This window comes from Streptomyces sp. NPDC043861 (genome assembly GCF_056435905.1).
This window is the reverse complement of record NZ_JBWKDP010000007.1, coordinates 1-114974: the sequence shown is the minus strand read 5'-3', so window position 1 is coordinate 114974 and position 114974 is coordinate 1. Positions and strand designations below refer to the sequence as shown.

The 114974-nt window shown below is 69.3% G+C and carries 99 protein-coding genes and 4 pseudogenes (1 of these 103 running past the window's edge); 48 read left to right on the top strand and 55 right to left on the bottom strand.

The window, feature by feature from the left end; genetic code table 11:
• Together AC068D_RS18160 and AC068D_RS18155 are read left to right on the top strand one after the other, a co-directional pair.
• Positions 1–219: the final stretch of a HemK2/MTQ2 family protein methyltransferase gene (locus AC068D_RS18160; protein WP_478824019.1), read on the top strand. 465 nt of this gene lie to the left of the window's left edge; 219 of the gene's 684 nt are visible here — the last part of the coding sequence; its start codon lies off the left edge, out of view; its stop codon occupies positions 217–219.
• Positions 170–373, top strand: coding sequence for a CDGSH iron-sulfur domain-containing protein (locus AC068D_RS18155; protein ID WP_478824018.1), 204 nt, complete (start codon positions 170–172; stop codon positions 371–373). The genes AC068D_RS18160 and AC068D_RS18155 overlap by 50 nt, the downstream gene beginning before the upstream one ends.
• Before the next feature lie 129 nt (positions 374–502).
• Here the strand turns inward: AC068D_RS18155 and AC068D_RS18150 are convergent, their stop codons facing one another.
• From AC068D_RS18150 to AC068D_RS18135, 4 genes are all read right to left on the bottom strand, one after another.
• The gene (locus tag AC068D_RS18150; RefSeq protein ID WP_478824017.1) at positions 503–1246 is read right to left on the bottom strand and encodes a metallophosphoesterase family protein; all 744 of its coding nucleotides are present in this window, start codon (positions 1244–1246) and stop codon (positions 503–505) included.
• Positions 1243–1497: a BON domain-containing protein gene (locus AC068D_RS18145; RefSeq protein ID WP_478824016.1), complete on the bottom strand. Its 255-nt coding sequence runs from the start codon at positions 1495–1497 to the stop codon at positions 1243–1245. Before AC068D_RS18145 ends, AC068D_RS18150 begins: the two co-directional genes overlap by 4 nt.
• Positions 1494–2102, bottom strand: coding sequence for a nucleotidyltransferase family protein (locus AC068D_RS18140; protein WP_478824015.1), 609 nt, complete (start codon positions 2100–2102; stop codon positions 1494–1496). Before AC068D_RS18140 ends, AC068D_RS18145 begins: the two co-directional genes overlap by 4 nt.
• 270 nt (positions 2103–2372) lie before the next feature.
• Positions 2373–2891 carry a DUF6328 family protein gene (locus tag AC068D_RS18135; protein WP_478824014.1) on the bottom strand — a complete coding sequence of 173 codons (519 nt, stop codon included), beginning with the start codon at positions 2889–2891 and terminating at the stop codon, positions 2373–2375.
• 334 nt (positions 2892–3225) lie between these two features.
• Between AC068D_RS18135 and AC068D_RS18130 the strand changes: the two genes are divergently transcribed.
• Positions 3226–4287 (top strand): NAD-dependent epimerase/dehydratase family protein, encoded by a 1062-nt coding sequence (locus tag AC068D_RS18130; RefSeq protein WP_478824013.1) that lies wholly within the window; start codon positions 3226–3228, stop codon positions 4285–4287.
• A gap of 156 nt (positions 4288–4443) precedes the next feature.
• Complete coding sequence (locus tag AC068D_RS18125) at positions 4444–4803, top strand: DUF6479 family protein (RefSeq protein ID WP_478824012.1); 360 nt, start codon at positions 4444–4446, stop codon at positions 4801–4803.
• Positions 4804–5012: 209 nt separating this feature from the next.
• On the opposite strand, the gene AC068D_RS18120 is transcribed toward AC068D_RS18125, so the two are convergent.
• The 3 genes from AC068D_RS18120 to AC068D_RS18110 all read right to left on the bottom strand — a co-directional run bounded on the left by AC068D_RS18120 (position 5013) and on the right by AC068D_RS18110 (position 6932).
• Positions 5013–5534, bottom strand: coding sequence for a hypothetical protein (locus tag AC068D_RS18120; protein ID WP_478824011.1), 522 nt, complete (start codon positions 5532–5534; stop codon positions 5013–5015).
• Between the two features lie 160 nt (positions 5535–5694).
• A complete protein-coding gene (locus AC068D_RS18115) occupies positions 5695–6255 on the bottom strand; it encodes a hemerythrin domain-containing protein (RefSeq protein WP_478824010.1) in 561 nt (186 codons plus the stop codon).
• Positions 6256–6728: 473 nt separating this feature from the next.
• A complete protein-coding gene (locus AC068D_RS18110) occupies positions 6729–6932 on the bottom strand; it encodes a hypothetical protein (RefSeq protein ID WP_478824009.1) in 204 nt (67 codons plus the stop codon).
• A 537-nt stretch (positions 6933–7469) separates the two neighbouring features.
• On the opposite strand from AC068D_RS18110, the gene AC068D_RS18105 reads away from it, so the two are divergent.
• Positions 7470–7658 carry a DUF6381 family protein gene (locus AC068D_RS18105; protein WP_478824008.1) on the top strand — a complete coding sequence of 63 codons (189 nt, stop codon included), beginning with the start codon at positions 7470–7472 and terminating at the stop codon, positions 7656–7658.
• Between the two features lie 216 nt (positions 7659–7874).
• Here AC068D_RS18105 and AC068D_RS18100 read toward each other — a convergent pair whose 3' ends face one another.
• Positions 7875–8030: a hypothetical protein gene (locus tag AC068D_RS18100; protein ID WP_478824007.1), complete on the bottom strand. Its 156-nt coding sequence runs from the start codon at positions 8028–8030 to the stop codon at positions 7875–7877.
• A gap of 98 nt (positions 8031–8128) precedes the next feature.
• Complete coding sequence (locus AC068D_RS18095) at positions 8129–8764, bottom strand: nucleotide-binding protein (protein WP_478824006.1); 636 nt, start codon at positions 8762–8764, stop codon at positions 8129–8131.
• 575 nt (positions 8765–9339) lie between these two features.
• Between AC068D_RS18095 and AC068D_RS18090 the strand changes: the two genes are divergently transcribed.
• Positions 9340–9594 (top strand): EF-hand domain-containing protein, encoded by a 255-nt coding sequence (locus AC068D_RS18090; RefSeq protein ID WP_478824005.1) that lies wholly within the window; start codon positions 9340–9342, stop codon positions 9592–9594.
• 171 nt (positions 9595–9765) lie between these two features.
• Here AC068D_RS18090 and AC068D_RS18085 read toward each other — a convergent pair whose 3' ends face one another.
• The 6 genes and pseudogenes from AC068D_RS18085 to AC068D_RS18060 all read right to left on the bottom strand — a co-directional run.
• On the bottom strand, positions 9766–10575 hold the full coding sequence (locus AC068D_RS18085; protein ID WP_478824004.1) for an SDR family oxidoreductase: 810 nt from the start codon (positions 10573–10575) through the stop codon (positions 9766–9768).
• Positions 10576–11027: 452 nt separating this feature from the next.
• Positions 11028–12287 (bottom strand): hypothetical protein, encoded by a 1260-nt coding sequence (locus AC068D_RS18080; RefSeq protein WP_478824003.1) that lies wholly within the window; start codon positions 12285–12287, stop codon positions 11028–11030.
• Positions 12288–12545: 258 nt separating this feature from the next.
• Complete coding sequence (locus tag AC068D_RS18075; RefSeq protein WP_478824002.1) at positions 12546–13184, bottom strand: YoaK family protein; 639 nt, start codon at positions 13182–13184, stop codon at positions 12546–12548.
• A gap of 227 nt (positions 13185–13411) precedes the next feature.
• On the bottom strand, positions 13412–14896 hold the full coding sequence (locus tag AC068D_RS18070; RefSeq protein WP_478824001.1) for a peptide MFS transporter: 1485 nt from the start codon (positions 14894–14896) through the stop codon (positions 13412–13414).
• A gap of 324 nt (positions 14897–15220) precedes the next feature.
• Positions 15221–16561 (bottom strand): serine hydrolase domain-containing protein, encoded by a 1341-nt coding sequence (locus AC068D_RS18065; protein WP_478824000.1) that lies wholly within the window; start codon positions 16559–16561, stop codon positions 15221–15223.
• Between the two features lie 534 nt (positions 16562–17095).
• Positions 17096–17518, bottom strand: a pseudogene (locus AC068D_RS18060) (chaplin); the annotation flags it as partial.
• A 438-nt stretch (positions 17519–17956) separates the two neighbouring features.
• Here AC068D_RS18060 and AC068D_RS18055 point away from each other — a divergent pair.
• Entirely contained in the window at positions 17957–18127 is a 171-nt protein-coding gene (locus AC068D_RS18055; RefSeq protein ID WP_478823999.1) for a hypothetical protein, read from the top strand.
• A gap of 42 nt (positions 18128–18169) precedes the next feature.
• The gene (locus AC068D_RS18050) at positions 18170–18628 is read left to right on the top strand and encodes a hypothetical protein (protein WP_406307182.1); all 459 of its coding nucleotides are present in this window, start codon (positions 18170–18172) and stop codon (positions 18626–18628) included.
• Between the two features lie 247 nt (positions 18629–18875).
• Here AC068D_RS18050 and AC068D_RS18045 read toward each other — a convergent pair whose 3' ends face one another.
• Complete coding sequence (locus AC068D_RS18045) at positions 18876–19046, bottom strand: hypothetical protein (RefSeq protein WP_478823998.1); 171 nt, start codon at positions 19044–19046, stop codon at positions 18876–18878.
• 206 nt (positions 19047–19252) lie between these two features.
• Positions 19253–20536, bottom strand: a complete 1284-nt coding sequence (locus tag AC068D_RS18040; RefSeq protein ID WP_478823997.1) for a S53 family peptidase — start codon at positions 20534–20536, stop codon at positions 19253–19255.
• A gap of 387 nt (positions 20537–20923) precedes the next feature.
• On the opposite strand from AC068D_RS18040, the gene AC068D_RS18035 reads away from it, so the two are divergent.
• Together AC068D_RS18035 and AC068D_RS18030 are read left to right on the top strand one after the other, a co-directional pair.
• The gene (locus AC068D_RS18035; protein ID WP_478823996.1) at positions 20924–21397 is read left to right on the top strand and encodes a resolvase; all 474 of its coding nucleotides are present in this window, start codon (positions 20924–20926) and stop codon (positions 21395–21397) included.
• A 330-nt stretch (positions 21398–21727) separates the two neighbouring features.
• A complete protein-coding gene (locus tag AC068D_RS18030; protein WP_478823995.1) occupies positions 21728–22390 on the top strand; it encodes a CAP domain-containing protein in 663 nt (220 codons plus the stop codon).
• A 268-nt stretch (positions 22391–22658) separates the two neighbouring features.
• Here AC068D_RS18030 and AC068D_RS18025 read toward each other — a convergent pair whose 3' ends face one another.
• Both AC068D_RS18025 and AC068D_RS18020 read right to left on the bottom strand, forming a co-directional pair.
• A complete protein-coding gene (locus tag AC068D_RS18025) occupies positions 22659–22781 on the bottom strand; it encodes a hypothetical protein (RefSeq protein ID WP_478823994.1) in 123 nt (40 codons plus the stop codon).
• A gap of 210 nt (positions 22782–22991) precedes the next feature.
• Positions 22992–23171, bottom strand: a complete 180-nt coding sequence (locus AC068D_RS18020) for a hypothetical protein (protein WP_478823993.1) — start codon at positions 23169–23171, stop codon at positions 22992–22994.
• Between the two features lie 392 nt (positions 23172–23563).
• On the opposite strand from AC068D_RS18020, the gene AC068D_RS18015 reads away from it, so the two are divergent.
• Together AC068D_RS18015 and AC068D_RS18010 are read left to right on the top strand one after the other, a co-directional pair.
• Positions 23564–24361 carry an inositol monophosphatase family protein gene (locus AC068D_RS18015; RefSeq protein WP_478823992.1) on the top strand — a complete coding sequence of 266 codons (798 nt, stop codon included), beginning with the start codon at positions 23564–23566 and terminating at the stop codon, positions 24359–24361.
• Positions 24362–24576: 215 nt separating this feature from the next.
• Positions 24577–24814 (top strand): annotated as a pseudogene (locus AC068D_RS18010) (DUF2268 domain-containing putative Zn-dependent protease); the annotation flags it as partial.
• 301 nt (positions 24815–25115) lie between these two features.
• On the opposite strand, the gene AC068D_RS18005 reads toward AC068D_RS18010, so the two are convergent.
• The 3 genes from AC068D_RS18005 to AC068D_RS17995 form a co-directional block, all read right to left on the bottom strand.
• On the bottom strand, positions 25116–26228 hold the full coding sequence (locus tag AC068D_RS18005) for a PP2C family protein-serine/threonine phosphatase (RefSeq protein ID WP_478823991.1): 1113 nt from the start codon (positions 26226–26228) through the stop codon (positions 25116–25118).
• A 301-nt stretch (positions 26229–26529) separates the two neighbouring features.
• Positions 26530–27945, bottom strand: a complete 1416-nt coding sequence (locus AC068D_RS18000; RefSeq protein WP_478823990.1) for a DEAD/DEAH box helicase — start codon at positions 27943–27945, stop codon at positions 26530–26532.
• A 465-nt stretch (positions 27946–28410) separates the two neighbouring features.
• A complete protein-coding gene (locus tag AC068D_RS17995) occupies positions 28411–28944 on the bottom strand; it encodes a GNAT family N-acetyltransferase (RefSeq protein ID WP_478823989.1) in 534 nt (177 codons plus the stop codon).
• A 455-nt stretch (positions 28945–29399) separates the two neighbouring features.
• Here AC068D_RS17995 and AC068D_RS17990 point away from each other — a divergent pair, with 455 nt between their 5' ends.
• Both AC068D_RS17990 and AC068D_RS17985 read left to right on the top strand, forming a co-directional pair.
• Complete coding sequence (locus tag AC068D_RS17990; RefSeq protein WP_478823988.1) at positions 29400–29774, top strand: hypothetical protein; 375 nt, start codon at positions 29400–29402, stop codon at positions 29772–29774.
• 371 nt (positions 29775–30145) lie between these two features.
• Positions 30146–32113 carry a serine/threonine-protein kinase gene (locus tag AC068D_RS17985; RefSeq protein ID WP_478823987.1) on the top strand — a complete coding sequence of 656 codons (1968 nt, stop codon included), beginning with the start codon at positions 30146–30148 and terminating at the stop codon, positions 32111–32113.
• 368 nt (positions 32114–32481) lie between these two features.
• Here AC068D_RS17985 and AC068D_RS17980 read toward each other — a convergent pair whose 3' ends face one another.
• The gene (locus AC068D_RS17980; protein ID WP_037693306.1) at positions 32482–32685 is read right to left on the bottom strand and encodes a cold-shock protein; all 204 of its coding nucleotides are present in this window, start codon (positions 32683–32685) and stop codon (positions 32482–32484) included.
• A 457-nt stretch (positions 32686–33142) separates the two neighbouring features.
• Positions 33143–34216, bottom strand: coding sequence for a serine hydrolase domain-containing protein (locus tag AC068D_RS17975; protein ID WP_478823986.1), 1074 nt, complete (start codon positions 34214–34216; stop codon positions 33143–33145).
• A gap of 428 nt (positions 34217–34644) precedes the next feature.
• Between AC068D_RS17975 and fabV the strand changes: the two genes are divergently transcribed.
• Complete coding sequence (gene fabV / locus AC068D_RS17970) at positions 34645–35850, top strand: enoyl-[acyl-carrier-protein] reductase FabV (RefSeq protein ID WP_478823985.1); 1206 nt, start codon at positions 34645–34647, stop codon at positions 35848–35850.
• Positions 35851–36053: 203 nt separating this feature from the next.
• On the opposite strand, the gene AC068D_RS17965 is transcribed toward fabV, so the two are convergent.
• Positions 36054–36968 carry a phosphatase domain-containing protein gene (locus AC068D_RS17965; protein WP_478823984.1) on the bottom strand — a complete coding sequence of 305 codons (915 nt, stop codon included), beginning with the start codon at positions 36966–36968 and terminating at the stop codon, positions 36054–36056.
• A gap of 2 nt (positions 36969–36970) precedes the next feature.
• The gene (locus tag AC068D_RS17960) at positions 36971–38179 is read right to left on the bottom strand and encodes a T4 RnlA family RNA ligase (RefSeq protein ID WP_478823983.1); all 1209 of its coding nucleotides are present in this window, start codon (positions 38177–38179) and stop codon (positions 36971–36973) included.
• Between the two features lie 628 nt (positions 38180–38807).
• Between AC068D_RS17960 and AC068D_RS17955 the strand changes: the two genes are divergently transcribed.
• Together AC068D_RS17955 and AC068D_RS17950 are read left to right on the top strand one after the other, a co-directional pair.
• Positions 38808–39026, top strand: a complete 219-nt coding sequence (locus tag AC068D_RS17955; RefSeq protein WP_478823982.1) for a hypothetical protein — start codon at positions 38808–38810, stop codon at positions 39024–39026.
• Positions 39027–39985: 959 nt separating this feature from the next.
• Positions 39986–40663, top strand: a complete 678-nt coding sequence (locus AC068D_RS17950; RefSeq protein WP_478823981.1) for a serine hydrolase — start codon at positions 39986–39988, stop codon at positions 40661–40663.
• A gap of 384 nt (positions 40664–41047) precedes the next feature.
• Here the strand turns inward: AC068D_RS17950 and AC068D_RS17945 are convergent, their stop codons facing one another.
• Positions 41048–41938: an NAD(P)-dependent oxidoreductase gene (locus AC068D_RS17945; RefSeq protein ID WP_478823980.1), complete on the bottom strand. Its 891-nt coding sequence runs from the start codon at positions 41936–41938 to the stop codon at positions 41048–41050.
• A 76-nt stretch (positions 41939–42014) separates the two neighbouring features.
• Between AC068D_RS17945 and AC068D_RS17940 the strand changes: the two genes are divergently transcribed.
• Positions 42015–42353, top strand: coding sequence for a winged helix-turn-helix transcriptional regulator (locus AC068D_RS17940; protein ID WP_478823979.1), 339 nt, complete (start codon positions 42015–42017; stop codon positions 42351–42353).
• A gap of 152 nt (positions 42354–42505) precedes the next feature.
• Here AC068D_RS17940 and AC068D_RS17935 read toward each other — a convergent pair whose 3' ends face one another.
• The 3 genes from AC068D_RS17935 to AC068D_RS17925 form a co-directional block, all read right to left on the bottom strand.
• Entirely contained in the window at positions 42506–45895 is a 3390-nt protein-coding gene (locus tag AC068D_RS17935) for a hypothetical protein (protein ID WP_478823978.1), read from the bottom strand.
• A 304-nt stretch (positions 45896–46199) separates the two neighbouring features.
• A complete protein-coding gene (locus AC068D_RS17930) occupies positions 46200–46655 on the bottom strand; it encodes a hypothetical protein (protein WP_478823977.1) in 456 nt (151 codons plus the stop codon).
• Between the two features lie 60 nt (positions 46656–46715).
• A complete protein-coding gene (locus AC068D_RS17925; RefSeq protein ID WP_478823976.1) occupies positions 46716–47330 on the bottom strand; it encodes a TetR/AcrR family transcriptional regulator in 615 nt (204 codons plus the stop codon).
• A 91-nt stretch (positions 47331–47421) separates the two neighbouring features.
• Between AC068D_RS17925 and AC068D_RS17920 the strand changes: the two genes are divergently transcribed.
• Complete coding sequence (locus AC068D_RS17920; RefSeq protein WP_478823975.1) at positions 47422–48360, top strand: alpha/beta fold hydrolase; 939 nt, start codon at positions 47422–47424, stop codon at positions 48358–48360.
• A gap of 289 nt (positions 48361–48649) precedes the next feature.
• Here AC068D_RS17920 and AC068D_RS17915 read toward each other — a convergent pair whose 3' ends face one another.
• Complete coding sequence (locus AC068D_RS17915; protein ID WP_478823974.1) at positions 48650–49237, bottom strand: TetR/AcrR family transcriptional regulator; 588 nt, start codon at positions 49235–49237, stop codon at positions 48650–48652.
• 50 nt (positions 49238–49287) lie between these two features.
• On the opposite strand from AC068D_RS17915, the gene AC068D_RS17910 reads away from it, so the two are divergent.
• Positions 49288–50181 carry an alpha/beta fold hydrolase gene (locus AC068D_RS17910; RefSeq protein WP_478823973.1) on the top strand — a complete coding sequence of 298 codons (894 nt, stop codon included), beginning with the start codon at positions 49288–49290 and terminating at the stop codon, positions 50179–50181.
• A gap of 387 nt (positions 50182–50568) precedes the next feature.
• Here the strand turns inward: AC068D_RS17910 and AC068D_RS17905 are convergent, their stop codons facing one another.
• Genes AC068D_RS17905 through AC068D_RS17895 form a run of 3 tightly spaced genes read right to left on the bottom strand, consistent with a single transcriptional unit; the run spans position 50569 to position 53258 of the window.
• On the bottom strand, positions 50569–51834 hold the full coding sequence (locus tag AC068D_RS17905) for a multidrug effflux MFS transporter (RefSeq protein ID WP_478823972.1): 1266 nt from the start codon (positions 51832–51834) through the stop codon (positions 50569–50571).
• 3 nt (positions 51835–51837) lie between these two features.
• Positions 51838–52482, bottom strand: coding sequence for an NAD(P)-dependent oxidoreductase (locus tag AC068D_RS17900; protein ID WP_478823971.1), 645 nt, complete (start codon positions 52480–52482; stop codon positions 51838–51840).
• Between the two features lie 23 nt (positions 52483–52505).
• Positions 52506–53258 (bottom strand): MBL fold metallo-hydrolase, encoded by a 753-nt coding sequence (locus AC068D_RS17895; RefSeq protein ID WP_250058155.1) that lies wholly within the window; start codon positions 53256–53258, stop codon positions 52506–52508.
• An 81-nt stretch (positions 53259–53339) separates the two neighbouring features.
• On the opposite strand from AC068D_RS17895, the gene AC068D_RS17890 reads away from it, so the two are divergent.
• Complete coding sequence (locus AC068D_RS17890; protein ID WP_326623211.1) at positions 53340–53969, top strand: winged helix-turn-helix transcriptional regulator; 630 nt, start codon at positions 53340–53342, stop codon at positions 53967–53969.
• Between the two features lie 152 nt (positions 53970–54121).
• Here the strand turns inward: AC068D_RS17890 and AC068D_RS17885 are convergent, their stop codons facing one another.
• Positions 54122–55303, bottom strand: coding sequence for a cytochrome P450 family protein (locus tag AC068D_RS17885; protein WP_478823970.1), 1182 nt, complete (start codon positions 55301–55303; stop codon positions 54122–54124).
• Between the two features lie 379 nt (positions 55304–55682).
• Between AC068D_RS17885 and AC068D_RS17880 the strand changes: the two genes are divergently transcribed.
• The 7 genes from AC068D_RS17880 (at position 55683) to AC068D_RS17850 (ending at position 65690) form a co-directional block, all read left to right on the top strand.
• Positions 55683–56201, top strand: coding sequence for a hypothetical protein (locus tag AC068D_RS17880; protein ID WP_478824220.1), 519 nt, complete (start codon positions 55683–55685; stop codon positions 56199–56201).
• Positions 56171–57589 (top strand): hypothetical protein, encoded by a 1419-nt coding sequence (locus AC068D_RS17875; RefSeq protein ID WP_478823969.1) that lies wholly within the window; start codon positions 56171–56173, stop codon positions 57587–57589. Before AC068D_RS17880 ends, AC068D_RS17875 begins: the two co-directional genes overlap by 31 nt.
• Positions 57586–59013, top strand: a complete 1428-nt coding sequence (locus AC068D_RS17870) for a vWA domain-containing protein (RefSeq protein WP_478823968.1) — start codon at positions 57586–57588, stop codon at positions 59011–59013. Before AC068D_RS17875 ends, AC068D_RS17870 begins: the two co-directional genes overlap by 4 nt.
• A gap of 12 nt (positions 59014–59025) precedes the next feature.
• Complete coding sequence (locus AC068D_RS17865; protein ID WP_478823967.1) at positions 59026–60138, top strand: ATP-binding protein; 1113 nt, start codon at positions 59026–59028, stop codon at positions 60136–60138.
• Complete coding sequence (locus tag AC068D_RS17860) at positions 60135–62939, top strand: DUF5682 family protein (RefSeq protein WP_478823966.1); 2805 nt, start codon at positions 60135–60137, stop codon at positions 62937–62939. Before AC068D_RS17865 ends, AC068D_RS17860 begins: the two co-directional genes overlap by 4 nt.
• Before the next feature lie 593 nt (positions 62940–63532).
• The gene (locus tag AC068D_RS17855; RefSeq protein WP_478823965.1) at positions 63533–64033 is read left to right on the top strand and encodes a tetratricopeptide repeat protein; all 501 of its coding nucleotides are present in this window, start codon (positions 63533–63535) and stop codon (positions 64031–64033) included.
• A 358-nt stretch (positions 64034–64391) separates the two neighbouring features.
• Entirely contained in the window at positions 64392–65690 is a 1299-nt protein-coding gene (locus AC068D_RS17850; protein ID WP_478823964.1) for an SGNH/GDSL hydrolase family protein, read from the top strand.
• A 312-nt stretch (positions 65691–66002) separates the two neighbouring features.
• Here the strand turns inward: AC068D_RS17850 and AC068D_RS17845 are convergent, their stop codons facing one another.
• Positions 66003–66380: a hypothetical protein gene (locus tag AC068D_RS17845; protein WP_478823963.1), complete on the bottom strand. Its 378-nt coding sequence runs from the start codon at positions 66378–66380 to the stop codon at positions 66003–66005.
• 308 nt (positions 66381–66688) lie between these two features.
• Positions 66689–68836 (bottom strand): RNA polymerase recycling motor ATPase HelR, encoded by a 2148-nt coding sequence (gene helR, locus AC068D_RS17840; RefSeq protein ID WP_478823962.1) that lies wholly within the window; start codon positions 68834–68836, stop codon positions 66689–66691.
• A gap of 1012 nt (positions 68837–69848) precedes the next feature.
• On the opposite strand from helR, the gene AC068D_RS17835 reads away from it, so the two are divergent.
• Both AC068D_RS17835 and AC068D_RS17830 read left to right on the top strand, forming a co-directional pair.
• The gene (locus tag AC068D_RS17835) at positions 69849–70748 is read left to right on the top strand and encodes a hypothetical protein (RefSeq protein WP_478823961.1); all 900 of its coding nucleotides are present in this window, start codon (positions 69849–69851) and stop codon (positions 70746–70748) included.
• A 388-nt stretch (positions 70749–71136) separates the two neighbouring features.
• Complete coding sequence (locus AC068D_RS17830; RefSeq protein ID WP_478823960.1) at positions 71137–71547, top strand: hypothetical protein; 411 nt, start codon at positions 71137–71139, stop codon at positions 71545–71547.
• Positions 71548–71980: 433 nt separating this feature from the next.
• Here the strand turns inward: AC068D_RS17830 and AC068D_RS17825 are convergent, their stop codons facing one another.
• From AC068D_RS17825 to AC068D_RS17815, 3 genes are all read right to left on the bottom strand, one after another.
• Complete coding sequence (locus AC068D_RS17825) at positions 71981–72472, bottom strand: hypothetical protein (protein WP_478823959.1); 492 nt, start codon at positions 72470–72472, stop codon at positions 71981–71983.
• A gap of 370 nt (positions 72473–72842) precedes the next feature.
• A complete protein-coding gene (locus AC068D_RS17820; protein WP_478823958.1) occupies positions 72843–73436 on the bottom strand; it encodes a hypothetical protein in 594 nt (197 codons plus the stop codon).
• Positions 73433–76084, bottom strand: a complete 2652-nt coding sequence (locus tag AC068D_RS17815; RefSeq protein ID WP_478823957.1) for a hypothetical protein — start codon at positions 76082–76084, stop codon at positions 73433–73435. The genes AC068D_RS17820 and AC068D_RS17815 overlap by 4 nt, the downstream gene beginning before the upstream one ends.
• Before the next feature lie 578 nt (positions 76085–76662).
• Between AC068D_RS17815 and AC068D_RS17810 the strand changes: the two genes are divergently transcribed.
• Together AC068D_RS17810 and AC068D_RS17805 are read left to right on the top strand one after the other, a co-directional pair.
• Positions 76663–78087, top strand: coding sequence for a N,N-dimethylformamidase beta subunit family domain-containing protein (locus AC068D_RS17810; RefSeq protein ID WP_478823956.1), 1425 nt, complete (start codon positions 76663–76665; stop codon positions 78085–78087).
• 67 nt (positions 78088–78154) lie between these two features.
• Entirely contained in the window at positions 78155–79492 is a 1338-nt protein-coding gene (locus tag AC068D_RS17805) for an LCP family protein (RefSeq protein WP_478823955.1), read from the top strand.
• 324 nt (positions 79493–79816) lie between these two features.
• On the opposite strand, the gene AC068D_RS17800 is transcribed toward AC068D_RS17805, so the two are convergent.
• The 4 genes from AC068D_RS17800 to AC068D_RS17785 form a co-directional block, all read right to left on the bottom strand.
• Positions 79817–81106 carry an MFS transporter gene (locus AC068D_RS17800; protein WP_478823954.1) on the bottom strand — a complete coding sequence of 430 codons (1290 nt, stop codon included), beginning with the start codon at positions 81104–81106 and terminating at the stop codon, positions 79817–79819.
• A gap of 39 nt (positions 81107–81145) precedes the next feature.
• Complete coding sequence (locus AC068D_RS17795) at positions 81146–81940, bottom strand: AfsR/SARP family transcriptional regulator (protein WP_478823953.1); 795 nt, start codon at positions 81938–81940, stop codon at positions 81146–81148.
• A gap of 824 nt (positions 81941–82764) precedes the next feature.
• Positions 82765–83397: a response regulator gene (locus AC068D_RS17790; RefSeq protein WP_478824219.1), complete on the bottom strand. Its 633-nt coding sequence runs from the start codon at positions 83395–83397 to the stop codon at positions 82765–82767.
• Complete coding sequence (locus tag AC068D_RS17785) at positions 83397–84617, bottom strand: sensor histidine kinase (RefSeq protein WP_478823952.1); 1221 nt, start codon at positions 84615–84617, stop codon at positions 83397–83399. The genes AC068D_RS17790 and AC068D_RS17785 overlap by 1 nt, the downstream gene beginning before the upstream one ends.
• 108 nt (positions 84618–84725) lie before the next feature.
• Between AC068D_RS17785 and AC068D_RS17780 the strand changes: the two genes are divergently transcribed.
• Both AC068D_RS17780 and AC068D_RS17775 read left to right on the top strand, forming a co-directional pair.
• Positions 84726–85493: an ABC transporter ATP-binding protein gene (locus tag AC068D_RS17780; protein ID WP_478823951.1), complete on the top strand. Its 768-nt coding sequence runs from the start codon at positions 84726–84728 to the stop codon at positions 85491–85493.
• Complete coding sequence (locus AC068D_RS17775) at positions 85493–87883, top strand: ABC transporter permease (protein WP_478823950.1); 2391 nt, start codon at positions 85493–85495, stop codon at positions 87881–87883. Before AC068D_RS17780 ends, AC068D_RS17775 begins: the two co-directional genes overlap by 1 nt.
• 355 nt (positions 87884–88238) lie before the next feature.
• Here the strand turns inward: AC068D_RS17775 and AC068D_RS17770 are convergent, their stop codons facing one another.
• On the bottom strand, positions 88239–88475 hold the full coding sequence (locus AC068D_RS17770) for a hypothetical protein (protein ID WP_478823949.1): 237 nt from the start codon (positions 88473–88475) through the stop codon (positions 88239–88241).
• A gap of 460 nt (positions 88476–88935) precedes the next feature.
• Between AC068D_RS17770 and AC068D_RS17765 the strand changes: the two genes are divergently transcribed.
• Together AC068D_RS17765 and AC068D_RS17760 are read left to right on the top strand one after the other, a co-directional pair.
• On the top strand, positions 88936–90981 hold the full coding sequence (locus AC068D_RS17765) for a TRAP transporter permease (protein ID WP_478823948.1): 2046 nt from the start codon (positions 88936–88938) through the stop codon (positions 90979–90981).
• 19 nt (positions 90982–91000) lie between these two features.
• On the top strand, positions 91001–91993 hold the full coding sequence (locus AC068D_RS17760) for a TAXI family TRAP transporter solute-binding subunit (RefSeq protein ID WP_478823947.1): 993 nt from the start codon (positions 91001–91003) through the stop codon (positions 91991–91993).
• Between the two features lie 202 nt (positions 91994–92195).
• On the opposite strand, the pseudogene AC068D_RS17755 reads toward AC068D_RS17760, so the two are convergent.
• Positions 92196–92357 (bottom strand): annotated as a pseudogene (locus AC068D_RS17755) (transposase); the annotation flags it as partial.
• Positions 92354–92728: pseudogene (locus AC068D_RS17750) on the bottom strand (telomere-associated protein Tap); the annotation flags it as partial. The pseudogenes AC068D_RS17750 and AC068D_RS17755, both read right to left, overlap by 4 nt.
• A 989-nt stretch (positions 92729–93717) precedes the next feature.
• On the opposite strand from AC068D_RS17750, the gene htpX reads away from it, so the two are divergent.
• The 4 genes from htpX (at position 93718) to AC068D_RS17730 (ending at position 97669) form a co-directional block, all read left to right on the top strand.
• The gene (htpX, locus tag AC068D_RS17745) at positions 93718–94632 is read left to right on the top strand and encodes a zinc metalloprotease HtpX (protein WP_478823946.1); all 915 of its coding nucleotides are present in this window, start codon (positions 93718–93720) and stop codon (positions 94630–94632) included.
• A gap of 51 nt (positions 94633–94683) precedes the next feature.
• Positions 94684–95301 carry a PspA-associated protein PspAB gene (gene pspAB / locus AC068D_RS17740; protein ID WP_478823945.1) on the top strand — a complete coding sequence of 206 codons (618 nt, stop codon included), beginning with the start codon at positions 94684–94686 and terminating at the stop codon, positions 95299–95301.
• 276 nt (positions 95302–95577) lie between these two features.
• Positions 95578–96798: a DUF418 domain-containing protein gene (locus AC068D_RS17735; protein ID WP_478823944.1), complete on the top strand. Its 1221-nt coding sequence runs from the start codon at positions 95578–95580 to the stop codon at positions 96796–96798.
• A 49-nt stretch (positions 96799–96847) separates the two neighbouring features.
• Positions 96848–97669, top strand: coding sequence for a histidine phosphatase family protein (locus AC068D_RS17730; RefSeq protein WP_478823943.1), 822 nt, complete (start codon positions 96848–96850; stop codon positions 97667–97669).
• Positions 97670–97928: 259 nt separating this feature from the next.
• Here the strand turns inward: AC068D_RS17730 and AC068D_RS17725 are convergent, their stop codons facing one another.
• A complete protein-coding gene (locus tag AC068D_RS17725; RefSeq protein WP_478823942.1) occupies positions 97929–98768 on the bottom strand; it encodes an endonuclease I family protein in 840 nt (279 codons plus the stop codon).
• Positions 98769–99489: 721 nt separating this feature from the next.
• Between AC068D_RS17725 and AC068D_RS17720 the strand changes: the two genes are divergently transcribed.
• Both AC068D_RS17720 and AC068D_RS17715 read left to right on the top strand, forming a co-directional pair.
• The gene (locus AC068D_RS17720; RefSeq protein ID WP_478823941.1) at positions 99490–100152 is read left to right on the top strand and encodes a GOLPH3/VPS74 family protein; all 663 of its coding nucleotides are present in this window, start codon (positions 99490–99492) and stop codon (positions 100150–100152) included.
• A 526-nt stretch (positions 100153–100678) separates the two neighbouring features.
• Positions 100679–100801: a hypothetical protein gene (locus tag AC068D_RS17715; protein WP_478823940.1), complete on the top strand. Its 123-nt coding sequence runs from the start codon at positions 100679–100681 to the stop codon at positions 100799–100801.
• A 40-nt stretch (positions 100802–100841) separates the two neighbouring features.
• Here AC068D_RS17715 and AC068D_RS17710 read toward each other — a convergent pair whose 3' ends face one another.
• Both AC068D_RS17710 and AC068D_RS17705 read right to left on the bottom strand, forming a co-directional pair.
• On the bottom strand, positions 100842–102203 hold the full coding sequence (locus tag AC068D_RS17710) for a hypothetical protein (RefSeq protein WP_478823939.1): 1362 nt from the start codon (positions 102201–102203) through the stop codon (positions 100842–100844).
• Between the two features lie 104 nt (positions 102204–102307).
• Positions 102308–103144 (bottom strand): DUF1206 domain-containing protein, encoded by an 837-nt coding sequence (locus AC068D_RS17705; protein ID WP_478823938.1) that lies wholly within the window; start codon positions 103142–103144, stop codon positions 102308–102310.
• Positions 103145–103613: 469 nt separating this feature from the next.
• Here AC068D_RS17705 and AC068D_RS17700 point away from each other — a divergent pair, with 469 nt between their 5' ends.
• A complete protein-coding gene (locus tag AC068D_RS17700; protein ID WP_478823937.1) occupies positions 103614–103865 on the top strand; it encodes a DUF3040 domain-containing protein in 252 nt (83 codons plus the stop codon).
• Between the two features lie 77 nt (positions 103866–103942).
• Here AC068D_RS17700 and AC068D_RS17695 read toward each other — a convergent pair whose 3' ends face one another.
• Complete coding sequence (locus tag AC068D_RS17695; protein WP_478823936.1) at positions 103943–105166, bottom strand: cation:proton antiporter; 1224 nt, start codon at positions 105164–105166, stop codon at positions 103943–103945.
• Positions 105167–105170: 4 nt separating this feature from the next.
• Positions 105171–105641 carry a cation:proton antiporter regulatory subunit gene (locus AC068D_RS17690; RefSeq protein WP_478823935.1) on the bottom strand — a complete coding sequence of 157 codons (471 nt, stop codon included), beginning with the start codon at positions 105639–105641 and terminating at the stop codon, positions 105171–105173.
• Between the two features lie 266 nt (positions 105642–105907).
• Here AC068D_RS17690 and AC068D_RS17685 point away from each other — a divergent pair, with 266 nt between their 5' ends.
• Positions 105908–106744, top strand: coding sequence for a class I SAM-dependent methyltransferase (locus AC068D_RS17685; RefSeq protein ID WP_478823934.1), 837 nt, complete (start codon positions 105908–105910; stop codon positions 106742–106744).
• A gap of 54 nt (positions 106745–106798) precedes the next feature.
• Here the strand turns inward: AC068D_RS17685 and AC068D_RS17680 are convergent, their stop codons facing one another.
• Positions 106799–107356 carry a GNAT family N-acetyltransferase gene (locus tag AC068D_RS17680; protein WP_478823933.1) on the bottom strand — a complete coding sequence of 186 codons (558 nt, stop codon included), beginning with the start codon at positions 107354–107356 and terminating at the stop codon, positions 106799–106801.
• A gap of 172 nt (positions 107357–107528) precedes the next feature.
• Positions 107529–108302 (bottom strand): phosphotransferase, encoded by a 774-nt coding sequence (locus AC068D_RS17675; protein WP_478823932.1) that lies wholly within the window; start codon positions 108300–108302, stop codon positions 107529–107531.
• A gap of 532 nt (positions 108303–108834) precedes the next feature.
• Here AC068D_RS17675 and AC068D_RS17670 point away from each other — a divergent pair.
• Entirely contained in the window at positions 108835–110388 is a 1554-nt protein-coding gene (locus AC068D_RS17670) for a M4 family metallopeptidase (protein WP_478823931.1), read from the top strand.
• 308 nt (positions 110389–110696) lie between these two features.
• Positions 110697–111881, top strand: coding sequence for a DUF418 domain-containing protein (locus AC068D_RS17665; protein ID WP_478823930.1), 1185 nt, complete (start codon positions 110697–110699; stop codon positions 111879–111881).
• A gap of 403 nt (positions 111882–112284) precedes the next feature.
• Here AC068D_RS17665 and AC068D_RS17660 read toward each other — a convergent pair whose 3' ends face one another.
• Positions 112285–112875, bottom strand: coding sequence for a flavodoxin family protein (locus AC068D_RS17660; RefSeq protein WP_478823929.1), 591 nt, complete (start codon positions 112873–112875; stop codon positions 112285–112287).
• Between the two features lie 140 nt (positions 112876–113015).
• Between AC068D_RS17660 and AC068D_RS17655 the strand changes: the two genes are divergently transcribed.
• A complete protein-coding gene (locus AC068D_RS17655) occupies positions 113016–113411 on the top strand; it encodes a winged helix-turn-helix transcriptional regulator (protein WP_478823928.1) in 396 nt (131 codons plus the stop codon).
• Between the two features lie 620 nt (positions 113412–114031).
• Positions 114032–114676, top strand: coding sequence for a hypothetical protein (locus AC068D_RS17650; protein WP_478823927.1), 645 nt, complete (start codon positions 114032–114034; stop codon positions 114674–114676).
• Positions 114677–114974 lie beyond the last annotated feature (298 nt).

Below are 114974 nucleotides of genomic sequence, written 5' to 3'. Positions count from 1 at the left end.
AGCGGCGAGGGCCCCACCCTGGCCCGGTTGAGGTCTTCCGGGCTCACGGCCGAGGTCACCGAGCGCTGCTACGTGAATCTGGGCCCCGTTCTGCGCTCCAGGCAGCCTTGGCTGCGCGATCGGGGTCTGATGAGCCCGAGCGGGCACAAGGAAGAGCTGGTGGTCATCCGTGCCGAACGAACGCCGCGACGCGCCGCGACGCATCACCCTCACGACTGATGGACCCATCCTCGTCGAAGGCCCGGTCGAAGTGGTCCTGGAAGACGGCACGCTCGTCTCTTCGGACCGTTTCTGCGTCGCTTTGTGCACCTGTCGCCGGAGCCGTCGCTTCCCCTGGTGCGACACCAGTCACCGACGCCGTGCGCGGGACTGACCGGCATGCCTCGCAGACGGACCGTTCGGCATCGCACGGAAATCTGGGCAGGTCCTCGCACTCGCCAACGGACGGAGAACAGTCCTCTCACACTCCCCGGCACGAGCGAGCAAGGCCGGCGAGTACAGCTCACGAGGTTGCCATTTCGGGGGATGGGGACAGGTGGTAGACCGCGAACGCGCGGCCGATGACGGGCTGTGCCACATTGCGTACGCGCACGCCTCCGGCCGTCATCCCGTGCTCGACGCCCATGTGCGCATGCCCGTGGACCGCCAGGTCGGCTCCTCCTTCGTCCACTGCCTCACCCAGCAGGTAGCTCCCGAGAAACGGATAGATCTCCGGCGGTTCGCCGGCAAGCGTGTCGGACACCGGCGAGAAGTGTGTCAGCGCGATGCGCAGGGCAATGCCCCCGGCAGCGAGCTCCTCGAGCGACCGGCGCAGGCTCGTCGCGCAGCGGCGGGTGTACCGGACGAACGCCTTCATCTCCGGCTCACCGAACTCGCCCGCACTGCGGCCGACGAAGCCACCGCAGAAGCCTTTGGTGCCGGCGATGCCGACCCTGGTCCCGTTGATGTCCAGAATCGTGGAGTTGCCTTCGAGAACCGCGACCCCGGCCGCCGTCAGCACGGCGGTCACCTCGCCCTCCTGGTCACTGTGGTAGTCGTGATTGCCCAGTACGCCGACGACGGGCACGGGCAGGCCCGCCACTTCCGACGCGACGACCTCGGCCTCTGCCACCGTGCCGTGACGGGTGAGGTCACCGGCGAGGAGCAGGACATCCGCGCAGTCGCCGAGGGTGTCGAAGGCAGGCCGGAGCAGACCGCGGCCGCCCTCACCCAGATGAATGTCACCGACCGCCGCCACCCGGATCACGGGAGTTCCTCCGGGTGGTCGGGCGGTCCGGTGAAGGCGACGACCAGATCTGAGCGGACGGGTGTTCCGGGGAGTTCCTCCGCGGCGACGCGCAGGATCTGTGCACGTTGCTCCTCTGTGGAGACGGTGCCGGTGAGCAGAACGCACCCGCCGCGTTCCTCGACGCGTATGCCGAGTTCGGCTACATCGTCCCCGGCAAGGCGTTCACACAGGCGTGCGACGCGGTAGTCGCCGATGGGTGGAAAATTCATGACCCGGGCTCCTGGGGTGCGATGACATCCAGTCGTTCGAGTAGTTGGAAAAACGCCTCCTGCAGAGGCTGGTCCTGGTACTCGTCCCGCAGCGCGTTCCAGTCGATGACCTCCCGCAAGGTCCGGGCAATGCGGAGCAAGGGAGCAAAGTCGCAGTACTGCTCGGTCAGGGCGGCGAGCTGGCTGTTCAGCAGGTCGTGCGGCGCAAGGACCGGCATGCGTACCGAGTCCACCGGCAGCACGGGGGCTCGGTCGAGCAGTTCGGTGGTCACCGGGGCACGTGCCAGCTCGAAGATGAGGTCGATCTGCTCCCCGCCCGAACGGGCCTTGACCAGCCAGTCCTCCGGTGCCGGCACCTCCTCGACACCGCCTGCGCGCAGGGCGCTCAGAACCTCTTCGATGTCGTCGCGCCTGATGCAGAAGTCGGTGTCGTGCTGCAGTACCGCAGGAACACCATGGGCATGGGCAGCGACGCTGCCCGCCAGCGCGAACGGATGGCCGGATGCCTTGAGGAGCGCAGCGACGTGCTTCGTCGTCTCCAGGATCGCCTGGGTGTGATCCCTGGGCAGAACGTCGTTCCCGCGCTCGGGCTTCGCCTGGGTCATCGCCGGCCCTTGGCAGGAGAACGGTCCGGAACCGGAGCCACCGGTGGTTCGTACCGGCGACTTGAGTCGTCCAGCAGATGCATGCACGTCGGTACCGCCAGCTGCGTCACGTTTACCTCGTACCCGATTTCCAGCGCCTCTCGCATCAACCACGTCCCGCATCGTCACGGGTCGCGTGCACTCACGGTCAGTGACCGCCTGCGCGTACTGCGCGAGAGCTGCAGCTGTCGATCCACCGCCAGATGCTGCTCCTGGCATTGCAGAACTGGGTCACTCGGAGGAGGAGTCGACGGAGGTGTAGCGGAATCGGGCCCAGAGGGGAAGCAGGAACCAGCAGACCAGGTACCAGGCGAACACCCCGCCGACGAGGTAGGGCACGAAGCCGTCGTGTGTCGCCGTACGCAGGATCAGGAACAGCGCAGAGATCAGAGTGGCGAGCAGCAGCACGAGGCCCAGGAACGTGAGCCGTGACGCCCACACGACCACCATCGGCTTGATACGACGCCCGGACACGATGCGATGAAAAGCCACCGGAGCGATGAGGGCTCCTGTGGCCAGCGACCCCAGGATGACCGTCACGATGTAGATCGTCTTGTCGGTTTGACTCAGCCCTTTGAAGGCGGGGGTGAACACGACAGTGAGCAGGAAGCCGAACAGGATCTGCACGCCCGTCTGCGTGACCCGTATCTCCTGCACGAGTTCCTGCCAGCGACGGTCCGCCCGCTCGTCCTCCGTCTCTTCTCGAGTGTCGCGACGACCGGACTCGCCCGATACCCCGTCTCGTTCCATGACGCCTCCTCGATGCGAGCGGTGGCACACATGTACCCCGGATGGAGGAAGCCAGCCCGGTCGAGTGGTGGGGACCAGAACCGGCACTCGCTCAGCGCGGACCGGTCTCTGTCGTCGGTCGCCGCCCGGGGCCGCGCGGAAGGACCTCGCGCCTCGGCTGGTGGCATCAGATCCCCGGGGCCTTGTGCGGCTCTGCTTCGCGCCGAGCGGGCTGATGGCGGCGTTGCGGGTTCACAGCGCCCGCGCTCGGTAGACAGCAAATCGGCGCATACCCGGGCGAAACACCGGGTAGTCGCACGACTGCCAGGGAGACCTCGGAAGGAAGGCGGCCGACATGACCGGCACCAGAGGGAGCGGCGCAGTACGTTCAGGCGGTCTCCGGGTCGTGGTCGTGGGCGCGACCGGCAATGCCGGGACGAGCGTGGTGCAGGCTCTCTGCGACGACCCGCGGGTGGAGTCGGTCCTCGGCATTGCGCGCCGGGCCCCCGACTGGCGGCCCCGGGGAACCGACTGGACGGCCGCGGACATCGATCCGGGCGGCCCCGATCTCGTGCCCTTCTTCGCCGGCGCTGACGCGGTCGTCCACCTGGCGTGGAAGTTCCAGCCCACGCACGACCCCGGGACGACATGGCGGACGAACGTTCTGGGCAGCATCCGCGTCTTCGATGCGGCCGCCGAGGCAGGGGTGCCGGCACTGGTCCACGCCTCGTCGGTCGGCGCCTACTCCCCCGGCCCGAAGGACCGGCCGGTGGACGAGAGCTGGCCGACGCACGGCTGGCCGCAGGCGGCCTACTGCCGCGAGAAGGCCTATCTGGAACGCTGCCTGGACGCGTACGAACAGCGGCATCCCGCCATGCGGGTGGTCCGTATGCGCCCCGGCTTCCTGTTCAAGCGGGAGTCGGCATCCCAGCAGCGCAGGATCTTCGCGGGACGGCTGCTGCCCGCCCAGCTGATCCGGCCGTCCCTCGTCCCCGCCGTCCCGGACCTGCCGGGGCTGACCTTCCAGGCCCTGCACACCGATGACGCCGCAGCCGCCTACCGGGAGGCCGTCGCACGCCCCGTTCGTGGCGCGTTCAATCTGGCCGCGGATCCGCCGCTGGACGCCGCCGGGCTCGCCCGGATCCTCGATGCGCGGCCGCTGCGGATCCCGCTGACGCCGGTGCGGGCCGCGCTCTCCGCGGCCTGGCGGCTGCGGCTGGTGCCCGCCTCGCCGGACCTGTTCGACGCTGTCCTGCGCCTACCGCTGCTGGACACCTCCCGCGCCCGCGCCGAGCTGGAGTGGCAGCCGCGGCACACGGCCGTGAAGGCGGTCCAGGAGTTCCTGGAGGGGCTCCGCGCCCAAGCGGGCATGGCCACCGCCCCTCTCGCGCCGGAGACCGCCCGGGCAGCCGCCTGAGCCCGTGTGCGCCACCTCGCATGGAAGCGCCCTGCTCCCTTGCCAAGGTGGTACGTATCGCCATGCGCTTCCGGGGCAAGCGTTTGCTGTGCACGCCACTACGGAGCACGGAAACAGCGTTTCGCGGACGCCCGCGAGAAAGCGAAGGACATGGACATGCTCATCAGCAGCCAGCCGTACTTCTCGCACGCAGCGAGCAATCCGGTCCTGGGCGGCATCGCACCTCTGATCACAGGGATCGTGATCGTGGCCGTGCTTGTCGGTGTGATTCCGTGGGCCATCAGGCGCCTCAAGACGCAACCGCCGCGCCCACGGCCCGAGGAGCAGCCGACAGCACCCGCACACCGTACGCATATCGAGCACAACCGCGAGCCGGACGGTGCACCCTTTCCGGACGATGGCTCACGCCTCACGCCCCACGAGCTCAAGCCCCACAGCACCCGGCCGGCCTCCGAGCAGCGACACAAGCCCGATGATGAAGGTGGCGCCCTCGGCAGCGGATCATCCATCAGCTGAGGCGAGGTCTCACTCGGAACAGTCGCCGAACTGTCCAGCGGGTGCTGCGTTCGCCGGCGGCGGTTGCACACCTCGGACGTTCTCCGACAGGACCGCGCGAGTCCCGTACGGACCCGGTGGTTTCAGCCCGGCCGGCTCGTGGCTCTGGCCCGCCCTTTGCGCACGCCCCGGCGCTGCGGGATTTCGCGGCCGTGAGGAAGGACCGTCGGTCAGCTCCCGGCGTTCTCGGTTTCAAGGAGTTTGAGCAGCTCGGCGCGATGCAGGCCGGCGATCGGGCCGAGCAGGTCCGGGTGGCGCAGCAGCGGTGCGGCGTCGTGATCGCGGGGGCTGGGGACGGTCAGTCGGCGCGCGTCGCCCGCGGTGTCCTTGCCGTGTTCGGTGGCCGACAGGGCGGATCCGGCCGTTGTGGCGAGGTGGGGGTCGGCAAGCAGGTTCGCTGCCCAGCTGACGACGGTTTCGTCGACCCAGGTGCGCCAGGAGTATTCCGCCTCTTCCCTTGGGTACTGGTCGGCTCCGGTGAGCGCGTCCAGTCGGTCCGAGCCCCCGGGGCCGAGCATGTTCAGCACCTCGATGTCGAACGTCGTGGGGTAGCGCAGCGCGGCGGCGACGGTGGCCGCCTGTCGTGCCTGGGCTTCGGCCAGCGCGTAATTCATGGCCCCGGCTGCTGCCGGGAAGGCGGTCAGCAGCCAGCGCGTGGCGGCGGCGATGAGTGGCGAGAGATCACCGGGCATGTGCCTCGTCCTTCACGCGCGCCCAGCGCCTGTCTGTCGTGCGTGAACCGGCCGCGCTGTCGTAGATGACGCGTCAGCGTACGTGGCCGTCCCCGGCCTGTGACAAGGAGCTGCGTCACAGGCCACGGGGCCGAGCGACCACCCCCGACCGGCGCCAGGGTCAGGACTTGCCGCGCCCGCTGACGAAGTCACGCACACGGTCGACCAGACCGGCGCCCGGGGCGAGCAACTTGTTGGCGGGTGGCGTGTCGGGGGCGGAGGGATGCGGCCGGGTGGGGGCCATGGCCTTGGCCCGGCGGATCTTGTCCCCCAGTTCGTCCAGCGTTTCCGGCGTGCACGCCTGGCGCAACCGTGGGAACAGCTCTCCCTCCTCATCGCGGATGTGGGCGGTGACGTCGTCCATCAGCTGTTGCAGGGCGGGGTGGAACTGTGCGTCGTCGACCCTCATCTGCTCCAGCTTCTTCATGAGCTTCTCGGCCTCGGCGTGCTCTGCGATTTCCTTGTCCGCAAGCTCCGCGCCGCCCTCGACATGTTCTCGCACTGCCGGATAGAGGTACTGCTCCTCGGCGACGGAGTGCCGTACGAGCTCGATCGTGACCTCGTCGACCAGGCCACGCAGGCCGCTGTTCCCGGTCGGCAGCACCTCGATCCGGGAAAAGAGCTGCTCCACCTCACGATGGTCGGCCGTCAGTTCCTCGATCACGTTTCCGCCGTGCCCCATGGCCTGTTTCCTCTCACATCGTCCAGCGCCGGACCTGCCCGGCCACGCCTGATGCGTTCCCCACCGCCCGCCGCTGCCTGCGCCATCCCGGGCAGGCCACCCGGCTGGCGGCAGCCGAAGGCCAGTTGGCGACGACTGGTCCGGACACACGGCGAGGTTCGAAGGTCCACACGGCACGGGCGCTGCAGAGGTGCTCTCCTCGGGGCGCGGAGTCGCTCAGCCCGTGGTGATCCCGCCGACGGAAACACCGAACCCCCACCATCTCGGCGGCTGGGGCGCTGCCAGTGCCGCGTCTGCCAAAGGTCTGCCCGTCAAGGAGCAGCGTCAGGTGCGGTGGATCGCAAGGCGCTGGATCGACCTGGTAGTGGGGCTACTCGGTTGATTCGGCAACGCAGCGTGGGGGGCACCTCCCGGCGAAGCCAGAGGGAGTGCCGTGCCGGGCGTCGTGGCGGGGAACCCTGGCTGACGCGGCACTAGGCATCGGTCTGCTGAGATGCGGCCACGGCGGACTGGAGGGCAGCCATGCACGGCATGCAGTGCCGGTCCGTGCGCTGCTCAGCATTGTCGACCGGACTGTTCTTGAGCTGTCCGCACAGGGTGGTGTCCCTGTCGGAAACCACAACATGCCACACCAGCTCCTCGCTGGCCGGGACTTCCCCCACCCACATTTCGTACATGATCAGCTTCCCGGCTAGGCGTCAACGGTTTCCATCGGAACACCGCCGGACACTCGCGGCGTCTCCAGCGGGCCATGGGAGTGACGGACCTGCGATCCAGCCGGTACGTGCGGACGCTGCGACCAGGCCGGAGGTGTTCACTTGCCACGAGCCCGGCGTGCACGTCGTCGGCGTCGTACGTCCACCCTGCTGGACCAGCCGCGAGCCGCTCGGGTGCGGCAACCAGGAGTGGAGCTACGGCTGCCGTGGAGCGAACGGCGCGGCGGCGTCGACCTCTGCCTGCCGAGGTCCGGTTCAAGAAGATCCAGGTCTCCATCACGGACCGACGTTTCGCCGGAGGCTGATCCGCAAGCACCCATGTGCCCTGACCCGGGCCAGAGCGGCTCGCCCACATGACGGTCCGGCAGGTCCATGGGGCGGTGCGACGCCATCGGTGTGATCTGCGGCAATAGCAGTGGGTGACCGTTCGAGATGCAGGGCCGTACGGCTCCTGATTCGCTGATGACGCCCGCTCTCCCCCCGATCCAAGGAGTGATCATGAGCGTTGCAGGCGAACCCGGCGGCCGTACGGAGCAGATGCGCGCCAAGATGCAGGAACTCAAGGACGCAGCCGACCGCGCCACCGATCCTCAGGAGCGCCAGCAGCTGCGCGAAAAGGCCCGACAGATGGAAGAGCAGATCACGAAGGCGAGCGGCAAGAGCCGGGGCATGGACCCCATGGAGTAGACGCTCCCCCAACCGCGTGTGTGGCCCTGACGTTTCACGTCAGGGCCACACACGCGGAGCACTCGTGCGCCGCCATCAAGGACCTCACCGGACCGGGAGCCTCGCATCCCGGCACCCCAACTCAAGACCCCAACTGCCATCAGTACGAGGCGACATCATCAAAACGAATCGGCGGACGTCTGCCCGGACAACCGGGGGACCGGATACCCGCAGTCGTTACGGGCGACCAGCGCTGCCGCCGGAGAACGGCAACCTGGCGGCGGTTTCGACGGCGCGCAGGACGGTCGCGCCGGCAAGCACCAGCACGGAAAGGGGTGGACCCGCCCATCGTGTCAGGCTTTTCTGCAGGTCCGGGTCCACTTCGATGGTCACGCGTACGTATCTGCTGTTCAGCGTGGTGACTTTCGGGGACCGCGCATCTCTGTCCCCTCCGCGCTCCAGTGCCGCGCGGTATCTGTCCTTCCGCTCCTTCATGTCTCTTCCTGACGCTTGATGAGTTCCTCTGCGAGGTCCATGTACGCCGACCCTTTGGCCCGGACCGGACTCCCGAACGACTGGGCATACAGCTCGAGCCGAGCAATCTGGGTGCCCATCACCACGAAGCCCCACTCGGTGAGCGCCTCACGAGCGTCGGCATCGGGGCCGGTCCGCGTGGCGTCGGGACGATTGGTGCGGTTCAGCAGGACTGCGGCCCGAGCCGGCTCGGCGCGCAGGGACTGCACCTCCTCCATCTCGGACCGGATGGGGCCCATACGGTCCAGTTCGATGGGAGCGGGCGTCACCGGAATGATCCATTCGCTCGCGTACCTCATGATGCTGCGGGCGATACGAGGATGGTCCTCCAACTGCGGTGCGTCGAGCACCACGGCCTGCCTGTTGCCCAGGAAGTCGTTCACACGACGGTGCACGTCTCCCACCGGCAAGGCGATGACAGGAAACGGAAAACCTTCCGCCAGCTCACTCCAGCGCAGCGCGGAGGAGGCCGGGTCGCCGTCGACGAGCAGCGGCGAGTAGCCCGACTCATGAAGAGCATGTGCCAGCCATACGGCACTGGTCGTCTTGCCGACTCCGGGCTTGAGGTTCACAAAGGCGCAGCTCAGTGGCACGGGAGTACCCTAACGGGCCCGATCTCGCGCTTGGGTTCGACGCGAGCGCGAAGCTCCGTCGTTCACTCGCAAGCAGTCAGGACCGGTCTGTGCCCCTGCCTTCCCGGCGGTGGCCCGGCCATCGGGTACGGCAGCAGACCGACGGTTCGCCCGGCGCCACGACGCCGCGAACACCCGACAGCGGCCCGGGGCTTGCTGCCGCAGGCGGATTCCCAACTCGTCGAGCGCCAGCGCGGTGAGCCCGCGTCCAGTCAAGCCTGCCCCCGGGGCCAAGTGGCCCATGGGCGGGAAGGCGTCGAGTCGTGGAACAGCCTTGAACGACAGCGCGACCAGTGTTCCGAGCGTGGCCGGAGCCCCCACCACCTGTGTTCTCAGCGCGAGCGGGGGTGAACCGCCGGGCAAGGTGCGTCATCGAGTGGACGTCGCGGAGGCCTCGGACGGGGCGAGGGCGGCCGCGAGAACGAAGAAGCGGCGGCGTGCACACCAGGCGAGGGAACCGGAACGGGACCGGAGGCGTTTGAGACCGTGAGCGGGCAGGCCGGCCCGCCCACCAGCGAAAGGGACGGGACGACGTGATGAGTGACAAGGCCCGCAAGCTGTTCGAGGCGCTCGATCTCGACTCGAACGGGACCTTGACCCGTGAGGAGGTGATCACCGCCCTGCGGACGAAGGGCCCGCACCTGGCTGCATCGGGAGACATACCGTTCTGGGGCGTGGGCGACTCCGATGCCTCCTCGGCGCTGTTCGACGCCGCCGACCAGAACGGGGACGCCGTACTGACCCTGGAGGAGTTCGCGGCGGTGGTGGACCGCCGATTCGGCTGGCGCTGACGCCGAAGCGGTCCCCGCGGGGAACGTGGCAGACCACGGCCCGCAGCAGACCGGCTTCCCACACGACCGATCCCTTCGTCCTGGCCATACCGACCGCCACCGGCCGCTCACCAGCCTTCCCTCCGAGGCACCACACGCCTGGTCCTGGGCCGCACGGGCTCGCCGACTGCCTCACCGGGCCGTTCTGCGAGCCGCAGACGGGATCTTCAGCTCGGGGCCTGCGGCGACGAACTCCTCGAACGTCCGACCTCCGGGAAGAGGGGCCGGCGCCAGATGGAGTCCCTGCCGATAGGCTCTCGCAACCTTCCCGGGCAGCATGATCGGGAGGACCGCACGCCGCCTCCCCGTGATGCGCAGATAGATCCGGGCCATGTCGGCCATCGCAAGGGTCTGCGGCCCGGGGAGGTCCGGCACTCGCCCCTGGGCGTCGCCCATGGCGAGCTCCGCGGTACGGCGGGCGACTTCGGCCGTGTCGACGCTCTGAAACCGGGTACCGGCGAGCACGGGCATGACCGGGAGCCGGGCCGCCTTGTGCATCGCGAAGTACACCAGGTCATGGAACTGCGCCGCGCGCAGGACGGTCCACGGCAGCCCGGACTCCTGGATCGCCTGCTCGCTCCGGTGCTTGGCCTGGTAGTACGGCAGGGGGTGGCGGTCCACACCGATGATCGACACGTACACGACATGGGAGGTGCCGGCGCGGGCCGCGGCCTTCAGCAGGTGTTCCGTGGCCGCCACGTCACCGTTCTGAGTGCGGCCGTCGGTGGCGCAATGGACGACGGTGCCCACACCTTCGAGCGCCCGGTCAAGCCCCTCGCCCGTCACCAGATCCCCCACACACCACTCGACCGCAGGCACGCCGTCACGGCTCCGTGGGCTGCGCGAAAGCACTCTCACCTGCTGTCGGAGCCCTGCCAGCCGACCGACGACATGGCTTCCCAGATTTCCGCTGCCGCCCGTGACCAGGATGGTCTGGTTCATCGTGCTCGTCCTTCCCTGATGCATGTGTGGGGCCTGTGACATCGGATGGACGATGTGGCTGCCCGAAGTGTGACAACGGGTGCCGGCGGACCCCGGACCGCTGTGCATCGAACGGTCGAAGGACCTCGTCACCCATCGGTTCGGCCTCCCCGTCATCGGATCGATCGCGCCGGATCGTGGCCTCGTCGACCTGTGCGAGGGCGGCTGACGCTGTCTGCGGTTGTGACCACGTGGAGGGTTCGTGGCTTCCTGGTGCTGTGACCGGATGGGTTTGCCGGGAAGCCCGCGGCGTCCGGTGCATGGGGTCTCCCCCGGCCCCTTGGGGCCGAGGGGACGCATCGCTCGCCGCGTTGTCGTCGGTCGCCCACGCTCCGCGTGGGCTCCTTCCTCCGCCTTGCGAGCGCACGCGCCGGACCCCGCTCACCGAGCCAGCCCGATCCAAACGAAAGACCCTAGATCGCATATTTCCACACGGTCAGCATGTGGGCCCCGTACCAGGTGCCGAAGAGCACCGTGACGGCGAGGACGCCGACCGCCGTGCTGGTCCTGGCGCGCGAGAGCGCGCGGGCCGCCGGGAGCAGGAACACGATCGCGGGCACGAGCAGACGAAGTTTGCAGTGGTAGTAGTTGCTCTGCCCCAGGGAGAGGACAACTATCGCAACGCCATGGACGAACAGCGGCGGCCACATCGCCTGTCTGCCGGCTACGACCGTGGCGCCCACCGCCGCAAGGAGCAGGAACGCGGTGCTGAGCGGAACCCAGCCGCTCTCCCTGAGCAGTGTCCGTCCGAGGAATTCGGTGAAGGCGGCGCCGTTGTCCCAACCGGTCCCCCAGCCTGCGCGCTGGATCACGAACCACGCGTCGTGGCGGCCGAGCCGGTCTCCGACCCACAACAGGTAGGCGGGAGTTCCCGTACACGCAAGGACGACGGCGAGCAGAGGCCGCCGGCCGATGGGCCGACCGTTCTTCGCCGCCTGCCTGGCGTGAAGGACTGCCGCGACTGCCACGGCGAGCGCGACGGCGGCGGCAGCCGGCCGGGTCAGTCCGGCGAGCAGCGCCACCGTGCCCGCCGTCAGCCAGGCTCGGCGGTGTGCGGCCAGGAGTGCCGCTGCGCCGAGTGCGAGGAACAGTGATTCGCTGTAGGCGGTGTGAAGGACGACCGCCATCGGCTGGGCTCCCGCGACCAGGATGACGGCGAACAGCGCGACACGGCGGCCGTACAGTCGCACGAGCAGTGCGTGGATCGCGAACAGGGCTGCCAGAAGCATGAGTTGGGCAACCACGATGGCGGCCGTACCAACCTCGAGGCCGGTGAGCACACTCGTGGCACGGGTCAGCAACGGGTAGAGAGGGAAGAACGCCAGAGTGTTCCCGGTCAGCTCACCGGCGCTGTAGGTGAAGTGGGTCGGGTACCCGTCCTCGGCTATGTCGACGTAGAGCCGGGCATCCCAGGCGAGCAGCAGGTCGCACAGCCCGGGACGGCCGGGGCCGCTCATCAGCATGAGCATCGCCAGGTGGAGCACCGTGGTCGCCGCGAAGACGATGCCGACATGGCCCGCATCGCGCCAGGCGGCTCTCCAGCGGTCCGTCCGGGAGGGCGGCACCTCGGCGGCGTCCGCACCGGACGGGACGTCGGCCCGGTCGGCGGAGAACTGCGTGGTGGGAACGGTGACGCTGCGACTCGGTCGGTCGCTGATCAGATGGGGCAACATCGACTCCTGCAGGGAAGGTCCTGCGGGGTCTACGCCCCGTGGCGCCGAGCGGTTTACCCGGTGCGACGTGGATCACGTGGCACTACCGCGCGTCGCGGGCCCGTTCGATGCGTGGGTGCTCGTCCGGCGCCGTGCGGTCCGGGCGGGCGGCGGGCTCCAGGTCCGGTAGTGGGGACCGTGCCGGTGAGGTGCGCTGTGCCATTTCGCCATGGCACGCCTCGCGGCGGCCCGGAGGTGTCAAGGCGCGCAGACCTGTGGTCAAGGGGCCTCCGTACGCGTCGACGCCACGAGCGCCACTGCGATGAGCGCGAGCGGAACGAGGGGTGCCGCGGTATGTGACGCATGGAAGGCCAACGCCCCGAGAGCGGCTCCGAGGGGGACGAGAGCGATCAGCGCCGCCTTGGGCCGATCGGCCCGCCGGCTCGTCGCCATGCCGACGAGCACCCCGGTCAGCGCCCCCGTCATGTACGTGGTCGACGTATCGGGCGGCCCTGCGACCCGTACCGTGCCGCTCTGGCAACCCATGCCGGTGGCCGCAACGCCGAGGAGAACGAGGCGCCACGACGTCGGAGGTCCACCGCCCGTCGCGATCCACCCTCCGGCGAACGCACACATCAGCACCAGTTCGGTCATGAGCGCCGACCGTGCGTGCGACCAGCTGCCCGGTCCGGGCCGCGAGGCGAGGCGGCTGCCGAGCAGTACCCCTGCGGCGTAGCCGACGACGGCGACACCGGAGCCGAGTGCCAGTTGCGGGTCGTGCGCCCCGGCGGCAACCCCGATCAGGGCGAGGTTCGCCGTCATCACGCTGACGAAAACACCTCCGAGTGCCAGGAACCCGATCGCGTTCATGGCGCCCATGGCCAGGGTGAGGAGGAAGTACGGCGTCCAGATACGCATGTCGTGCCCGCCTCCGCGGGGCCGTGGCGCAGGGGGCTCCATGTGCCCCTGAACCCGCACGGGAGCGCGACGGCGGCGAAGCGGCAGGCGCTCCTACGCGGTTTCATTCCGTGCGGTCGAACCCGTCGACCTTATGGCGGGCAGGGGGCCACGAGACGAAGGCGCCCCCAGCGGCGGGGACATTCATTCCACCGGCCGTCGGCGGACCCACTGAGCCGGGTCCGCGTTCAATGGTGGCCGACGAACCGGCGGCTGATCTGTTTGCGCAGCAACAGGATGAGCAGACCGACCGTCACCGCAACCACCACTTCCGCCACGACGAACGGACGGCCGTCCAGTTTCGCCCCGGCGAGGGAGGCGAGCGAGGTCACGCAGTCCCCCGCGGTCACTGCCAGGAACCACACGCCCATCATCTGGCTGCCGTACTTCTCCGGAGCGAGCTTGGTGGTGATGGAGAGGCCGACCGGTGAGAGGCACAACTCGCCGACTGTCTGCACCAGATAGATCGCGCACAACCACATCGGGGAGACCAGATTCCCGCTCGCCGCCGCCGCCAGCGCAGGCAGGAAGACGACGAACGACAGCCCGACCAGGATGAGCCCGGCGGCGAACTTGGCGGGTGTGGACGGTTCCTTGTGCCGTGCCGCGAGCCACTGCCACAGCCATGCGAAGACGGGGCCCAGGGCCATGATGAACAACGGATTCAGCGACTGGAACCAACTCGAGGGGAAGTCGATCCCCGCGAACTCGGTGTCGGTGTTCTTGTCGGCGAAGATGTTGAGCGTCGACCCGCCCTGGTCGTAGATCATCCAGAAGATCGCCGCGGCGACGAACAGCCACGCGTAGGCCGTCATCCGCTCCCGCTCCGGAAGGGTGAGTTCGGGATCCCGTCTGATGCGCACCAGCGTCCATGCGGGGAAGACCAGGCCGATGATCGTCAGGGGAACGACCACCCAGTTGAGGGTGTAGTGCCCGGAGAGTCCGACGACGGCATAGAAGACGACGGGAACCAGCAGCCACAGCAGCCCCTTCTTCACAAGGGCGGCCCGCTGCGCCGCGTCCAGCGGGGCGGGGACCACATCGCTGTGGGGACTGAGGGAGCGTCGCCCCAGCAGGTACTGGGCGAGGCCGATGGCCATTCCCACGCCGGCGACGGCGAACCCCAGGTGATACCCCACCTTCTGTCCGATGGTCCCGATGACCAGTGGGGCGAGAAAGGCTCCGAGGTTGATGCCCATGTAGAAGATGGTGAAGGCGCTGTCGCGGCGCCATTCCAGGGAGCCCTTGTAGAGGTGACCCACCATCGTCGAGATGTTCGCCTTCACCAGGCCGGAGCCGATCGCCACGAAGAAGAGTCCGGCGAAGAAGAACGCCTCGGTGGGCACGGCGAGCAGGAAGTGGCCGATCATGATGATGACGCAGGCTACGGTGACCGATTTTCGCGGCCCCAGGAAGCGGTCCGAGACCCAGCCGCCGGGCAGTGTCAGCAGATAGACCATCGAGAGATACACGCTGAAGATGGCGATGGCCGTGTTGTCCGGGAACCCGAGACCGCCCTCACTCACGGGTGCGGCGAGATAGACGGCAAGCAGCGCGCGCATTCCGTAATAGCTGAACCGTTCCCACATCTCGGTCATGAAGAGGGTGGAAAGTCCCCGCGGATGCCCGAAGAAGGTACGACCCTGGGGAGCTGCTTCGGACGTACTGACCATTTCTTGCCCCTTTTGCCGCTTCTGACGGCAAACTAAGCATTCCGGACCCGCCCGGGGCGTTGCCACGCCCAGGCCCACGAATCCGCCCACGGTGGCAGCGGGCGGATTGTGGACCACTCCGATGGCCCCGCAGCGGCCGCCGGGCGCAGGAGGATTTCGGCACCCGTCCACGCCGCAGCCGTCCGGGGAAGGCCACGCCCCCAAGGCCGTACAGCCGCACCTGGAGCACTCAACGGGTCCAGAACAATCGGCGGCATCCCTGATTCGCTCAACAGGTCGACGTGCTGAAGCGGACGTCGTCAGCCCGCGCACATGAGCCCGTGCTCAACGTCGCAGCTGGATGTCGGGAACGGACAAGGGCTGTGGCATGGCCGCACCGGGCGTCGGGGTCGTGGCCCGCACGACCTCGCCCGGCCCGCCGAGGGCTCCATCGATAAAACGCAACATCTTCTCGTCGATGGGGTGGGGCTCGGGATTGTTCTGGCCGTCGAAGCGCTGGTACTTCATCAGGTTGTAGCCGATGGCGACCTGGCGCCCGCCATCCTCGGTGGACAGCGCCCAGGTGCCGGCACCGAAGACACCACCGTCGTGGCCCCAGTACCAGCGACCGCCGGACATCTTCATGGTGTACAGGCCGAGGCCGTACCGCATCGTGACCTCTTGCCCCGGCTCCGGCTCGAATGCCGGGACAGTGGTTTTCATCGCGCGCAGTTCGGCGGGGCGGAGCAGCTTGCCGCCCAGGAGCTGCCGGTAGAAGGAGTTGAGGTCGTCCATGGTCGACACCAGTGAGCCGGCCGGTCCGCACCAGGACATGTCGTACACGCTGTAGTCCCGGGCCGGCTCGATGGCGCCGTACATCGACTCGTACATCTTCGCGTGCGGTCCGGTGAGGAACGGCGTCCGCGGGAAGTACGTGTTCCGTAGACCGGCTTTGCGGATGACGTTGCGGGTGATGTACGTCTCGGGTGTCTGGCCGGTCACCTTGCGCAGCAACAGTCCGGCGATGACGTAGTTGGTGTTGGAGTACGCCCAGGTGCCTCGCCCGGCCGCGGGGGGTGCGGCGAGTCCGAGGCGTACGAGCTCCTCGGCGGCGAAGCGGCGGTAGCGGTTCTGGTCGAGCGCCTTCCCTGGATCCTCCAACAGACCGGGGAAGGCAGGGAGGATGTGGTCTCCGAGGCCGCTGGTGTGGTTGAGCAGCATGCGTACCGTGATCGTGCGGCCTCGCTCACCGGGCACGAGCTCGGGTAGGTAGCGGCCGATCGGCGCGTCGAGCGCGATGCGGCCCTTGGCGACCTGCTGGAGGACGGCGACCGCGGTGAAGGTCTTGGTGATGCTGCCGACCCGGTGCTCGAAGCCGGGCCGCGCGCGGCGCTTGGTGTCAACGTCGGCGTAACCGGCAGCCCCGCGCCAGTGTGACGAACCGTCGCGGACCGAGGAGTAGACCCCGTACATGCCCGCCTTGTGGATGGCGTCGAGCGTGGAGCGCAACGCCTCGCGGTCGAGGCCGTGTTCGGTGGAGAACGCGCCGGCTGCGAGCGGCACGGGCGTCGTGGGCGCGGCATGAGCCGGTAACGTGCCGATGACGAGCGAGAGGAGGACTGCGCTCGACGCCACGGCAGTGAGGCGCAGCCGGCGGCAGCGCGTGGGACGGCGGTTGAGGTCCATGGGCAACTCCTGGAAGGTCGATCAGACGGCATGTGTGCGCCTGCTTCCATCCTCAACTCGTCGTGGCGGACTCCGTCTCCGCCCATGGAACGATTCCGTGCACAAGGATTCATGACGTTTGTCAGGTGCGGTGGGCGCGTGGGGATGTACGAGCCGGCCGGTGACCCGGGTGACTGCCATCCGCCGCCCTCTGCCGGCACCCGAGCTCCCGGCGGACCCGGAGCCGCGGCGGGTGTGCCGTGCAAGCGGACCGCTGGGCCCCTGCCCCGGACCGGGTCATGCCCGGCGCCGTGAAACTCGTGCTCTCGGCGTACACACGATGCCCCACCTGCGGTCAGAAGACCACCGCCCCCACCTCGTCGGCGATATCGACCGGAACGGCCGTGCGGGCGGCCGGATGGCCGCCCGCACGGGCTCTTCCCTGCTCGACGAAGCCCGGCCGGAGCAGCGAGTCGACACCTGGTCACGGCCATGAGCCATGGACGGGCGCAACCCACTCTGCTGTAGCAGAACGGGGCGTCGGCGTCGTCAGGAATTGACGCAGGCGTTGCCCGCCGAGGGGTTGAGCATCCCGATCACGTTCAGGGAGTTGCCACATACATTGAGCGGTGCGTGGACCGGAACCTGAACGACGTTGCCCGAGAGCACACCCGGCGACGACATGGCCACGCCCTCGGCGACGACGCCGTCCTCCGTGTCCTCCGTGCCGCCGACCACTGACGCGTTGGCACAGGCGTTGCCCAGCGAGGGGTTGAGCATCCCGATCACGGTCAGGGAGTTGCCGCACACATTGAGCGGTGCGTGGACCGGAACCTGAACGACGTTGCCCGAGAGCACACCCGGCGACGACACGGCGACGCCCTCGGCGCCGGTGTCGGCCGATGCGGCCGAGGCACCGCCGATCAGTGCCGCACCGGCGACCAGCACCACACCGACGCTCTTGACCTGACGGAACATCACTACCTCCACAGTGCTTGTTGAGTCGACCGCAGCGCTGGCGGACCGACTCCATCCCGCCTCACGGGCTGTCACCATTCCTTCGGCACGACGACGGGCGTCAGTAGGCCGGTCCGAAGAATTTCCCCTGATCGGACTAGTGGGACGAATGAGATTTTCACCCGGCCTCAGGAATTTCCCGTCCATTCGGATCAGCATCACTCCCACAGTGGCAGGCAGGACAGGAACCGCGCTCGACGAACCGTTCGCAGCCAGTGCCCGCGCACTCGCACCGTTGTAGGTCTTGGGGAACATCGGTACAGCGGTTGGCGCTGAGAACGATCACGGTCAGGGTGTGAGTGTGCTGACGCGGTTCTCGTACTCGGCCCTGGAGTCCTTGCTCAGACACCAGCCGCAAACTAGCCGGATGATCACCGGCCTTGGGACTGGTGGGCTCGCATGTTGAGGTGTCGCGTATTCCTTGTCGCCGAGAACAAGGAGATCCTGGACGCATTCACGGCGGCCACCGTCAGCGTCCGGGAGGAGATCACCGCTGACGATCCGGAGCCGTGGATGACCGGGATGCTGACCGCTGCAAAGGCATGGAACGAGTACCGGCGCATGGTCTGACTGGCAGTCTGGTTTTCGGCACACCCCGACCGAGAGGAACCCATGAAACTGAAACAACTCGCCGCCACAGCAGGAGCAGCCCTGCTGACCGCGCTGGCACTGCCGGCAGACGCCCACGCCGCCGCCATTGCCTGCGGAGGCGCCGTCTCGACCCAGAACATCGGCGCACAGGGCTGCATCTCCGCCGAACGGTGGAAGGACGGCCACGTCTTCATGCGGAACATCACCGCCCACGCCGTCATCACCAACTCCCGTGCCCACGCCTCCTACGTCGACTACGAAGCGTATTTCCGGATCCGCGAAGGCGGCCACTGGGTCAAGCTCGGCAACGGCCGCACGATCGTCCAGCGCAGGTCCACGATCGGCCCGTTCGAGATCGGCAACACCGACCGCGTCTGCGGCCCGGTCAACGCCACCGCCGAAATCCGGGTGCATGTGAGGCCGGCCGGCGGGGCGTGGAGCAACTGGAGCGGAGCCGTGACGAAGCAGTGCCAGACGTGAGCTAGGTACGACGACGCCCCCGCCTCCCGGAGTTGGAGGACGGGGCGTCCGTATTTTTCGACTACTGGGCCGTACTCGTGAAAGCCCAGAGCATCTGGGTGACCACTCTTGGAGCACTGGAATGACCACGTGTAAACCTGGTTTCGCGCCCGTCAAGTTGTGATGCTCGTTGGCGTCTCAGGCGTACCCCGGGGGACGGCACGATGGCGAACTGTTGCACCGTCACCAGTGCCAGCTGCCCTGGTGACTACCCTTGCCGGCCTCGTACCCCGAACGCCTGGGCGAACTCGACATCCGCGAACAGCTCGCCGAGCTCGTCGCGGACCCGCATCGCCAACGGATACGGCCCCTTCGCCGCCGCGGCCCGCGCTGCCCGCCCGGTCGTATCCGGCACCTGCGGCCACGGCCGCGCACGCATAGACACCCCACACCCCACTCCGCGGCCACAGACGGAAGAGCACGACCGCTACACGACCAACGAGCATCACAACCGACCTGCAACGGAATTGGCCAGCAGGATCGTCACCAGCCGCAAACGGCGAGGGTCTTCCGTATGGCCCCTCATTGCGAAGCCCTTGGGCGTCAGCAGGAACACGATCTACAAGCATGTGCCCGAAAACCGACTCACCTCTGCTCCGCGACCGACGCGACGCGCTCCGCTCGGCCGTGTCCCCCCGTGTGGGCTCGCAGTCCGCGGACGCCGTGGGGTGTGCCGATGCCGGTGACCAGGTCGTATCCCGGCATCGCGCAGAAGGCGCCGGCGCAGCCGGTGACGATGTCGTGGAAGTACCTGGGTCGCGCGTAGGGGTAGGCGTTGGGACGGTCGGCCGGACCGGGCCGGCCGGCCCGGGCGTACATGCCGGCGATCAGCGGGGCGGAGAGGCTGGTGCCGCCGATGACATACCAGCCGGGGGGAACGTCGGGGGCTGCGCCCGTGACGTACACGGCCAGGCCGGTGGCGGGGTCGGCGACTGCGGAGACATCCGGTGTGGCGCGGGTGGTGGGGCACAACAGGTCGTGCTGGAAGGACGGCTTGGGCTCGTACAGCGAGCAGCCGCCTCCGGAGCCGACCCAGCCGCTTTCGGCCCAGCCATCGCCGTGATGCGCGGGGATCAGGCTGGTTCCGCCCACCGAGGTGACGTTCGGGGAGACGGAAGGGTAGAACGTCTGGCCTCCGGTGTCGCCTGATGCGAATGTGTAGGCGATGCCGGGACGGAAGAGAAAGTCGAGCTCCAGCTCGGCCGGTTGCTCGGGGAGGCCCCAGCTGCCGTTCACGGCCGTTACGCCTGGCAGGGAACTGGCTACATCGACTGCCGCAAGGAGAGATTCGACGAACTGGTCATTGGGAGCCTCGACGAGGGTGATCTCGCAGTCCGGGCAGGCCGCACTGACGGCCTGGATGTCGAGGGCGGCCTCAACAGCCCAGATGGGGCTGGTGGCGGGCTTGACGCCGGTCGAGTACACCTTTTGGAAGCACCCGTTGGCTGTCGTGCAGGGTGGCAGGTGGAAGGTGCGGCGGTAGACCGCCAGGTCCTCTTCGGCAGTGGGGTAGTCGAAGGCGACGACGATGGCGACCCTTCGCCCGCTCCCGCCGTGCCGGCGCAGGTCGTAGGCGCTTTGGATGCCCTGCGGCGAGAGACCGGACGGCTGCTGGCCCGCCCTGAGGACCCGCGTCGTCGGCACATCGGTCCGGATCATCGCCAGGCAGAACGCCTGGTCGGGATCAGGCGTGTCCGGACAGACCCGCCGGGCCGTCGCCCCCTGGCCACCGCCCGCACCGATCGTGCGCGTCGACCGGGGGCCGTCGTCGGGCGAAAAGGTCAGCGGCTGTGCCGTCGTGGCACCAGCGGCCAGACTCCCGAGGGCCATGGCGGCCGTCACCAGTGAACTGATCAAACGCCCACGCATGACGCTCCTTCAAAGCGCGAAGGGGACCGGATCCCGGGCAGCGCGGCGGACCCGCACCCCACTGTGCTCGCCGACGAGTTCCCGATTGGTGACCGACACGCGATTGCCGAGGTGACAGCCACAACCGAACTGCCCTGACCTGCAACATCGGCAGAGTAGCGCCGCCGTTTGCGGCTGCTGACACGGTTCTTACCGGCACCCCAACCTGGTCTACAAGCGGGTCTCGACCGACCAGCAGTCGACCGCCCGGCAGAACCTCGTCCAGAACGAGGCCGGGATCGAGGACCGGTCGTCTTCGAGGAAGGCCCGGGCATTTCCAGCCGCCTCCACCCCCTCCAGCGCCCGAAGTTCCGCGCGCTCCTCGACTACGCGCGGCCGGGCGACACCGTGCACATCTCCGGGCAGCAAGGGCGGGCGCCGCCCCGCCGTGACGGCCGCAAGACCGAGGCCGTGCGCGCCGCGTACCTGGAAGGCCGGTCCATCGCCGCCCTCGCCCGCGACCACGGCGTCAGCCGCGGCGCGATCCGGACGGCCGTCGCCGACCTCCTGCCCGACCAGGCCGCCATCGAGGAGAACTCCCCGGTGCCGGAGCTGCCGGTCACCCTCGACATGCCGGGCAAGGTCGCCGACTTCCTCCGCAGCACCGAACTGGACCCCACCGAGCGGGACGCGCTCGACCAGGGGGTGACCGTAGGACGTGGACAGGGTTACACCCTGCGCGTTAGCGCCGTGCACCTCGGACTCCTCGCCCGCTGCCAGCCGCTCGACGGCGGCCCTGGCGCGCCGGCGGTTCCGGCCCAGCGCAAGACCCGCCACGAGTACGAGAACCGCGTCAGCACCCTCGCACCGACCAGACCATGATCAATCTCAGCGCCAACCGCTGTACCGATGTTCCCCGAGGCCGGTTGTGAATCGGCCACCCCGGCACCGAGGTCCATGTCACGCAGGCAGGCGACCGCGGGGAGCACGACCCCCCTTGCGCATCCACGGCGGAAAGGTAGCGGGGGCGGCGCCCACAATGGGCCGCGTTCCCCGCAAGCCCAGGGGGCGCGCACCGCCCTCGATGTACCTCATCGCTGATGCAGGTGATCCCGGCGTGTCTGCGTCGGTCGCGCGTCCGGGCACATGCCACCGTGGGCCGCATCCACAACGCGACGCTCGTTTGCACTGCGCGCACCGGGAGGATCCCCCATGAAGAGTTTGGTCTCGGCGAAGAGCCTGGTCTCGGCCCTGTCGGCGGCACTGTCCGCTGCCGTCCTGTTCGGAGCCGCCGTCCCCGCGCAAGCGGCCGGCGCGCCGTCACCTTCCGCCACGGCGGGACGGTCGGATGTGCGGCAGTCGTACTACCCGAACGTCGACTGGATCGTTTGCGAGATCAACAAGGAACGCGTCTCCCGTGGCCTGCCCGGCCTGCGTGTCTCCGACCGGGCCGGCGAGGTCGGACGTTCCCACGCCAAGGACATGGCGACCATGCGGCGACTGACCTCGGTCGGCAGCAACGGCCACGACCTGCGGACCCGGATGTCCGGAGCGGGTCTGTACTCGAGCCTCATCGCCGAGTCCATGGCGTTCGGCTACGACCACGACGGGTACTTCGCGGACAAGGCGACCGACCCGGACCCCACGAACGCGTTCTTCAAGGTCCTGATGCGCCGGGACATCGTGGCGATCGGTATCGGGTACGACCGTCGCTACTGGGACGTGAATCTTCTCGGTCCGCACCGCAAGCTGGTCACCAGGCTTGCCGCCGGATGCGGCACCAACACCTCTTCGACAAGGGCGTTGCCCGTGCAGGCCTCATATGGCCCGCCCGCGCGGTGGAGCGGTCCGGTGCTCGCGCGGGACGCCCGGTAGCGTTCCGATCGGGCCGGTACGTGGGCGTGGTGCCCGCAACTCCGGCCAGTTACATAGCAGTTGCGTCGTCCTCGCACGTGCCGGGGCAGCGTCGGTGTGAACGGCGCTGAATCCGGTGCGCGGGCCGTCGGATTGACCGCGGCGTGCGGACTCGCCCCTGAGCACTGGCGGACCGTCCTCCTGGGACGAAGCCATGACGCCACGGTCGCGAGACCGCGCTTCGTGCACGAACGCCGAGGAGAACCGGAGTCCGCCCGGAGGATGGCGGTCAGCTGTTGTGCCTGGCCAGGCTGTGGAGAAGGACAAGCACAGCCAGGGCCATCACCGCCACGTGCAGCCATGCGGGAGCCGCTGAGGCGTCCGCGGCGGCCGTCGTCATGAGCGAAGTCATTGTGTCCTCCTGATCGTTTCGTCGTCCGTGACGGATTGCTCCGACACGCGGGGCTGGGTCCGCTGTACGGGTGGTGGTCGGCCGACGACGCTGCTCCCGGTGGATCACCTGGTGATGGTGGGCGCGGGAGTCCTGGCGTCATGCCGCGCGCGTATCTCGGCGAGTTGGGGTGGCTCATCGTCATGACGGGGCCCGCTCCCCCGCTCACCGTCAGCCTCGGCGGGCCCGGCCGGATCGCCACGTGGAGCCGATCCCCGCGATGTGCAGGGCCAGGAGCCCCAGGCCCAGCAGCATGACGTTCACCGAGGAGAACGCTTCGTTGGTCCCGATCTCGGCGGCATTGATCAGGAAGGCCATGAAGAACAGCACTGCCGCGACAATGGCGAGCATGCTCAGCTCCTTTCGAGGTGATGAGAGTCGTGTGCCCCCGTTTCCCATGACCAGGCCTTGAAAGCGCCCCGGTTTCCGAACAAGGCGTGGGCAGGTACGGGGGTCGGCCTCGGGCAAGACGGCCCCCGGCCGACTCAGTCAGGTAGGGCACGCACGTGAAGTTGCGGTGGGCACAAGGAGTTCCGCCCCGTCCACCGGGCCATGTTCACCATCACTTTCCCGCAGCGAGACAGTTCCGACTCCTTGAGCAGTCACAAGGGTTGCGACGGGCGGAAGAGTGCCGACCGTCGACCACACTTCGCGCAGGAGGGTGAGTCACGCCGCCTCCGAAGCGGAGGCGGGTCGATGCCGGTTTGGCCGTGCTGACGGCTGCCGCCGGTATTCTGCACGACATGATCAACGCACACACGAGCCTTGACGATGCTGAGGTTGCGATAGCTGCGGCACGTGCCGGCGCGGACGTGGTGCGCACGATGTACGGGCGGCGACTGACCCGCATCGACAAGGGAGCCGGGGACTTCGCCACCGCCGCCGACCTCGAGGCCGAGAAGACGATCCTCGGCGTCATCCGTTCCGCTCGACCCACTGATGCGGTGCTGGGCGAGGAGGGCGGGCAGCAGGGTGCCGCCGAGGCCGTGCGTCAGTGGTTGGTGGATCCGTTGTGCGGCACACTGAACTATGCCGTCGGCAACATGCTGGTGGCGGTCAACGTGGCCCTGCGCGACGGAGCCGCAGCGGTGGCCGACCCGTTCAGTGGCGAGGTTTTCTTCACTGACGGTGAGACCGCCAGGATGCGGCAGGACGGGGCCGACGTGCAGCTCACGCCCACGTCCGCCACCCGACTGGTGGACGTCAATCTGGATCCGCCGTTCCCGAGCGCGCCCGGCTTCCGGGCCGTGGACCTGTTGGGCCACTCCAGGTTCGTCGAACGGTTCCGGCCGCGCGTCGTGTCCACGACGCTGGCGTTGGCCTGGGTCGCCGCCGGCAGGCGTGCCGCGTACGTCACCGATGGCGGCGAACTCTCCGGGAGCGTGCACTTCGCCGCCGGCATCGCTCTGTGCCGGGCAGCCGGCTGTGCAGTCACCGGGATCGACGGCGCCCCGATCGGACAGACGGGCCGCGGACTTGTCGTCGCTGCCGATGCCGAAACCCACGGGCTGCTGATGTCGATGATCCGCGGCCGAGGCTAGAACCACCTGCGACGTCATGCCGCGCCCGCCTCAGCGGGCCGGCGCCCCAGGGTAGGCAGCCCGAGTGAGCAGCAACGGCCCAACCCTGAACGGAGGTGGGGAAATGCAAGCTGGTGACCGCGCTTCCGTGATGGCTACGTCTCGATGAGGATGCGAGAGCGATCGGCGAGCTCGAAGCGGGAGGCCGCTGCCGTGCACAGCCGGGTTCCGGGCGATCGTGTGAGAAAGTCGTGGCCGGGATCGACGTGCCGGGATGCAGAACCTGACCGCGTATGTGCAGGGCGACGCCACCGCCCAGCGCCTGGGACAGCAGCCCATCGGACTACCGGACCGTGCAGGGTATGCAGCCGGTCTTCGGGTCGTGGACGCCACCTGGCGGCCTCCGGCCTGACCGCCGCCCAGAGCGTCGCACTACCGGCACGCGACATCCTCGCGAACGCGGGCGTGCCCACCCGGCGGGTGACTCGCCAGGACACCGCAGCGGGACCGCCCCGGAAGCCCAGGGTGCCGCCGGGGCTGTGCACCAGTGGCCGGCGGAGCCTTGGGGTGCGGACCGGTGGTGAGCACCCCGCACAGCAGCGCCACCCGCCCCCGGGACCGTCAGTCCGAGGCCGGCCTGGCCGGGATGGATGTCCTTCGCCGCCGGGTGGCCCTGCTCGACGATGTCCAGGGGCAGAGGCACCGCATCCACAGCCGCTGGGAACCCATCCCCAGGGCCCGACGCGTGGCCCAGGGAGTCATTCCGTGAGGAGTTCTAAGCGGGGTACTCCTGTGCCATCGAACACCGCACCGCGAGTGCCGCGATGTCGTCGTCGAGCCTTCCACTGCTGTACCTGATCAGGTCCCGATGGAGCCGGTCCAGCAGCTCGCGGGGCGGGGACAGGGCTTGCCGCCGCATCCAGTCCGGCAGCGGGTAGAACTCACCGCTGTGGTCCCGCGTCTCCGTTACGCCATCGGTGTAGAGCAGCAGTTGGTCGCCCGGGGAGAAGGGGACGGTGTCGACGTAGTAGTGGTCCCCGATCAGCATCGCGAGATGGAGGGGCGGCGATGGAGTGGTGGGTTCCAGGACGAGGATCTCCCCGCGGTGGGCGAGCAGGGGCGGGGGGTGTCCGCAGTTGAGAATTTTGACGTGGCCGCTGCCGTGCGGGATCTCGGCGAGAATGGCGGTGGCGAAGCGCTCCTGGAGATCCTGGGTGGGGAAGGCGGCGCTGTGGCGGATGATGCTGGTCTCCAGGCGCCGGACGATGCCCCTCAGGTCAGCTTCTTCGTACACGGCCTCCCTGAAGCAGCTGATCACTGCCGAAGCCGCCCCCACCGCGGACAGGCCCTTGCCGCGTACGTCACCGATGAGCAGCCGGACCCCGTACGGTGTGTCGACCGCCTCGTAGAAGTCTCCGCCGATCCGGGCCTCCTCCTGGGCCGCCACATACAGCGACTCGACCTCGAGGTCCGCGATGCGGCGCGGCAAGGGGCGCAGCAGCACCTTCTGCGCGGCATCGGCGACGAGCCGGACGTGGAAGAGCGTCTCCTCCCGCTGGAGCCGGACATGGCTTGCATAGGCGGCCGCCAAGGTGACCGCGACGATCGCAGCGGCCGTGTACGGGGTCCCCAGGTCGGTGTAGAAGAAGCTGAGGCCGATCATGACGAGCAGACAGAACGTCCCCAGCAGGATCGTGGGGAGAACGGGCCACATCGCGGCGGCGAGGGCGGGTGCGGCGGGCAGAAGGCGGCTGAAGGCAATTTCGCGCGGTGTGGAGAATGCCAGGCCGGCGATGAGGACGGTGAGGATCACCGGTGACAGCAGGGCAGCTTCCCACCGGCCGCTGTGGGGGGGACGACGGCTCCGGTAACGTCCGGATTTCATCACGAAAGCCATCATATCCAGCCGAAACGATCATTGAACTCAAGCGGATCGCACCCTCACGCACCGTGACGGCTGCCTGCATGACTGATTGCCGCTCGATCGAGCTGGGATCCCCTCCCTCGGACAGGACGACGACCCACCCTCACCGGCGAGAGTGACCCGAGCAGCGACCGGCCAGGCAGAAGATTCCAAGATCATCCCATGGCCCGTTGTGGATGCCGGGCCGCTGCTGTCGGGCGCTCGCCATGAGTGGCCGGCCGAGCCGACCTCGGCAGCGTCGCCCGATCGCGTGACCGCTCGGTCGTCACTGGCCCCTGCGTACCCGAGCCGCCTTGCGTGCCTCTGCGACCTTGCGGGCTTCCGTGGTCTTGCGGGATTCCTTTGCGCCGCGGCCCGGTCGAGTGCCCAGGCCACGGAAGGGGGCGTTGCCGCTCTTGGGTTTGTCCCCGGCCGGTGGGCGCTTCGCTCCGGTGATGCTGGTCAGTTTTTCCTCACCGGAGCGCACCTGTGTGACCGTCGGTCGGATCCCGGCGTCGGACAGCATCCGGTTCACATCGCGCCGCTGGTTCGGGGTGACCAGGGTGACCACGCTCCCGGACTCGCCCGCACGTGCCGTGCGCCCGCCTCGGTGGAGGTAGTCCTTGGGGTCGGAGGGCGGATCCACGTTGACGACGAGGTCGAGCGCTTCGACGTGGATGCCGCGTGCGGCAACGTTGGTGGCCACCAGCACCGTGATGTCACCGCTCTTGAACTGTGCGAGCGTGTGCGTGCGCTGCGGCTGTGACTTCCCACTGTGCAGGGCGGAGGCCCGTACGCCACTGCCCCGCAGATGGCGGGTGAACTGGTCCACGCCGTGCTTGGTGTCCAGAAACATCAGTACCCGGCCGTCCCGCGCCGCGATCTCGGTGGCCGTCGCATACTTGTCGGCGGGGTGGATGTGCAGCACGTGGTGCTCCATCGTCGTGACCGCGCCCGCCGACCGGTCGACCGAAGCGAGTACCGGGTCGTGCAGGTGGCACCGGACCAGTTGGTCGACGTTTCGGTCGAGCGTGGCCGAGAACAACATTTTCTGCCCATCGGAGCGCACCTGGTCAAGGATCTCCGAGACCTGCGGCAGGAAGCCCATGTCGCACATCTGATCCGCTTCGTCCAACACCGTGATCCGCACCTGATCCAGGTGGCAGTCCCGGCGCGCCACCAGGTCGGCCAGTCGGCCGGGAGTGGCGATGACCACGTCGGCGCCGGCCCGGATCCTCAGCGCCTGCCGCCCGAGCGACACGCCGCCGACCACCGTCGCCAGCCGCAGCCTCAGCGCCTGCGCGTACGGTTCGAGCACGTCGCTCACCTGCTGCGCGAGTTCTCGAGTCGGTACGAGGACCAGCCCGAGCGGTCGCTTCGGCTCCGCCTGTCGGCCTGCCGTACGAGCGAGCAGTGCCAGCCCGAAAGCGAGGGTCTTGCCCGATCCGGTCCGTGCGCGGCCAAGGACGTCCCGGCCGGCCAGCGCGTTGGGCAAGGCGGCCGCCTGGATCGGGAACGGTTCCTTCACCGCGAGGCCGGTCATCGTCTCCACCAGCTCCGGCGGCAGCCCCAGTTCGGCGAAGGACTCGGCGGGCGGCAAGCCCGGGGTGGACGTCTCCGCCGTGAATTCGCGCTGTGGGGCCGCGGACCTGTGGGTGCTGCCTGCACCGAAGCGCCCAGGCGCTGACGGCTTTGCGTTCATGGGAACCTTCCTTGATCCGGCGCCCGGAACGGGCCGGTGCCCGTACCCCCTCGATTCGGGCCCCAGCGGCGTCGAAGCCTACAGCCATTTTTCAAGCCGGACACTCGGCCGCCTCCACCGCCGTCCCCGCCATGGCGGTTAGACGGGGCGACGCCCCCTGCGCCGGGCTCACCCGACGAATCCATGCGGTCACAGCACACCATCCCGGTCCGATGCTGGAGAAGGCACGAGCAGCAGGACCGGCCGGTAGGCGTCGGCGGCGGTGAGGGTGATCGTGCGTGCAGGCATCCTGCTCTGCGTGCGGGACACCGGCCACGAGTGCCGCCGGATCGATCATGTACGGGCTGGAGAGATCGCCTCGCCAGCCGCCGACCCGGCAACGATCCGGTCACCTGACCGGGCCGGGGCAGCCCTCTCCACTCACTTGGCGATGGCGCATCGACGACGGTCCTCGACCGAGTGGTTTCATGCCTGGAACTCGGTGAGATCGATGGCGTGAACGCGCAGCGGAAAGTCATACACCGGGTGCGTGGTATCGCGCTCCGGAACCATGCCGAGCTTTCGCATCACGTTCTCGGAGGCGTCGTCACCCACCCGGGCGATGCTGACGAGGCGGTCGAGGCCGCGGTCCTGGAGCGCGAACTCCATCGCGGCGTGGGCGGCTTCGGACGCGTACCCCTGGCCCCAGAACTGCCGGCCGAGCCGCCAGCTGATCGCCACGGCCGGCAGCACCTCCGGCAGGAACTCGGGCACGGACAGCCCGGTGAATCCGGCCAGCTCACCCGAGGCAAGCAGCTCGACGGCGAAGAGACCGAAGCCTTCGTCATCCCACTCCTCCTCCCATCGCTCGATGGCCTCGGCCGTGTGGTCCACGTCGAGGACCGAACCGTCACCGACCCATTGCATGACCTGAGGGTCCGCGTTGATCTCTGCCATGGGAACCAGGTCGTCGTCATGCCAACGGCGGAGGATGAGGCGAGGGGTCTGAATTTCGGTCATGGCACCCATCCTGTCGAACGACCAGGGAACAGGGGTAATCGGAGTCCGAGCCGGCCAGGGCCCCGGGGCTCGTTCATTCCTCCGACCGGCGGCGACGCGCATCGTGACGACGTCGCGCAGCTGCAGGACGGTGAGGGCGGGGGCGGCGGCGCCGGCCGGAGGCGGTCCACCTCAGCAGTTCGACCGTGCGGCCCCATGCCTCCTGGCATTCCCAACGGGTCTGGCCCGAGCCGCGACCAGGTCGCTCAGGGGCCGGCGGCCGAGCCTGCGCCGACGATCGACACGACCGGGCTTCGCAGCGGGGCTCGCTCCGGCACCGTCCGCCCGGCGCCCCGAAACCGGCACCGATACCGGCCACGACTCGAGCCTCTGTGCCCCTGCAGGAGCGTCGGCACGTCCAGGTTGCTCGAACGGGCCCCCGGTCGGGCAACCACACCCCCGAATAGAATCGGCTCATGTCGAACACCGACGAACTGCTCGTTGACATCGCCACCATGGTGGAATCCGAGCAGAGCAATCAGATGTCCCTGACCGTGGTCACCAGCGGCGCTGTCATCACCGGACGGCTGGCTCCCGAAGCCGTTTGGAGGCAGCGTGTGTCGGAAGTCCTGAGGGACTCGGACCGCCTCGGCCCATTCGCCGGCGTCTTCACCAGCGCCCGGACACAGGGCCGACCCGACCGCGGCGAGCCGCCGACGCATCTGCACTTCCACGTCGCCCGGATCCTCCAAGGCAGCATTGGAATCCCCGAGACCGGCGGGATGTACCGCGTCGCGATCAAAGAGGTCAGCAGCTGGACCGTTGGAGACTTCAGCTACTCCGACCACTGAGGCACCCCTTCAGACACCCCCGGCCGAGCCGGGGGTGTCGCCGTCGCGCCCGGACCCCGACACGCAGCCGGTGCCGGACCGGCGCGCCCCGTCGGGGCGGTGACGGACGGGCCCGCTGCGTCGGCCGACGGGTATGGACGGGTGTGTCGGAGGTGATGGCGGCACCGAGGGCGCGCGGCAGGGAGGTGGGTACCCACCCGCTACGGGTGCGCGAGGGAGGTCGCCCGCTGTGCCTGCCCTCCTAGTGACCCTCAGACGCCGGACCTGTTCGGCCGAGTCGCAGCTCATGTCCATCGACTTGATGATTCGGCGGGCACTCCGGCCCTGCGTGCGCCTACTCTCAAACCTTCAACCGCATAGAAGGAAGTTCTGTGAGCGCTGCTGGCTCTGGCGGTCGGGTTCTGCCTGCCCGCCCCGGCGACCCGTCCAGGGTTGGCCCTTACCGGATCATCGGCCGTCTCGGTGCGGGCGGAATGGGCATCGTCCATGCCGGTCTCGACCCGGCCGGGATGCGGGTCGCGGTCAAGGTCATCCATGCGGCACAGGCCGAAGACCCCGAGTTCAGGGCTCGGTTCCGCCGTGAGGTACAGCTCTCCACCCGCGTGCAGGGACCTTGCCTGATACCGCTGCACGCCGCAGACCCTGAAGCCGACACCCCATGGCTGGCGACCGAGTACGCCCCGGGCCCGACCCTGAACCAGCACGTGTCCGAACACGGCCCGCTGAGTGGCGGCATGCTGTGCGCCTTCGCAACCGGTACCGCGCAGGCGCTGGCCGCAATCCACCGGGCGGGAGTGGTGCACCGGGACGTGAAACCGCAGAACGTCATCCTCACCCCGGCCGGACCGCGCGTGCTGGACTTCGGTATCGCGCACGCGACCGACGGCACCAGCGTGACCCGCACCGGCGTCATGACCGGCACACCGGGCTGGATCAGCCCTGAGCACTACCGCACCGGCACAGCAGGACCGGCCGGCGACATGTTCGCCTGGGGCACACTCCTCGCCTACGCAGCGACCGGACGCCTCCCATTCGGTACCGGGGCGCCCGACATCGTCGCCTTCCGCATCATGTCCGGCGACCCCGACCTCGACGGTGTCCCGGCAGAGCTGCGCAGCATCGTGGAGAAGTCGCTGCTGAAGGATCCCAGGGAACGGATAACCGCCGTCGCTGCCGCTGAGGAGTGCTCGGAGTTCCTCGCCTCCCTGACGACACAGGTCGTGCCCGTGGGGGGTGCCGGACCGGAGCCGACCGTGATCGACGACCTCGTCATCGGCGAGTGGGACATGCCTGCCCTGGACGACCCGACGTGGCGCGCTCCCGCCGGCCGGCGCAAGGGCCGAACAGTCGCCGTGCTCATCGGAGCCGCTGCCCTGGGCGGGGCTCTCGCCGGCGGTCTTCTCTCCCAGACAAGCGGCAATGCGGGGAAGAGCTCCGCGGGTGTCCCCGTTCCCAGCCGGGCTGCGGACGCGACGAACAGCACTCCCGGCGCAGTCCGGAGCGACAGCCGGACCGGTGCGGCAAAGGGCGATCCGGGCGAGGCATCCATCGCCATGTGGAAGGAGTCACGGCCGGCCAGGACCCCGGCCGAGAACGACGTCCCCGGAGCGATGGGAACAGGGGCCTGGCTGGACCCCGTCGCCTACCCCGACTTCGACCGCAGGATCACCTTCCACGAACCCAGAGGGGAGGTGTACATCGCAACCAGCGGCCAGGAACTCTCCCCGGTGGCAGTGCAGGAAATCGCCGAGATGGCTTGTCTTGGCCTGCGGGACCTCACCGAGTCCTACCCTGGCTTCCGCTACAACGAGTACGTCGTGGTGGACACCGTGCGCAAGGACGGGCCGAGCGTCGTGTGGGAGGACGACTTTCGCACCAACACCGCGTGCAGCACGTCGGTCCAGGACCGCACCGTCCCCGCCGAAGGACAGGACTCGTGGTGGCAGCCCACCGGGTCGGGCCTGGAACAGGCACACATCCCCAGCACGGACAAGAACGAGATCCGCGTTGCCGACCGAGCGGCCAACGCCATCATCTCGGAGTGGCAGGGCAATTCCCGCCTCTCCAACGACCCCGGTCGGCTCGGCCACCACAACATGTCCGTCGGCTTCGCCCCCGACGAGGCCGTCATGTATGTGTGGGCCAACAAGCGCGACTGGGACCGGAGCACACGGAACAGGTGGGCAGCCATTGCCGCCGACACAGCCTGTCAGGCTGTTCTCAGCGAATCCCGGACCCGCAGGGAATGGCGCTACGCGCAGTACGCAGTGGCCGTCGTCGGCGGTGAAGGAGGCCAGGACTTCGTGCGCTGGGGCTCCGCCGGAAGCTGTGCGGACTGATCCTGCGGCGCCTTCGGCCCCAGGCCCTGCGGGCGAGCTCTGTCAGGTGGCCGAGATGAGTCATGGTGCGGCATCGCCCATGGTCTCTGAGGGTGGACTTCCCGATCGTCGTCGCCGGCCTCATCGGGACCGCGGCGGCTGCCTCTCTCCATACGGCCTACGGCCTCTATGGTCCGCCGCCCGCTTCGGCTGTGCCGTCGCGGCCTGATGGTGCTGCAGGGGCCGGAGCGCGGGGCACGCTCGGTGCGAGAGCCCACGGAGGCTGTGGCCGGGAGCCCCCTGCGAGTCGTGAGGGCAGGAGATGCAGGGCCTGCGCACCCCCGGGCCCCGGAGCGACTGCTCCAGGGCCCGGCGACGTTCAGCCGTGATCAGGCGACGGTGATGTTCTCCGCCTGCGGGCCCTTCTGGCCCTGCGTGATGTCAAAAGTGACGGCCTGCCCCTCCTGGAGCTCACGGAAGCCGCTCGAGTTGATGTTGGAGTAGTGCGCGAAGACGTCGGGGCCACCGCCGTCCTGCGCGATGAAACCGAAGCCCTTTTCAGAGTTGAACCACTTCACAGTTCCGCTGGCCATGCCCGTGCCTCTCAGTCGAGACCGGATCCGCACCGCGCGGACCCGGAGGTGATTGCCCTGGTCCACGCACACTGCACAGCAAAACGCCCGCACCGGAGCGCGGGCAGGTACTGCGGAACCACGACATCTGCGTCGACGTTACACGCCGAAACGCTCCGCTGCCACAGAGCAACGTCCCTTCCCGCGGACTCCGGGACTCCGGCTCCGCGCATAGTGATCATCTTGCCCCGAAATGCCTGCGTACGCAGCCGGCCCGGGCTCAGGGACGCTCCCCTCCTCACTGGTGCAGCCCTTCATCGAGCCCGAGCTCGACAGGCCGTCCCCTCGGGATCGTCCCGAGCCTGGGCACAGCGACATCCGGCCACCACGCGCCGGACGGTACGGCGGTCCGCAGCGACTCGCCGGACTCCGGGGCCGCCGACATGGCCATGCCGTTCAGCGGGTGGACTTCTGCCGACTACGGTGTCGGAGAGCTGCCGATGCAGAGCTCTGCCCGGAGCACGTCGGTGAAGATGCCGATCGGGTCGTCCCAGCCACCGGTGGTCCAGTCGCCGTTGGTGTTGATTGCAACCAGGTGCCGTCCGTCGCGAGTGCCGTAGGTGCAGGACCACGAACCGAAGATGGCGCCGCCCATGCCCCAGACCGTTGTGCCGCCCGGCAACGTCAGGGAGGAGATGCCGAGGCCGTAGGTGGTGTCGGGAAGCCAGTTCACGGTTGGGACGGTGGAAAACATCTCCCGTTGCTGATCGGGTGGGAGGAGCCGGCCGCCGAGCAGTGCGCCGAAGAACTGAGTGAGGGCCTCCGTTGTGGAGATCATGCCGCCGGCTGCCCAGTAGGGGGTTGTCTCCATCTCGGTTGCGTCGTGCACTTCGGCTTCGGGATCGGCCTCATGCAGCTTGGTGTAGTGCCGTGCGTGCGGACCTTCGATCGTCGGGTCCGTGCCGCGCGGCAGGGAGGTCCCGGCCAGGCCGAGTGGACCGGTGATCCGCTGGGCGATCTCGTCGGCGAGGGCCTGGCCGGTCACCCGTTCCGCGATCATCCCGGCCGGAATGTAGCCGGTGTTGGAGTAGGCCCACGAGGTGCCCGCCTCGAAAGCGGCCGGATGGGACATGGCGATCTGCACAAGCCGACCCGGGCTGTAGCTTTCGTACTGACTCAGCGCCCCTTGGTCCTGGGTGTAGTTGAAGATTCCGCTGGTGTGATTGAGCAGCTGCCGGACGGTGACGCGCCTGCCGTCGTGGCCATTGCCGGTGACCAGACCGGGCAGCCACTGCTCCACTGTGTCGTCGAGGTCCAGCCTGTGCTGGGCCACGAGTTGCAGCACGACGGTTGCGATGAACGTCTTGGTGATGCTCCCGATGCGAAACCGGTCCTGCGGCAGGCGTTTCCTGCCGCTTGCGGTGTCGGCGACCCCGGCCGTGCCGAACCAGCGTTTTTCACCGTTACTGACCTCGGCGAGGATGCCCGGAATCCCCCCTTCGACCACCGCCCGGTCGAGCACGCGTTGGACTTGCGCATGGTCGGTGCCCACCGCCGTTTCAGAAACAGCTTCCATTCCCTCGCCCCCGTTTTCCCAGTCGGGCTCCTACACCATCACCGCCAGGTCCGACCGGCTCAGCGCAGCCCAGCGCAAGGCACTGAGACCGTGCCCGGTGTGCTGATCGTTCGTCGAACGCCGTGACCTGACCGAACAGGACACCGACAAGAATCTGCGGCCACTTCTGGCGAAGATCAACATCCCCGGTCGGACCATGCTCACCGAGGATGTGAGCAGAGCCCATCCGGAGCGAGACCCGGGGCATCGACAGCCTCGCCCGGTCACTGCCCCGGAGGGCGCGTTCGGCATCGTCGTCCCCGACGAAGCCACCGGCCAGCTGGAAACCGTCGACGACGTCCGCCGCTGCGTGGAAGCGCTCACTGCCGCGGCAATCACGATCCCCGCACCCGAAGGACCCACGAGTGAGCCTCCGCGAGATCAAGCCCGCCAACCGCGGCTACCTCTACGTCAACAGCCATCCGACCGGCTGCAAAGCGGTGGTCGACCACATGTGGCAGCGGACACCGGACCCTGCCGGCGACCGGCCAGGCCCGGTCGCCCTCGTCATCGGCTCCAGCGCCGGCTACGGACTTGCGGCGACCCTGGTCGGCCTACGCGCCCACCGGATGCGGGGACTCGGCATCGCCTTCGAGTCCGCGGCGACCGAGCGCCGCACCGCCAGCGCGGGCTGGTACCGCACCGCGCGGACCGCCGAACTCGCCGCCGAGGCCGGCGCCGACTTCACCTTCCTCAACGGCGACGCCTTCTCCGACAGCGTCAAGGACGAGGCTGCCGACCAGCTGGCCGCCCGCTTCGGCAAGATCGACCTGCTCATCCACAGCATCGCGGCCCCGCGTCGCACGGACCCGCTGACCGGCGAGGTCCACCAGTCCGTCATCAAACCGCTGGGCACCGACTACCGGGCCAAGACCCTCGTGTTCGAGGACGGCGTCCCGCAGATCGGCGAGTTGCACCTGCGGGCCGCGGACGAGGCCGAGCGCGAGGCGACCGTGCAGGTCATGGGCGGCACCGACTGGCAGATGTGGATCGACACCCTGCAGTCCAAAGGCCTGCTCGCCGACGGCTTCCAGACCGTCGCCCTCTCGTACGTCGGATCCGACATCACCGCCCCCATCTACCGGGCCGGAACCATCGGCGCCGCCAAGCAGCACCTGGAAGACACCGCCCGCGCCCTCAACACCCGGCTCAAGGGCACAGGCCACGCCTACACCGTCGTCGCGGGCGCGGCCGTCACCCAGGCCTCCACCGCCATCCCGAGCATCGCGCTCTACACCAGCATCCTTCACCGCGTTACCGGTGACCGCTGGCAGGCCACCGTCGACCAGGCAGCGGCCCTGTGGAACCAGCTCGCCGGTGGCGCCGAACTCGACCGGGACGACCAAGACCGTATCCGGCTGGACGACTGGGAGATGGATCCCGGGGTCCAGGCTGCCGTCCGCGCCGCGTGGGACCAGGTCGACACCGACACCATTGCCAGCAGCGCGGACACTGGTTGGTTCCGCGACCAGGTCGGCCGGCTCTACGGCTGGGACGTTCCCGGCGTCGACTACGAGGTCGCAGCCGAGACCACCGTCCCGTGGCCCGCCTCCCCGTCGTCCGACGTCTGACCTGAGGACTTCGGCGAACGGTTCCCGCCCGAGCTGCCATGCTGGAACGGCACAGCCACAAGGGGCGGGGCAGCGTGCGGGGACCGGGAAACACGACAAGGCCGTGGCTCGTCCCGCAACGGGGTCCGTGTTTCCTTCCCCGATGCGGCGCGACCACATGACGGCACCCGTTGCAGGGGGAGCAGGCTCCACCCGTGCAAGGGCTAGAAGTTGCCGTAGTTGACCTGCCAGGTGGGCAGGCCCATGCGGCGCCAGACGGCGACGACGCGATCGCGGTCGTCGAGCGAGACTCGTACGGCGAAGCGGTGGCGCACGTGCCGGTCGAAGAGTTCGGCCTTCACGACGTCGTCACGACGGCCGTCGTTGGCTGCGCGCATCCACAGCTCGTCGTACGGGACTTCGTGCCGGTGCAGCCATGCCTCTGTCATTTCCCGGTGCTCCTCGCCCCGGCCCGAGAGCAGGACGATGACATCGCCGTCGGCACGTCGGAAGGAGCCCAGGGCCCCCCGTACCGACACGTTCAGCAGGTCCTCGTCGCAGCGGCTGAAGTCGTACGGGCCCCGGTCTCCCCTGATGGCGAGTGTGCCGTCGATGTCGCACATGACCGCCGAGGGGAGCGTCTGGTCGGCGACATAAGGCTCGACAGAAGGCTCGTCGTTCAGCCACCCCTCGGTGAGCTGCCAGCCGCCCTTCCTGGCCTTCACATGCTTGTCGGCAAGAATCCGGATGATCTCCTCGCCGACCGCCCTCTCCCGTCCGGCGTCGCGCCGTATGCATTCCTCCACGGGTACCTCCGTGAAATCGTGCACGACGAAGGCGGCCTGTCCGGCCACAGCGGCCTTCAGCCGCTTGGGGATGTGGGGAGTCAGGTGCGTGTTGTCCACGACGACGTCGAAGCCGTCATCGACCGCCGCCCGCACCGCCGCATCCTGGATGGCCAGCACGGTCTGCTCGTGCGAGTGCGACCGGCCTCGCTCGGGTGCCGGAATGTCGAGCATCGCCCGCAGGTCATCGAGGTTCACCCGGCGCATCCGGCCCTCGGACTCCGCCTGCAGTCGGCGCGCGGCGGTCGTCTTCCCCGAGGCCGGGAGCCCCGTCATGACGTGTACTACGGGCATGGTCATTTCTCCTCGTCGGTGGTGAACGGATCGGACGCCTCGGGCCGGACGGAACGGTACGTGACGAGTTCGGTCGGGCGCCCGTCGAGGCGCAGAAACATGGCCGGTCGGACGGCAGCGTCGGGCAGTGCCTGCGCTGCGCGGGCAAAGGCGCCCCGGTCACCGGCGAGATGGGCGAGCGACCGGAACGCCTCGTCGATCGCACGTTCCCGGCCGGCCACATCCTCCTCGATCCGCGCGATCACGTCGCGCACCCAGGCATCGAACTCGTCGGGCACCTGCTCCAGCAGCGCGTCCAGGGGTTTGCCGCCGGACGCCTCCATGTCCGCCGCCGAGCAGCCCAGCGCCTGTGCCACCTGTTTGGCGGGCAGTCCGACGAAACGCTGGATGCCGTGGCTGCGCCAGATGTCCCGCTCGGTGACGCCGGTGAGCACCTTGTGGAGCCGTACGTACTCGGAGAGCTTCGCCTTGGCCCGTACGCCGGACGTGAAGCGGAGCACGAAGCCCTCCGCGTCGGTGCCCGAGGCTGCCCGGCCGCCGGGCAGCCGGTTGGACTCGGCCAGGGCGAGCAGTTCGGCGAGTGGCATGGCCGGCCAGACGGTGACGACCGAGCCGATGCCCTTCCAGCCGGCAGAGGCCTCGGCGAGCGGTATCTCCGTGCCGTCCTTGGCGAAGGCGGCGAGGAGCACCAGGTCACGGCGATCGCCGTAGTCGACCACGATCCGGTTCTGCGGGTACAGAATCTCGGCCAGGTAGGTCACTCCGGGAACCAGGGCTGAGGTGTCCCTGCCGTTGAGCAGGCGCTGTGCCCAGGTGGCCTGGGTGCTGATGAACGACCCCTTGGACGCGACCCGCCACTGGCCCGCGTAGTGGAAGACGACCGCGAGGCTGCCGTCGACCTTGTCGTACACCTCGAACGGCTCGTCCGGGAGAGCGGGCGCGTAGGGCTGGCCGGACTCGTGCTCGCCGACGTTGAAGAACTTCGGCAGAGGAAGCGCGACGATCTCGCCGGTGGCGTCATCGGTGACCAGGCCGCGGCATCGCATGGTCACCCGGTTCCACACGCGCTCGTACTGGCACGTCCTTGTGTACGTGTATATAGACAGCGGCAGGTCGGGGTGCCGCTTGCGGGTGACGTGCCCTGCATCGAGGGCTGCCGTCAACTCCTGCGGCGGCAGCAGCTCGTGGAGAGTCAGGTATGCCTGGCTCATGTGTTCCTCCCGTGAGTGGACCTTGATTGTCACGTGCGGGAGGCCCTGACCAGTACCGATTTACGTGGGGAACGGCTGGACGGTGACCGACTTCCTCGTCTCCGCCGACCGGCCCCCGTCATGCGAACGGCGAACCCGGGGCAACACCCACTGCCGGCGACGTTCGCGTCCGCAGCGAACTGATGCGGAACCGTTTCCCTGAGGCCCGGGTCGCCTTCCTGGCCGGCAGTGTCCTGACCCTGCCGGCCATGTGCGCAGCGGACATGTTGCGCCGGCCGATGGGGACGGGCTCGGAGCTGCTGCATGCTCCCAACTCGGCGAAGAGCAACCTCCGGAGCAGCAGCGGTGCACAAGGCCGTGTCACCAGCTCGCGACTCGCCCTGCTGTTCAGGGCCGCCCAAGAGCGCCACCACTCCACAGATGCGGGCCGGTTGCGGAAGGCCACGCTTGTGTCGACTCGCCGTGCCTGGCACCGGGTCGGGCCCGTAACCCATCCACCAAAAACAGACGATGCCGCACACAGGACGTCGCGAAGGTCTCTCCGGGGGAACTTCTTTCCTCGTACAACCGTCCTTCAAGCCGAGGCCGGATATTCATGGTGCCCGCCCATCCACGGAAGTGAGTTGCCATGCAAGCGAACGACCCGACCAAACTCGAGACCGCTCTCCCCGACGGCCGGCTCATGACGCTGTCACTCCCGCCGACGGACGCGCAGTGGGCCGCCGACGGCATCAAGGCTCTGTGCGCCGTTCCGGCCACGCACGCAGGCCGCGGCCAGGAGCCCCCCGCCCTCCCCGCACAGCCGGCCCTCCCTCTTGAAGTGGCTTTGCTCGGCATCGGAGCCTGAGAGGTCATCCCACGCGGCCTCTTCGTAGATCCCATTGCTCAGCGGACCGGTCTTTCCTGATCCGTCGGAGTCCCAGGGACGAATCTGCACGACAGCCGGACCCCGACGCCCCGATGACGGGTCGCCGATCCGCTCCCCCGTCCCGAGAACCCCAGCGGCGCAGGCCGGGGAGGCCGTAGAGCGGCACGGGCCGGCAAGGACGACGATGATTCCGCCTGCCGCGACGGTTGCGCGAAGGCGGCCCGGGCGCCGCATCGCCCGCAAGGGCATCGAGGCCTCACGGCGCCTGGGCCGCCACCGCTGAACCAACGAACGCACCCTGCCCGGCCTGCCTGCCGCGGCACCTCCACGACGTCATGAGAGTGAAGGCGAGCACACGACAGGAAGTTCGCCCAGGGCGACCACCGCACCCGGGCCCTGCCGGCGAGCCACGAATACGGCACGTCGCGACCAGTCGCACCGGGCCGGGCCGAGGGGCCGTCAGGTGGCTTCCTGCGGGGAGCACGTTGCGCCTTTGGGGTGAGTGGCCGAGATGCGGCGCACCTCACCCCGGAAAAGACTATGGGCATCCTGTCATGCCGTCGGTCGTGCGATTGAGGTTCCCTGTGGATCCCCTCGGTTCTACGTGTTCGCCCCAGCGGATGGGCCGCGAGCCCGCTTCGCGGGGGCCGTGCGGACGCGACACGGCGTGTGGGCGTCGCGGGCGGCTGCAGTGGGCGCTGGCATGCTCTGCTGCAGGCATGCTGCTCATGGGGGGCTGCGTGACCGGCCCGCAGAACGGAGCCGGTGACCGGACTGGAAGCGCCCCGGCCAAGGACCAGGCGCCGTTGACGTCGGGGAAGGGGAAGCCGGCCACAGCGCCGCAAGGCAGCCCCCGCACATGGGCGCCGGCCCGAACGGACGTGAACCGTGTACTCGCCCGCTCTCTCGATCCGATCCCAAAGGGGAGCGGCACTCAGTTGTCGGTCGCCGTCCTGGGGACCAGGGACGGTCGGCGCGCGGTGTACGGCTCGCTGGTGCACGTCACCGCAAGCGTGGTGAAGGTCAACATCCTCGCGGCCCTGCTGATGCGTGCCCAGCGCGAGAGTCGGCCGCTCTCCGAGTGGGAGGCATCGACCGCGGCCTCGATGATCCAGAGCAGTGACAACGACTCCGCCGATGCCCTGTGGAGGCGTATCGGCGGTGGCAGAGGACTGACCGAGGCCAACCGAGTCCTGGGGTTGACCTCCACCCAACCGGGGCCCGGTCCCCACTGGGGCCTGACCCGCACCACTGCGGCAGACCAGCTGGTCCTGCTGTCCGCTGTGTTCCAAGACCATTCACCGCTGAGTGGAGCCTCACGCAACCTGATCCGGACACTCATGGGCCGGATCGACGCCGACCAGGACTGGGGGGTGTCGGCGGCAGGCAGCCATTGGCAGCTCAAGAACGGCTGGCTCCTGCGCTCGCAGACCCAACGCTGGGTGCTCAACAGCATGGGGCAGGTGAAAGCACACGGGAGCACCTTCTACGTCGTGATCCTGTCTCACGGCAGCCGGAGCATGACCCACGGAATCCGGGCCGTGGAGCGGGCGGCGCAATCAGCCGTACGTGCCCTCCGCAGCACTCCCCCTCCGGTGTCCCCGATCCTGCGCTGAAGTGCGACCCTGCCGCCCAGAGGGGCACATCTGCTGCTCGCGCAGCAGGAGGACCAGGGCACAGTCGCCGTCGCCCCTCACACTCCTCGTCACAGCGGTCACCGGTACGCCGGCCCATAGGGCACTCGTGCGGGTTGTGCACGGACAGACAGTCCAGGGTGCTCGGGGGCTCGCTGTCGGAGCGGCCCCACCGCAGGGCACGAGATGCGCCGGGAACGCCGTGGACAATTCCGTCCGGGCTCGAAGGCGGCATCGGCCTTCCCGATCGGCGTCCGCCGACCGACGCAGAGTTCCGCCGCACGTGCCCGCCGTACGTGCCCGCCGTACGTGCCCGCCGACCGATCGCCGCCTGCCAGGATCGCACGGCGAACCTCGTGCGACGCGTCATTCGCTTCTGAGCAGGTCGACCGTCCCGGCCAGACCCTCGTCGCCGTGGCCCTGGGTCACCCGATGGTGCATCAGCTCCATGTAGGGCGTGAGAAGTCGAGGGTCGACGGACTGCTCCTTCGCTGCTGCCAGGAGCGTGGCGTTCCCTGCCGACATCATGGCGAGGTTGGAAGTGACCCCCTCGGTGTATTCACCGCTCGCCAGTTGGCCGGCAATGCCGTGCACCGCACCGGCCATGGCGCCGAGCCACTCCGCGAGCAGGGTGGCGAACCCGGCATGGTCGAGGTTCTTTTCGGGGCGCACCAGGGCGAAGGCATGAGTGACGCCCGCGAACATGCCGGTCATGGCGCTGAGCAGAGCGATGTCGTGCAGGGCTGCGTGGCCGGGGTCCCCGCCGACGAACTTCGCGCCGGCGGGAACCTCCAGTACCTCGCGGTGGCGATCGAACAACACGCGATCGCCGCTGTAGAAGACGTAGCCACCGGTCTCGGGCCGTCCGATCATCGGCGGTACCGCCATGATCCCGCCGTCCAGGAATCGAGCCCCTCGCTCCTCGGCCCAGCGGGCGCGCTGCTGCGCCTGGGCGGGGGTGCTGGTGGTCAGGTTGACCAGGTCCTTGCCGTTCAGGTCGGTGCCGTCCAAAGTCTCGTCGACGGAGGCGTCGTCCAGCAGGCAAAGAACGACAGGCCCGGTGGCCGAGGCCAATGCCTCGCCCGGGGAGGCCGCCACACGTGCGCCCTCGCGGGCCAATGGTTCGCCCTTGGCCGGAGTGCGGTTCCACACGGTCAGCGGATGTCCTGCAGCGAGCCAGGCGCGGGCGAGAGCGGTGCCCATGTCGCCGAGGCCGAGGAGGGTGACGGGGATCCCGGAAGTGGAGTAGGTGTCCATGCCGATCAGGCTCGTACGAGCCCGGAGCATGATCAAGTACGCACTCTTTTGTGGGTGGTTACCCTAAGGTGAGTGCATGACCAGGCGGGACACGTACGTGTGCGGCATCGACGCGGCGATCGACGTGGTAGGAGGCAAGTGGAAGGTGCTCATTCTCTGGGCACTGGACGCAGGGCCTTGCCGGTTCGGCGAGCTGCGGCGCGGGATCCCCGGTGTCAGCGAGAAGGTTCTCACCTCTCATCTGCGGGAGCTGGAGTCGGATGGCATCGTCGTCCGGGACGAGGCTTTCGAGGGGGCGGTGCGCCGCGTCGCCTACGCGCTCACCCCGCTGGGTGTCTCGCTCAACGAGGCGCTGAGCCCCCTCGGTGCCTGGGGCAGGGAACACCTTCTCGGTGGCGGGAGCACACACGACTAGAGCGTCCCGGCGCCCGTGACCGGCCGGGGTCCGGCACCAGCCTCTGCACACAGCTGGCGATGCCCGACTTCCCAAGCCCCTGGCCGCCGTTGAGCACGATCGTCTCGGGCAGCAACGGCCCGTGGCGGCGGGCGGTCGCGGCCGCCCGGCCCTCATTCCGGCTTCGTCAGGATCCGGTACGCCTCCTGGCGTACGTCGGTTCGCGGGTGCCTGCGCAGCAGGCGCAGCAGCGACCGCCATTCCTCGGGCCAGCCGAGGCCGTTTCCCGTCCCCGTCACCAGCCCGGCTGCCAGCAGGCCGGTGACGGTGCCGCCGTCCCGGGCCAGCCGGTCGGCCGCGGCCAGCAGAGTCTCCGGGTGCTGCGGCAGCGCACAGTGCGCCCAGGAGGTCCACAGCCGGCTTGCGGTCTGCACCGCGACGGTCACTCCGGCGTCCTCCAGTGCGTCTGCCAGGTCCTGCAGACGCCCGAGGAGCACGGCCGACTCCGCGGTGCGATCGACCAGTTGGCGCAGCAGGTCGGCGCGTTCAGCCGCCAGCAGTGGTTCCGTCGCCAGCTGCCCGGCCACCGCCTCGAGCACCTCGGGCCGCCAGCCCCGGCTGCCCAGTGACACCAGGGTCCGCAGCCGCTGCAGCGCAGGCTGGTCCCGGTCGTCCAGCGCGTCGCAGCCGCCATCGGGTCCGTGCATCGCGGTCAGCAGCTCGGCCACCGCGCCATGGAACACACTGCCCGGAGCCGCGCCGCCCACGGGATGCGGTATTTCGGATCCGGCCAGGTCGCGCAGCGCCCACGCCGCGTGCTGCCAGTGGGTACGGCTGCCCAGATCGCAGACCGTGCGCGAGAGCCGTTCGGCCAGATGAGGGGCGTGGCGGGCCCACATACCCACGGCCTGCAGCGTGCCGTAGGCGGAGAAGCCGTCGAGCGACGTCAGGCAGGCGTCGTAGGCCGCACCGACCACATCGGCATACGCGCGACGGTGCGCATCGGCCAGCTCCCAGGGGGTGACGCACAGGAGAGCCTGGGCCACGGATGGCGCGTCGTCGTGTGCGGCGTCCTCGAGGAGGCGCCAGGCCTCGGGCACCCCGAGCAGTGGCGGCAGTGCACGCACGACGGCGGACCGGACGTCCGGGTGGCAGTCGGGGGTGTGGAAGGCGCGCGTCAGCAGGGCGATCGCCCGCGGCGGTGGCAGGAAGCGGGCCGACAGCCGGACGGCCTCCTTGCGGGAGGTCACTTTCGCGGCCCGTTCACCCGTCAGCAACGGGTCGAGTGCCAGGGCGAGTTGGGACGGCGCGGTGAAGCGTGCGGCGCGGGTGGCCGCATACACAGCGACCCGCGCCCGGTCACCGGCGGCCTGCTCCAGCAGCACGGGCAAGGCGTCCTGGGGCCGGTCGGTGCTCGCCAGTGCGCCGAGCGCCGCCTCTGCAACGACCACCTCCCCGTCGTCCTTGTACTGCATCGCCAGGGCGCGTCCCAGCTCCGGGACCGGTGCAGCAGCCCGGATCGCGGCGGCCCGGTCGTCGAGCGGGAGGGAGTCGTCCGCGACCGCTCGACCGGCGAGCCGTGCCGCCGCCTGTTGCTGGCGAGGCAGCCAGCGGTCGCTGTCGCAGAGGTCCGGCAGCGGGCGCCGCGCGCCGCGTACCAGGAAGCGACCGTACGGCGGGGTGTCGTCGAGGAGTGAGTCCAGCAGGTCCGTGCGCCGGCGGGCCAGCACGCGCCGTACGGGCGGGAGGACCACCGCCGACGGTTCGAGCGCAACGATGCGGGCCACGCGTTCGTCGCGGGTGGCCGGGGCAGCCAGCCATAGCTCCGCAGCGGCCTCGAACGTCTCGTCGTCGCCGCGCTCCAGGGCTGTGGCCAGCATGTTCTGGAGCTCCGGCATCAGCCGGGCACGCGGCCCCAGCGCATCGGCCAGGCCCAGGAGCAGCCGGAAGTCGGCCCGCCCGGCCGCGGCCTCGAGCCACGGTCGGAGTGCCTCGAACACCAGGTGCTCCTGACCTCGGCGCAGGACCCGGTGCAGCGGACCGAAGTCGGGTACGCCGACCCGGCCCGCGATCCGCTCCAGGGTGCGCAGTGCCCAGGCCCGCAGGGCCGTTTCACTGTCCATGGCATGCTCGACCAGCACCCGCTCGGCGAGGGTGCGCACAGCCGCCAGGCTGTCGGCCGAGCTGTCGCGTGCCTCCAGGGCATCGACGGCGATCCGGTCCAGCAGGGCAGCGTGATCGGGGCTGAACAGCCGCGGGTGCACTCCGGCGAGTGCGCCGAGCGCTGCGGCGCGCACCGGGTCCTGCTCGTTGCGCAGATGCCCCGCCACGGCAAGCAGTTCGGTGACCGCCTCTCGGCCGCCGTCCCGTGCAACGCAGGACACCAAAAGCGGCCAGGCGGTCGCTCGGTCGTCAGCTTCGGGGCGTCGGACCGCGGCGAGCAGCGGGGAACGCGCCTCGTCGAACGGACCGTGCGCGAGAGTGTCCAGATCGTCCCACCAGCACCACGTCGCGCCTGTGAACGAGGCCGCCGCCCGGCGCACCTCCGCCCAGCGCCGTTCACGGGGCAGCAGGTCCAGAACGCCCAGAGCGGGCTCCCCGCGCATCCCGCCGGTGGTGACCGTGTCGAAAAAGGCGGAGCGCCGGCCGGGAGGAATGGCCTTCAGCAGTGCGGCGAAGTGGCTGTCCCGGCCCAGCCAGTGGCGACCCAACATGGTCAGCGACACAGGTTCTGCCCGCACCAGCCTGCGCAGCACTCCCGGTGGGAGTACCGGCTCGTGGCGCTGCTCATGGCGGTCGGGAGAGGTGATCCAGCGCACCACGCGCTCGGCGTCGGCGGTGACCAGCGCGCCGAGTCCGCTGTGCAGCCCTGATGGCATACTCCACGGCCCGTACCGCTCCAGCAGCGTCAGCACCCGCTGGGGGCGCAACGGTGCGAGCGCTGCGACCGTCGTCGCGTGCAGGCGCCACCACTCCTCCCGCTGCTGCCCGCCGGCACGGTCGGCCAGGGCACGTTCGGCGTGGTCCAGAACCGGGTCGGGATGCCGGCGTGCGAGCCCCGTCCACCTGTCGACGGCGTGCGCGAGCCCGGGCAGTTGCCGTGCCACGAAGGGGGTGGAGCAGGCCGGCAGCAGGCGCGCGGCCTCGGCATCGCCCCACTCCGCCTGCAGCCGCACCAGCAGCCGCTCGGCGAGCGCGGTACGGCCGCCGGAGGTGAGCACGCGTGCCAGCCGGTGCCGCAGGGCGGCCGGTGCGTCGTCGTACGCCGACTCCACCGCCTCGTCCGGCACGGGCAGAACACGCACGGCGCGCAGGGCATATCCGGCGACGACGGGGTCGGGGTCGGCCAGCCGCTCGGCGAGGAAGCCGGCATCCCCTCCGGCGGAGGCGGCGAGCGCGGCGAGCCGCCGCTCGTACGGCCCGCGCGCGTCGAGGTCGGTGAGCAGCGGAGTGAGTTGCCCGTCGTCCGCCAGTCGGCGGGCGGTCCTCGCGGTGAGCGACAGTCGGGCGGGGAACGGAAGCGGTTGGAGTGCGGAGAGAAGGTGCTCCGCAGTGGTCGGCATGGGCCGATTGTGCCTTGGGGTATCCGTCCGTGCGATCGATTATGTGAGCAGGCCCGAGTGAGCAGTCCGCTGGGTGAGCAGCCTGCTGGGTGAGCCGGGTTCGCAGAAGGTGGACCGGTCCGGAACACCGGTCGCTCGGGCGCCTTCGACATGGATCGACGCCTGAGGCCGTAGTCGGGCGACGCACGAGGTACGCGGTCGTGGAATCCGTCGTCCGGTCGGGCGGTGTGATGTGGCGGCGCCGTTTCGCCACTCCTTGTGCTCGGCGGGAGGGGAGTGGTGCAGGCGGGGCAGGACGAGGGCTTCACAGCGCGATCGGCTGGTACTTCAGGGCTTCATCGACGATCGCCTGGGGAGTCACGACGTCGAGGTCGTCCGAAGGATGGAAGACCAGATCACCGACCCGGGGGTGCGGCACGTTGGCTTCGAGGAGCCTCAGGTAGTAGTCACTCTCCGGGCAGCCAGCGAGGAGTCTGGCGACGATACCGACGAGTTCGTCCCGCGTGATGTCCGCAATCCGGGGGTGAGCCGGTCTGGCCGCCTCCTTGGCGAACTCTTCCAGGCTTCTGCTTCCGTCGTACTCGATGAAATCGAGAGCCACGTAATCGTGGCCGGTCATTGCGTTGAAGGCCCCGATCGCCTCGTCAGCGGCATCGGAGTGGTCGGCCACAAGGTCAGCGATGCGACCGATCTCGTGGCTCAACTCGTCCAGCCGTTGCCGGCTCACGGGCGGGGGCAGCAACTCCGGTCTCAGGTCCACAGCCCTGATCATGGCCGTCGGCGCCCGCACAACGAAGCAGGGCCCTCTGGCCCGTCCTGATCAGGACCGAAGCCGCGCGGCCAAGCCCTTGAAGTAGCTGCGGTGCATAGCGGTCAGGTCTACCTGTTCGGGATCCAGCAGCCACAGCAGGTGAGCTCCCTCGATGAACGCGGCCGTCTCCGCGGCCAGGATCGCCGGGTCCAGGTCGGCACGGGCCGAATCGTTGGCCACTGCGCGCGTGAACAGGGCCACCAGATGGGTTCGCAGGGCCCGGCCACGGTCCCGGAACCAGGTGTGGAGCACGGAACCTGGCTCCAGGTTCTCCGCGGTGAGGGTGGTGTGCAGGGCGGCCAGGTCGCGTTCGGTGGCGGCGGTGTGCTCGGCGTCCCGTACGAACCACTCCAGCGCCTGGTCCAGGGTGGGCTCGGCATCCGGTGTGATGGACAGCCGTTCAAAGGCGCGCCGGTCGACCTCCTCCAGGACGGCTCGTACGAGTCCGTCCTTGCTGCCGAAATGATGGATGAGGGCGGAGGGGGTGGCGCCGGCGCGCTCGGCGACCGCGGCCACCCCGGTGCCGCGCACCCCCTGCCGTGCGAACAGCTCGATTGCGGCCTCGACCATGGCGCGGCGGCGCTCCACGCCCCGCTTCTGCACCTGTCCCTTGACTCCGGCCATGCGGATCATCGTGCCCGGCGGGGGGCGTCGGCGTCCAACCCAGGCGTACCGGGAAACCCGGTGCGTGGCCTGCACCGAACCATTATCTTGAATGACCATGCAGGAAAATGAATTCACGAACACGTACCTGACGGGCCGCGAGCGGACCGTCCACGCAGGGGACCTCGAGTTGTGGGCGGATGAATTCGGCGATCCCGACCACCCGACTGTGCTGCTGGTGATGGGCGCGCAGGCACAGGGCATCCACTGGAACGACGGCATCGTCCGTCGCCTGGTCGACGGGGGCCGTCGGGTCATCCGCTACGACCACCGCGACACCGGGCGCTCTTCCACCGTGGACTTTGCTGCCCAGCCGTACACCGTCGACGACATGGCCTCCGACGCGCTCGCCGTTCTGGACGCGTTCGGGGCCGGGCGAGCCCATCTGGTCGGCGCATCCCTCGGCGGCATCATCGCCCAGCGGCTTGCCGTCACACACGCGCACCGGGTACTGACCCTGACGAGCCTTTCGTCCCAGCCGCTCGGCACGGACACGATGGCGGCGGTGCAGCGCGTCCTCGAGGGGGCGCCTCCGCTCCCGGGCGAACTGCCTCCGCCCAAGCCCGAGCTGCTGACGGCGCTCGCCTCGGCCTACCCGGAGCCGCAGGCGGGCATGGAGGATCACCTCGCTGCCCGGCTGGCGTTGTGGCGTGTGCTGCACGGCCCTGTGCTGCCGTTCGACGAGGACGAGTACCGCGCCATGGAGCAGCGGGTGAACGAGCGGGCGCGCGATCCGCAAGCCGCGCTCAACCACACGTCGGCAGGGGCAGCCGGCACTGGCTCCACGGCGGACCTGACCTCCGTCACCGCACCGACGTTGGTGCTGCACGGCACCGAGGACCCGATGTTCCCGCCCGCGCATGCCGAAGCCACCGCCGCCGCCATCCCCGGCGCCCGCCTCGTCATGATCGAGGGCATGGGCCACACGCTGCCCACGGCGCTGGACGACCGGCTGGCCGACGAGATCCTGCAGCACACGGGGCGCGCCTAAGGGCTGCCGGCTGGGTCCGGCAGGGTCGTACGAGCGGCCGGGCCGGACCAAGCCGGCAGAAGCATCGTCGGGACCGTCCGACGACGGGCTCAGACCCTTCCACATGATCCTGGTGTGCGCTCACGGTCGGTGATACACCGTCATGACGGTCGCTCCCGTTCACCCGGTCCCCGGCGTGATCCCCCTTGGCCCACCCGGCGGCCATGGCGGGGGCGGTGCGGGTGTGCGACGCGTTCGGCCTTGGTGAGCCATCCGGGCGTGCACACCCACGCGCCGGTGCTCCAGTTGGTCAGGTGGCATGCAGTGCGTCCCGGACGATCGCCTCGGCCGCGTGGGCGGCTGCGCGGACCGGAGCCGTGTCATGGGCCGAGCGGGCGAGCATGAAGGCACCTTCAAGAAGTGCGATGACCGAACCGGCCGTGTCCCGGGCAGTGCCGGGCTCGATTCCGGCTGCTGTGTAGAAGTCGGCGAGTGCTTGGATCCATGAGGCGAAGACATCGGCCGTGGCACGGCGCAGACCTTCGTGCGTGCAGGCGACTTCCAGGGCGACGGTGGCGATCGGGCACGGATCGGTGAAGTCCAGTTCTCGGAGGGTCTCGGCGGCACCCATGAAGGCGGCGGCAGTGGCGGCCACCGGATCGGCCTCCGGGTCGGCGAAGAGGGTGCCGATCAACGCCAGATAGGCGGCGCCGGAGCTGCGGATCACTTCCTCGCCGAGCTGGGCCTTGCCGCCGGGGAAGAAGTGATACGCCGATCCATAGGGTGCTGATGCCTCGGCAACGATCTGCTTCATACCGGTCGCGGCGTAGCCCTGCCTCCGGAACAGCTCCGTAGCGGCCGTCACAATGCGCGCTCTGGTGTCGCCAGTGATCCTCATGTCGGCTAGCGTCTCACTAGATCGATCTATCTAGAACAAGGGGGATCGTGATGCGGCAGATCGAGCTGAGCGCCGGCACCATCGAGTACGTCGACACCGGAGGCAGGGCAGCGAGCGAAGGCGGCGGCGCGAGCAAAGGCGGGCCGGGCCGTGCCCAGGAAACCCTGGTGCTCGTGCACGGGCTGGCTTTCGACGAGTCGATCTGGGACGCGGTCGTGGCGGAACTCCGCGACGACTTCCGGGTGGTGGTGCCGGTGCTGCCGCTCGGGAGCCACCGTCGGCCGATGCGGGCCGACGCCGATCTGTCGGCCCAGGGTGTGGCGAACCTGCTCGCCGAGTTTCTGGAGCGACTGGACCTGCACGGGGTGACGCTCGTCCAGAACGACGCAGGCACGGCACAGTTGCTGGTCGGAGTACGTGACGAGCGCGTCGGCCGGCTGGTTCTCACGTCCTGCGAGGCACTCGACAACTACCCGCCCGGTGTCCAGGGCCGCACCCTGCTGGCCGCGAGCCGGGTACCGGGCGGCCTGTTCCTCCTGCTCCAGTCCTTCCGCGTGCCCTTCCTTGCGGCCATGCGCAGCTCGCTCGGCGGCATGACCGCGCGCGGGATCCCGCACGAAAGGATCCGCCGCTGGTACCGCCCCCTGCTCACCGACCCGGCTGTCCGCCGCGACCTCGCCCGCTTCCTGAGGACAACGGACAAGGGCACGTACCTGCGGGCCGCGGAGCGGCTGCGGCACTTCGACCGACCGGCACTGGTGGCCTGGGGAGCGGACGACCGGATGATGCCGGCCGATACCGGGCGCCGGCTCGCCGAACTGCTCCCGCGGGGATGTTTCGTCGTGATTCCGGGGGCCGGAACGCTCGTGCCGTGGGACAACCCCGCCGGGCTGGCCGCCGAGCTTCGCCGGTTCATGGCCCGTAGCCCGCTTTCGCCCACATAGCGCGTTGGACATGGGTGCTCGGTCATGTGGGCGAGGGGATTCGCTCTGTTCGTGGCCGCGATCACGGTGGCCGTCGTACTCAGCTGCGACGCTCCACCGCAGCAGCACGCTCGCGTCGTCGGCCGTGGTACGACCGATGCTGTCCATGGCGATCCGCACGGGCTCGGAGTCGACGAACGGCAGCTCAAGCGCAGCGGACAGGGTCAGGGCGCCGTGCTGCATGCTGCCGGGGTAGAACCGGCTGAACCGCGCGTCCATGTGGGCCGAAAGCAAAGATGCCCACGCCCGGGGCGCCCAACCAACTGCCCGCGCCGAGCCACCGCAATAGTGCAGGCCAACCTCGTCCTGCACCACGTCGAGTCACCGCGTTACGAAGGATGAAACGGCTCACTGGATGCCGGCTCGTCTGCGATCGATGTGCCGGCGCGGTCGCCGGTGCCCGGCAGGTCCTTGGCGAGCCGGCCTGCGAGTGCGCTCACCGGGCATCGACCGGGTGAGGACGCCGAGTGTGAGCAGAGCGAGCGCCGGCAGCACGGCGACGATGATTCCCATCGGCAAGGCGTCGGTGGCGCCACCCGCGCCGGCCAGCGGAGCAAGTGCCCCGCCGATCATGAACTGGCTGAAGCCGAGCAGCGCGGCGGCCGACCCGGCGTGTCCGCCGTGGTCGGCCAGGGCCTGGGCCGCGGCGTTCGGCATGACGAGGCCCACGCTGGAGACCAGGACGAACAGGCCGATCAGGAGCGCGGGCAGGGGTGCCCGTGTCAGCACCGCGGCCAGAACCGTGGTGCCACCGGCTGTCGCGCCCAGCAGACCGGCGAGCAGCAGCACGCGGGCGCCGGCCCGGGCCACCAGCCGGCCGCTGATCTGGGCGGCCGCAATGATTCCGGCGGCGTTGACGGCGAACACGGCGCTGTACTGCTGCGGTGACAGGCCGTGGATTTCCTGCAGGACGAACGGCGAGCCGGAGATGTAGGCGAACATCGCCGCGAAGACCAGGCCGTTGGCCAGGACGTACCCGGTGAAGACCCGGTCGCTGAGCAGCTGCCCGACGACAGCCAGCAGCGGCTGGCGTGACGCGGAGGACCGGGTCTCCGGCAGTCCTGCGGCGGAGGCCGCCAGCATCACGGCGCCGAGTACGGCCAGGGCCACGAAGATTCCAGGCCAGGCCGTGACGCGCAGTAGCTGGCCGCCGAGGACCGGCGCGAACACCGGCGCCAGGCCGGTGATCAAGGTCAGTGCGGAGAAGAGACGTGCGGTGCGGGTTCCGGAGGTGCGGTCGCGGACCATGGCGTTGGCGATGACGATGCCGAACGCCCCGCCGATGCCCTGGACCAGGCGTAGGCCGACGAAGGTCCGGACGTCGGGCGCCACCGCGCAGAGCGCGCTGGCGATCGTGTAGAGGGCGAGGCCCGCCAGCAACGGACGCCGCCGGCCGTAGGTGTCGCTCAGCGGCCCGGCGATCAGCTGCCCGATGGCCAGCCCGGCCAGGCAGGCGGTGATGGTGAGCTGGGTGGCCGCGGCGCTGGCGCGCAGGTCGCCGGCGAGGTCCGGCAGTCCGGGCAGGTAGCCGTCGATGGACAGTGGTCCCAGGGCCACGAGCGCTGCGAGCAGGACGATGAATCGGGTTTGCCGGCCGGCGGCGTCGTTGCTCATGGCTCAGTACGCCACGGTGATGCGGCGGCGGATCGCGGTGCCGCTCTCGATCGTGTCGGCCAAGGCGATCGCGTAGTCGGCGTACGAGATGCGGCTGTTGCCGTCGTCGTCGGTGAGCAGGGTGTCCCCGGCGCTGCGGTAGGCCCCGGTCCGCTCGCCCGCTCCGATGACTGCGGCGGGCGACACGTACGTCCAGTCGAGGTCGTGCACGCCGCGGTAGAGGTCGAGCGCTTCGGACTGGGCCTCGGCGTTGGCCTTCCACAGCGCGGGGAAGTCCGGGTCGTCCATGACCCGGGCGCCGGTCGGCGTGCGTAGGCTACCGGCACCGCCGATGGTGACCAGGCGGGTGACGCCGGCTCGGCGGAGTCCGTCGATCAGCGCACGGGTGGCACCGACGATCGTGGCGCGGTCGCTTTCCTGGCCGATCCGGGGGCCGACGGCCGAGAGCACGGCGTCGTGGGAGGCGGCGAGGCCGGCGACCGCCGCGGGGTCGGTGACGTCACCGGTGGTCACGGTCAAGGCCTTGTGCTTGAGTCCGTCGATGTGGCCGGCTCGGGTGACCGCGGTGACGGTGTGGCCGCGACGCAGTAGTTCCTCGGTGGTGGGCCGGCCGATCTTGCCGCTGGCACCGAACAGGACGATCTTCATGTGTTGCTCCTTGCTTCTGATCGTCAGAGGACGGGCTGGCCGTCGGCGATGATGGCCGCGGTGATGCCGCGCTCGTCGGCGGCGTGCTGGAAGCGCTGCTCGATGTCGGGTTGTTCGGTGTAGAACGGCGGGTTGTGGAACAGGCCGTAGTGCATGGCGCAGACGGTGCCGGCGCCGAGTGCGACGGCGGCCTCGACGCCCTGCTCAGGGGTCATGGTCGCCGGGACGTTGGCCGCGTAGCCCTCGAAGTGGGCGATGACACCGTTGACCGGGACGAACGCGACGTCGAACGGGCCGTGGTCGCGGGCGATCTGCCACCAGCTGCCGTGCCACTGGGTGTCGCCGCAGTGGATGACCCGCCGGCCGGTGCCTTCGACGACCCAGGCGACCTGGTCACAGTCGTTGCCGCGCCAGTCCAGCGAGGTCACCGGGGTGACGGACAGCTCTCCGATGCGCCGTGACTGACCCAGGTCCTGGGCAACGGGAGTGATGCCCGCCTCGCGCAGCCCTGCCGCGCTGGGGGTGTGGCAGCCGATCGTGCCGGTGGCCGCGATCCGGGCGATCAGGTCGTGGTCGTAGTGGTCGGGGTGCAGGTGGGTGATGAGGGCGTGGGTGCCGGGCGGGGTATCGACCGGGTCGACCGGCCGGTGCGGCGGCCCCATCACCGGCGCCAGCGGAGCGACGTTCTCGAGCGGATCGATCAGCAGGCGGGTGTCGCCGAGACGGATCTCGACGCCGGCCCAGGCCAGCCGACGCACGGAAAGGGTGGGGGTCATGGGCAGCGACGCTAGACCGACATTGTTGAGAAAGTCAACAAGAGAGTTTTGAATCTCAACACCACGATGTAGGATGGTGGCATGCGCACCTACGGGCAGTACTGCGGCATCGCGAAAGCACTGGACACCATCGGCGACCGGTGGTCCCTACTGATCGTCCGCGAACTGCTCGCCCTGGGTCCTTGCCGGCACACCGACCTGCGCAACGGGCTGCCCGGGATCGCCAGCAACCTGCTGGTCGACCGGCTCCGCGAACTCGAGGAAGCCGGCCTGATCCACCGCGAGGCCGCCCCGCCGCCGGTGGCCACCACCCTGTTCTCCCTCACCGAGCGTGGCCGCGCGCTCGAGCCGGTGCTGCAGGAACTGAGCCGGTGGGGCGTGCCGCTGTTGCGTGAGCCGGGCGGCAACGACACCTTCCGCACCCACTGGCTGGACATGCCCGCCCGGGCACTGACCGACCACCGCCCCGACCAGCCGGCAATCGCCCTGCAACTGCACGCCGACGGCAACGAAGACCTGGTCATCGAAGTCAAGGACGGCTCGGTGCACACACATGCCGGCCGGGTCGACCACCCCACCGCGTCACTGACCGGACCGCCGCACCTGCTGGCCGCCACCCTGCTCGGCGACCTCGATCTGAGCGCCGCAGTACAGCAAGGCCTGCGGCTCAGCGGCGAACACGAGGCAGTAATGCGCATCCTGCCCCGCTGAACGACCGGCCGCTCTCCGCATCACCGAGGTACTGGGCCGCCGCTGAGAAGACCGGCGTGGCGCGCCCGGCCGGCTGGGCCGTCAGGACCGCGAGAGGGGCCCAGGACGCACTTCGGGTTGCGCCCAGCTCGCACTTCGGGTTGCGCGCCCGCTCAGTAGCGCACGGGCAGCGAGAGCAGCCCACGGGCACGCATCGAAGGACGCCACTGCAGTTCGTCGTGGGGAACGTCAAGTTCCAGCCGCGGAAACCGCTCCAGCAGAACGGCCAGTGCGATCTCCGTCTCCATCCGCGCCAGCGGGGCGCCCAGGCAGTAGTGGATTCCGTGTCCCAGCGCGAGGTGGCCCGTCGTGTCGCGGGAGATGTCGAGGTGGTCCGGGTCGGTGAAGCGGTCCGGATCGCGGTGGGCGGCCGCCAGCGAGAGGAGAACGGTCTCACCGGCCGGGATGGTGATGTCTCCGATGCTCATGTCCTCGACGGGAAAGCGTCGGATGGCCAGCGGGACGGGTCCGTCGTAGCGGGCCAACTCCTCGACAGCACCGGGCAGCTGTCCGGGTTCGGCGCGCAGGGCGGCCAGCTGATCCGGGTGACGCAGCAGGGCCAGAGTGGCGTTGCCTATCAGGTGGACGGTGTTCTCGTACCCGGCGAACAGGACGAGGAAGGCCAGGGACATCAACTCGTCCTCGCTCAGCCGGTCTTCCTCGTCCCGTACGGAGATCACGGCGGACAGCAGGTCGTCCGCCGGCTCGGCCCGCTTGCGGGCGATGAGCCTGGTGAAGAACCCCACCATGCCGGCCATGGCCTCCTTGGCCCTGGACGGCTCAGCAGGGTCCGGCGCCACCAGGGGGTCGGTCCAGGCCCGGAAGTCGTGGCGGTCTTCCGGGTCCACACCGAGCAGGTCACAGATGACAGTGATCGGCAGCGGAGCCGCGTACGAGGCGATCAGATCGGCCCGGCCGTGCGGAGCGATGGTGTCGAGCAGTTCATCGGACGTCTTTCGGATCGGCTCGCGCAGTTGCTCGATGCGACGTGGGGTGAACGCCCGGGACACCAGGCGCCGGATGCGGGTGTGGTCCGGCGGGTCCATGTTCAGCAGATTCGCGTCCAGCGCCGGCGGCAGTGCAAGTCCCCGGTAGCCGCCGGGTGCCGCGTTGCGCTTGTCCAGGGAAAGCCGGGGGTCGGCAAGTGCCTGACGTACGTCGTCGTAGCGGGTGACCAACCAGGCCGGCAGCCCGTCCGTCCCCGTGATGCGGTGAACGGGTGCGGCCTCACGCAGTCGCGCGTACGCGGCATGGGGATCGGCCAGCAACTCACGTCTCTGATCATGGATTGCCATGTATCCACCTTAGGCAGACGGTCTCGCCGGCCCGTGCCGGACTGCCGGGACGGGCCAGGACGTACCCTCTGCCGACGCCGTACTGCCGGGCGCCGCAACAGTGTGTGCCGGCGCCCGGTTCGGCTGCTTCGGCACCTGCAGCCATCGTCATGGCGGCGGGACCAGCGCGCCACGGGGGCCGTCGCCTGCCCCCCTCGTCGGATCCCGCTCTCCTCCCGGTGCCGGAGGATCGACCACGCGTCCGCCTGTGTCCGCGGCTTTGATTCCGGCTCCGCGATGAGCGTATGACGCGGCCGTTTCGTCCGCGATCGGCGTTGTCAGTGGCCGCGCGTAAGTTCACTCGTGTCCCGCCGGTGTGGCGCGGAAGGCCCCTTGGTGCATAGGAGATGGTGCGTTGTCAGATTGGGAGAGGTCGAGCACGGCGCGGGTGATACCACCCGCAAGGCCCCGCAAACTCGCCAAGGTCCCGTTCGTCGAGCTGGCCGACGGGCGCTTGCAGGGCGTGGTGTCCAGCGGCTCGGACATCGAGCGGGTCTATGTCTCGTCGGTCGCGGCCGGCACCTACGCGTTCGCCTGCAGCACCAACAACAACCGACCCTGCGGCGGCGCACGGGGCTCGTTCTGCAATCACATCCGAGCTCTGATCAACGAGGCCGTGCTGCAGTACGGCGCCGAGCGCGTCGCCCGTTACCTGCGGGTCGAGGCCGTGGACGGTGAGCCGAGCGCGCAGAGCATCGCGGGCGACATGGCCGGCACACGCCCACCACAGGGCGACGCCAAGGCTGCCGCGCCCGTCTTCAGCCGGTTCCTGCGCCACCTGGCCTACCTGGAACTCGCCCCCACCACTGCACCATTGCCGGAGATGCAGTGGTTCCCGTCGACCAGGGCGGTGGCGTGATGCGCGTCGATCTGCTCGCCGAAACCATCGACGGGCTCGACGAAACCCTGGCTGCCGTCGACGCCTTTGACCGGACTCTCATCACCGGCCTGCTCCGTCCTCAGGCCGCCCAGGCCGACGGGCCGGGCACGCTCGCCCAGGCAGTCGCGGGGACGCCCCTGGCCGCCAGGGTCGCCGAAGCCGCCGCGAAGGCGGCCGCCGGAGCCGCGGGCGAGGAGCACTTCGTCACCCTCGCCGCCGCCCGGGCCGCGCTGCTCGGCTCCGTCCACGACGCACTGACGGCCCGCATCGAGGAGGCCACCGGTCGGCCCCGGAGCGAGGAGACAGTCCCGGCGCCCGGCGGGCAGCAAGCGGCGAACCTGCTCGCCGCGTCCCGCTCCTGGCTGTCCGACCTGGCGCGCTCCGGTTGGCAGGGCATCGACCACGACATGGTCGCCGGATCGGCGCAGGTCGTCTCCGCGATGCTTCCGGACCCTGCCCTGCGGCGTCTGTCGACGCTCCTCGACGGTTTCGCGGCCGAACTCGCCGCCTCCTGCCCGGGCGCAACCCTGGAACGCATTCCGGCACGTCGCTGGGCAGACCTGTGGTCGCGTGCGTTGGTGCTGACGCTGCCCGGCGCGGCCGACGCGCCGTTGACCGCCACGGTCACCGGCCGCCTCCTCCCCCTCGGCGTCGACGTGCATGAACACGCGACCGCCGCACAGGCGCAGGTCCACGCGGTGTTCGAGCCCTCGGACGGCGCCGCCTCCCGCCTGGTGCGTGCCAGTGTGTCGGCGCCGAAGCCCGACACGGTCGTCGGAGCCGGCCTCTGGCAGCTGCTCCGTCCGCACATGTCGCTCCTGGCAGCCGTCAGCGAAGGCCGTTCGATGGACATCACCGACATGCCGATCACCGCTGGGGGCGACCTGATCTGGAGCGACGAGCACGCGTGCCCGAGCGAGCCCGCCGACGCCTTCGCGACCGCCCGCGTGTCCCTGCCCACCGCGACCGCTCCGGCGACCGCACCCCTGGACCGGCACCCGACACGCATTGCCGTTCCCGTCTTCCTGGAGGGTTTCACCGTCCAAAAGGACGACGACACCATGTCGTTCGCCGTCGCCGGGCACCGTCTGACCGTCGACACCGACCGCATTCCGGTCGCCGGACCGCTGACCCCCGAGGCCGTCGCGGCGTCGAACGCGTGCATCGGCCTGCTCCGCTGGGACGCCGGGACGTACCGCGTACAGCCGCTCGCCGTCGAAACCACCGTACGGAAGAAGCCAGTCGCGGTGCACGCCGGGGCATGGGCCGGCGGCACGTCCGACAAGGCCGGTGTCAGGGCTGAGAAGGCGGCCACCGACGCTGCGGCGGTGCTCCGTGAGCGCGCTGGAAGGCTGTTGCGGAAATGACCGAACAGGATCCCGGGATGATCTCCCACGACAACCGTCGTCAGGTCCTTTACTGGCGACTCCTCGCGCGGCTGTTCGACCACGAGGAGCAGGTGACGCTGGAATCGGCGAGCCTCGCCGTCGTCGAGGACATCGACCTGCCGCCCGGACTGCTGGATCCGCAGGTCTCCGTCGACTCGATCGTGCAGCGCCACCCGGAGCTGGCCGCCGAGTTCGACGGCCTGATGGTGCCCGGCGCCGAGGCTCCGTCCAACGGCGAAGGGGACGGCGGTCGTGACCGTGCCGCCGAAGTGCGCCGCGCGGCGCTGGTGTCGAAGGTGCTGCTCAACGTCTTCGCCTCCGGCGCCGGCACGGTCACCGCCGGACAGCTGTCGCGCTGGCAGTCCGACGCGGGCTGGCTCGAGCGCGCACTCGGCTGCCGGCCCGGTGAGCTGAGGGCCGGCCGCCCCGCAGGTGGTGCCGCCGCGGGACCCGGCCTCAGCCCCCACGGCTCCGGCGGACGCGGTACGACACCCGACCTGAGCCGGTTGATTCCGGCGATCGGGCCGGAGCTCGGTGCCATCGAAGCCGACCTCGTCAAGCGAATGCACCTTCGGGAGGTCCTCGCCGACCCCAAGCTCGCCTCGCAGCTGACCCCGAGCATGTCACTGATCGAGCAGCTGCTGCGCGACAAGAACAATCTGTCCGGCGTGGCACTGGCCAATGCCAAGGCCCTGATCCGCCGCTTCGTCGACGAGGTCGCCGAGGTGTTGCGCACCCAGGTGGAGAAGGCCACAGTCGGCGCCCTCGACCGCTCGGTCCCGCCCAAGCGGGTGTTCCGCAACCTGGACCTCGACCGCACGATCTGGAAGAACCTCACCAACTGGAGCCCTGAAGAGGAACGGCTTTATGTCGACCGCCTCTTCTACCGCCACACCGTACGCAAGACGACGCCTCAGCGGCTGATCGTGGTCGTCGACCAGTCGGGCTCGATGGTCGACTCGATGGTCAACTGCACCATCCTGGCTTCGATCTTCGCGGGACTGCCGAAGGTGGACGTGCATCTGATCGCGTACGACACCCAGGCACTCGACCTCACGCCGTGGGTACACGACCCCTTCGAGACCCTGCTGCGCACCAACCTCGGTGGCGGCACCGACGGCACGGTCGCCATGGCACTTGCCCAGCCGAAGATCGCCGAGCCCCGCAACACCGTCGTGGTGTGGATCTCGGACTTCTACGAATGGCAGACCGAGCCACTGTTCGCAAGCATGGAAGCCATCCACCGCTCGGGTGCCAAGTTCATCCCGGTCGGCTCGGTGACCAGTTCCGGCCGCGGCAGCGTCAACCCGTGGTTCCGGGAGCGCTTCAAGGACCTCGGCACGCCGGTGCTCTCCGGGCACATCCGCAAGCTTGTTCACGAACTCAAGACGTTCCTCGCTTAGAAAGGCCCCGATATGTCCGACCTGTTGCGCGCCCCTGCAGAGATCAAGTACGCCGAGGAGCTGGACTGGCTGGAGTCGGTCGACGACGGCCCCAAGCCGTTCACCTGGCGCCTGTCGCCGAAGATGGTCCGGCTCTTCATCCTGGGGTCCGAACGCGCCGACGGCCTCGACCGGGATGTCTCGCAGAAGTGGTTCGGCGACCGCAGTATCGTCGAGCGTGCCATCGTCACACTGGCCTCCGACCGCGGTCTGCTGCTGATCGGCGACCCGGGAACCGGCAAGAGCTGGCTGGCCGAGTTGCTGTCCGCCGCGATCTGCCGCAATTCCACACTGGTGGTGCAGGGCACGGCCGGCACCACCGAGGACCACATCAAGTACTCCTGGAACGTGTCCATGGTGATCGCCAAGGGCCAGTCACGGGAGTCGATGATCCCCTCGCCGATCATGACCGCTATGGAGTCCGGCGCGATCGGCCGCTTCGAGGAGCTCACCCGGTCCACGAGTGACGTCCAGGACGCGCTGATCTCGATTCTGTCGGAGAAGTACATCTCGGTGCCGGAGCTCGACAGCGACAGCATCGTCTTCGCCAAGCCCGGTTTCTCGGTGATCGCCACGGCCAACAGCCGCGACCGGGGCGTCAACGACCTGTCCTCCGCGCTCAAGCGTCGCTTCAACTTCGTCCGCATCCCGGTGGTGACGAACAAGAAGAGCGAGGCGGAGATCGTCCGCTTCCGCACAGAGGAGCTGCTGCGCCGTCACCAGATCGAGCTGGACGTGCCACCGACGCTGCTGGACGTGCTGCTGCAGAGCTTCGCCGATCTGCGCGCCTCCGCCGCCGCGGCGGGCAGCGACGACGAGAAGCTCGAGTCCGCGCTGTCGACCGCCGAGCAGATCGGCGTGCTCGAGGACGCGATCCTGCACAGCAACTTCTTCGGTGAGCGCACGCTGACGGCCCACACCCTCGCCTCCTCGCTCGTCGGTTCCCTGGCACGGCGCGAGCCGGAGGACCTGGCCATCCTCAACAAGTACCTGCACGGCGTCGTCGAGCCGCGCGGCCGGGAAGAGGGCGGGTCGTGGCCGGAGTTCCTGGAGGGCGGTCGCGACGCGATCGGCGCACTGTCATGAACCCCGAACAGAAGGGGACGCCGTTCCAAGGGCTGCGCGCGCAGCTGCAGCAGGCCGCCGCGGCGTTCGCCGACGGGCCCGACGCCCTGGAGGGAATCCTCCTCGGCATCGTCGGCGACGTCGACCGCGCGGTGAGCGAACCGCTGGAAATCTTCCCCGTGTGCCATCACTCGCCCGCCTCGGCGATCGCCATGGCGCGGCGGCTGCGGGAGAAACAACCGAAGGTCGTCTACCTGGAGTTGTGCGAGGACATGGCGCCGCTCCTGTCCGAACTGCGCAACTGCAGGCTCCCGGTGGCGGTGCAGGCATTCGCGAGCGAGGTCGAGGGCTTCCCCGCCGAATGGGCTCCGCTGTCGGTCGTCGCACCGATCACCGAGGCATCGGCCGAATACCAGGCGATCGCCTACGCACTGGACACACCAGGCGTCGAGCTCGTCCTCGTCGACCGTTCGTCGGACCATGTGTTCCAGTGGCAGGCGCGCGGGGCCCAGTCCGCCGAGCCGGCCGATCCGGACGCGCCGCAGGCGGAGGAGGAGGCCGCGCTGCACGGGGACGCGGTCGGCGTGGAGATCGGCGACCTGCGGCCGCGCTTCGCCGAGTTGGAGGAGCACCTGCTGCACCACGGCCGGGTGCGGCACTGGTCGGAGTGGTGGCACCAGTACGTCGAAGTGCCGCTCGGCGACAGCGACCACGACACCTATCGGCAGGTCATGCTTCTGATCGGCAGCCTGTTCCGGCGCCTGGCACCCGGGGATCCGGAGCGGGTACGCGTGGACGAGGACCGCGAGCGCTACATGTGGACCAGAATGCGCGAACACCTCGCCGCGTCCGGCACCGATCCCACGGACTGCCTCTATGTCTGCGGCGCGTTCCACGCAGCCAGCCCTGTCGCGGAGTTCGGCGTCCACGGCACCGACACCTTCGTGATCGACCCGCCCAGTGCAAGCACATGGCAGCACGGCCTCATCCCCTCCAGTCACGCGGCGATCGAGGCCCAGTTCGGCCTCGCCGCGGGCTCGGTGTCGATCGCCGCGACCCAGTGGGCGAAGAACCTCAGGCGCACGCGGGTAGAGCCGTTCCGGCTCGCAGGGCAGGCGGGCGCGAAGAAGGCATCGAAACCCGGGAGGACAGCCGCGCCGGCCGTCCCTGCGGTACCGGACACGCCCTCGGACAAGCTCTCCGGTTTCCTCCGGCGTCCGCCGGTCCTCGACCGACTGGACGAGGCCGAACTGCTGGGCTGGTCGGTGGAGATCGTGCGCGCCGCGCGCCGCGGCGGCTACCTCGCCTCCACCGCCGACGCCATCGCCGTCTTCGAGACGTCGATCCTGCTGGCCGGCATGCGCGACCGGGCCAAACCCACGCCGTACGACTTCCAGGACGCGGCAATCACCTGCATTGAGAAGGACACCGTGCCGGGCCGGCGCGACGTGCGACGCCTTGTCGAGATCATGATGGGCGGGGACCGGATCGGCCAGGTCGGTTACGACGCGCTGCCGCCACTGGCCCGCGACGTGCACGACCGGCTCGCGCCGCTGAACCTGAAACTCCAGCAGCGCGGTGTGCAGCGGGCGTTGCTGGACATGGCCACCCGGCCGGAACTGGAGCAGTGCTCCGACGTGCTGTGGATGCTGCGCCAACTGATGCCCCAGGGCACCGCGCGGCCGATCATGGGTGAGCGGCGGCTCGGCGAGCGGCCGATCCAGGAGTCGTGGGACCTGGCCCTGGGCACCCACCAACGGGCACTCATCGAGCTCGGCTATGAGGGCGTCAGTATCGAGCAGGTCCTGGAGCAACGCCTTCGGCGCACGGCGTACGGCCCGCACGCGACCACGGCGGCGGTTCTCCAGGCCGTCGAGGACGCGATTCTGTATCTGCGCAGCCGTCGCCTGGCCGACGAACTGGGGGCGCATGCCCTGGAGGTTCTGGCGACCGAGCGCAGCGTCGACGGCGCGCCGGAGGTGCTGCACCGGGTACGTCGGCTGCTCACGTACTACCGGACCAGCGAGCCGGTACTGCCGTCGTGGATCGAGTCGTTCGTCAAGACCGGCTATGCGCACTACTGCACCCTGCTGCCGACCGCATGCACCGACGAGGACGCTACGGTCCGCCAGGTCGCCGCGATGCTGGGCTTCCTGTTCAGCATGGAGGGTCTGGCGCTGTCGCTGGGCTGCGACCGGAACCAGCTGGAACTGGCGTTCGCGCAGTCGCATCCGCAGGAGCCGTCCAAGGTGGCCCTGCTGTGGGCGGCACAGGTGCAGCTCGGCCGGCTCTCCCGTGCGGACCTGCGGGCGCGGTGCGACGATCTGCTGAACAACCCCCTGGTGGTGCCCGCCTATCCGCGCTACCTCAGCGGATTCCTGCACGCGTTGGAGCCCGTGCCGCAGCTGGCGGACTTCGTCGTGGAGGCGGTGTCGAGCGCGTTCGCACGCCTGCCGGACCCGGTGCTGCTTCCATGGTTGCCCACGCTCATCAGTACCTTGCGGTCCGACGGCGCCGAACTGGCCCCGCTGCTGATCCGGGAGGCCGGGCGGATCTTCCCGGGCAGGCTCGCGGCGCTGGACTCGTGGGTGCCGCCATGGCTGGACCGGCCGGACGCGGGAGCCATGCCGCCGGCAGGCCGCGGCAGCGCCGGTGGTGGCGTGCTGCTCGCCGCCCACCCCGCCACCTGCGATGCGGTGGCGGTTCTGCTCGGCTGTGAAGGGACGTGGGAGACGGCGGATCCCGCCCCGTCCGGCGCGGCACTCGTCGGTCGCCACCCGGATACGGCGATGGCATTGGAGGTGCTGCTGGCAAGTCTCTGACATGGGCGGGGCGATCCCCGCACGGCGGATCCGCCGACGGTGGCACCCGGAGTCGCGGACGCCCCGACGGGCCCGGCCGGCGGTGCCCCGGGTCCCGCCGCATCCCGGCCGCACTCGCGGGTTGGCTGCCGGCCCGGCTGCCCTGACGTCCGCCTTGCCGGCCAGGGCTTGGGGTCGGGCCGTGCCGGGTACATCGGAACGCACTCGGCGACGTCTGACCATGCGCGAACACGCCCATGATTCACGGAAGTTGCACGAGAACGCTCACAGGGCACCGCGGCGCCGCGTCGCCGACTGCGGATCGCCGGGTCAGCCACGCCACCCGCACAGACATCCCCGGTCCGAGTCCGGGCCGGGGATGCTAGCCGACCGCGGGCCGGAGAGATCGGCCCGGCATCACCCGCAGCGCGCCGTGACTCGCCTTCGGGATATTTCGTTCCTGCTGCGACGGCCTGGCCTCACGCACTCCAGTCACGTCACCCGGGGAGGCCCCCGCGCCGTCCGCCGGGCCACGCAGGTTCCCACTGATGTCCCGCCCTGCCACCGGCTTGAACGAGTTGAGGGCGTTGCGCTTGGCCTGCGACGATGCGCACATGAGTGAACACACCAGGGACGAACTCCTGGCTGCAGCAGTCCGGTTCCGTCAGCAAGGAGATCCCAAGCAGGCCCGTGGGCGACTGCTGGATCTGGCCGCCGATCACCCCGACGACGCCGAAGTGGCGTACCAGACGGCCTGGACCCATGATGTGCTGGGTCTGGAAGCCGAAGCCGTCCCCTTCTACGAGCGCAGCCTCAGCGGATCCGGGCTGTCGAGTGAGGATCGCCGCGGCGCTCTCCTGGGCCTGGGCAGCACCTACCGGATCCTCGGCCAGTACCCGAATGCGGTCACCACCCTCCGCCAGGGCGTGGCGGAGTTTCCCGACGACGGCGCCTTGCAGACCTTCCTCGCCATGGCCCTGTTCAACACGGACCGCCACCACGAAGCCATGCAGATCCTTCTCACCCTGCTCGCCACCACCAGTGAGGACCCCCAGGTGCGCCAGTACCAACGAGCCATCAAGCACTACGCCCAAGACCTCAACGAGACCGTCTGACACCTGTCGGCCCGGATCCTTCCGGCTGTCGTCCCGGCACATCCGGCTGCCCAGGGCCGAAAACACCTGACACGCAGGACATCCGCTCAGGGCTCCGGCAGGGCACCCAGTGAGCGGACGGGCCCGTGGACGCCCCGGCTCCGTAGGTCGCGGCGGGACTCGCCGTACAGGACACACATCAGCGGCTGTTCCTGTCCGGAGCTCGTCATGGCGCCGTCCGCAGGAAGGCCCGTACGCCCCCGCGCAGCCCCACGTTCCGCACGAGCGAGGGCACCCACCAACCGGGTGCCCGGTGCCCGCCCGAGGTACTCCCGGGGGCGGATGTCGGGTTCCGGCGGCCGTATCGGATGATGTGCTCATGAAAACCCAGCGGGCCGGATACGGCCTGTTCGCCGCTCTCCTCGCCCTGACACTGCTGACCAGTGGCGCGATCATCGCGACATTCACCTTCGCCCGTGACGACCGCAGGCACCCGTCCGGGGCCGAGGCCAGGACCGTCGGAGGCCATGGCGGTGCGGCAGCGCAGGCGGTGGGAACGGACGGCTGGACCGGGACCTGGTCCGCCGCCCCCGGGAAGGCCGCAGCAGCCCCCGCCGGCGGATACTCCGTGCGCAACGTCGTCCACACCAGTCTCGGCGGCAGCCAGGCCAGAATCACCCTCTCCAATCTCTTCGGGACCGAGCCCCTGCACATAGGCCACGCTTCCGTCGCCGTTGCCGCGGACGGCGCCGCCGCGGTGCCCGGCACCCTGCAGGAGGTGCTGTTCGCCGGGCGCCCGTCCGTCGTCGTGCCTCCGGGCGGGCACGTAGTCGGCGACCCCACGGCCCTTCCGGTTCCCGAGGACGGGCATCTGCTGATCACGGTCCACGTCCCCGCACCCGGCGTAGTCACGCTGCACGCGCGCGCACGGCAGACCTCCTACCTTGCCGCGGGTGACAGGACGCAGGACACCGATTGGGTCGCCGACTCGCGGCCCATCTCGTCCTGGCACTACCTGACGGCCGTCGACGTCCGCAATCCGGCCGCCCGGGGCACGGTGGTCGCCATCGGTGACTCGCTCACCGACGGCGCCGGTTCCACCCCGGACGCGGACCGCCGCTGGACTGACCATCTGGCCGGCCGGCTGCGCGCGGGCCGCTGGGGCTACGGAGTCGTCAACCAGGGCATCAGCGGCAACCGCGTTCTCCGCGACGGCACCGGCCCGAGCGCGCTGGCCCGCTTCGAGCGCGACGTACTGGACCGGCCCGGCGCCCGGGTCGTCGTGATTGCGCTGGGCATCAACGACGTCATCCGCCCGCCCGGCCCGGCGGAGCCGGAAGCGGTCACGGCCGCGCTGCGGAGGCTCGCGCACCAGGCACGGGCCCACGGACTGCGAGTCGTCGGGGCGACGCTCATGCCCTTCGAGGGGCATCGCCGCCACACCCCGGCTCTGGAAGCCGTGCGGCAGGAGGTCAATGCGGCGATCCGCGCCGGCACGGTCTTCGACGCCGTCCTCGACTTCGACCGGGCGCTTCGAGACCCGTACTCCCCGGACCGGCTCGATCCTGCGTACGACTCCGGTGACCACCTCCACCTGAACGACGCGGGGTACGCGCGGATGGCGCGGAGCGTCGATCTCTCCGTATTGATCGGCGAACGCTCGGCCGCCCGGCTCTGACAGTGCTCGGCCCCCCGCCCGGTGCGGTCGGCTCATGATCTCGAACCCTGCGGCCGCCGGCACCGGCTCCGCCCCCGTGGCCGAAGCGGAAGGCGAGCCCGCAGCGGCCGCCCGCCGACATGCGCTGTGCACGGGCGTGCACTGCGGCAGTGGCTCGTGGAGGCGAAGCAGTGTCAGAAGCAGACAAAGGCCTGCTCCTGACACTGTGCAACAGCGAATTCGGCGAAGGGTTCGGACCCCGGCTGCCGGCCGACATGCCCGTGGACGGGAAGGCCGGGCTGCCGCTCGCGGCAGAATCCGGCCGCCCTGTCCCTATGGCGCCTCAGGGCCCGAAACTCGGCCGTACTCGTGCACCACTTGGATGGTGCCGACGATGTGGTCATTGAACTCGTCAAGCTCCTCGGCCGGCACCCACAGCTCGAGAATCGTCCGCCCGCCCGCCTGTTGGACGGGGTACCGGCTCAAGAAGTCCGACTCGACCTCGAATCGCGTGACGAAGCCGGCGCCGTCGTGCTTGACGTTCCAGTCCCTCGCGATCTTGATCGCGTAGTCCTCATTGAGAACGGGGTAGAAGATCGGCTGCTCGGGCAGCCGAGGCGGCCAGGCACGCCAGTTCAGCTCCCGGACCAGCTCCAGTTCCTTGGGACCGGTGGGGCGCCACAGGGTCGTTGTCAAACGCCGGCTGGTCATGGGAAGCACTCTCTGGACGGGGCCGGCCTTCGGAACAGCTGGTCGGGAGACCGGAGGATACCCACCGCACAACCGCAACGGCCACAGGGTTTCCCGGAGTCGGCCCTACGGCTGACCGGCCGTGCCTCACGACCATGCTCCTTCCGTGGCGGCACAGCTGTCCGGCTGTCCCGGGTCGTCGGCCTCCCCCACACGGTTCGTCATCGGCCGCGATTCGGCCCGGCGCCGACCGCGACGCCCAGGCAGACTCCATCGGTGGCGGACCACCTGGTGATCCTCGGGCGGCACTCGCGTCGTCCTGGCCGACGTCAGAAGCTCGTGAGGATGACGAGTTGCCGGGTCGCTCGGGTCATCGCGACATATCGGTCGACCGCTCCTTCGACACCCGTGCCGAACGTCTCCGGGTCGATGAGAACGACCAGGTCGAACTCGAGCCCCTTCGACAGCTCCGGGGTCAGCGACCGCACGCGGGACGTCGCCCTGAACGTGGGATCGCCGATGACACAGGCGATCCCGTCGGCATGCGCATCGAGCCAGGTGCCGAGCACCGAGTCCAGATCCGCGACAGATCCGTGTACGACGGGCACGCCACTGCTGCGGATGGAGGTCGGCACATTGGCGTCGGGAAGCGCGGCCCTGATGACCGGTTCGGCTTCCGCCATGGCCTCTTCCGGCGTCCGGTAGTTGATGCTCAGTGAGGCAACGTTGATCCGGTCCAGCCCGATCCGCTCGAGCCGTTCCTGCCACGACTCCGTGAACCCGTGCCTGGCCTGGGCGCGGTCGCCGACAATGGTGAAGCTCCGGGACGGGCAGCGGAGCAGCAGCATCTGCCACTCCGCGTCGGTCAGTTCCTGGGCCTCGTCCACGACGATGTGCGCGAACGGGCCGGCGAGCCGGTCCGGGTCGGCGCCGGGCAGGGCGTTCTCGTCGATCAGGCTGTTCTGCAGGTCCTGTCCGCGCAGCATCGTCACCGCACCTTCACCGTCGTCATCGGCCTCGAGCAGGTCGTCGATGACGTTGGACATGCGCTCGCGTTCGGCGGCAACAGCGGCGTTGTGACGACGCTTTCGTCGTGCCTCCTCCGGGTCGCCGAGCCGCTGCCGTGCCGCGTCCAGGAGCGGCAGGTCGGACACCGTCCAGGCCTGGGCGTCCTCGCGCTGCAGCTTCCGAACGTCATCGCGGCTGAGCCAGGGGGCGCACATCCGCAGGTAGGCGGGTACGGACCACAGGTCTCCGACGAGGTCAGCCGCTTCGAGCAGGGGCCACGCCCGACAGAGAGCCGTGATGAGCTCTCTGTTCGCCAGCAGCGACCGCCGGAACAGGTCGGGCGGGACATCGCCGCCGTGCTTGTCCATCAGGATCGTGAGCAGCTCCTCCCAGATCCGGTCGCGTGCTTCGTTGTGCGGAGTACCTGGTTCCGGCGCTTCGAACGCCTCGGCCCAATCGTCGGCGCTCAGCCAGATGTCGGACCAGTGGGTGGACACCGTCATCCCCTCGGTGGGCGGCTCCTCGTAGAACCTGACGGCCGTCTCGATCGCCTTCACCAGGTTCGCGGACGACTTCAGGAGGGCCACCTCCGGGTCGGTCTCGATCGCCGCACCGGCGCCCTCGGATACGAGGTCCCGCACGGTGCAGGTCTGCACACCCTCCTCTCCGAGGCTGGGCAGGACATCAGCGACGTAGGCCAGGTAGTGCTGGTGCGGACCGACGAACAGCACGCCGCCGCGACGGTGACCGAGGCGAGGATCGGAGTAGAGGAGGTGGGCGGAGCGGTGCAGAGCAACGACGGTCTTGCCCGTACCCGGACCGCCGTCGACGACGAGAGCGCCGCGGGAATCCGCGCGGATGATGGCGTCCTGGTCGGCCTGGATGGTGCCGAGTACGTCTCGCATCCGGGGCGACCGGCTGCTGCCCAGGCTGGCGATGAAGGCGGATTGGTCGTCGAGCGCGGCGTGCCCTTCAAATCCGTCGGCGGTGAACACCTCGTCCCAGTAGTCGCCGATCCGGCCGCGGGACCAGCGATACCTGCGGCGGCTTGCCAGACCCATCGGGTTGGCGTGCGTCGCGGCGAAGAACGGCTCGGCCGCGGGCGAGCGCCAGTCGATCAGCAGCCGACGCCCCGCGCCGTCGGTCAGGCCGAGCCGTCCGATGTACAAGGGCTCGGCGTCGTCCGCGCTGACGATGCGTCCGAGGCACAGGTCCAGACCGAAGCGATGCAGGGTGCGCAGGCGAGCGGTCAGCCGGTGGATCTCCATGTCGCGGTCCATCGCCTCCCGGCCCAGACCACCGGGCGCCCTGCGCAGGTCGTCGAGGCGGCCGGACAGTTCGGCGATCGCCTGCTCAAGGCTCTCCGCGAGGGCCGCGAAGTGAACCTCGTCGCCCGCGATCAGCGTCGGGCCGGCCTTGGGGGAAAGATGGTCGGGGAGGTCGAACGCGCTGGTGGTCAGGGAGGTCATGTCATCAGCTCCGATCCGAGGTCGCGCCCGAGAAGCCCAGCGGCGCGCACATCCGCGCCTCGGCGCCACGCGCCCACGGTCGCTGCGCGATTCCCACCCCGGGTTCGACGTCACCGAATGACCCACGAACCGACAACAGCACACCCACGTTGTACATCACTCATTTCCTCAGGTTCTGGCTTCGAGCAGCGATTCTGAGGCACAACCCGGGTCTTGCCGCAAGCCCCCCGGTGCGCTATATGTTGAGAGTGGCAAGGGGTTGGGTGCTGCCATGTGCCTTTGCCGTCCGCCGTGGACGGGCCGGCCCTTCGCGGAACAGCAACACGCTGCGTGCGGACATTTCTTCGGCCCAGGAGGATCTCCCATGGGCCTGCGTACGGCCGCCAAACGGGAAGTTCTCACCCTCTTCAGCAGGTCGGCTGGAACATCGTCGAGAAGCCCCCAGAGCTACGGCCGGCAGGCACGCTGGCGCCGCGGGCCACACGTGCCTCGGTGTCGGATGGCGCGTCCCGATTGATCACTGGGTTCGCTAACCACCTGACGTGCTGGCGGCCTTCGCGCTGAACGTAGGTGTTCCATCCAAGGGAACACCTACGTTCAGCGCGAAGGCCGTGAGAAGGCGCCGATGCAGCCGCCTCGTCCACTGACGAGAGGGGCCGGCTCACGGCGTCGCAACCCAATGCGAGCTCCGCACAGCCGTGGCCGACGGCCAGTGGGTACGGACCGGGCTGCGAAGCCCTGGCCGCGATGCCGCTGAGCGGGCTGTCGGGCACAGCCTTTCGCCAGGTGTGCGGTCGCGGAGGCCGAAGGGCCTTCGGAGCCCAATGACCAGTGCATACGCCTGCGCTCAGCCACCAGAGCCGCCGCAGTCATCCGACAACTTGACCGGTCGCGTCGACATCGTCCTCGGCCGGCACGGCTCCAGCGTGGAAACAGGTCTCGGATACGTGGCGCAGCCCGGTGAAAGGTGCACACTCGACTCGACCCTGTCGAACGGAGGGCTGCGGGAACCGTGGATCTGGAAAGCGTGGCGAACGAGCTGTACGGGCTGTGGCCACAGGACTTCACCGAAGCCCGCGCTGCGTACGCGGCCGCCGCGCGCAGGGAGAAGAACCGGGGACTGGCAACCCGGATCACTGCGCTGCGGCGACCGACGCTCGCAGCCTGGGCGAGCAATCTCCTCGTCCGTGCCCGGCCCGAGCAGACCGCCGACTTTCTGCGGCTCGGCGAGGGCCTGCGCCAGGCACACGAACAGCTCGACCCCGAACAGCTTCGCGAACTGAGCAGACAGCGGCACCGTCTCGTCGCCGAACTCGCCCGACAGGCCCGCCAGCTCACTGCCGACACCGGCCACACCATCAGCGACGACGTTCAGCATGAGGTCGAAGCGACCCTGCACGCGGCCCTGGCCGACCCGCAGGCCGCGCGCGACTGGTCCTCGGGGCGGCTCGTCAAGGCGCTCACTCCACCTGTCGGCTTCACTGCGACCGCCGTCGCCGGTGCGGCACCCAGACCCTCGGCCACCTTGCCTCCAACACCCGACCGCGCCGTGGAAAAGCGCCGACACAGCGCGGAACAACAGCACCGAGACGGCGAAGAACGCCGCAAGAGGCTCACCCAGGCACGCCACGATGCAACGGCAGCGGATCAGGAGGCCGGACAACGGGAGACCGAACGCCACCAGGCACAAGCCGAGTGCCGGCAGGCCGAAGCGGCCCTGCAGAAAGCCGAGCAGCGGACCACCGCCCTGGCCGAGGAACTCGCCTCGGCCGAACGGGCGCAGGCCGCGGCCCGCAGCGCTCTCGAGGAGGCACGGCAACGGGCACGTGAAGCCGACCGCATCGCCCGAAAGGCGCGCCGTGACGCAGAGGCCGCCCGGACCCGAGCCGAGCGCCTGCAGTCGGACCCGTGATCCGGCGCCCAGGGGGCGCCCCCGGCGCACACGGCCCATCGAGGCAACGAAGTGGCGCCACCGGGTAGTGCAACGGACATGCCGCCGACCGTGAGCACCGTGGTCCTGGTCCCGCCCTCCCCGGCAGGCTGCGCGTCGCACCCCGGTTGCCACCACGTCCACCCCCGTACCGGAAGCTCGTCCACGTCCGCCCCAGGAGCGAGCAGGGCCGAATCGCGACGACGGCTCCGCGAGCACCGGGCTCTGAGACTGTCGTGACATCGTGGGACAGCTCCCGGGCAAACCCCGCAAAGCCGCACGTCGGAGAGTCTCGTCAAGGGCCCGCAGGCGTGCCGTCCCCGGCCTAGCCCGGCCCCCGGTGCAAAGCGCCCGGGTCCGGACGGGCAACATGACCACCGTGCACCGCTGCTCGTCCAAGAACCGTGACCGTGTCCTCGCCCTCGTCCTGGCAGCTGCTGCCGCTGTCGTGTTCGCCTGGGGAACCGGTGCCACTCCGTGGCCGTCCTCTCCCGCCCGGCCCAGCGGCATGCTCGGAGACCTGGCGCGCATGGCGGGCTGTACACCCACGCTCGTTGCCGACGAGGCGGGATACGAGGTGGCGTCGTGCTCGGACGGCAGCGCGCGCTATGTCCTGGCCACATTCACGAGCGACCGGGCACGGAGCGAATGGATCACGGATACGCTCCCGGCCGACGTGACGTACCTGTCCGGCAAGGACTGGATCGCCTACGGCACAGGGAGCACGGTACGCAGCCTGCACACCAGACTCGGCGGCCGCATCCTCACCGTGAAGCGCTAGGGTCTTTCGTTCGGATCGGGCTGGATCAGTGAGCGTGCCGGGGCACGCGAGCCCGGCAGGATCCAAACGAGCGGCCCTGGTGTCCTGAGTCGGAGTTCGCCGTCAGCAGGGCGCAACCGTCCGGGGCTGTCGTCGGCGGCCTTCCTCCGGATGAAGGAGCGTGGCCGTCCGCTCCCGTCGTGCGCGGAACAGACGTAACCCTTGCTGCCGCTGCTCGTTGAGCCATCCGGTCAAGCGAAGTGCACAGCAAGACCCCGGGACGTCACAGCTGCTGCCCGGGGTCTTGTGCTGTCGGCATGCGCCCGCCTCCGTCACCCATGGAAGGAGGGCTTCGAGCGGCCGGGTGACGAACGATCGCGAGGCTCACCACTTCCTGCACCTCGGGTGTCGTCCAAGGACAGGTCGACCGCATCATTCTGTGGAATCAGCGATGTCAATCCGTGCGCTTGTGCATCACGTCGAGGTAGTGACGGTCACGGTGCGGCACCTGGTTGTCCCGTCCCGGCAGGCTGAAGACCGCGCAGACATCGGCGGGCTGGGTACGGATGCTCGACTGCCTGCCGAAGGTGAGGGTGTCGTTGACCGCATGCCGGCAGCCTGCGCTGTCGAGGGCAGCGACCAGTTCCTCGCGGAGGACGGTGGCCTCGAACGACTCGGAATCGGGCAGGACGAGCGGCGGGAGCGCGGCGGTCGAACCGGGCCAGAGGCTGATCCGGATTCCGCTGACGACTCGCTGAGTGATCACCAGCCCAAGCCCGTCCCAGGAATACGGATAGCCGTCGATATCGGGCCCCATCAGGATGTGGGCGGGGTGCGGGCGCCCCGGGCCGAGGAGGTCTTCGGCCTCAGCCAGGGACATTCCGCAGTTCAGGGGCCCGAGCCGGCCGGTGCGGGAGAAGTCGACGAGTACGTCCATCAAGGTCACGACAGTGACAGTGGCACTTCCCCGGGCCGGTCCGCACGTCGATATCGGCGCGGCACCGCTCTTGCGCCGCCTTGCCGGACGGCGACGAGTGGCTGCGCCGGATTGCGGCCGCGTCGGCTTCGCGCTGTGGCGCAGACGGGTACGCCTCGCCTGGGCCGACCGACAGGGTTCCGGCCGGCAGCGCTGCTGGCCAGCGGCTCCGGCGGCAGGCAGGCTTCGAGCACCGCCCGCGCGTACGCCAGGTTCTTCCCGCTCTCGTCCGTCCTCACGGACCACTCGTACCCGGCCCGCCACGGGATCGGGTACGCCCGCAGTGCCTCCGGCAGCAGTGGGGGTCTCGTCGGCGGTGGTCACGCGGTGCTCCCGGACCCTACTCGATCGATTCCCGGATCTCGTCCGGCAGCCCTTCCACGGCGGCCAGCCGCAGCAGAGCCGCGCGGCTCTCGGGGAGGGACACGGTGCTGCGCAGCGCCGAAACAGCCTTCTCGGCGGCCAGCCCCCGCACGGCGTACTGCTCGGCGAGCTCCGGGAACCAGGACCGCAACAGGTCGAGGTCATCCATGAGGCCGCACCACTCCAGGGTCTTCTCGACGATCCACCCGGTGACCCGCCGTGTCCAGACCTCCTGGAAGTCCGTGGTGTCGAGGCCTTGCCGGGCGCACTCGGCCTCGGCGGCGGCCATCTGCCCGGCCGTGACCTGCCGGACGTCCTCGACGTGGTGAAGCAATACGGGCCAGATGTAGATCCAGTCGGGTACTTCCTCGTCGTCGGTGAAGTACTTCTCGTCGCCGAACCCGAGGAACGGCGGCTCGGGGACGGCGAGCGGTGCCGTCGGCAGCGCAGCTTCGAGGATGCCGCGAGCGAGCGCGACGAGCTCGTCGTTCTCGTCGTCGGGCCACTGGCCCCAGTCGAACGGCATGGCTCGGATCGGCGCCGGCAGCAGTGGCGTTTCGTCTGCGGTCACGAGACTCCTAGGTACTCCATCGCGCTCTTCGGATCGTTCATCCTGCCGGAGTCGATTGCCGCTCGCTTGTCGGCGTCGCTCTTGGCGTTCCAGGCATCGTCCATGGCCTTCATCTGCTGCGGGGTGAAGTCCTGTCCAGAGATACGGACGTTGAGGCCGTTCTCCGCGAAGGTCCGGGCCGGTGTGCCCGGAGGGGCATCGCCGTTCTTGGGCTTCTGGTAACCATCGAAGATCTTGTGCCAGTCCTTCTGCTGCTCGATCTCGTAGCGGGCCACCCTCGGCGGGGTCGCGCCGTCCTCCTTGGCCCAGTCGGCGAGCCGCTTGGCCTGGTCCGGAACCGAGTACTTCGTGGCGGCGTTGGCCGTGTTCTTGACCTCAACCACGTGGATGTTGCCGTCCTTGCCTTTGTAGATCACGTCGATGTCGTCGACGCCCCTGACATCGACAGGCCCATCGCCGAAGTCCACGCTCTTTCGGCCCTTGCTGCCGCCGACAGCCCCGTACACCTTGGTGCCTTCGGCGGCCTCCTGGGTCGCCCGCTGGGCGGCTCGGACCTCCGCCATGCCCTCGGCCAGACCGTGTCGGTTGTTGGCACGGAGAACCGTGCCTGCGAGCGAGCCTCGGGTATCCCTGTCGATGCCGTCCTTGTTCTTGAGCATCGCGTCGAGTTCCTTCAGCACGGAGGCCAGTTCCTCCTTGCTGTACTCACCCTTGCGATGGTCAGGGTCGTCCTTCGCCTTCGAAACGAGTCGATCGATCGCCTTCGAATCGAGGACGATCTTTTCCTTCCTGGGTGTCTTCTGCGAGTCCTTGAGGTCGGCAAGCGTCTGCTTGATTTGGTCCGCCATGTCGCCGAGCTCCGCCGCGTCGGCCGCCCTGTCCGCCTCGTCGGCCTGCTTCTGCGCGTCGCGGGCGTTGTCCGACTCCGCGCCCGTGCACAGCTCGGGGCCGTCCTCCGCGACGTAGGCCACCGGCACCGCCGCCGGTGCGGCCGCGAGGACGGCGCTGCCGCTGCCGGGTCCGCCGATGAGGCGCGGGGCGCCTCCGCCGTACGGGACGAGACGCGCACCGCCGAGGGCGGTGAGCTTGCACTCGCCCGCCTCCTCGACCTTCTCCTTCGCGTCGTCGGCGATCTCCTGGGCGTCGTCCGCTGCGTCCCGGGCGCCCTTGGCGTCGCCCGAGTCCGCGGCCTTGCGGGCGCGGCCGGTCGCGTCCTTGGCCTTGTCGACGGCCTCGGTGACGGCCCCTGCGATCTTGCCGAGGCGGCCGAGCTTGCCCAGCTTGGCGGCGGCCTTGGCCTCGCCGTAACCGGGGATGAACAGCGAGCCGACGTTCCACAGGACGTTGCTGACCGCCTGGGTCTCCTCACCCCGGTTCCAGCTCTCGCGCACCTCGTCGCCGATGAACATGTCGTCCAGCGGCTTCAGGGCGACATCGACACCGCTGCCGCCCCAGTCGGTGAGCGCGTCCCAGTACTCGCCCTTGTCCCACTTGTCGCCGGCGTCCTCGGTGCCCTTGCTCCAGGTGTCGCCGAGCACCTTGCCGTAGTCCACCAGACCCGTGACGCTGTCGATCGGGTGCATGATCGTGTCCCAGGCGTCGGTGACGTCGCCCCACAAACCGTCGACGAAGATGCCCTCCCCGACCTGGCCGAGCTGGTCGAGCGTGCACCCCCAGAAGCCGGAGCACTCCTCCTTCTTGTCGCCGCCGTCCTCCTGGCCGGCATCGTCCTTCGTCGCCCTGCCGTCGCCGATCGGCTCGTACGGGTCCGTCGGGTCGCCGCCCTCGTCGTCCTCGGAGCCGGGCGGGCCGTCGCCGGGGACGCCCTGGGTGTTATCGCCGGACTGCCCGTCCGGATCCGTGCTGCCCGTGCCACCCGTGCCACCCGTGCTGCCACCGGTCGCGCCCCCGCCGTCCGCGCCGTTGCCCGTGCTGCCGTCCGTGCCCTCGCCCGTGGAACCATCCGCACCGTCGCCCGTGGAACCGTCCGCACCGTCGCCCGCCTGGGTCGTCTCACCGCCGTCGTCGGCCGGGCAGGACTGGCCGACCAGGGAGCAGATGGCCTCCTTGAGGCCGCCGGAGATCCGTCCGCCGACGCCGCTCAGCAGCAGCGTGGTGATGATGGCGACGACCAGCACGATCAGGCCGGTGTACTCCACCGCCGACTGACCCCGGTCCCGACGCCAGGTGATCATGTGCGCGAGGGAGAACGGCGGCCTCTCCTGCCGATGGGACGGCGCCGAACCGAACCATTCCCGCGTGTCCTTCATGCACAGGAAGACCAGGATCATGATGGGCAGCAGGAGTTGGGTCAGGCCCTGGAGCGAGCCCTCCCGCATGTTGGCCAGGCCGCCGGATATCAGCCACGCCTGTACGGCGATCAGCCCCCAGCGGATCCGGTTGCCGCCCGTCCAGGCCCGGCGTGCGAGCAGCCAGCCGACGACGCCGGGCGCTGCTCCGTGCAGGAGGGTTCCGAGCACCAGACCGCGCAGCGCGCCCACTTGGGCGGCGGAGAGCAGCAGGCCGAGGCCTCCCACGATCGTCGCCCCGAACAGGACGTACACAAGCCAGCGTGCGACGACCAGTTGCTGAGGCATGGCGCGTCGCGCGACTCCGCCCGCTCCGGCGACATCAACGTAGAAGGACATGCTCGCCCACCCCCCGAATGGCCGAGAATAGATCATCTGCGCGAGTGCCACATGGGCCCCTGGACCCAAATCCGGCCCCAGTTCCGGCATTTCGGGTTCTTCCAGGCTGCGCTACGGGTGACCCCGGCCGAAGTGATCAGCCCCCTCCTCCCAGGCGCCGCCGCTCGCCGTCGACCGCAGGCCCTGAAGCTCCGGACGGCAAGCATCGCGGCGAGGCTGTCGGAAGTGCGGATGACGCATGGCCGACGTCGAGGCCGGACACCGTGGCGATCCTCTTGGCCTCGTGCCATGCGGGCGGTGTGACGGCCATGGCGCGCCGGGACCGGTGAATGCAGGGCGCGGGAGCTCGGTGCGCTTAGAAAAGGAGGCCGGCACCGCCGAGGAGATTGACGGGTGTGATGGCTGAACATGGCAGGCCGTGCGAGGCAGCCGGCCCCCGGTTCCCCGAGCGCAGGCGGATGCTGGGGCTTGCAGCGGCTGCGTTCGTCCCGACTGTTCGCTGGTCAGGCAATCCGCCCGACCCGGCGCCGCACACGGGCGGCTGTTCCGGTGGGACACCGCAGGTGTGTGGGCTCGATGTGCCGGCCGAGAACGCCCGGCCGGGCAACGCTGACTGGCGAATCGTCCGGGCGGGTGCGCCTCGTTCCATCGAGGGCTTCGCCGAGCGCGTGAGCGTGCGTCCGGGTGAGCCCGTTGCCCTGCGCGTCTCGACGACGGCGGCGGCCTACACCGTTTCGGCGTACAGGATGGGCTGGTATCGCGGAGAGATGGCTCGTCTGGTCTGGCGCTCGGGCAGCCTTCCGGGCAGGGCCCAGCCCTCCGCGCTGATGGAGGCCGGGACGAGAACGATGTACTGCGACTGGCAACGGACGGTGGAACTGGACACCTCCGGCTGGCCGGAGGGCTGCTATCTGCTCCGGCTGGACGCCGAGAACGCAGAGGGTCAGCGCTATGTGCCGCTGACCCTCCGGTCCGCCTCGGCTGCGGGCCGGATGCTGGTGGTCAACTCGGTCGCCACCTGGCAGGCGTACAACCGGTGGGGCGGCATCGACCTCTACAAGGGCACCGATGGCAAGAAGCAGTCGCGTTCGCTCGCCGTGTCCTTCGACCGCCCCTACGCCGGCGGCAACGGCGCCGGCCAGTACCTCGTCTACGAGGCACCGCTCGTTGCGCTTGCGGAACGCATGGGGCTGCCCCTCGCGTACGCCACCGGAGTGGACGTGGCCCGCGAGCCGCACCTCCTCGACGGTGCCGTGGCCATGCTGTCGCTGGGACACGACGAGTACTGGAGCCCGGAACAGCGGCGGCACGTGACGGCGGCGCGCGACGGCGGGATGAACCTGGCCGTCCTGGGCGCCAACTGCTGCTACCGCCGCATTCGCTTCGAGGCATCCGATCCGGGTGCGGACCGGATCGTGGTCTGCTACAAGGACGACTACGCCAAGGACCCCGGCTTCCGGCGCGGGTTGCCACCGACCAACGACTACCGGCTGCGGCCCGCACCCGACCCGGAGAGCGCGCTCCTGGGAGTCATCTACGACGGCTACCCAGTGGACGCACCGCTCGTGGTCGCCCGCCCGGACCACTGGCTTCTCGAGGGCACCGGTGTGCGGCCGGGCGACTCCTTCCCCCATCTGGTGGGCGTTGAGTTCGACCGAGTCGACCCGACGCGCCCGACACCTCGGCCGGCCGAGATCCTGGCGCACTCGCCGGTGGTGTGCAAGGGGCGGCCTTCTCATGCGGACATGGCCTACTGCTCCCTGCCGGGAGGGGCGGGCCTCTTCGCCACGGGTACCATGCGCTGGGTCGAGGCGCTGAAGGCGACCGGACGGGCACGGAGCGGGGTGAACCACGGGCTGGACGGACGCGCGGGGCAGTTCGCCCGCACCGTGACGGCCAACGTCCTGCAGGCGTTCGCGCAGGGACCGGTGGGGAAGGCCAGGCCTGCGTTGGACAACGTGGGTGACTACTACGGCCAGGACAGCGCGCCGATCGGCGCATAGCACGCACCGCCCCTCCACTGCCGCTAACGTCACACACATTCCCTTATGTCCCTTTTGGGGGTATGTGATGCGTCGGCTCACCGTCGGACTGGCCCTGCTCTCCAGCCTGGCTTCCTGGCCCTGGCTCGGCGCACAGGCCGACTCCGGTGGGGACGAACCCACAGGCCGGGACAGCGGCCGCGGCACGAACATCCTGATTGTCGGCGTCGACAGCCGTTCCGGTCTGTCGGCTGCCGAGAAGCGCCGCCTTCACGTGGGTGGTGAAGGATGTGACTGCACCGACGTCATGATGCTCGTACACCTTTCCGAGGACCAACGGCGCGCAAGCGTCGTCTCCATTCCCCGGGACAGCTATGTCGAGTACGCCGCACCGGAAGGCGTCACCGCTCCGGCCCGCTGGGGCAAGATCAACGGCGCGTACAAGATCGGCAGAGGACCCCTGGCCGTACGCACCGTCGAAAAGGTCACAGGTCTGCGCATCGACCACTATCTCGAGACCGGCTTCACCGGCTTCGAGCAGGCCGTCAACGACCTGGGCGGCGCGACCGTGTGTACGGACAAGCCGCTCAAGGACGAGAACTCGGGCCTCGACATCACTGCGGGAACCCATCGGATCGACGGGAACGGGGCACTGCGCTATGCGCGGGCCCGGCACATCAACCGCCCAGGAGACCTCGGCAGGGTCCGCCGCCAGCAGCGCATGCTCGCCGACATGCTGGCCGGTCTGACGGCCCGAGGGGCGCTGACCGATCCCGTGAACACCGTCCGCACGGCGCACCAGTTGCTCAAGTCCGTACGCATGGACGAACGGACCGGTCTGGACGATCTTGTACGCATCGGCTGGGCCATGGGCCGACTCCCCGCGGAGCAAACGGAGTTCACCACCGTACCGATCTCGCAGTTCGACCACCGCGTGCCGGGTGTGGGCTCCACGCTCCTCTGGCACAAAGCGCGCTCCCGGGCCCTGTGGGACGCCTTGCGGGCCGACCGCGCCATCACGGCTGACGACCGCATCCTGCCCGTGCCCGAAACACGTGCCGAGACCAATCCCGCCGGAATCACCGTCCGGGTCGACCACGCCACCGTCGCCAAGGCCCTGCGGCGCAACAAGTTCGTTGTGACCGACACCTCGGCGTCCGCCCCGTCGCAACGGCCCGCAGGCCCCACCGTGATCACCTATGCGGCCGGACATGAAGCGGACGCTTCCACACTGGCCGCCGCCCTGCCCGGAGCCCGCCTGAAGGCAGTCTCCCGGCCAGACGACGTCTTCGACGTCACCGTCGGATCCGACCCCGTCGTGGTCAGGACCGTCACCTACGACCGCAACGTGGCAGAAGGCGCACCGGTCACGGCAGACCACCTCCGCTGCACCCGTCCGACAGCGCCGCGCCCTGGCCGCCACTGACGGTCCGTGCCCGGGCCCGAAGGCTCGTTGCAGTCATCCGAGTCGGCACGTCTGTTCAGATGCAGGGGTTGGCCCGACCCCACGGACGGGCGCGGCGCCTCACCGCGCCGTACCGGGACGCCGTCGTCGGCGGGGCGACACGTGAGGACGAAGTGTGCACGGCGGCACGGCGAGGATTCCGAGCCGCGAGAAAGACGTTGATGGAGGCGATGCGGGCCACGACGCTCGTCATCCCTCGCTGACGGCAGGCAGGCCCCTGCCCCGTACAGGAGCACGGCCGAGCCGGGTGGTTTCGCAAAACCTGTCAGGGCACCGTTCCATCCTCTACTGGGAACCGCCTTCACCGGCCGCGACGGCGATCGCGGCGCCGGACCGCCGGTTCATGCGGAGCATGCCGACGAGCACCAGGAGCGTCACGACGCTGAGCATCCACCACAGCCCGGCCGGCGCGTGGGTGAGCAGAAGGGCCACGAGCAGGGGCACCACGGCCAGCGACAGACCGACGAGAACCTGGTTGAAGGCCTGGTAGACACCGCGCTCGTGATCCGGTGCCAGAGTCACGAGAAGCACCGAGAGGACCTGCGTGGCAAGGATCTCACCAAGGGTGTAGATCATCACCCCCATGACGAGCAACGGCAGCAGTGCTCCGAACGGGAGTTGTCCTGCCAGCGCGAGCACGACGAGCAGTGCCGCGTGCAGGATGCTGCCCACGGCGATGACGCGCAGCGGGGCACGGCTTCGTGTGCGGCTGCTCACCGGAAGCTGGAACAGCACCATCAGAATCGTGTTCATGGCGAAGAGAAGACCCACGGTCCACGTCGGAGTGTCCAACGTGTCTATCAGATAGACCGGAAGGCCCACCTCGGTGGCGACGATGACGGTGATGAGAAGGAAGTTGACCGTGGCAAGCCGAAGAAAGAGCGGATTGCGCCAGGGACGGCTGCCGGAGAGCGAACTTCCTGAGCCGGAGGACCTGATCGTCGGGAGCGGCAGGTAGAGCAGCGCCGTCAGGGCAAAGCTGGCCGCGTTGAGCAGACCGACGGTGACGAAACCCGCGTGGCTGGAGGTCTGGATCAGAGCCAGCCCGGCCAGCAGGCCGCCGAGACCCATGCCCGCGTTGAATGCCACCTTCGTGAGCGCCAGCCAGTTCCCCAGTTGCCCTTCGGGCGCGATCCCGGCGGCGAGCACCGGCATGGCCACCTGCTCCGCCCGTTGGGCGACCGCCGCGACGAAGGCGAGGACGACGAACGATACGACATCGTGGACGAACAGATAGGCGACGAACACGGCCGCCCTGAGGAGCGTTGCGGCGACCAAGGACGTCCGTGTCCCGTAGCGGTCGACCCACCGGCCGAGGAGGAGTACGGCCGGCAGGGCCAGCAGGGTCGCCACGGTGAGGCCGGCGCCGATGGTGGTGAGCGGGAGATCGGTCACACCCAGGAAGAAGAGCAGCTGATACGGGTAGAAGAAGCCTGTTCCCACCGCGTTCACCAGGGCGGCAGTCCCGAACCACCCAATTCCCGCGCCACGGGGCAGTGAGGCGGTGAAGAGGGTTCGCCCGGGCTTCGAAGGAGCTTGGGGGGTACTGCTGCCAGGGCGTTCCCCAGCGGTCATCGTGGTCTCCTCGGAGTTGCAGCGAGCTCTGGCAGGACGTCAGGCAGGCATGAGTGTGCTGTCCTGTCGCAGGATCGCCTGCGCGAGGGTGCACAGGGTGGGCCAGGGTTCGATGCCGAGTTCGTCGGCCAGAGTGCGCCGCATGCTGTGGAACACCTCCAGCGCGTCGGCCTGGCGGCCCGAGCGGTACAGGGCCAGCATCAGATCGGCGTGCAGGCTCTCACGCAACGGGAATCGGTCGACGAGTTCGTAGAGGTCGGTGATGACTTCCTCGTGGCGTCCGAGCTGAAGCTCCAGGGACACCCGGTACTGCACGGCGGCGATGCGCTCCTCTTCGAGGCGTGTGGCGCGGGCACGGAGCCCGTGATGCGGGATGTCCGCCAGGGCCGGACCGCGCCACAGGTCGTGAACCGACCGCAGCAGCCGCACCGCCTCGTCGAGGTGACCACACCTGTGCATGTCCCGCGCGGCGGCCAGCGTCTCCCGGTGGACCGTCACGTCCGCCGAGCACACTCCCCGCAGAAGCTGGTACCCGGTGAGGCTCGACTGCAGCGTCCGAGGTGGGGCACCGGCGCTGGTGAGGGCGCTGCGCAGCATCCAGATCCCCGTCTGGACCTGGGCCGGTGCGGTCCTCGGCGGATCGTCCTCCCAGATGGCCCTGATCAGCTGCTCCGTGGGCACGGTCTGTCCGAGCGAGAGTGCGAGCGTGGCCAGGATCGCCCGCTGTCGACGCCCTGGAATGCCGACCCGCTCCCTGTGGATCCGCACTTCCAGTGGACCGAGCACGGATATCTGGATTGGCCGGGCAGCACCCTCGTCCCCCTGCACCTTCATGGTCGGCCCTTCGCCATGTGACACGTGTTGAACTCCATCGAGTGGTGCGTGAGAAGTAGACGGAACATGTGAAGGTTGTGTCAATGGACCTCGGCGGCTCACCAGGGATTGGCTGGAATTGCCTCTCCCGCCTTGCGCGGACGGGGAGTTGCACCTCGTGGAACGACCGTGCGCCATGATGGCCGGCCCTCGTGGCGATTGAGTGGAATGCTGACACCGACCGATTGGCTGCCACCCGGCGGTACGACGACGCCATGCCCGGAGAATCCGCGCACGAGCTGCTGTGACCGGGCACGGCGACCGCTGCCGCATCTCGGGTCGGAGCATGCCCGGCCTGTCGTCGGGGCCCACTCTCGGCGAGTGCTCACAGCCCGGCCGACGCCACCCGGGGTGTGACCCGGATACACGCCGAAGGGGACAATGAGCTGATCTTGGACCCCCTGAAGGGAGTCCGGGCTCACGCGGCGCTGTCGGCGTCCTCGGCGAGGATGCGGTGGACGGCGGCGACCGAGTGCCGACCGAGCCGTCGGCGTTCCGGACGAGTTGCAGCGCAGGCTCGGGGTGCCCGACACCATGGTGATCGGCCCAGGTCGGTGATCGGCACCGGGAGCTTCGCCGCGCTCACCCCGGCGCGCACGTGGCCAACTCCGGGACCGCTGCTCGGTCCGGCCGCGACCGCCGTGGTTGCCCACGGCAACGCCGCCCGGTTCGTCGCCCGTTATCCGGCCTCGGGCGGCACCTGCTGTCCACGGCCGCGAACACCTAGGTGATTTCTTGGGCTGCCTGGCCCGCCCTCCCGGTCCCGGGGAGGGCGGGGTTGCGCGTCATGCCCGCAGGAAGGCGAGGACCGCCAGCACCCGCCGGTGTCCCTCGGTGTCCACCGGCAGGTCCAGCTTGTTGAAGATGTTGCCGATGTGCTTGCTGACAGCCGCCTCGCTGATGTACAGGTGCGCCGCGAGGCTGGCGTTGGAGCGGCCCTCCGCGATCAGCGCGAGCACCTCGCGTTCGCGGGCGCTCAGCCGCTCCAGCGGATCCTGGCGCAGCCGGACCAACTGGTGGATCACTTCCGGGTCCACGACCGTCCCCCCGGCGGCGACCCGCTCGATCGCGGCCGTGAAGTCGGCCACTGCGCTCACCCGTTCCTTGAGCAGGTAGCCAACCCCGGCCCCGCCGCCCGAGTCCAGCAGGCGCAGCGCGTAGGAGCGCTCCACGTACTGGCTGAGCACGAGCACGGGCAGCCCTGGGAACTCCTCGCGCAGCTTCACCGCGGACCGCAGCCCGTCATCTCTGAGTGACGGTGGCATCCGTACGTCGGTGACGATCAGGCCCGGCCGCTCGGCACGTACCGCCTCGACCAGTGCGTCGGCGTCCCCCACCGCCGCCACCACCTCGTGGCCGACCCGCTCGAGCAGCCCGACCAGGCCCTCGCGCAACAGAACGGCGTCCTCGGCCACGATCAGGCGAAGCGACACGGAACCTCCACATGCAGCAGGGTGGGGCCACCCACCGGGCTCGACACCCGCATCCGGCCGTCGAGCGCCGCGACCCGGTCCGCGAGCCCGGTCACGCCGCTGCCCGCGTCGGGCTCGACGCCGCCGTGGCCGTCGTCCGTGATGTCGAGGATCAACAGATCCGAATGGTAGCGACCGCGTACCTGGGCGCTGGTGGCCCCGCTGTGCTTGGCGATGTTCGTCATGGCCTCGTTGATCAGGTAGTACATCGTCGTCTCGAGTTTCCTGGGCAGCCGCTGGGGCAGCCGCAGGTCCACCGTGACGGGGATCGGGAACCGGCCGGCGTAGTCCTCGATCGCCGCGACCAGTCCGTGATCGGCCAGCACCGGTGGGTTGAGCCCTCGGATCAGGGCCCGCAACTCCCGGTGGGCAATGGAGAGTTGATTCTCGGCCTGGGTCAGCAGCTCGGCCTGCGGGGAGCCCTCGGCGACCTCGAGACGCATAAGACCCAAGGTCATCCCCAGCGACACGAGCCGCTGCTGCGCCCCGTCGTGCAGATCGCGCTCGATGCGCACCCGCTCGGCGTCGAAGGAGTCGAGCAGCCGCGACTGCGAGGCTCGCACCTCGCGCAGCTCCTCCCCGAGCTCCCTGTCGCGTGGGGCGAGGAAGGTGCGCGCCATGGCGGCCCGCGCACCCGCCCACGAGGTCACCGTGTAGGGCGAGGCGAGGAGCACGATCGCCCCGAACACCGCCCAGGGCCAGGTCTGGCCGTCGGCCGAGGCGATGGTCACGGCGGGTACGCCGAAGGAGAACCCGAGCACCAGCACGTCCAGCCACCACAGTGCTGCCGCCGACAGCAGCGTGAACATCAGCTCCCGCCATGTCGCCTGCTCCTTGAGCCGGGTGGCCGCCCAGGCGCGCAGGCCGGGGCCGTCCGGGGCACGGTGCGGGTCGGGCAGATGGTCCAGGTCCACCAGCCGCAGCCGACGGCGCTCCACCGTGGCCACCACGGTGGAGGCCAGCACCATGCCGACCAGGGGCGCGACGCCGATCAGCACGATGAGCAGGGCGACCCCTGCGGCCAGGCCCAAGGCGAAGACCAGGACGGCCGCGGCGCCGACCACGACGCCTCCGGTCAGATAGGCCAGCGACCGCCAGGGCCAGCTCGAGGTCAGGAAGCTCAAAGGACGCTGAGCCATCGCCTGCCAGGCCGTTGTGGGACGCATGGGGTCACCGTAGCCCGGCTGTTCGGGCACCGCGGTAGAGCTGCCTCTACCTCCGAAGTAGAGCGTGGATCAGTGCGTCGCCCGCCCCCTGAGCAGTGGAATCGACGCATGACGACAACGAGGCGAACCCCCGTACAGGACGCGGTCGAACTCGACGGCGTGCGCAAGGTCCACGGCACCGGCCCACGCCGGGTGACCGCACTGGACGGCGTAACCCTCGGCTTTCCCCGCGGCACCTTCACCGCCATCATGGGCCCCTCCGGTTCCGGGAAGTCGACCCTGTTGCAGTGCGCGGCGGGGCTTGAGCAGCCGACCGACGGTCGAATCGTCCTCGCCGGCGTGGACATCGGCTGGCAGAGCGAGAACGAGCGCACCCAGCTCCGCCGTGACCACGTCGGATTCGTCTTCCAGGCATTCAACCTGGTCGAGTCCCTGACGGCCGCGCAGAACGTGGAGCTGCCGTCCCGGTTCGCCGGCCGCAGGGTCAGCCGCGAGCAGGTCGGGAACGCGCTCGCCGCGGTCGGGCTGGCCGAGCGCGCCGGACACCGCCCGAGTGAGCTCTCCGGCGGTCAGCAGCAGCGCGTGGTCCTCGCCCGGGCCCTCCTCACCCGCCCCGACGTCCTCTTCGCGGACGAGCCGACCGGCGCCCTGGACACCGTCACCTCCCGCGAGGTGCTGCGGATGATGCGGATGCTGGTGGACCAGCAGGGCCAGACCACTCTGATGGTCACCCACGACCCGGTGGCCGCGGCCATGGCCGACGTCGTGGTCTTCCTCAAGGACGGCCGGATCGCCGATCACATCCGGCTCAGGCGGGACGCGGGCGGCACCAACACCGCTGCGATCGCCACCCACATGGCCCGGCTGGAGGCGTGATGCTGATCCTCGCGAACGTACGCGAACGCTGGTCCGGATTCCTCGGGGCCTTCATCGCCGTCCTGGTCGGCGTGGCCCTCATCACCACCACTCTGGTCATCTACGACTCCGCCCGCGCCAAGGTCCAGCCGCGGTACGCCGGCACCGCCGCCATGGCCCTGCCCGAGCAGGCCGTCGACGCCGACGGCAGCCCGGAGGACCGCATGCCGTGGAGCAGGGCCGAGGCCGCGGCGCTGATGGCCGGACTCGACGAGGTTCCGGGCGTGGCCGAGACCGTGGTGGACCGCTCCTTCTACGCCCAGGCGATCAAGGGCGGCAAGCCCGTCGGCGACGAGGGCGCCCTGGAGTCCGGACATGGCTGGGGCAGCGCGCAGATGGCGCCCTACAAGCTGATCGCCGGCCGCGCTCCGCGCGGCGAGAGTGAGGCCGTCGTGGACCGCGCCCTGGGCGCTGCCGTGGGCAGTGAACTTACCGTCAACATCACCCAGGGACGCCGGCAGTTCACCGTCGTCGGCACCGTGGACGGCCCCGGCTACTACTTCAGCGAGGCGTTCGCCGCCAAGCAGCAGCCCGGTGTCCGCGCCATCGCCCTGATCGCCGACAAGAAGGCCGACACCGGCGCGATCGTCGAAGCCGCCCAGAAGGTGCTCGGCGACAAGGGCAGCGTGGTCTTCGGCGACGGCCGGGCCGAACTCCAGCCCCAGTACATCGAGCACAAGCGCTTCCTGGGCGTCCAGCTGATCAGTGCCATGGCCGTCCTCGGCCTGTTCACCACCGTGTTCGTGGTCGCCTCCATGCTGGTCCTGGCGACCGGGATGCGCCGCCGCGAGATCGGCCTGCTGCGCGCCATCGGCGCCGCCCCCGCCCAGATCCGCCGCATGATCCTGGGCGAGGCCGCCGTGGTCGGCCTGCTCGGCTCCATCACCGGCTGCGTGGCCGGCGTGGCCGCCACCCCGCTGCTGCGCTCCATCCTCGACGGCCTGGATGTGACCCCGCCGGACCTGGAGGTCACCGTCGCCGCCTGGCCGCTGCTCTCGGCCTCTGCGATCGGTGTCGGGGTCAGCGTGATCGGCACCTGGACCGCCGGCCGCAAGGCCGCCCGGGTCGCACCCGTCGAAGCGCTGCTCGACAGCCACTCCGTCAACAAGGGCATGGACCGCGGACGGTGGATCGCCGGCCTCGCCGTCCTCGCCATCGGCGTGCTGCTCGCCATCGGCACCGCCACCTCCAGCGCCGACAACCGCATCAACATGGCGATCTTCGCCACCATGACGCTCATCGTCGCGGCGGCCCTGCTGACTCCCGTGTTCGTCGGCCCCGTCGGCCGGCTCCTGACCGCTCCGTTCCAACGCGGCAGCTCGGCCGGTCCGGTCCTGATCCGGGCCGAACTGGTCGCCAACCCCCACCGCGCCGCCTCCCTGGTGGCCCCCGTGATCGCCGCCGTCGGTTTCGCGGTCCTGCTCAGCGGCATGGCGGAGACGATGCGGGTGGCCTACCCGGCGGGCGAGGCGCTCAAGGTCTCGGGCCAGACGATCGTCACCCCGGACGCTACCCCCGGCAACACCGACGAGGTGGTCGCCGCCAACCCGGTGGGCAAGGCCGCCCTGCCGACCCGCGCCTTCGTGGTCAGGGATGCCAAGGCGAAGGAAGGCTCCACCGTCCTGGACGTCCTGGGCACTCGGGACTCGAAGTGGAACAAACCGGGTGAGGCCGTACTGGGCGAGCGCACCGCCGAGGACCTGGGCCTGAGGAAGGACCAGAACGTGTCGGTCCGGTTCGCCGACGGCGCCGTCGTCACCCTGCGCGTCGGGGCGGTCCTGCCCGACGACCCGGCCCGCGGTGACTTCGTGGTCGCCCGTGACCTGGTCCGTGCCCACGACCCGGCCGCGCTCACCGACGACATCTTCGTCCCCGGTGATGCCAAAGCCACCGACTCCGTCCCCGGCACCGCGCTGCACGAGGCCGCCGAGTACGCGCTGGCGGACTACAACACCGACGCCAGGCTCACCGACAGCCTCGCCGCCATGCTCATCGTGATCGCCGTCGGCTACAGCGTCATCGCCGTGGCCAACAGCATGGCCATGGCCGCCCACGGCCGGCGCCGCGACTTCGGGGTGATGAAGTCCGCCGGTGGCACCGTCCGCCAGCTGCTGCTGATCTCGGCGGGCGAGACCGCCCTGGTCATCGCCGTCGGCGCCGCCCTCGGTGTGCTGGTGACGCTGGCCCCGCTGGCGGGAATGGCAGCCGGCCTCTCCGAGGCCACCTCGTCCGACGTGAGCCTGCACCTGAACACCGGCGCCATCGCGACCGCCGTCGTCGGCACCCTGCTGGCGGCCGTGGTGGCCGGGATCGCGGTCACCACGAAGACGATGCGGAGGCAGGAGGCGTAAGGACCACGCAGACTGCCACGCCCCAGAGATGAGGGACGGATGGCACAGGACACGCCACCCACCCGCGAAAGGCGTGGGACTGCAGATCACAGGCGGCGGCCCCAGGATTTCCTCGGCGGCCGCCGTCTGCGCACCTGGACCCGGTCGCTCGGCGTGCGGTCCGGTCCGCGGTCGACCGGGCGCCCGGGCCGAGCGCGGAGCGCGTCGAACAAACGCGCCAAGCGCCCCGGACCGCCCGCCGCAGCCACCGCTTGCAGAGCACGGACAGCACCTCTTTCTGTGCTGGTCGGGGCAACAGCCGGGCCAGCACGGGCGCTCCCCGACCCGCCACCACCGAGTGGCTGCCCCCGGCGGTTCACGGGCCGAGCCGGAAAACGCAGTCGCTGTGCGCGGCGCACAGCGGACCGAAGAATTGAAGAAGGAAGGCACCGGACACGGTCAGCGCATCGAGGTACCGGAGGATCGGTCGCTGAAAGCCGGCCCGGACCCTTGTCCCGCAGAACGATTCGTCACCGAGCAGGAAGAGGTGCACCAAGCGCTGGTCCATGACGTGCGGCGAGTCATCGGTCCGGATGCTGCTCGGCGCCGCCACCGGGAATTCTCGCCTTCGAGCTGAGCCATTCCTGCGACTCGGGACCGTACAGGCCACGGCCGTTGCAGCCCTGGCGACTCTCCGACCGGAACACCGCCCGGAATCCGGTTGTAACCGGATTCCCGGCTGCGGCCCGGTGCGGGTTTCCCGGTCGGCGGCCCCTACCGTAAAGCGATGGTCGGTTACCGCAGCCATAGGCCCGATCGACCGAGAAGCTAGAACCTTTCGAAATGGCGCGGTTGACGGTGTGTTGGAGACTCTGGTGGCATGGAGGTGTGCCACGGGGGTGGCCGGAGTTCTTTCTTTGCCCGGAATGCCAGGCACCTTTCATCGGGTGATGCCGGAGCTTCCCAGGAGTCTTCTCGCCTTTCCCCGGTATGCCTCCGACGCGATTGCGGATTCGGTGGCCCCGCAATCGTCACCGATATCGCCTGGTATCCCGAGATCAAGGAATCCACCGTTGCCAACTCAGCCGGCAGTCGAAGAGCTCGTGGCCGAGTACTCGCAGGAGCGGCCCATGCGCCGGCTGTCGTCCCCCGTGGGCACCGCGGTCTCCGCAGTCTGCGCTGCGCTGTCGGTCTTCGCACTCTCCACGGTCTTCTTCCCGCTGGACGAGGGGACCCCGTACTACGTCACCGTTTTCCTTGCCGTGGCGCTGCCTCTGTGCTTCCTCACGCACCGCGGGTCCATACGCATTCCCGCGTTCCGGCTTCCCTGGTGCCGCCCGGCCGGTTCAGCGGGGCCCGGCGCCGGGAAAGGGGACGATCCCGGCTTCGCCGACTGGGCGCTGGCGGCGGTCGCCGTGGTGGTCGGCGGGTACCCGCTCTTCGGGTTCGAGCAGTTCCTCGAGCGGCGGCAACTGCCCACCTCCCTCGACACCGTCATCGGAGTGCTGTTGCTCCTGTTGGTCCTGGAGGCCTGCCGGCGGACGACCGGCTGGGTGCTGCCTGCGTTCTGCGTGGGCTTCCTGCTCTACGCCTACTACGGCGGTCTGCTCCCCTACGACTGGACACTGGCACACGGGGGTCTCGACGCGAGCGCGATCCTCGCCAACCTCTCCATGGGCACCGACGGCTTCTACGGAATGCCGTTGAAGGTGGCGGCCACCTACATCGTGCTGTTCACGGTCTACGGGGCCGTGCTGGACCTCTCCGGGGCGGGCGCCTTCTTCATCAACCTCTCCCTCGCGGCCTTCCGCGGCTCACGCAGTGCGCCGGGGCGCACGGTCACGGCCGCGGGCCTGCTCATGGGCACGGTCTCCGGCTCCGGATCCGCCACAGCAGTCAGCCTGGGCTCGGTCGCGTGGCCACTGCTGCGCCGCGCCGGCTACTCGAAGGAGAAGGCCGGAGGCGTCCTCGCCGCGGCGGGAATCGGTGCCATCCTGTCCCCTCCCACCCTCGGCGCGGCCGCGTTCGTCATCGCCGAGTACCTGAGGGCGAGCTACCTCACCGTCCTGCTCTACGCCACCGTGCCGATGTTCCTCTACTACCTCGGCATTCTGCTGGCCATCGAGATCGACTCCCGGAAGAACCTCACCGGGACGGTGGAGGCACGGCAGCAACACTCGGCGCTGAGACTGCTGGGCAGGTTCGGCTACCACTTCCTCTCTCTTTTTCTCATCATCGGCTTCATGGCGGCCGATCTGCCGCCCTTCAAAGCGGTGGTCTACGCAACGGCCGTCCAGTTCGTGCTCTCGTTCCTCGACCCGGCGCACCGGCTGACCCCGCGACGCCTGTACGAGGCCCTTGCACAGGGCAGCAGGTCGGCGCTCCCAGTGGTGGCCACCTGCGCCGCGGCGGGGATCATCGTCGCCGTCGTCACCCAGACCGGGCTCGGCCTCAACCTCGCATCGCTCATCGTGGATTTCGCAGGGGCCTTCGGCGACAACCCCACGGTGAAACTCACGCTGACGGCGCTGTTCGCCGCTGTGGCGGTCTCCCTCCTCGGGCTCGCCGTGCCGGTGACCGCGTCGTTCATCATCTCCGCCGTGATCGTCGCGCCGGCGATGACCTCCCTGGGCGTCACCGCTCCGGAGGCGTACATGTTCATCTTCTACTACGCCGTGCTCTCCGAGGTCACCCCGCCCACGGCGCTGGCCGCCGCGGCGGCCGCAGCCATCACCGGCGGCAGCCCGTTGCGGACGATGAACGAGACCTGGAAGTACTGCCTGCCCGCGTTCCTGATCCCGTTCGCCTTCGTACTCACCGACAACGGCTCACATCTGCTGGGCCAGGGGACGATCGTGGAGATCGCCGGGGTCGCCTTCCTCTCGGCTCTTGCGGTCGCCGCGCTGGCAGCCGCCACCGGAGGCTGGATGCTCGGCCCCAGCACCCCCGCCGAACGCATCCTGTGCGCCACCGCCGCCGTGTTCCTTCTCTACCTCGTACCCCTTTCCCTGGTCGTCGGCTCGGCACTGCTGGCCATCGCGTTCGGCATCCACGCGGTGCGTCGCGGCAGGGCACCGAGCACGCCGGGCCGCCGACCTTCCCTGACGAAGTACCTCTGACGAAAGGCAGTTTCACCCGATGAAGCACGTACATCTGCGCGCCCTGGGCATGGTCGCAGCGGCGGTCGCCCTGGCCCTCACCGCCACCGGCTGCGGTGGCAAGCAGCAACAGGGGGGCAAGGGCACCGAGGGTGGGCGGATCACGATCGCGACCGGCAACACCACCGGGGTCTACTACCAACTCGGGGGCGGCCTGGCCGAACTGATCTCGGACGACATCGAGGGCTACCGGGCGACTGCCACCGCCACCGGCGGCTCGGTGCAGAATGTCCAGGGCATCGTCGCCGGCGACTACGACCTCGGCTTCTCACTGCTCGACAGCGCCGACGACGCCGTACGGGGCAAGGAAGGGTTCACCGAGCCGCAGCCCGTGGAGGCTCTGGCCCGGCTCTACCCGAACTACACCCAGGTGCTCGTCCGGGCCGACTCCGGCATCACATCCGTAGCGGACATGAAGGGCAGGCGGATCTCGACCGGAGCCCCCGCCTCCGGCACCGAGGTGATCGCCAAGAGGCTGCTGGATGCGGCAGGTCTCGACATCGCCAGGGATGTGAAGGCGCAGCATCTGGGACTGCCCGAGACCGTGGACGCCATGAAGGACGGGACCGTGGACGCCCTCTTCTGGTCCGGGGGCCTGCCCACGGCGGGCATCACCGACCTCACCACGACACTGGGCAGCGAGGTGCGCTTCCTCGACATCACCCCGCTGCTGCCGGCGCTGCGCAAGGAGTACGGCACGGTCTACGAGAAGGACGTCATTCCCGCCTCGGCATACAAGCAGCCGGCCGATGTGCCGACCGTGGCCGTTCCCAATGTGCTGCTGGTGAAGAAGGGCTTCGATCCCGACCTGGCGGGGAGAATCGTCGGTGTGCTCTTCGACCGACAGGCGGAGTTGGAGAAGGTGAACGCGGCGGCCGAGGAGAACTCCATCTCCGTCGCCTCCAAGACCGCCCCGGTACCACTGAACTCCGGTGCGATGAAGGCCATATCGGCAAGGGTCGGCACGACCTGACCCAGTCCCTCCCCGGTGGCGCGGGGCCCTCGGGCCGCCCCGCGCCACCGTTTCCGTACCGTTGGCCGTGCTGCCGCTGCGAATGCCCTGCTGGCGTCGGACGCCGGCGAGGTCGGTCGGCCGGGACCGCGAAATGGGAGCCGGATCACGGCCGCTGTGCGCGCCAGTAGTGCCGTACGGGGTCAGGGAACTCCTGGGGCCTACGGGAGCTGACGCCTTCCAATGAATTGACCAGCTTGGACAGGGCCACCTTCGGCGGGAAGTGCACCAGCAGGTGCATGTGGTTGTTCTCACCGTTGACCTCCAACAGCTCACATTCGAATTCCTCGCACATGGCCCGCCTGATCTCGTCCGTGCGCGTCAGGTGCGCGTCAGTGGTCGTACGCCCTGGGCCCACAGAGTGGTCTGGGGGTCCTCGTGCTTGACCATCCCGGGCGAGACACCGAGCCGGAAGCCGCCGGGCAGTGGCTTTCCGTCCTTGTACGGAAGGAAGTCCAATGGGCTCGGGCCGTCGGAGGCGTAGACGGGGCAGTCCGAGAGGATCGCGACGGGGTACTGGACGGTGGCCCGGGCGAGTTTGAGCATCTTGCGGTGCATGTTGGTGCGGGCTTTGGAGATGACGGCCGCGCGGATGTCCGGCCGCCAGGTCGGACGCCTGAGTGCCGGCCACGGCCGGCCGGGGTGCCAGCCGCCTCCACGGGGCCGCTCTCGGAGCTTCCCGATCCCGCCCTTGAGTCCGTAGCGCATTGCGGCCGCATCGGGTGAGCACGAGCATCGGGTCGGCGTCCTTGCCGGAGGGGCGGGGTGCGCCGAGCTGCGCCTCGGCAAGGGTCCACTCCACCAGGGCCGGGAGCGACTTGGCGGGGACGTCCAGGACCAGTCCGCGCAGGCAGTACGCGGAGACCCGGCCGTCCCGACGTCGACGACGGCAAGCGGCCTGTTGGCGAAGCGTGGGTCGGCAGCGCCATGGGGCGCCTTCGGCGGCGCCTTCTTCACGCCCGGGCGCCGGGACGTCCTGGTGGCTTCGGCCGACCGCGACGGTGGCACCGCGGCGGGGGGCTCCCGTGCCGGTTCGGGCTCCGGTGCCGGTGCCGGTGCCGGTGCCGGTGCCGGTGCCGGTGCCGGTGCGGACGGACCCGGGAACACCTCCGTGACGTCCACGGCTGTGGGGATCGGGTCGGCGACCGGGGCGGGGTATCTGGCGGCAAGGCCTTCCAGCAGACGAGCGTAGGCCGCACGCTTCGGCGGCCGCGGCTCGGTACGGCCCGACTCCCAGCTGCCGACAGTCTCTCGCCGTGCCCGCAGTCATGAATCGCTCTCGAATTGCTCAGACCTGCACTTGCTGGCCGCCACCCATGGGATCCGCTCCTCACCGATCGGGACGTAGCGGCCTCCCTGGGCACGGCCCGGCCAAAGCCCTCCGCCGTCCGGGCTCAGCACGGCGCCCGGAAGAACAGGGAGTCGCGCCCGGTGCCCGGCATCGCGGCGCTTGGGGCGCTTGGGGCGCGGAAGAGCTGTCCCGCATGCAGACGGGCACACATCACGGCCGTCTCACGCTCCTGCTGCTCAGTCGACGCGCTCTCCGATCAGGAGCAACGCCGTCGGCTTTGCCCTCCTCGCAGACCGCCGGTGCGGACGCCTTCTCATTTATGTCGGATATATGCAGAAGAGGCACAATCGAGGGTGAAGAGGGCGGCAGCACAGCTCAGCCCGGAGGTGATCAGATGCCTGGGACCGAGTCTCGTTCGCGCTACGTCCCGGATCACGGACTCACCAGCCGCATGGTGACGACGATGTTCCTGATCGGGCTGCTCTACGTGGTCTTCGTCGGAGTCCTGCTGGTCGTCCTCCGGGGTTCCTGGCCGCTCATCCTGGTGATCGCGGGCGGCCTGTTCGTCGCACAGTTCTACTTCAGTGACCGGATCGCGGCCCACAGCATGGGGGCCCGCGAGGTCACCCCCGAGCAGGCGCCGGAACTGCACGGCGCCGTGGACCGCATCTGCGCCCTCGCCGACATGCCCAAACCTCGTGTGGCGATCGCCGACAGCGATGTGCCGAATGCCTTCGCCACCGGCCGCAACCAGAAGACCGCCCTGGTCTGCGCCACCACGGGCCTGCTCCGTCGCCTGGAGCCGGAGGAACTGGAAGGCGTCCTCGCCCACGAGCTGTCGCATGTGGCCCATCGCGATGTCGTGGTGATGACCATCGCCTCGTTCCTCGGCGTTCTCTCCGGCATCATGGTCCGTGTCTGGCTCTACAGCGGCCTCGGCCGGAACAGCCGCGACAGCAACACCGCCATAGCGATGGTGGTGGTCCCCCTGGTCAGCGCCGTCGTCTACGTGATCAGTTTCCTGCTGACCCGAGTGCTCTCCCGCTATCGCGAGCTGTCCGCCGACCGCGCCGCCGCGCTGCTGACCGGCCGCCCGTCCGCCCTCGCGTCCGCGCTCACCAAGGTGGACGGCCAGATGGCCAGGATCCCGACGCAGGACCTGCGGAAGGCGGAGCCGTTCAACGCCTTCTGGTTCGCGCCCGCGTTCTCGTCCAAGGAGAGCCTCAGCAGGCTGTTCTCCTCGCACCCGACCCTGGAGCAGCGCCTGGACCAGCTGGGCAGGATCTCGGCGCAGCTCGGCCGCCCATGACCACCCTGTGACCCTCACGTCCACGCATGACGACGAGCAGAGGTTCTTCCCGTGGGACTCCTCGACACCATCCTCGGCCGCAGCAGGCCCGTACGCCCCGACCTCGACCAGCTCTTCGGTCTGCCCCCAGCGGCGATCACCCTCGAAGCGGGCGCGGGGTTCCGCCCCACTGGCACGGGCTCGGTCTGCTTCGCCAGCGTGGAGGGCGGTGCCTTTGCCGGAATCCAGGAGGACGTACGGGAGCTGCTCGACGCCGACACCGGTCGCGGCGGCACACCTGTCGAATCCAGCCGGGACGCGTACGGCTACACCTGGCTCATCGCCCGCCATCCCGCCGATGACACAGTCGGCCTGGTCAACGACCTGCACGCCGTGAACACGCTCCTCCAGGAGTCCGGCTTCGGCCCGCACCTGCTCTGCTCCCTGATCGGCTTCCGCGATGCCGTCGGGGACCGCTCGCTGGCACTGGTCTACCTCTACAAGCGCGGCACCTTCTACCCTTTCGCGCCGCTTCCCGGAACCAGTGAGAAGCGGGACAACACGCTGGAACTCCAGGTCAGGGCACTGCTCACGAACGACCTGCGGATCGAGACGGACCTGGGCCGCTGGTTCCCGGTGTGGGGCGCACCGGGGCTCGGCGGCACGCAGCACAGCGGCCCGGCCGACTGAGTCGCCCGAGCGACCGTGCGGAGGCCGACGGGGTCGCCGCGGCGCATGCACGGGGGGACTGTCCCGCACTCCCCGTGACTGGCCGCGGCACGTATGGCGTCGGGGTGACGAGAAGACGCCGTGCGATGACGTCGGAGACGTCCACCGCTGAGGGGCACTGCGCAGCCATTTCGGGGACCCGTCCAGGTGGCGGGGGTTGCGCCAGCCAGTTGGCGGGGGCAGTTCCGGTCATCTGCCGGATGGTTGTCACCGGCACCTTCTCCGACGCTTGAGGCTATGACGCACGACGCGCGCCCAGCCGTGCCGTCCGCAGCTGCGGACGACTCGCCCTTCAGTGCGTCGTCGACAGGGCGGCTGATCGGTCTCGACCTGGCCCGGGGTCTGGCGATCTTCGGCATGTTTGCGGCCCACCTCGGCCCGGAGCCGTTCATGGGCGGCCCGGTGGGCTGGCTCATGGAGGTGGCACGGGGCCGTTCCTCCGCCCTGTTCGCGCTGCTTGCCGGGTTCACCCTGGTCCTGCTGACCGGACGGCCTGAGCCGCGGACGGGGCGCCCTGGCAGGCAGGCTGTGGGCAGGGTACTGATCCGCTCAGCCGTTCTGATCGCCCTGGGATACGCCCTGACGGCCCTGGACACGACTGTCGAGGTGATCCTCGCGTTCTACGGGCTGCTTTTCGTCCTCGCCCTGCCCCTGTACCGGCTGCGGGCCGGCACCCTGGCCGTCATCGCCGCGGCGACCGCACTCGTCATGCCCGTGGTGTTGTATCTGCTCCGGGCGGCGGCCGAGGGCGGAAGCCGGGCCGATGCGGTGATCGCCCACGATCCGCTGGCCCGGATCACCGGGTCGGACGGCCTCGTCGAACTGTTCGTCACCGGCGAGTACCCAGTCCTGACCTGGCTGCCCTTCATCGTCGCCGGAATGGCCGTGGCCAGGCTGGACCTCACCCGGCCCGGCGTACCCGCCAAGATCGCCCTCACGGGCGCTGTGCTGGCCGTGCTCGGCTATGGAGGCTCCTGGCTGGCCCTGCATGTGGTCCCGGGCGCAATGGCTGCCGTGACCACCGCCACGGACGGCGGGTCGGCCTCATCTGCCTGGTGGTCCGACTCCGTCGGCGACCCCACTTCGTTCACTCCGCACTGGCTGCTGGTGTCCGCACCCCACAGCCAGACGACATGGTCCATCCTGGGCAACACCGGCGCGGCCCTCATGGTCCTCGCCTCCTGCCTCGTCGCCGCCACGCGCTCCGCGCGGCTGCGATGGTGGGCGGCGCCGGTCACCGCGGTCGGCTCCGTGTCCCTGACCGCCTACGTCGGCCACATCGTCGCCATCAAGGCTCTCGGCACGGACGACATGCCGGACTCCAGTGCCCTGCCGGTCCTCCTCGGCTTCATCTCGGCGGCCATGCTCCTGGCCCTCGCCTGGAACCGACGCTTCCGCCGCGGACCACTGGAGTACATGCTGTATGCCACCACTACGCCCGCCCGCCTGATCGCCTGATGGGTGGGACCAGTCCTGCGCCATACCGGCCAGGAAGGAGGTCAGCGCCATGACAGACCGTCTGACATTCCTGTGTGCGACCGCCCCGGACGCCACCAGGGAAACCGTCTTCGGCGACGCTGCCCTCAAGGAGAGCAGCCTGCGCGAGGCAGCTGCCGTGATCGCAGCGCTCCCGCCGTACTCGCTGGCCGCCCGGGCGCCTTCGCGTTCCTGCGCGCTGATGGCCGATTTCCTCGGCGTGCCGGCCGGACTCGACGCCGCGCTGCGCAATCTCGACTACGGCACGTGGCACGGGCTGTTCGTCGACGATGTCGCGGCCGGTGACCCTCACGGTTTCTCCGCCTGGCTCACGGATCCGGATGCCGCACCGCACGGAGGTGAGTCCGTGCGGCAGCTGTGCCGACGAACCTCCGACTGGATGTGCAGCGTGCCGCCTGACGTTGGGCACGTAGTGGCCATCGCCGAAGAGGCCGTCGTCCGGGCAGCGCTCGTCCATGCGCTGTCCGCACCGGCGAGGGCCTTCTGGCATCTCGACGTGCCACCGACCGCCGTCTCCTTCACCGCGCGCGACGGCCGATGGAGTATCGGGCACGGCTACGGCACACCCCTGCGGCGTCCGCAGTCGCCCACGGACGGTGGGTCCGAGTACGACGGCCGTCCGGAGACCGGCCGTGCCGCGGATCCTGCTCCGGGTGAACATGTCTGTGAGTCGATGCACCCGTTGGTGAGACGGCACTGGAGCGGACGGGTCGCGGCCCTCTACTGCGGATGTGATCAGAAAGCCGACAGGGGATGGTTCTGGGTCGAGCCGACCGGTATCCGCGCCCGGCGCACTGCACCGGAGCGTTCCCGTGGTCGCGGGGATCGTTAGAAGCACCGGCCCCGATCGCGGCACCCTCGCCGAAGGCAGCACCCACCGGCCGCTCCGGGCGCGGCCCGGTCCGGCCCGGCAGGTCCGACGTGCCCCCGACGGATCCGCCTGGCAGTGGCCCCACTTGGCGGGGGGCAGTTGCAGATTTCGGTGCCCACGCGGGCGGTCGCGTCCCGAGTTGTGCTGTGTTGTGCCGTGCCGTGGGAACACACTCGGCCGGTGCCCGGCACAGGAACGTGCCGGGCACATCTGATTGGACCTACTTCCAGATCTCGTCGACCCATTCGGGGTGGTCGATGAACGGGTTGCGGTTGTGCTGGAACCGGTCGTGGATGATCTGGTTGCGCTTCTGCTCGGCGGCGTCCGGCGGGTCCTGCTTGCTCCATGTCTTGAGGACCGAGAGGCGGCCGATGTGCGGAGCGGAGCCGTTGTCGACCTTGTCGTTGGGCTCGAGGTCCGCGAAGCCGTCCTCGCCGTCGTAGCGGACGGCCATGTAGAAGATCATGCGCGCGACATCGCCCTTGACCGCGTCACGCGGTTCGAAGGAGTCGCCGTCGGTGCGGTTTCCGGGGGCCTCCTGGACTTCGTCGCCGCCGGCGTCGAAGTCCTTGTTCCCGCGGACGCTGTTCACCGACACGTCCGCCGGACGTAGATGATGGATGTCCGTGCCGGGGCCCACGGCCGTGCCGAAATCGCCGTGGGACTTGGCCCAGACGTGCTCGCGGTTCCAGTCGTCGTCGCCGGAGCCGTTCCTGTCCTTGCTCTGCGAACGACCGGAGTAGAGGAGGATGACGTTCGCGGAGTTCGCGGGGTCCTCGTCCGTGGCCTTCAGGGCGTCCCAGACGTCGTCGTAGGAGACTTTGGTCTGCTCGCTGACTATGGTGTGGAGCGCCTTCTTCAGCTCGGGACCGGTCTTCCCCAGCGCGTCCTTGTAGTACGTGTCGTCGTACGCCCCCACCGCTGCCTCCGGCCGGTCGTGCCCGGGGGCGGGGGGAGTCTGGGTGGCGACCGCGGCGGTCGGCGCGGCTATCCCGGCAACGGCCACCGCGACGGCAACCATGCGTCCTGATATATGACGGTTCAGGCGATGAGTGGACATGGCGTGGGGGGCGTCCTCTCCCTCGACGGGCATCCCCGGTACACAACGAGGTGCTCGGGGATGCGAAGTGACAGACTGTTCGAATCCTGGAGCCTTCCACGCCCTGGTCCCCGCTGAGTGGACAGGCTGCGCCCATCCTGTGCCGACACCGTGAATGAATGCCGCACACCCACGCTCCTCCCGGTGGGCGCAGGCGCGGGCAGACCGAGCTCCCGGCCCAGGGCGGGCCTTCCAGGGCGACGCGAACGACAGTGCAGGGAGATACCGGCCACTCAAGTCGCCATGACCATCGGCGTCGTGGGAAACGCGGTGGCCCACGCGCTGTGCCCCGAACCAACACAACACTGCCGTCCTTTTCCGTGAGCTTCATGTCCCGTCGCATTGCCCGGGCACCTCATGGAGGGCGGGGTCGCAGACGGACATCGGCGCTGGGAAGGACGTCGTCGGCGGGCGTTGCCCATGCACTGCTCGACGCGGCCGACGCTGCCGCCCTCCAGCTCGAAGCGACCAGTCCCCCGGCGTCGCAGGTCAGTTGGACCCGGTCGATGAGCGCCAACCGTGTCCTGGCAGGTGGTCCATGGTGTGACGGGCATGCCGCCCTCGGGAACCGGCTGACGGTCATGGCAGTCTCTTCGTACAAGGGAACGCAACAAAGACCGACACCAGACGGCGGTGAGGACGGTTCCGGCCTCACCGCCGCCTGCACGAGGGGAGCCGTCATATGGCCGTCACTCTGGCCGAGGAGATCACACTGCTGTCGCTGGACGACGAATCCGGCGCCGCAAAGGAGCGCTCGTCCGCAGGCTGGGCGGTGTCAGGCGGCATCCTGCTGGAGCTGGTCATGGCGGGGCGCGTCACGGTCGACGGCGGACGTGTCGAGGTGATCGATGCGTCACCGACCGGGATCGCTCTGCTGGACGAGCGACTTGAACTGCTGAGTGCCTGGGCGAAGCGGAACCGCAGACGCAAGGTGACCGACTGGCTGACCAAGGACCAGCCGAAGGCTGTGTCCGCGACCGTCGCAAGCCTGTGCGCCCGCGGCCTTGTCGTGGAGGAGCGGCGCAAGGCGCTCGGCATCTTTCCCGTACGCCGCTACCCGGAGGCGGACGGCTCCGTCGAACAGGAACTGCGGGCGCGGCTGACGGCAACGGTCCTGGAAGGCGCCCAGCCGGACGACCGCACATCCGGCCTCGTTGCGCTGCTGCATGGAGCGGGCCTGCACCGACTGGCCTTCCCCGAAGTGCCCAAGAAGCAGGTCGAACCTCGTATGGCCGAAATCGCCGAGGGACAATGGTCGGGCGAGAGCCTCCGCGAGGCCATCCGCAATATGCAGGCGGCGATGGTCGCGATCACGACGGTGGTGGTCGTGACGACGGTGATGTGAGAGCCCGCCGGAGTCCGACGGCTCCCCCGGCCACGGACCCGTGCCTGAACGGGTGTCCGGTCCGAAGCCGAACAGCCACTGTGCCGATGGTGAACTGCTCCGCCCCGGCGCCGCCGCGCCGATCGCGAAGTGCACAGCCGGCCGCCGCGCTCCCTGACACAGGCCGCCGGTACGGCGTCGGGGCCCACCCGGGTCCTGCTCATTCGCTCATGGGATCGTGAGGCCGCACGCCGGCGCGGGGCAGCCGCCGGGCGGCATGCAGGCACCGACGCGGCCAGGGAGGATCCACCATGCGTGCGCATCGTCTCGGCTCCCGTTGGGTGCGTGTGTGGTGCCGGGAGGTGTCGGGCAGGTTGACCGGGCCTGCTGGGAGCCGGCGATAGGCTCCCGGCATGTTCGAGTACCACGGTTGGATCACGATGCGTGAGAGCGTCGCAGACGGCTCATCGAGATCATCCAGAACCTCCGCGAGCGCGTCCGCGAAGCCCGCGGCAATGGCTGGCTCGGCGAGGTCGAAGGGCTCCAGGTGAGCCTCGATGCCGCCAACGCCAAGCTGCACAGCCTCAAGCTCGCCCCCGCCGACGGCCGACCGCAGCTGGTCGACCTCGGTATGCCGGTCTTCACGGACACCGCGCCGCCGCCTTCGTGAGAACCGGGAAACAAGGGGCCGACCTGGGCCTCTCGTGGGGTCACAGACCAGCAGCGGTGAGGATCCGATACATCTGAGTCGGCCGCAGCGCAGAGTTGGCAGCGGCGTCGTCGGCTACCTGGGGGTCTGGGTCACCGAGCAGATACTCCAGCAACACGTCCGTGATGTTGGGGTGACGGGCGACCCCGCGGCGCAGGAAGGGCTCGGCAGCGGCGGCGAGCTGCTGAAGGTATGGCAGGGGTAGTTCCGGGTCTTGCAGGGCGAGGTAGCGCACGTTCGGGCTTGACTGGTCGACGAGCGTGCGCAGCGCGTCACGAGGGAAGTTGGGGTGGTCGACGAGCAGCGGTCTGATGTGCAATACGTCGCCGTGGGCGCGGACCAGTCCTTCCAGAACTTCCGATGGCGTGTTTGGCCGACGGGCGGCAGCACGGCGGACTCCGAGTTCCGGGTCGTTGTCCAGCCGACGCCATGCCTCTTCAGGTAGGTCGTGACAGGAGGCCAGTACGCGCCGGAATGTTGTGTACTGGCAGTCCAGGTAGCTCATCCGCTCATCGAGAGGCGCTTCGCGCAGCCAGTCCGGTTCGGCGCAGTTCCAGCTCAGAGCCACCTCCGCCTCGATGCTTCCGCCCGCGCGTTCGGCTTCTACAAGCGCATACAGTCGGTCCCGCATTTCGGCGTCCACATGCCGACTCTGCGCAGCCGCGACCCGCACGAGCGGGTCGTCGATGCCCAGAAGCTGGGCAACCATCTCTGCCGACAGATGAGGGTTACCGGCGACAGCCTGATGGAGCTCTTCTTCCTCGTGCCGCATGAGCTGCGCAAACTGCTCCCATGTGAGTGGGACATAGCGCGCCACGTTAATCCGCACTGCAGGGTCGGCAAGGCAACGCTCCCTCCACTCAGGCGGGACACCTGGATTCCCGCGCTCGGTGGCGGCTGCACGGACCTGCGGATCCGGGTCGGCGAGTAGTTCCACTTGTACGGCGAGGGGCCGGTCGTACCAGGCTCGCGCGACTGCGGCACGCAGGCTCGGACTCGGCGCGCTGGCAAGCATCATCCGAGGCTTGCCATAGGCTTCCTCCAGGTCGTCGATGCCGATCTGCACCTTGCGGTCAACCATGTCGCGGACAAAGTCTGTGAACGCGTTGCGGATCGCCGGATCGGGGTGCTCGGCAATCCTTCGGCGCATCTCCGGGGAGATCCGGTCCCCGTGAAGGCCCACCGCGGTGTTGCAATCGCCGTGCTTCAGCAGAGCGTCAACAACGGCGTCCTCCAGCTGCCCGCGACGCTGCGATATCCCGTGTCGGCCGGCCTTGTGCGTAGCCAGACGTACCAGGACATCCTGAGGAGCCGACGGGTTCCGCCCCAACCCGGAGAGTTGGGGGTGATCAAGGCTTGTCATGCGCTCAACCTAGTCGGACCGCTGCGTGCCAGCCTTCCATCGGTCCTTAGTTCGGAAAAGCGTGCCGGGCCGGCCGCCTGAACACACGGCGGGCCCGGGCCGTCTCAAACTCTGCGCCAGCGGGCCATCGCGAAGGAGAACACGCCGAACAGCACCAGCCCCGTGGCCGTCGCGACCAGCAACCAGGGGCCGACTGCCGTCGTGGCGAACGCGCGAAGTGTGTCGTCGAGACCCTTCGCGTCGCCGGGGTCGTAGGTGACCGCCGCTCGCACCGCAAAACCTCCAGCCGCCGCGAAGACCAGGCCGCGGGCAATACCGCCCGCCACCCCGGTCACGTCCACCGCCTGCCGCGTTCGCTGTCCCATCTCACCCGTCCTGAGGTGCTTGCGATACTTCCGCCGTGCGGCGCGCACACCGATCCAGGCACCCGCGCAAGCCACGCCCGCTGCGCCGAGACCCACGATCCACCGGCCACCCGGGAGTTCAAGTACTCGAGCCGTGATGTCCCGCGACTGGCGATCGCTGGAACCGGGGCCCTCGTAGCCGACCGCGAAGGCGAGCACCGAGTAGGCGACGAATGCGTAGAAGGCGCACCGCACTGCCGACAAGGCCCGCTTGCGGGCCTTTCGACCGTCCGGGCCAGCTGCCCCGAACAGCGCTTCCGACAACCGCCACAGCACCATGCCCATGAGCCCGGCGCCGAGGACCCACAGCAGTGCGGTGCCGAACGGCTTCGCCGACAGTTCTTCCAGCGCGCCGCCACGGTCGGCCTCCCTGCCGCTGCCCGAACCGAAGGCGACCTGCAAGGCCAGGATGCCGATGAGCAGGTAGATCACACCGCGTGCCGCGAAGCCCCAGCGCGCCCCTGTCCCCACGGCCGAACTGCGTGCGGTCCGGCGGGCCGCGGCGCGACCCCGAATCGTCCATGCGCGTGCATTCATGTCTCCCGGTTGCCCCCGATTCACGCACCCGAACGTGGCGCTCGTGTGCAGGGGACGCGGCCCGGGCAGGGGCGCCCGGTGGCCCGGCACCGGCGGCTGAGCCCATTCGCCGGTACGCCGACAGGCGCGGAGCAGGGATGCTCGGGCGGCGCTCCGCAAGGTGGCGGCGGGCGGTTGGCACGCCGTGGGCTGCACGACGGTGTGGCCGTCGGTCCACACTGTCGGCCACACGTCGGACGAAATGGGTGTCGGACCGGATGGTGCACGGCCGGTGTCGCAGGTGACGGTGGGACGGAGGAGCACTTCAACGGCTTCGTCCGGCTGCTGGATCGTGGAGTGCCGCGTCGGGCGGGTGCTGTGTGCTCATGGCCACGGCACGAACGGAGTCCGCGCCGATGACGTCCCCGCCAGGCTCTCAGAGGTGCCGACGCGCCCTCGTTCCCACGGTCCGTGAAGGGCCGGGTCCACCGTGACCGTCACCACGTGGCTGACGATCGCAGTGTTCGCCGGCTCCTACGTTCTGATCGCGACCGAGCGGCCGCGCGCGTACTGGCGATGCCGTGCGTGGCTGGCCCTGGCCTGCGCCCTCGCCGCAGTGGTCATCGGCGCCGTCCACGGGCAGGGACTGCTGCTCGCTGCAGGTCTGGCGATGGCCGGGGTCACGATGAACCTGTTCGACCCGGCACGCCGACGCAGACGGCGCAACCATCCGCCCGAATAGGCGCGTCCGGGCCCCCTCCGGCCCTGCACGCCACAGCCGGACTCGGCCCGTGTGGCCCCTCCGGGTTGCGCCGGCAGTCAGTCCACGGCCTTGGCCGCTGCCGACGACTCGCTCACAGGCTGCGCGGTCTGCGGGTGCGCTGGTGCCCGACGGGACGTCACCCAGGCGGCCGCCGGTTCGACGTAGCGGGCGGTGAGCGGGCCGATCACCACGAGGATCAGCACGTATGCGGTGGCCAGCGGGCCGAGCGCCGGTTCGATCCCGGCGGCGACGGCCAGCCCGGCGATGACGATGGAGAACTCGCCGCGTGCCACGAGCGTGCCGCCCGCCCGCCATCGTCCCTTGATGCCGACACCGGCCCGCCGCGCGGCCCAGTACCCCGTGGCGATCTTGGTGAGCGCCGTGATCACGGCCAGTGCCAGCGCCGGCACGATCACGGGCGGGATGCTCGCAGGGTCGGTGTGCAGGCCGAAGAAGACGAAGAAGACTGCTGCGAACAGGTCCCTCAGGGGACTCAACAGTGCATGGGTGCCTTCGGCGACCTCCCCGGACAGTGCGATGCCGACAAGGAACGCGCCCACGGCGGCGGAGACCTGGAGCTGCTGGGCGATGCCCGCGACCAGCAGTGTCAGGCCCAGCACCACCAGCAGGAGCTTCTCGGGGTCGTCGCTGGAGACGAAGCGTGAGATCACTCTGCCGTAGCGGACGGCGACGAACAGCACCGCCCCTGCGACTGCGAGAGCGATGGCCAGGGTCGCGCTGCCGGCCGCAAGACTCACTCCGGCCAGCAGGGCTGTGATGATCGGCAGGTAGACCGCCATGGCCAGGTCCTCGAGGACCAGAATGCTCAGGATCACCGGTGTCTCCCGGTTCCCGAGCCGCCCGAGGTCGCCCATCACCTTCGCGATGACGCCGGAGGAGGAGATCCAGGTGACGCCGGCCAGTACGACGGCGGCGACCGGACCCCAGCCGAGCAGCAGCGCCGCGGCCGCACCCGGCACGGCATTGAGGGCGAAGTCGAGGATCCCGGCGGGGTATTGGGTCTTGAGGTTGGAAACGAGGTCGCTGGCGGTGTATTCCAGGCCCAGCATCAGCAGCAGGAGGATGACACCGATCTCGGCGCCGATCGCGACGAACTCCTCGCTTGCCCCGAGCGGCAGCAGGCCACCCTCACCGAAGGCGAGTCCGGCGAGCAGGTACAGCGGGACGGGCGAGAACCGCAGGCGGCCGGCCACTCGGCCGAGCAGGCCGAGGCCGAGGATGATCGCGCCGAACTCTATGAGAAAGACCGCGGAGTGCACGTGTTCACACCCGCCCGAGGATGGCCGCGGCCGCCTCAACGCCCTCACGGGTGCCGATCACGATCAGTGTGTCTCCCCCGGCCAGACGGAAGTCCGGTGCCGGGGACGGAATCGCCTCCGCGCGGCGCAGCACGGCCACGATCGAGGCGCCGGTCTCGGTGCGTATCCGCGTCTCACCCAGCACTCGCCCGTTCCAGTGGGAGTGGACGGACAGCTCGATCCGCTCGGCCACCAGCCCCAGATCGGTGGTGTGCAGCACGTTCGGGCTGTGATGGGCGGGCATCAGCGCGTCGATCAGTGATGCCGACTCCGGGCCGGTGAGATGGAGCGACTGCGCGCACGCGTCAGGGTCATCGGCACGATAGACGTTTACCGTCCGGGTGCCGTCGCGATGTGCGATCACGGACAGATGGCGGCGCTCACGTGTGGTCAGGTCGTACTGGACTCCGATACCCGGCAGCGGTGTGGTGCTCATGCGTGGAGCAGGCACAGCCTGTCCCCTCCTGGTTCTTCGCTGTTGTGCGGTCGTGCGGTGGCGGATCCGGCAGAAGATCCGACCGCACATGGTGCCATCTGCCGGCAGTGCCGGGACATGGGTATTGCCACGGATGGACAGCACACGGGGGACGTCGGTCACTCTGAGGCGGGGAGCCAGGTCCCGCCGCAGGTCAGGGCATCAGCGCGTCGGCTGGAGAGCGGAACCGACATGTGGTGTCCGGCCATGCTTGCCACAATGGGCCCATGGACGGCTCAGCCCTGCCGTCGGATCACACGGGATCCGCCACAGGCGAGGGACACTACGGTGAGCGGGTCTTCCGCCCCGATGACAAGGGCGAGGACGACCGCATCGACCTCGGCGCCCTGACCTATGACGACACCACGATGACCCGGCTGCGGCAGCTGGGGGCCGGTCCGGGCTGGAACTGCCTGGATGTGGGCGCCGGAACCGGCACGGTAGCCCGAAGACTCCTGCGCGAAGCCGGTGTCAGCAAGGTGCTCGCCGTGGACCGCGACATACGCTTCCTGGCGGCGAACCCGATGCCGGGACTGACCGTACTGCAGGCGGACATCACCACCGACGCCTTCTCGCCGGGCGGGTTCGACCTGGTCCACGCGCGCTTTGTGCTCATGCACCTGCCATCGGCGGAACAGATGGTCGCCATGCTCACCGGCCTGCTCGCCCCGGGCGGCGTTCTGGTCGTCAGCGACGCGGTGGACCTGACCACCGATACCCAACCCGTCACCCCGTACACCTCCGCCATGCAGGCCATGTGGCAGGGCCTGCTTGACAGCATCGGAACCGACGTCTCCCGGGTTCCACACCATCCCCAGTTGCTGCGCGGGGCCGGGCTGGAATCCGTCGCGGCGGAAATCCATGTCCCACCGCTCGTGCCGGGCAGTCCGATCAGCAGGTTCTGGGCGGAGACCTGGAGGCGGTCACGAACAGCCATGGTCGCGACGGGCCTCGTCGACAACGCCCGGATCGACCAGGCCATCCGCTACCTGGACTCCGCCCAGTGCACCGGCCTGTCACCCGGAATGCTCACTGCCTGGGGGTACAGACCCGGTTCACGGTGACCACCACCCGCCCCGTTGGAGGCGCAGGGTCCACACACCGTCCCTGCAACGGCGTCACGCCTGCGTGCCCGCTCGCCACTCCGGTGCGAGCACCGACCAGATCTCCTCGTCGTGCCGCTTCCCCCGGTACAGGTAGCTCTCCCGCAGCACGCCGTCCTTCGTCATCCCGAGCCGCCGGGCCACAGCGATGCTGGGCGCATTCGCGGCCGAGACCCACCACTCCACGCGATGGATGCCCCGCTCCTCGACGGCCCAATCGATGATCACGCGCACAGCCCGGGTCACCAGGCCCTTGCCCACCGCCGACGGTTCCAGCCAGCAGCCCGCCTCTGCGGTGCCCTGCTCGACGTCCATCGACCGCAGGAGAACTGCGCCGACCAGCCTGCCGTCCGCCCAGATGCCGTGGATCCGCCCGGCGTCGGCTGCGGTCTTCTCCGCGTAGGCCTGGAGGAAGGCGCGGCTCGACTCCAGATCCGTCACCACGTCGGGCAGGCCGTTGTGCTGTCCGATGAACTCCCGTCCCCGGTCCACGTGGGTCAGGAACTCCTCGGCCTGCCATGGCTCGAGGGGGCACAGCTCTGCGCCGTCATCGCCCAGGGATATGGCGTACATTTTCACCTTCCGCCTTCGGAACCAGCGCACTTGGTGAAGGGATCTTCGCACGGGCATGGTTCAGGACGGCTACGGCGTGACACCCTTCGGGGCTCCCCCCACTCCCCTTGCCGTTGCTTTCTTCCTGCTGTCCCGCGGAGCCCGGGAGCCGGGTTCGACCCGCTGCGCCCGACTACGCCGGGGGTCGCTCCCGACGGCCCGCCGCCCGGCTTCGACCGGCCGCCTCGAGCTCGAGTATCAGGTCGAGGGCGTCGTCGAGAACGTGCACCTCGTCGTCGTCCAGGTTCGGATCGGCGGCTCGTCTCGCGCGGGCCTGTGACAGATGTCCGGTGTCGGCATTCCCCCAGCGGATCGTGGAGTCACATTGCCGAAGGAGCGCGGCGAGCCCCGCTCTGGCACCGGCCGCCACAGGACCCGCCGCCTCGGCGCCGGGTGCTACGGCGCCGGGTGCCAGGGCGACTTGGGCGAGAATGACGGCCGACATGGCCCAGTCCAGTCCCGGCGGCCCCTCCGCGGCGGTGCTCCAGTCGATCACCACCGGACCGTCCGGGGTGAGCATCACGTTGTCCGGATGCAGATCGAGATGGAGCAACCGATGTGCAGGGTCGGCCGCGTTGGGGGCGGGGATCGAGTGCAGCCGCCGCAGGAGACCACCGAGCATCGCGGCCGCCTCCTCCGCGGTGATCGTGCCCTGCTGCAGAGCCTCCAGCAGGGAAGGTCCGGACAGCCGCTGCATCACGAGGTCGGCCCGCGCCACCGCCGGGTCTTCGCCGGCGATGGTCGGCCGGATGCTCGGCACCGGATAGCCGTGCTCTGCGAGGTACGACATGACGGCAGCTTCGGGAGTGGAGTCGGTGCCATCCCGGTAGCGGCGCAGGACCCAGCGGTCGTCGATTGCGTACACATCAGCCGCGCGGCCGGAGCCGAGCAGTTCCCCCGTATTCATGCCATGAACACTAATGGCGTGGTCGTCCGGCGTCGGGTGCGGTACGCAGGTCCGAGGTCCGGGGCATGCGGCGTTCCCGGGGCCCGGGCCGGCACTTTCCTGCCGGTACGGCGTGTCAACGGACGAGCCATCCGCCGCGTCGTCCGGCAGACGGCCGTCCCGGACAGGGGCCACACCACGGCATGTCCCGCAGGGTTTCGAGACCGCTGCCGGCAATCGTTCACCGGTGACGCATGTGCCACCGCCAGGGGTCGGCAGGGGGCGATCCCACTCCGTCCGCCCGGAGCCACGGCGGGATGAACTGTCAACTGCCGCTCCATGTCGCACACACGGCGGGCCGATCAACTCCCCCGCGCACAGGTACTACTGACAAGGCATCAAAGATTGCCGGATATCGGACAGGGAGACACCCCAGCCGGACAAGAGCTGGTCAAAATGTTGTGAGGTAATTGTCGACGATCCGTCAATTTCGCTCGTTCGGTGGCACGCTCGATCGCGGTCAACCCCCCACAGGACAAGCGACGGAGATCGCATGACCCCCCACAAGAACACTCGGCGCGCTGCTGCCCTTGCTGCAACTGCCGCCATGGTCGTCGTCGGTGTGCAGACGGGCTCGGCGACGGCCGCACCCGACCGTGCCGACAGTCCCACCCCGGCGCCGCGCGCGTCCGAGCGTGCCGCAGCCATCAAGTCGGCACAGGCACAATCCGGTGCGGCAGCGGAGCAGCTCGGGCTCGGCGCCCAGGAGAAGTTGGTCGTCCGTGACGTGATCCGGGACGCCGACGGCACCGTGCACACCCGCTACGAGCGCACCTACGCAGGGCTGCCGGTCCTGGGCGGCGACCTCGTCACCCACACCGCGAAGAACGGCAAGTCCAAGGGTGTGGACAAGGCGAACGAAGCCCGGATACAGGTGGCGACCACCGAGACGACACGCAAGGCCGCGGCCGGCGCTCGCAAGGTGATCTGGGCGGGCAAGGGCAAGCCCGTGCTCGCGTTCGAGAGCATCAAGTCCGGTGTGCAGAAGGACGGCACACCCAGCAGACTGCACATCATCACCGACGCCGCCACCGGTAAGAAGATCCACCAGTACGAAGCGATCGAGACCGGCACAGGCACCGGCCAGTACAGCGGCGAGGTACCCCTCTCCACCACGAAGAACGGCTCCGCCTTCGAGCTCACCGATGGCGAGCGAGGCGGTCACAAGACGTACGACCTGGAGCAGGGCCAGAGCGGCACCGGCAAACTGCTGACGGACGACGACGACAAGTGGGGTGACGGCACCAACTCCGACCGTCAGACCGCGGCTGTCGACGCCCACTACGGCGCTGCCGTGACCTGGGACTTCTACAAGTCCGAGCTCGGGCGCAACGGCATCGCGGGCGACGGCAAGGCCGCCTACTCCCGGGTCCACTACGGCGACGGGTACGTCAACGCCTTCTGGGACGACAGCTGCTTCTGCATGACCTACGGCGACGGGGAAGGCAACAAGAAGGCGCTCACCGAGATCGACGTGGCGGGTCACGAGATGAGCCACGGTCTGACCTCGCACACCGCCAACCTGGAGTACAGCGGTGAGTCCGGCGGGCTCAATGAGGCGACGAGCGACATCTTCGGCACGTCGGTCGAGTTCTTCGCCGACAACAAGGAGGATGTCGGCGACTATCTCATCGGCGAGAAGATCGACATCCGCGGCGACGGCACCCCGCTGCGCTACATGGACAAGCCCAGCAAGGACGGCAAGTCGCTGGACGCCTGGAAGGAGGGCGCAGGCGACACGGACGTCCACTACTCCTCCGGTATCGCCAACCACTTCTTCTACCTGCTGGCCGAGGGCAGCGGCAAGAAGACGATCAACGGTGTCGATTACGACTCCCCCACCGCGGACGGCTCGACCGTCACCGGGATCGGCCGTGAGAAGGCCTACAAGATCTGGTACAAGGCGCTCACCGCGTACATGACCTCAACGACCGACTACAAGGCCGCCCGCGAGGCGACCCTGAAGGCGGCGAACGACCTGTACGGCGCGGACGGACCCGAGGCGAAGACCGTCGTCGCCGCCTGGACCGCGGTGAACGTGAAGTAGTCGCGCAGCACGCGCCTGTGTCCCGTGCCCCGCAGAGGCTGCCGGCCTCTGCGGGGCACGTTGCCTCCGGTCCCCCTGGCCACCGGTCCGGATCTGCAGTCGGCTCATGACGAGTTGGGCGGGGAATGCCCGAACACCAAGGGAACGACGGCTCTTTCCCCACCGGTCGCCGACTCCTCCCTGCCCCCGCGACCGTGCGACCACACCCCAGGAGGGAGACATCCGGCGGATGCGTGCATCCTTCGATGTAGCAGCCGTTCGTCACTGCTCACGACGTATGACGGCCGAACGGCACCGACGATGAGTGCATGACCAAGACCCTGCCGTCTGCCACGATGACACCCGGTGCTTTAAGCGGTCGTCTGCCGCTGCTCGACGTACTGCGCGGAACCGCGATCCTCGGCACGCTGATGACCAATGTATGGGTCTTCACCGCCCCGGGTGCGGAGTGGGGAGTCCTGGAGGGAGGCACCGACTCGGCAGGCTTCGGAACCGTACCGGAAGCCGTCGAAAGCCTCTTCCGTCTGGTTGCGGACGGCAAGTTCCTGTCGATGCTGACGATTCTGTTCGGCGTCGGTCTTGCAATCCAGTTCGACTCCGCCGCCCGCCGCGGACAGCCCTGGCCCGGCCGGTACCGATGGCGGGCTCTCTTCCTCTTTGCCGAAGGCACGATCCACTTCGTCCTCGTCTTCGCATGGGACGTCCTCATGGGCTACGCGGTCACCGCACTGCTTGTCGCCTGGCTGCTGACCCGCTCGAACCGGGCTCGGCACTGGGTGATGTGGTGGGCGGCCGGACTGCACCTCACGTTGATGGCTGCCGTGTCGGCGGTGCTGGTGGCGGTCGGCGACGGGAACGACGGCGAGGGCGGCGCCTCGGGCGAGGTGATCGACCTGTACGCGCACGGCAGTTACCTGGACCAGGTCTCCTTCAGGCTGGAGAACGCCCTCGCCCTGCGCCTGGAGCCTGTGTTCTCGTTCGGGCTCCTGGTCTTCCTCTTCCTCCTCGGCGTACGGCTGTTCCGGGCCGGGGCGTTCGGCGCCGACGAGACGGGCCGGCGGATTCGTGCCCGAATGATCGGCTGGGGCCTGGGACTCGGCGTGCCCCTGACCGCCGTCGTCACCTTCGCCGGGCAGGACCTCTACTTCCTGAGCCGCTACTGCACGGCTCCGATGGTGGCAGTCGGCTACATCGGACTGATCGGTATCGTCGTGGACCGGGTGCGGCGAGTGGGCCCGTTCATGACCGGGCTCACCTCCGTGGGCCGGACCGCACTCTCGGGATACGTGCTGCAGAACGTGCTGTGCGTACTCGCCTCGTACGGCATCGGTCTGGGCCTGGCGGACCGCCTCAACGGGTCGGCCCGGCCTTGGTGGGTGATGGGGCTGTGGGCGGCAGTGTGCATCGTCCTGATGACGGGCTCCACCCTGTGGCTGCGACGGTTCTCGCACGGACCGTTGGAGTCCGTACAGAAGTGGGCGCTGCGACGCTGAACCAAGGGCGGCCGCACGGGCGCCGACCAGGTGGGCAGCCGACGCGGGCACACCGAACTGGCAGAGCCCTCCGACAGGAGGTACAACCCGTGTGCCGGCCTCCGGATGACCGGAACCGTTCCGCACGCCCCTGTGCGGACCCTGCATCTGACCTCGGCCGAGGATCGCGGAGTGTGTCCGCCCGACGGCGACATCCCCACCGCAGTCATGCCGAACGAGGCCGCAACACGCGCTCAGGAACCATGGGCCGACAGCTCCGGAGGGGTCGGCTCGCTCCGGAGCTGTCGGCCCACGTGTGCCCCGGGGTCGCCGCTTGCGGGGCGCGCAGTGGGGAGGGACACGGGTGGGGTTCCCGGTGACTCCACCATGCCGGGAACCCCACCCGCGCGGGCTGTGACTGGCCTCAGGCGGCGACGGCCACACGCCCCGCGGCAAAGACCTTCGCGGTCTCGGCGACGCGTCGGCCGAGGTGCTCGGCGGTGGCCGTGTCGGCCTTGTGGACGGCCTCGGGGCCTTCGTCGGAGTTCGTCTGGGCGCCTGCGCCGGCGAAGAAGCCGAGGCGGTTGAGGTCCGTCTCCGAACCCGTGCTGGAGTTCCAGCCCGGCTTGAGGCCGAGGTTGACCCAGTTCATACCGTGCTGTGCGGCGAGGATCTGGAAGAACTGCAGCGTGTGCAGCTTGTCGCCGCTCTTCGAGGCGGAGTTGGTGAAGCCGGCGGCGAGCTTGCCGTGCCAGGCGTCCGAGAACCAGCGCTTCGAGGTGGCCTCGGCAAAGACGTGGAAGGCGCCTGAGGCGGTGCCCATGTACGTGGGCGAGCCGAAGATGATCGCGTCGGAGCCGTCCAGCAGCTCCCAGTCGGCTTCGGTGATCTCATCGACCTTGATCAGGTGGACCTCGGCGCCGCCGAGGGCGGCACCGGACCTGACGGCCTCGGCGATGACGGCGGTGTGACCGTATCCGGAGTGGTAGGCGATCGAGACGACAGGCGTGGTCACGTGAGTGCTCCTCGTGAACATGGAGGGTGGACTACGAGCTTTCGGTCGTGCCCCTGGTGGGGGCACGACCAAAAGGAAAGCACTCACTTTTAGAAAGCGCAACCCAGCAGTGAGCGCTGTGGCGGCGTTATGGTGGAGTCATGGCCAGCAGCACCGCGCAGGACGACGACCTCGCCTTTGACGTGTTCTCCAGGTCCTGCCCCTCCCGAGGCACGCTCGAGCATGTGACCGGGCGCTGGGGCGGCCTGACCCTCGGCGCCCTGTACGAGGGCACCTTCCGCTTCAATGAGCTGCGCCGCAGGGTCGACGGCGTCAGCGAGAAGATGCTGTCCCAGACGCTGCACGCACTGGAGCGGGACGGACTGGTGCATCGCGAGGCACAACAAGGCAACCCGCCCCGCGTCGACTATGAACTCACCCCGCTGGGGCGGGACGTGGCCGAGCAACTGCTCTCCCTCATCGAGACGGTGGAGGGGCGCATGGCCGAGGTGCTCTCGGCGCAGGAACGATACGACGAGGCGCATTCCAGCCGCTGACGACACGGACACACCGCCACGTCGTGCCGCCCGGGACGAGAGGCCGACGCGAACGGGCTCTGGTATCGGGCAGGAGAGGGCTCCAGGGTGGGCGCATGAACAGCGACGCGTGTCGGCCCTGCTGAGCCGGGCCCGCCGTTCAGCCCACTGACATGACTCATGGGACCTGGCGCCTTCACCGGTCACGGAAACGGCGCCAGCGTGCCATGACACCTGCGGTTCGACGTGAAGTCCATCTGCCGAGGACCGAAGGAAGCCCTTCGAGTGTGGGGGCGATTCAATGTTCGTATGTGCTCCATGACCGAGCGAGCTGCAGAAAGCAACGTCACCGCCCCACGCCACCACGGAAGGTCGACGAACCTCCTGCCGTATGGAGAAACGGTCAACTCCGGTTGAAAGCAGCCACGTTCAGGTCACCATGTGCAACCTCCGGCGGCCGGTACGGAGGCGGTGGGGTGTGTGATGGCCCCGTCAGTCGAAGGTGTTGCACGAACGGGAGTTGGGCTGTGCGGGTGTCAGCAGTACATTCGGGAGACTTGTGCAACGGCCCCAACGTACTCTGCTGCACAACATCCCCCGGTTTGCCCCGAACGCAGGGCACTCAGCCCAAGGAGAGCACGATGGCCTCAGCAACCAGCGCCACGCACAGCATCGAAGCCACAACAACAATGCTGCAGACGGAACTTCCCCAGTTGGAACAACAGCAGCAGAGTCTGCAGAAGGAACTCGCCGCGGTTTCCGAACGGCTGACCTCGGTGCGCAGCGCTCTCACCGCCTTGAGCGCCCTCTCCACCACGCCGGTCCCCGGGCCCCGCACCGCAGCCGTGGGTCCGGAGGGCGCCGCGGCATCCGCCCCGGCCGAGGCGCCGACCCCTGAAGCGTCCCCGGCTCCGACGAGCAGGAAGACGCCCTCCCCCCGCACGCCCACCAAGGCCGGAGCAGTCTCCGCGAAAAAGGGGGCCGATACCGGCAAGAAGTCACCTGCACGCCGTACCGCCGCCCCGGCCCCCGCCAAGACCAGCACGGGCGGACGGACCGGGACCACGCCGCCCGCCGGGGACTCAGCCGGACTGACCGAGCAGGTCGTCGCCGTCCTGTCCCGGGAGCCGGGCAAGGCGGTGCGCGCTCGGGACGTGGCCGAGGCGCTGGGCCGTGCCACCTCCGCCAACGACATCAACACCGTGCGCAGCACTCTGGACCGGCTGGTGGCCACTTCCCGCGCCCACCGCGCCGGCCGGGGTCTCTACCAGGCCCCCACCAGCTGAAATCCTCGACGGCCGGCCCACCACCTCACCCGTGGTCGGCCGGCCTGCCCATGCCACCCCTGGGCCCGGCCCTCGCACCATGGCCGCCCGGGGCTGTTCACTGACCTGCCTCGCCGCCGCGATGCAGTCCCGTGCAGAGCGGTGACCGGCACGGCCGCCACTGCCAGGTCCCGTCTCCCGATCCCCCAGTACGTCCGCTGCCCCGGAACTCGGTCGTGGCCATTTATCCGCGATCGCGGTGTGTGTCAAGCCCCGAATTCGGGTGGCATGACAGACCTGCCCCCCGCACGGCGTACTG

Excerpts from the sequence above, each read along its gene's own strand:
- AC068D_RS18090 (WP_478824005.1), top strand. The coding sequence starts at position 9,340 with ATGAGTGACAAGGCCCGCAAGCTGTTCGAGGCGCTCGATCTCGACTCG.
- AC068D_RS18105 (WP_478824008.1), top strand. The coding sequence starts at position 7,470 with ATGAGCGTTGCAGGCGAACCCGGCGGCCGTACGGAGCAGATGCGCGCC.
- AC068D_RS18040 (WP_478823997.1), bottom strand. The coding sequence starts at position 20,536 with ATGCGTGGGCGTTTGATCAGTTCACTGGTGACGGCCGCCATGGCCCTC.
- AC068D_RS18130 (WP_478824013.1), top strand. The coding sequence starts at position 3,226 with ATGACCGGCACCAGAGGGAGCGGCGCAGTACGTTCAGGCGGTCTCCGG.
- AC068D_RS18025 (WP_478823994.1), bottom strand. The coding sequence starts at position 22,781 with ATGACTTCGCTCATGACGACGGCCGCCGCGGACGCCTCAGCGGCTCCC.
- AC068D_RS17830 (WP_478823960.1), top strand. The coding sequence starts at position 71,137 with ATGACCACCGTGCACCGCTGCTCGTCCAAGAACCGTGACCGTGTCCTC.
- AC068D_RS17730 (WP_478823943.1), top strand. The coding sequence starts at position 96,848 with ATGACAGACCGTCTGACATTCCTGTGTGCGACCGCCCCGGACGCCACC.
- AC068D_RS17910 (WP_478823973.1), top strand. The coding sequence starts at position 49,288 with ATGCGGCAGATCGAGCTGAGCGCCGGCACCATCGAGTACGTCGACACC.
- AC068D_RS17960 (WP_478823983.1), bottom strand. The coding sequence starts at position 38,179 with ATGAGCCAGGCATACCTGACTCTCCACGAGCTGCTGCCGCCGCAGGAG.
- AC068D_RS17710 (WP_478823939.1), bottom strand. The coding sequence starts at position 102,203 with ATGACAAGCCTTGATCACCCCCAACTCTCCGGGTTGGGGCGGAACCCG.
- AC068D_RS17905 (WP_478823972.1), bottom strand. The coding sequence starts at position 51,834 with ATGAGCAACGACGCCGCCGGCCGGCAAACCCGATTCATCGTCCTGCTC.
- AC068D_RS18135 (WP_478824014.1), bottom strand. The coding sequence starts at position 2,891 with ATGGAACGAGACGGGGTATCGGGCGAGTCCGGTCGTCGCGACACTCGA.
- AC068D_RS17895 (WP_250058155.1), bottom strand. The coding sequence starts at position 53,258 with ATGACCCCCACCCTTTCCGTGCGTCGGCTGGCCTGGGCCGGCGTCGAG.
- AC068D_RS18000 (WP_478823990.1), bottom strand. The coding sequence starts at position 27,945 with ATGAACGCAAAGCCGTCAGCGCCTGGGCGCTTCGGTGCAGGCAGCACC.
- AC068D_RS17925 (WP_478823976.1), bottom strand. The coding sequence starts at position 47,330 with ATGGCCGGAGTCAAGGGACAGGTGCAGAAGCGGGGCGTGGAGCGCCGC.
- AC068D_RS17995 (WP_478823989.1), bottom strand. The coding sequence starts at position 28,944 with ATGACCGAAATTCAGACCCCTCGCCTCATCCTCCGCCGTTGGCATGAC.
- AC068D_RS17965 (WP_478823984.1), bottom strand. The coding sequence starts at position 36,968 with ATGCCCGTAGTACACGTCATGACGGGGCTCCCGGCCTCGGGGAAGACG.
- AC068D_RS17940 (WP_478823979.1), top strand. The coding sequence starts at position 42,015 with ATGACCAGGCGGGACACGTACGTGTGCGGCATCGACGCGGCGATCGAC.
- AC068D_RS17945 (WP_478823980.1), bottom strand. The coding sequence starts at position 41,938 with ATGGACACCTACTCCACTTCCGGGATCCCCGTCACCCTCCTCGGCCTC.
- AC068D_RS17805 (WP_478823955.1), top strand. The coding sequence starts at position 78,155 with ATGCGTCGGCTCACCGTCGGACTGGCCCTGCTCTCCAGCCTGGCTTCC.
- AC068D_RS18070 (WP_478824001.1), bottom strand. The coding sequence starts at position 14,896 with ATGGTCAGTACGTCCGAAGCAGCTCCCCAGGGTCGTACCTTCTTCGGG.
- AC068D_RS17800 (WP_478823954.1), bottom strand. The coding sequence starts at position 81,106 with ATGACCGCTGGGGAACGCCCTGGCAGCAGTACCCCCCAAGCTCCTTCG.
- AC068D_RS17980 (WP_037693306.1), bottom strand. The coding sequence starts at position 32,685 with ATGGCCAGCGGAACTGTGAAGTGGTTCAACTCTGAAAAGGGCTTCGGT.
- AC068D_RS17720 (WP_478823941.1), top strand. The coding sequence starts at position 99,490 with ATGGCCGTCACTCTGGCCGAGGAGATCACACTGCTGTCGCTGGACGAC.
- AC068D_RS17705 (WP_478823938.1), bottom strand. The coding sequence starts at position 103,144 with ATGAATGCACGCGCATGGACGATTCGGGGTCGCGCCGCGGCCCGCCGG.
- AC068D_RS17680 (WP_478823933.1), bottom strand. The coding sequence starts at position 107,356 with ATGTACGCCATATCCCTGGGCGATGACGGCGCAGAGCTGTGCCCCCTC.
- AC068D_RS18085 (WP_478824004.1), bottom strand. The coding sequence starts at position 10,575 with ATGAACCAGACCATCCTGGTCACGGGCGGCAGCGGAAATCTGGGAAGC.
- AC068D_RS17920 (WP_478823975.1), top strand. The coding sequence starts at position 47,422 with ATGACCATGCAGGAAAATGAATTCACGAACACGTACCTGACGGGCCGC.
- htpX (WP_478823946.1), top strand. The coding sequence starts at position 93,718 with ATGCCTGGGACCGAGTCTCGTTCGCGCTACGTCCCGGATCACGGACTC.
- AC068D_RS17890 (WP_326623211.1), top strand. The coding sequence starts at position 53,340 with ATGCGCACCTACGGGCAGTACTGCGGCATCGCGAAAGCACTGGACACC.
- AC068D_RS17735 (WP_478823944.1), top strand. The coding sequence starts at position 95,578 with ATGACGCACGACGCGCGCCCAGCCGTGCCGTCCGCAGCTGCGGACGAC.
- AC068D_RS18110 (WP_478824009.1), bottom strand. The coding sequence starts at position 6,932 with ATGTACGAAATGTGGGTGGGGGAAGTCCCGGCCAGCGAGGAGCTGGTG.
- AC068D_RS17865 (WP_478823967.1), top strand. The coding sequence starts at position 59,026 with ATGTCCGACCTGTTGCGCGCCCCTGCAGAGATCAAGTACGCCGAGGAG.
- AC068D_RS17850 (WP_478823964.1), top strand. The coding sequence starts at position 64,392 with ATGAAAACCCAGCGGGCCGGATACGGCCTGTTCGCCGCTCTCCTCGCC.
- AC068D_RS17760 (WP_478823947.1), top strand. The coding sequence starts at position 91,001 with ATGAAGCACGTACATCTGCGCGCCCTGGGCATGGTCGCAGCGGCGGTC.
- AC068D_RS17955 (WP_478823982.1), top strand. The coding sequence starts at position 38,808 with ATGCAAGCGAACGACCCGACCAAACTCGAGACCGCTCTCCCCGACGGC.
- AC068D_RS17795 (WP_478823953.1), bottom strand. The coding sequence starts at position 81,940 with ATGAAGGTGCAGGGGGACGAGGGTGCTGCCCGGCCAATCCAGATATCC.
- AC068D_RS17655 (WP_478823928.1), top strand. The coding sequence starts at position 113,016 with ATGGCCAGCAGCACCGCGCAGGACGACGACCTCGCCTTTGACGTGTTC.
- AC068D_RS17670 (WP_478823931.1), top strand. The coding sequence starts at position 108,835 with ATGACCCCCCACAAGAACACTCGGCGCGCTGCTGCCCTTGCTGCAACT.
- AC068D_RS17990 (WP_478823988.1), top strand. The coding sequence starts at position 29,400 with ATGTCGAACACCGACGAACTGCTCGTTGACATCGCCACCATGGTGGAA.
- AC068D_RS17675 (WP_478823932.1), bottom strand. The coding sequence starts at position 108,302 with ATGAATACGGGGGAACTGCTCGGCTCCGGCCGCGCGGCTGATGTGTAC.
- AC068D_RS17885 (WP_478823970.1), bottom strand. The coding sequence starts at position 55,303 with ATGGCAATCCATGATCAGAGACGTGAGTTGCTGGCCGATCCCCATGCC.
- AC068D_RS18125 (WP_478824012.1), top strand. The coding sequence starts at position 4,444 with ATGCTCATCAGCAGCCAGCCGTACTTCTCGCACGCAGCGAGCAATCCG.
- AC068D_RS18045 (WP_478823998.1), bottom strand. The coding sequence starts at position 19,046 with ATGCGTGCGCGGCCGTGGCCGCAGGTGCCGGATACGACCGGGCGGGCA.
- AC068D_RS17690 (WP_478823935.1), bottom strand. The coding sequence starts at position 105,641 with ATGAGCACCACACCGCTGCCGGGTATCGGAGTCCAGTACGACCTGACC.
- AC068D_RS17870 (WP_478823968.1), top strand. The coding sequence starts at position 57,586 with ATGACCGAACAGGATCCCGGGATGATCTCCCACGACAACCGTCGTCAG.
- AC068D_RS17650 (WP_478823927.1), top strand. The coding sequence starts at position 114,032 with ATGGCCTCAGCAACCAGCGCCACGCACAGCATCGAAGCCACAACAACA.
- AC068D_RS18145 (WP_478824016.1), bottom strand. The coding sequence starts at position 1,497 with ATGAATTTTCCACCCATCGGCGACTACCGCGTCGCACGCCTGTGTGAA.
- AC068D_RS17685 (WP_478823934.1), top strand. The coding sequence starts at position 105,908 with ATGGACGGCTCAGCCCTGCCGTCGGATCACACGGGATCCGCCACAGGC.
- AC068D_RS17860 (WP_478823966.1), top strand. The coding sequence starts at position 60,135 with ATGAACCCCGAACAGAAGGGGACGCCGTTCCAAGGGCTGCGCGCGCAG.
- AC068D_RS18030 (WP_478823995.1), top strand. The coding sequence starts at position 21,728 with ATGAAGAGTTTGGTCTCGGCGAAGAGCCTGGTCTCGGCCCTGTCGGCG.
- AC068D_RS17855 (WP_478823965.1), top strand. The coding sequence starts at position 63,533 with ATGAGTGAACACACCAGGGACGAACTCCTGGCTGCAGCAGTCCGGTTC.
- AC068D_RS18015 (WP_478823992.1), top strand. The coding sequence starts at position 23,564 with ATGATCAACGCACACACGAGCCTTGACGATGCTGAGGTTGCGATAGCT.
- AC068D_RS17815 (WP_478823957.1), bottom strand. The coding sequence starts at position 76,084 with ATGTCCTTCTACGTTGATGTCGCCGGAGCGGGCGGAGTCGCGCGACGC.
- AC068D_RS17915 (WP_478823974.1), bottom strand. The coding sequence starts at position 49,237 with ATGAGGATCACTGGCGACACCAGAGCGCGCATTGTGACGGCCGCTACG.
- AC068D_RS17900 (WP_478823971.1), bottom strand. The coding sequence starts at position 52,482 with ATGAAGATCGTCCTGTTCGGTGCCAGCGGCAAGATCGGCCGGCCCACC.
- AC068D_RS18055 (WP_478823999.1), top strand. The coding sequence starts at position 17,957 with ATGTTGAGGTGTCGCGTATTCCTTGTCGCCGAGAACAAGGAGATCCTG.
- AC068D_RS18080 (WP_478824003.1), bottom strand. The coding sequence starts at position 12,287 with ATGTTGCCCCATCTGATCAGCGACCGACCGAGTCGCAGCGTCACCGTT.
- AC068D_RS17845 (WP_478823963.1), bottom strand. The coding sequence starts at position 66,380 with ATGACCAGCCGGCGTTTGACAACGACCCTGTGGCGCCCCACCGGTCCC.
- AC068D_RS17780 (WP_478823951.1), top strand. The coding sequence starts at position 84,726 with ATGACGACAACGAGGCGAACCCCCGTACAGGACGCGGTCGAACTCGAC.
- AC068D_RS17785 (WP_478823952.1), bottom strand. The coding sequence starts at position 84,617 with ATGCGTCCCACAACGGCCTGGCAGGCGATGGCTCAGCGTCCTTTGAGC.
- AC068D_RS18140 (WP_478824015.1), bottom strand. The coding sequence starts at position 2,102 with ATGACCCAGGCGAAGCCCGAGCGCGGGAACGACGTTCTGCCCAGGGAT.
- helR (WP_478823962.1), bottom strand. The coding sequence starts at position 68,836 with ATGACCTCCCTGACCACCAGCGCGTTCGACCTCCCCGACCATCTTTCC.
- AC068D_RS18120 (WP_478824011.1), bottom strand. The coding sequence starts at position 5,534 with ATGCCCGGTGATCTCTCGCCACTCATCGCCGCCGCCACGCGCTGGCTG.
- AC068D_RS18115 (WP_478824010.1), bottom strand. The coding sequence starts at position 6,255 with ATGGGGCACGGCGGAAACGTGATCGAGGAACTGACGGCCGACCATCGT.
- AC068D_RS17935 (WP_478823978.1), bottom strand. The coding sequence starts at position 45,895 with ATGCCGACCACTGCGGAGCACCTTCTCTCCGCACTCCAACCGCTTCCG.
- AC068D_RS18050 (WP_406307182.1), top strand. The coding sequence starts at position 18,170 with ATGAAACTGAAACAACTCGCCGCCACAGCAGGAGCAGCCCTGCTGACC.
- AC068D_RS17725 (WP_478823942.1), bottom strand. The coding sequence starts at position 98,768 with ATGTCCACTCATCGCCTGAACCGTCATATATCAGGACGCATGGTTGCC.
- AC068D_RS18075 (WP_478824002.1), bottom strand. The coding sequence starts at position 13,184 with ATGCGTATCTGGACGCCGTACTTCCTCCTCACCCTGGCCATGGGCGCC.
- AC068D_RS18020 (WP_478823993.1), bottom strand. The coding sequence starts at position 23,171 with ATGCTCGCCATTGTCGCGGCAGTGCTGTTCTTCATGGCCTTCCTGATC.
- AC068D_RS17665 (WP_478823930.1), top strand. The coding sequence starts at position 110,697 with ATGACCAAGACCCTGCCGTCTGCCACGATGACACCCGGTGCTTTAAGC.
- AC068D_RS18065 (WP_478824000.1), bottom strand. The coding sequence starts at position 16,561 with ATGGACCTCAACCGCCGTCCCACGCGCTGCCGCCGGCTGCGCCTCACT.
- AC068D_RS17775 (WP_478823950.1), top strand. The coding sequence starts at position 85,493 with ATGCTGATCCTCGCGAACGTACGCGAACGCTGGTCCGGATTCCTCGGG.